Here is a 115,343-nt window from a genome sequence, read left to right as displayed (position 1 = left end):
GACCGGAACACCCAACGCCTTCCTGCAAACCGACCCGGATGCGCAGGAAACGCAGGAATGGCTGCAGGCACTCGCCGGCGTCATCGAAAACGAAGGCTCCGAACGGGCCCACTTCCTCATCGAGAAGCTGATCGAATCGGCCCGTGAGGACGGCGTCGATATCCCCTACTCCGCCACCACCCAGTACATCAACACCATTCCGGCCGACGCCCAGCCGCGCTACCCCGGCGACCCGGACATGGAAATCAAGCTGCACTCCTACATCCGCTGGAACGCCATGGCGATGGTGGTGCGCGCCAACAAGCACACCAACGTCGGCGGCCACATCGCCTCGTTCGCGTCCGCCGCCGCGCTCTACGACGTCGGCTTCTCCCACTTCTGGCACGCGCCCTCCGCCGACCACGACGGCGACATGATCTACTTCCAGGGCCACTCGGTCCCGGGCGTCTATGCGCGCGCCTTCATGCTCGGCCGCCTGTCCGAAGAGCAGATGGACAACTTCCGCCAGGAAGTCGGCGGCAAGGGCATCTCGTCCTACCCGCATCCCTGGCTGATGCCGGACTTCTGGCAGTTCCCCACGGTGTCGATGGGCCTCGGCCCGCTGCAGGCGATCTACACCGCCCGCTTCACCAAGTACCTCGCCAGCCGCGGCCTGATCGACGCCGCCAAGGCCGACCAGCGCAAGGTCTGGGCCTTCCTCGGCGACGGCGAGACCGACGAGGTCGAATCGCTGGGCGCGATCGGCATGGCCGCGCGTGAAAAGCTCGACAACCTGGTCTTCGTCATCAACTGCAACCTGCAGCGTCTGGACGGCCCGGTGCGCGGCAACGGCAAGATCATCCAGGAGCTGGAAGCCGAATTCCGCGGCGCCGGCTGGAACGTCATCAAGGTCATCTGGGGCACCCACTGGGACGCCCTGCTCCAGCGCGACAAGAAGGGCATCCTCAAGAAGCGCATGATGGAATGCGTGGACGGCGAGTATCAGACCTTCAAGGCCAAGAACGGCGCCTACGTCCGCGAGCACTTCTTCAACACCCCGGAACTCAAGGAACTGGTCGCCGACTGGACCGACGACGAGATCTGGCAACTGAACCGCGGCGGCCACGACCTGTTCAAGATCTTCGCCGCCTACAAGGCCGCCAGCGAGCACAAGGGCCAGCCCACGCTGATCCTCGCCAAGACCATCAAGGGCTTCGGCATGGGCGGCGCCGGTGAGGCGATGAACATCTCGCACCAGCAGAAAAAGCTCGACCTCGACGCCATCCGCCGCTTCCGCGACCGCTTCGGCCTGCCGGTGCCGGACGACCAGCTCGAGAAGCTGCCCTACCTCAAGTTCCCGGAAGACTCCGCGGAATACAAGTACATGATGGAGCGCCGCATGGCGCTGGGCGGCTTCCTGCCGCAGCGCCGCCGCACGGCGGACCCGCTGCCGGTGCCGCCGCTGTCCGCCTTCGAGGCCCTGCTGAAGGCCTCCGGCGAAGGCCGCGAGCTGTCCACCACGATGGCCATCGTGCGCATCATGAACACCCTGTTGAAGGACAAGGGCATCGGCCGCCACATCGTCCCGATCGTGCCGGACGAGTCGCGCACCTTCGGCATGGAAGGCATGTTCCGCCAGTACGGCATCTGGAACCAGCAAGGCCAGAACTACGTGCCGGAAGACCATGACCAGCTGATGTTCTACAAGGAGTCGAAGACCGGCCAGGTGCTGCAGGAAGGCATCAACGAAGCCGGCGCGATGGCCGACTGGATCGCTGCCGGTACGGCCTACAGCGTGCACAACGTGCAGATGGTGCCGTTCTACATCTTCTATTCGATGTTCGGCCTGCAGCGCACCATGGACCTGTGCTGGGCGGCGGCCGACCAGCGCACCCGCGGCTTCATGATCGGCGGCACCGCCGGCCGCACCACGCTGAACGGCGAAGGCCTGCAGCACGAAGACGGCCACAGCCTGCTTCTGGCCAACATGATCCCCAACTGCGTCAGCTACGACCCCACCTTCCAGTACGAAGTGGCGGTGGTGGTGCAGGACGGCATGCGCCGGATGTTCGCCGAGCAGGAGGACGTCTACTACTACATCACGGTGATGAACGAGAACTACGAACATCCCGAGATGCCGGCCGGTGCCGAGCAGGACATCCTCAAGGGCATGTACGCCTTCCGCAAGGGCGCCGAGAAGACCGGCCCGCGCGTGCAGCTGATGGGCTCCGGCACGATCTTCCGCGAGGTGATCGCCGCCGCCGACCTGCTGAAGAACGACTGGGGCGTGGAAGCCGACATCTGGGGCTGCCCGAGCTTCAACGAACTGGCCCGCGACGGCCAGGACGCCGAGCGCTGGAACATGCTGCATCCGCTGGAAGCGCCCAAGCAGTCGCACGTGGCGCAGAAGCTCGCCGGCGCCCAGGGCCCGGTGATCGCCGCCACCGACTACATCCGCCTGTTCGCCGAGCAGATCCGCCCCTTCGTGCCGGGCCGCTACGTCACGCTGGGCACCGACGGCTTCGGCCGCTCCGATACCCGCGAGCAGCTGCGCCACTTCTTCGAGGTGGATCGCCACTGGGTGACGCTGGCCGCGCTCAAGGCGCTCGCCGACGAAGGCACCATCGAACGCGACAAGGTCGCGGCCGCGCTGGTCAAGTACCAGCTCGACCCGAACAAGCCGAACCCGCTGTCCGTCTGAGTGCCGAGGGAGACAAGAACATGAGCCAACTCATTGAAGTGAAGGTTCCGGACATCGGCGATTTCGATTCGGTGCCGGTGATCGAACTGTTCGTGAAGGTCGGCGACACCATCGCCGTCGATGACGCGATCGCCACCCTGGAGTCCGACAAGGCCACCATGGACGTGCCCTCGTCGGCCGCCGGCGTGGTCAAGGAAGTGCTGGTCAAGGTCGGCGACAAGGTGTCGGAAGGTGCGCTGCTGATCAAGGTCGAAGCCGCTGGCGCCGCTGCCGCTGCGCCTGCTGCCGCGGCAGCCGCCCCTGCGCCCGCTCCGGCACCCGCTGCTCCCGCTCCTGCTCCGGCCCCGGCTGGTGCAGCGCCGGCCGCGGCTGGCGGCGTGGTCGACGTGGTGGTGCCCGACATCGGCGACTTCTCCGACGTGCCGGTGATCGAGCTGTTCGTGAAGGTGGGCGACACCATCAAGGTCGATGACGCCATCGCCACGCTGGAATCGGACAAGGCCACCATGGACGTGCCTTCGTCGGCCGCCGGCGTGGTCAAGGAAGTGCTGGTCAAGGTCGGCGACAAGGTGTCGCAGGGCAGCGTGCTGCTGAAGCTGGAAAGCGGCGCTGCCGCTGCGGCGCCGGCCTCTCCCCCTCCCCTTCAAGGGGAGGGTCGGGGTGGGGATGGGGTCAAGCCGGCCTCGAACGTACCCCACCCCCCTCCCAGCCTCCCCCTTGAAGGGGGAGGCGCAAAAACTGCCGCCGCGCCAGCCGCGCCCTCCGCCGTCACCCTCGGCGGCAAGGTACACGCCAGCCCGTCGGTGCGCGCCTTCGCCCGCGAACTCGGCGTCGATCTCGCCCAGGTCAAGGCCACCGGCCCGAAGAACCGCGTCCTCAAGGAAGACGTCGCCGCCTTCATCAAGGGCGCGATGAGCACCGGCGTCGTCCCGGGCAAGACCCCGGCCGCTGCTGCCGGCGCCAGCCTGGGTGGCGGTCTGGATCTGCTGCCGTGGCCCAAGGTCGATTTCGCCAAGTTCGGCGAGGTCGAGGTGAAGCCGCTGTCCCGCATCAAGAAGATCTCCGGCCAGAACCTCGCCCGCAACTGGGTGATGATCCCGGCGGTGACCTATCACGAGGATGCCGACATCACCGATCTGGAAGCCTTCCGCGTCCAGATGAACAAGGAATACGAGAAGTCCGGCAAGAAGCTCACCATGCTCGCCTTCATCATCAAGGCCTCGGTGCGCGCGCTGCAGGAATTCCCGGAGTTCAACACCTCGCTCGACGGTGACAACCTCGTCTACAAGAAGTACTTCAACATCGCCTTCGCGGCCGACACCCCCAACGGCCTGGTCGTGCCGGTGGTGAAAGACGCGGACAAGAAGAGCGTGTTCCAGATCGCCGAGGAAACCGGCGCGCTCGCCAAGAAGGCGCGCGACGGCAAGCTCGGTCCGGCCGACATGTCCGGCGCGTGCTTCACCATCTCGTCGCTGGGCGGCATCGGTGGCACCTACTTCGCGCCCATCGTCAATGCGCCCGAAGTGGCCATCCTCGGTGTGAACAAGTCGGTGATGAAGCCGGTGTGGGACGGCAAACAGTTCGTGCCGCGCCTCACCCTGCCGATGTCGCTGACCGCCGACCACCGCGTGATCGACGGCGCGCTCGCCACCCGCTTCAACGTTTACCTCGCCCAACTGCTGGCCGACTTCCGTCGGGTCATGCTGTAAGGAGATCGCCATGAGCCTCGTTGAAGTGAAGGTTCCGGACATCGGCGATTTCGACTCGGTGCCTGTGATCGAGCTGTTCGTGAAGGTCGGCGACACCATCAAGGTGGACGACGCGATCTGCACGCTCGAATCCGACAAGGCCACGATGGACGTGCCCTCGTCGGCCGCCGGCGTGGTCAAGGAAGTGCTGGTCAAGGTCGGCGACAAGGTCGGCGAAGGCGCGGTGCTGCTGAAGGTCGAGGCGGCCGGCGCCGCCGCCTCTCCCGCTCCCCTTCAAGGGGAGGGTCGGGGCGGGGATGGGGTCAAGCCCGCCTCGGACGTACCCCATCCCCCTCCCAGCCTCCCCCTTGAAGGCGGAGGAGCAAAGGCCGCGCCCGCAGCCGCATCGCACACCGGTGGCGCCGACGCGGAGTACGACATGGTGGTGCTCGGCGCCGGCCCGGGCGGCTATTCCGCCGCCTTCCGCGCCGCCGACCTCGGTCTCAAGACCGCGATCATCGAGCGTTACGCGACGCTGGGCGGGGTATGCCTCAACGTCGGTTGCATCCCGTCCAAGGCGCTGCTGCACGTCGCCGCGGTGATCGAGGAAGCCGAGCATGTCGAAACCGCCGGCATCAAGTTCGCCAAGCCCACGGTCGATGTGGATGCCCTGCGCCGCCACAAGGACGGCGTGATCGGCAAGCTCACCGGCGGTCTGGCGGGCATGGCCAAGGCGCGCAAGGTGGACGTGATCCGCGGTTACGGCAGCTTCCTCGACCCGCATCACCTCGAGGTCGAGGAAACCACCGGCAACGGCCAGGACAAGACCGGCGCGAAGAAGGTGGTGAAGTTCAAGAACTGCATCATCGCCGCAGGCAGTGCCGCGGTGCACCTGCCCTTCATCCCGAAGGATCCGCGCATCGTCGACTCCACCGGCGCACTCGAACTGCGCCAGGTGCCGGGCAAGATGCTGGTCATCGGCGGCGGCATCATCGGCCTCGAAATGGCCACGGTGTATTCCACGCTGGGTGCGCGCATCGACGTCGTCGAAATGCTCGACGGCCTGATGCAGGGCCCGGACCGCGATGCGGTCAAGGTGTGGGAAAAGCAGAACGCCGCCCGCTTCGACAAGGTCATGCTGAAGACCAAGACCGTCGCCGTCGAGGCCAAGGACGATGGCCTGTGGGTCAAGTTCGAAGGCGAAGGCGCGCCCGCGGAGCCGGTCCGCTACGACATGATCCTGCAGTCGGCCGGCCGTTCGCCGAACGGCAAGAAGATCGGCGCGGACAAGGCAGGCGTGATCGTCGGCGAGCGCGGCTTCATCCCGGTCGATGTGCAGATGCGCACCAACGTGCCGCACATCTTCGCCATCGGTGACATCGTCGGCCAGCCCATGCTCGCCCACAAGGCGGTGCATGAAGCTCATGTCGCGGCGGAAGTCGCGGCCGGTCACAAGGCCGCCTTCGACGCCACCGTGATCCCGGGCGTGGCCTACACCCATCCGGAAGTGGCCTGGGTGGGCTACACCGAGGCGCAGGCCAAGTCCGAGGGCAAGAAGGTCGAGGTCGCCAAGTTCCCGTGGGCGGCTTCCGGCCGCGCGATCGCCAACGGCGCCGACTACGGCTTCACCAAGCTGATCTTCGACGCCGAAACGCACCGCGTGATCGGCGGCACCATCGTCGGCCCCTCGGCCGGCGACATGATCGGCGAGGTTTGTCTGGCGATCGAGATGGGCGCCGACGCGGTCGACATCGGCAAGACCATCCACCCCCACCCGACGCTGGGCGAAACGGTGGGCATGGCCGCCGAAGTCGCACACGGCAGCTGCACCGACCTGCCGCCGATGCGCAAGAAGTAAGGCGGCAAGTACGCCCGCGCAGCAAAAAAGAACCGCCCTCGGGCGGTTCTTTTTTGTTGGGCTGCCTCCTCCACGCGCTGCGTCAGGCCACCACGCGGAAGAAGCCGACCAGCTGCTTGAGATTGCCGACGTTGGACTGCACGCCGTCGGCGGCGCGGTCCACCGCGTCGATGCCGGCGGCGCTGCGCTCCACCAGGCCGGAGATCAGCTCCATGTCCTGCGCGATCTGCTCCGAGGCCGTGGAGTGCTCGGCCGAAGCATCCGCAATGTGTCCGGCCAGGCCGGCGACACGGCCGCTGCCCTGCTCGATGCGGCCCATGATGCCGAGGCTGTCGCCGGCGCTGCCGCTCGCCTCGCCGACCAGCCCCGCGGCCTTGTCCATGTCGCCCGCCACTTCGTCGGATACCCGCCGGATTTCGCCGACCATGCTGGCGATGTTGCCGGTGCAGTGGGCCGTGCGCTCGGCGAGTTTGCGCACCTCGTCAGCCACCACCGCGAAGCCGCGGCCGACTTCGCCCGCGCGCGCCGCCTCGATCGCCGCATTGAGCGCGAGCAGGTTGGTCTGGTCGGAAATTTCGCGGATCTCGGCCGAGATCGTCGCCACGCTCTGGATCGAATCCCCCAGCGCGCGCATCGCGCGGTTCGCGCCCTCCACCGCGTCCACGGTACGGCGGGCGGCGCCCACCGTCTGGTTGAGATGGGCCCGCCCTTCGGCCACCAGCGCCAGCGCCTCGTTCGCGGCCTGCGCCGAAGCCTTGGCGCCACCGGCCACCTCGACAACCGCAGCGCTATTCTGCTCGGACGCCGCCGACACCGACAGGATGCGGTCGCGCTGGGCGTCGGCGGCATCCTTGAGCGACTGCACCTCGGCGCGCAACGCGGCGTTCTCCTTGTCGGTCAACGCCGCGGCGAGGCGGATTTCGTCCAGCATCACCTTCAGCCGGCCCTGCATGTACATCAGCGATTCCATCAGCCGCCCCATTTCATCGGACCGGCCGACCGGCAGCGTGCTGGTCAGGTCGCCCTCGGCGATGCGCTCGAAAGCCTTCAGCATGGTCGCCGACTCGGTGATCGAACGCCGCCACAGCGTGGCCACCAATGCCAGCATCCCGGCCAGGCCGAGGCCACCCGCAGCGATCAGGGCATAAGCCCACGCCCCCGCGTCCAGCGTCAGTCCCGCGAACACCAGCAACAGCGCGAGGCTGCTGCCGAGACCGCCGAGCGCGCACAGCATCGCCGCGCTCGACAGCGCGCGGCGCACCGGCATGTCGAGGTTACGGTAGCGCGCCTGCTTGCGCCGCATCGCCTCGTAAAGCGCCTCCTCCGCCTGCACCCGCTCCCGCGGGGCCTCGCTGCGCAGGCTCATGAAACCGACGTTGCGGCCGTTCTGACGGACCGGAATCGTCAGCGCGGTCGACCATGCGACGCCGCCATCGCGATGCTTGAGCTTGGAGAGGCCCAGCCAGGGCCGCCCCGACGAGGTTGTACCGCGCACGTCGGCGAGCAGTTCCTGCGGCACGTCGGGATGGGCGATCTCCTTGATGCTGCTGCCGATCAACGCCTCGCGCGTGCTGCCGACCATCTCGGCGCAGGCCTCGTTCGCGTAGGTGATCTTGAAGTCCATGTCGTACTTGAGCACGACCAGCTTCCCGCGGGGGAAAGCATGTTCCCGCGTAGTGGCTGACTTGTTGTCGATCATGCTGTTCTCTCGTCGGTGATGCCGTTGGGGGAGTTTTCTTATTAACGACCTCGTCTTTTTATTTATTAATCGTTTACGTGTCAAACACTTTGACATGAAGCGTCAAGGGCAAAAAAGAAGCCCCGCACCGCTGCGCGGTACGGGGCTTGTCTGCGAATGAGGCCCGATGAGGGCCGGGGAGGCGTCAGCTTGCCGGCCGCAGCACCTCGAGGCCGCCCATGTACGGCACCAGCGCCTTGGGTACGACGATGGAGCCGTCCGCCTGCTGGTAGTTTTCCAGCACCGCGACCAGCGTACGGCCGACCGCGAGGCCGGAGCCGTTGAGCGTATGCACCAGTTCGTTCTTGCCCTGCGCGGTCTTGAAGCGGGCCTGCATCCGGCGCGCCTGGAAGGCTTCGCAGTTGGAGCAGCTGGAGATTTCCCGATAGGTGTTCTGCGCCGGCAGCCAGACTTCGAGGTCATAGGTCTTGGCCGCGGAGAAGCCCATGTCGCCAGTGCACAGCGTGATGACGCGATACGGTAGTTCAAGCTTCTGCAGGATCGCCTCGGCATGGCCGACCATCTCTTCCAGCGCCGCATTGCTGGTATCCGGATGGACGATCTGCACCATCTCCACCTTGTCGAACTGGTGCTGGCGGATCATGCCGCGCGTGTCGCGCCCGGCGCTGCCCGCCTCGGAACGGAAGCAGGGGCTGTGCGCGGTGAGCTTGATCGGCAGCGCATCGGCCGCGAGGATTTGCTCGCGCACGGTGTTGGTCAGCGGGATCTCGGAGGTCGAGATCAGGTACTGCTCACCGCCCTCCTCGTCGCCGCCGCGCAGCACCCAGAACATGTCTTCCTTGAACTTGGGCAGCTGGCCGGTGCCGACCAGCACCTCGCGGTTGACGATGTAGGGTGCGTAGCACTCGGTGTAGCCATGCTCCAATGTCTGGGTGTCGAGCATGAACTGCGCGAGCGCGCGGTGCAGGCGGGCGATCTGGCCGCGCATGAAGGTGAAGCGCGAGCCGGACAGCTTGGCGCCGGTATCGAAATCGAGCCCGAGCGTGGCGCCGAGATCGACGTGATCCTTCACCTCGAAGTCGAAGCTGCGCGGCGTGCCCCAGCGCCGCACCTCGACATTGCCGGTTTCGTCCTCACCCACCGGCACGCCTTCCTGCGGCAGGTTGGGCAGGCCGGCCAGGAAGGCGTTGAGCTTTTCCAGCACCACCGGCAAGGCCTGCTCGCAGGCCTTCAGTTCGTCGCCGAGCTGGCCGACTTCAGCCATCACCGCGGAGGCATCCTCACCCTTTCCCTTGAGGATGCCGATCTGCTTGGACAGCGCATTGCGCTTGGCCTGAAGCTCCTGCGTGCGGGTCTGCAACTGCTTGCGTTCGTCTTCGAGCGCGGTGAAGGCCCCGCTGTCGAGCGTGACGCCGCGCAGCGCCAGGCGCTCGGCCACCTGGGACAGTTGGCCGCGGAGGAGTTGGATATCGAGCATGCTTGTTTTCCTGAAAGGTTTTGCGATCAGTGCGTTAGGCGCAGAAGTGACGACGAATTCTAGCTAGAACGTCCAGGTCACTGGTTTGACAGTCCAAACGACTCGCCGGAAGCACTTCCGCAGTGCACAAATTAATATTTAAAAACAATCACTTGAACACAAAGTCGGGGGAATTTTCTTCTTGCTATCGAGTCTGCGTGACTTAAGCTGGGAGAGTGCCCAGCGCTGCGACAGACAGCCCCTGCACGCGACAAAGGAGGAATACAGCATGCTATCTATTCGCGATTGCCTCGACTACTGCGATTTGACCGAAGATGAAGTGTCCCTGATCGCCGAACACGAAGGCATTCCCGATGTTGCCGCAGCCCAGGTGGCGTGTGGCCTGGTCCAGACGCCGGAAGGTGTGCTGGTACTGACCAACTACATGCGCGATCTGATCGAGCGTGCCACCGAACGCGGCGATACGGAGAAAGCCGAACGCGCCAAGTCGCTGTGCGCGCGGTTCATGGAAGACCATCCACTCCCGCACTGATCCGCGGGGGGCCGGGCGACCCGCAGCCCGGCCGTCCTTCACCCCCGTTCCCCCTTCGCCGTACCCTCACGGGCGCCCGCCTGGCGGTCGAGTTCGCGCAGATGCGCGAGTTTGTCCGCGATGCGGGCTTCAAGCCCGCGCGGCGTGGGCTGGTACCAGCCGGGAGGCGACATGCCTTCCGGCAGATAGCTTTCGCCCGCTGCATAGGCGTCCGGTTCGTCGTGCGCGTAGCGGTAGGTCTGGCCGTAGCCGAGTTCCTTCATCAGCCGGGTCGGGGCATTGCGCAGATGCAGCGGCACCGGCCGGGAGCCATCCTTGGCGATGAACTGGCGCGCGGCGTTGTAGGCCTTGTACACCGCGTTCGATTTCGCCGCGCAGGCCAGGAACACGGTCGCTTCGGCCAGCGCCAGTTCCCCTTCCGGTGAGCCCAGGCGTTCGTAGGTTTCGCACGCGTTGAGCGCGATTTCGAGCGCACGCGGGTCGGCCAGCCCGATGTCTTCCACCGCCATGCGCACCAGCCGGCGCCCGAGGTAGTGGGCGTCGGCGCCGCCGTCGAGCATGCGGCACAGCCAGTACAGCGCCGCATCCGGATTGGAGCCGCGCACGGACTTGTGCAGGGCGGAGATCTGGTCGTAGAAGGCCTCGCCGCCCTTGTCGAAGCGGCGCAGGTCGCGTGACAGCGCCTCGTCGACGAAGTCCGCGGTGACCGGCGCCACGCCGGCCGTTTCCGCCGCCACCTGGATCTGCTCGATCAGGTTCATCAGGCGGCGAGCGTCGCCGTCGGCGAAGCCGATCATCCGTTCGCGCGCCGCCTCCTCGAACACGAGGTCTGGACAGGCGAGGCTGCGTGCGCGCTCGAACAGACCTTGCATGGCCTCGGTGTCGAGCGGCTCCAGCACATACACCGCAGCGCGGGACAGCAGCGCCGAATTGACCTCGAACGAGGGGTTCTCGGTGGTCGCGCCGATAAAGGTGACCAGGCCCTGTTCGACATAGGGCAGAAAGGCGTCCTGCTGGGCCTTGTTGAACCGATGCACTTCATCGACGAACAGGATGGTGTGGCGGCCCCGCGCCTTCGCGGCCTGCGCCTGCACGATCGCCTCGCGGATGTCCTTCACGCCCGAAAACACCGCCGACAGCGCAACGAACTCGGCATCAAAGCCTTTCGCCATCAACCGCGCCAGCGTGGTCTTGCCCACACCGGGCGGCCCCCACAGGATCATCGAGTGCGGTTTGCCCGACGCAAAGGCGAGCCGCAAAGGCTTGCCCGGGCCGAGCAGGTGCGCCTGCCCGGCGACTTCGTCGAGGGTGCCCGGGCGCATCCGCTCCGCCAGCGGCACCCGTTGCGGCTCAACCGAATCGAACAGATCGGCCATTGCTGAACCGGTCAGCGCCGCGGCGCGCGCGCCGGCGCGACGTCGTCGCCGATGACATCGGCACCCGCGGGCGGCACGAAGCGGAAGCGCGCCGGATCGAGCGCCGGATTGGCAACCAGCCGGGTAAAGACGATCACGGTGGCCTGACCGAAGCTGTCGCGCATTTCCATGCGTCGCAACTGGCCGGCGTACAAGCCCAGGCGCAGATTTTCGAAGCCGCTTTCCGGCTTGCGCGGACGCGCCTCCACCCAGGCCAGCCCTTCCGCGCTGCCACCGTCCGACAGTTCGAAGTTCTGTTCGAGGTCGCTGCCGCCGAACAGGATTGCAGCCGGCGTCGCGCCAAGCGCATCGCCCAGCCGCTTCACCGTGACCTGGTTGAGGTCCTTGTCCCACGACCACAGCTTTTCGCCGTCGCCGACGAGCAGTTGCTGGTAGGGCAGTTCGTACTGCCAGCGGAACTTGCCCGGCCGCGAGAAGGCAAAGCTGCCTTCAGACTGCTGCGGCTTGCGCCCCGACTTGGCGGTGACCACCTGTTCAAAACTGCCTTCGGCACTCCGCGTGGCGGTCACGAACTGGCGCAGTTGATCCACACCGTCCGCGGCGACCGCGCAGCGCGTGCCGAAGGCCAGGGCGGCGCAAACGACCAGCGCCCCCCAATGACCGGCATTCATCCCCAGGACGCGCTTCATTCGGCCTCCTTCGCCGGCACGATGACTTCACGATTGCCGTTACTGCCCATGGGCGACACCAGCCCCGCGCGCTCCATCTGTTCGATGAGGCGTGCCGAGCGGTTGTAACCGATACGCAGGTGGCGTTGCACCAGCGAGATCGACGGCCGCCGCGTTTTCAGCACCACCTCGACTGCCTGGTCGTAGAGCGGATCGGCCTCGCCGTCGCCATCCTCACCGCCCGCCCCGGCGAGCGCCTCGAGGTCGTCCTCGGGCGCGGCAAGGATGCCGTCGATGTAGTCCGGCGGGCCGACGCGCTTGAGGTGGTCGACCACCTTGTGCACTTCCTCGTCGGCCACGAAGGCGCCATGCACCCGCACCGGCAGGCCCGTGCCCGGCGCGAGATAGAGCATGTCGCCCATGCCGAGCAGGGTCTCCGCCCCCATCTGGTCGAGGATGGTGCGCGAGTCGATCTTGCTCGACACCTGGAAGGCGATGCGGGTGGGGACGTTGGCCTTGATCAGGCCGGTGATGACATCCACCGACGGCCGCTGGGTGGCGAGGATGAGATGGATGCCGGCCGCGCGCGCCTTCTGCGCCAGACGGGCGATGAGCTCTTCGACCTTCTTGCCGACCACCATCATCATGTCGGCGAGTTCATCCACCACCACCACGATATAGGGCAGCGTCTCCAGCGGCTCCGGATTGTCCGGATTGATCGCAAACGGATTGGTCAGCGGTGCCTCAGCCTTCCGCGCCTCCAGCACGGCCTTGTTGAACCCGGCCAGGTTGCGCACGCCGACGGCCGCCATCAGCTTGTAGCGCTTTTCCATTTCTGCGACGCACCAGTTGAGCGCGTTGGCCGCGTGCTTCATGTCGGTGACCACCGGGGCCAGCAGGTGCGGAATGCCTTCGTAGATCGACAGTTCCAGCATCTTCGGGTCGACCATGATCATCCGCACCCGCTCGGGTTCGCTCTTGTAGAGCAGCGACAGGATCATGGCGTTGATGCCCACCGATTTGCCGGAGCCGGTGGTACCGGCCACCAGCAGATGCGGCATCTTGGCGAGGTCGGCCACCACCGGCTGGCCGCCGATGTCCTTGCCGAGCACGACCGTGAGCGGCGACGCCATGTCGTGATAAGCCTTGGAGCCGACGATTTCCGACAGGCGCACCGTCTGGCGCTTGGGATTGGGCAGTTCCAGCGCCATGCACGATTTGCCCGGCACCGTTTCGACCACCCGCACCGACACCAGCGACAGCGCGCGGGCCAGATCCTTGGCGAGGTTGACCACCTGGCTGCCCTTCACGCCGGTGGCCGGTTCGATTTCGTAGCGGGTAATCACCGGGCCCGGATAGGCGGCCAGCACCTTGACCTCGACGCCGAAGTCGCCGAGCTTGGTTTCGATCAGCCGCGAGGTGAATTCGAGCGACTCGGCCGACGGCGGCTCGATATCGCCCGAGGCAGGGTCGAGCAGGCTGAGCGGGGGGATCGCACCTTCGACCGCGTCGGTGAAGAGCGTCTGCTGGCGCTCCTTCTCCACCCGCTCGGACTTCTGCACCACGGTGACGGCGGGTTCGATGCGCAGCGGCGCGGCGGGCGCCTGTTCGGTCTTCTTGCGCCGCGTCTCCACCACCGCCTCGCGCTTTTCGGCCACCTGGCGCCCGGCCTTCCGGTCCAGCCAGCGGTAGTAGGCCTGCTGGGCGCCAGCCACCGCCTGCTCGATCGCCAGCCCCACCCGCTCCACCGCCGCGAGCCAGGACACACCGGTAAACAGCGACAGCCCGGACGCCATCAGCGCGAGCAACATCAGTGTGCCGCCGGTGTAGCCAAGATAGCGCTGCACGAGTTGACCGAACTCCATGCCGAGCAGCCCGCCCGGGCTGAGCGGCACCGCGACGCCGTGCGAATGGAAGCGGAGGTGCTCGAGCGCGCTGCTGGTGACGAGCACGCTGAAAAAGCCGACGAGCACGAAGAAAAACGAACGGCGGTCGAGCGTCAGCTGGTTCTTCAGCCGGCGAAAGCCCCACATCAGGCTATAGCCGAGGAACACCACCCACCACCACGCCGAGATACCGAACAGGTATAGCAGCAGGTCGGCCAGCCAGGCACCGAAGCGCCCGCCGGGATTGGCCACGCGCGCCACCTCGGCGGCGTGCGACCAACCGGGGTCGGCCTTGTTGTAGCCGATGAGCACCAAGCCGACGTACAGCGACATCACGCCGAGAATGAGCCAGCGCGCCTCCTGCAACAGCAGCGAAATCTTTTCCGGCAGGGGCTGGGAACGGGACGAACGAGGCAACATCGGCGGGGGCAACCTGAGGCGGACAACTGCAAAAAACAACAGGTGGGATTATATGCGATCACCCCACCTGCCCGGCCGCGGTTTGCCCTTGCTCACAATCCGCGGGACAGCGGCGGCGCGAATGCGCGCCCCTGCCCGCGCAGCCCGGTCAGACCTCGTTGAGGCGGTCGAGCAGGATGATGCCCTGAGGGGTTTCCTCGATCAGGCCTTCCTGGCCGAGATCCTTCATCACCCGGCTGACCATCTCCCGGGAAGCGCCGATCATCTTGGCAATGTCCTGCTTGGAGATCTTGCGCACCACCATGGTCTTGCCGTTCACGTCTTCCGACATGTCGATCAACAGCCGCGCGACGCGGCCATAGACGTCCATCAGAGCGAGGCTCTCGATCTTGCGGTCGGCGTTGCGCAGGCGCTCGGCGAGGTTGGACATGATGCGCCACGCGATCTCGAAGTTCTCCTGCATGATCTGGCGGAAGTCCTGCTTCGCGATCATCACCAGGTCGGCCGGCACCACCGCGATCACGGAAGCCGAGCGGGGCTGCTCGCCGAACATGCCCATCTCGCCGAAAAGCTCGCCCTGGCCGAGGATGGACAGGATCACTTCGCGGCCGTCCTCGTCGCTGACGACGACCTTGAGATTGCCGGTAAGGACGAAATAAACGTAGTCGGTGCGATCGCCGGCCCGGACGACGGCCTGGCCGCGCGGGATCCGGCGCATCATCGAAACACGGGCCACGTTGCCGAGCACCTCGTCGGACAAACCCTGGAACAAGGGAAAGGTCTTGAGCGCGATCGTCGAAACAGCGGTCGGCTGGCTCATAGGTTCTCCGGGCAAATCGAAGCAAACGAAGGTGGAAACGTAATGCGACGCGGCCGTCGCGGTCAATTTGGACGAAAGTATAAACGAATAAACACGGCCTTCCTTCCCAAATCCGGCGGGTGGTTATAGGGGGATTAACGCGCGCTATCGCCGCGATTGGCGGGCCGAAAGTACCGCTCCGCTATAATTGCGGCCGACGCCGACTCACACCCCCACATCTCGGAAGCTGCCATGACGACAAAACACGCCCGCCTCCTCATCCTCGGCTCCGGTCCCGCCGGCTACACCGCCGCGGTCTATGCCGCCCGGGCCAACCTCAAGCCGGTGCTGGTCACCGGTCTTGCCCAGGGCGGGCAACTGATGACCACCACCGAGGTGGATAACTGGCCCGCCGACGCCGACGGCGTGCAAGGCCCCGAGCTGATGGAGCGCTTTCAGAAGCACGCGGAGCGCTTCAACACCGAGATGATCTTCGACCACATCCACACGGTACAGCTCCAGCAGCGCCCGTTCCGCCTTATCGGCGACGCCGGTGAATACACCTGCGACGCGCTGATCATCGCCACCGGCGCAACGGCCAAGTACCTTGGCCTGCCGTCGGAAGAAAAGTTCGCCGGGCGCGGCGTCTCGGCGTGCGCCACCTGCGACGGCTTCTTCTACCGCAACCAGGACGTCGCGGTGATCGGCGGCGGCAATACCGCCGTGGAAGAAGCGCTGTACCTCGCCAATATTGCGAAGAAGGTGACCGTTGTGCACCGGCGCGAGAAGTTCCGGGCCGAGAAGATCCTGATCGACAAGCTGATGGAGAAGGTCGAGGCGGGCAAGATCGAGCTGGTCCTGAACGCGACGCTGGACGAGGTGCTGGGCGACAACACCGGCGTCACCGGCATGCGCGTCCGGAACGAATCCGGCGCCACGCAGGACATCGCACTGCAGGGTGTCTTCATCGCCATCGGCCACAAGCCGAACACCGACATCTTCAAGGGCCAGCTGGAGATGGACGAAACCGGCTACCTGATCACCCAGGGCGGCCGCAACGGCAATGCCACCCAGACCAACATCGCGGGGGTGTTCGCGGCAGGCGACGTGCAGGACCACATCTATCGCCAGGCCGTCACCTCGGCAGGCTCGGGCTGCATGGCGGCGCTGGATGCGGAACGCTATCTCGACGCGCTGAGCTGAGTCTGTCCTGCCGCCATGGCGCGCCGCCCCAAGGATGCTTCCAGCACCGCTGCCGAAAAGGGCGGAGCGCGGCGCGACCATCCCTTTCAGGCCCTTGCGTCGCTGCGCGGCAAGGGGCGGCCCACAGGCCGCCCCGCTGCAAGTACGCCCGCCGCGCGCGCGCAACGCGCCGAGGCTAATGCGCAGGACGCGGGCGCGGAGGACGATACCGCGCTGTTTCGTGCCGCGGTACGCGATGCAGCGCCGATCCGCGACGGCGGTCGCAAGGAGATCGAGGCGCCGCGGCCAGAGCCGGTCGTTCGCCCCCGCGAGGTCGAACCGGAGCCGGACCACGCAGTGCGTCCACGCCGCGGTCTCGACCCGCTCGCCGAAGCCTACGCGGACGTCACCCCGTTGCGGGACGCTAACCGGGTAGCCCTCGGTCCGGCGCCGTCGCGTCACGGCCGCGCGACAACCGACCCCGGCGCGGCGTTCATTGCAACCGGCACTCCCACGTTCGTGCTTCCGCCCGATCTCGACGAGCACGCCGATCCGGCCGCGGTGTTCCGCCATGTCGTTGCAGGGGCTCAGCCGCTCGACCAGCGCAACCGGGTGGAACTCGAACGCCCGCGCCCTGCGCCGGCTCCGTTGAAACGCGAAGCGGACGAACGCTCCGCGCTGGATGAATCGCTGGAAGCGCCGCTGACCTTCGAAGACCGGCTGGACATGGGGGATGAAGCGGCCTTCCTGCGGCCGGGACTACCCCGCCGCGTGCTGAGCGACCTGCGCCGCGGACGCTGGGTGCTGCAGGGAGAAATCGACCTTCACGGCTGCACGCGCGAACAGGCCCGCGACACCCTTGCCAGCTTTCTCGGCAGCGCACTGCAGCAGGGCAAACGCTGCGTCCGGGTCATCCACGGCAAGGGCCTCGGCTCTCCCGGCAAGGTGTCCATCCTCAAGCAGTTGTCGCGTGGATGGCTGGCGCAACGGGAAGAAATCCTGGCGTTCTGCCAGGCGGGTCCGTATGACGGCGGGGGCGGCGCGTTGCTGGTCCTGCTGAGGGGACCGGGCGCTACGCGCCGCGCTTGAACGGCCCGGCGCAGCGCCGGGCCCCTGGTTCAGATTGCGGCTTCGTTGGTTTCGCCGGTGCGGATGCGCACCACCTGCTCCACCGGCGTCACGAAGATCTTGCCGTCGCCGATCTTGCCGGTCTGGGCGGCCTTGATGACGGCGTCCATGGTCTGCTCGACCATGTCGTCGGCAACCACGACCTCGACCTTGATCTTGGGCAGGAAATCCACGACGTATTCGGCGCCGCGATAGAGTTCGGTGTGCCCTTTCTGGCGCCCGAAACCCTTCACCTCGGTCACGGTGAGGCCGGCGATACCGACCTCGGAGAGCGCTTCACGTACTTCGTCCAGCTTGAACGGCTTGATGATGGCTTCGATCTTCTTCATGGGAGTCTCCGGTGGGCTTGCACCGCCCCGTCGGGCGCAGTGTCGTCGTTCAGAATTCGTCTTGATAGCGTGATGTTATCGGATAACGCCAGTCCCTGCCGAAGCCGCGCTGTGTCACCCGGATACCCACCGGCGCCTGGCGCCGCTTGTATTCGTTGCGCTTGAGCATGGCCACCGTGCGCCGAACGTCGGCCTCCGGCAGACCGCGGGCGATGATCTCGCGCGGCGACTCATCGTGTTCCATGTAGGCCTGGATGATCGCGTCGAGCACTTCGTAAGGCGGAAGACTGTCCTGATCCTTCTGGTCCGGCTTCAGTTCGGCCGAAGGCGGCCGGTCGATGATGTTCTGCGGAATGACCTCGCCCACGCTGTTGCGCCAGGCCGCGAGGCGATAGACCGTGGTCTTGTAGAGGTCCTTCAGCACCGCAAAGCCGCCCGCCATGTCGCCGTACAGCGTGGCGTAACCGGTGGCCATCTCGCTCTTGTTGCCGGTGGTGAGCACGATCGCCCCGGTCTTGTTGGACAGCGCCATCAGGATCATGCCGCGGATGCGGCTCTGGAGATTCTCTTCGGTCGTGTCGGCCGCGAGGCCGGCGAACTGCGGCGCGAGCAGGTCAGCGAACACATTCATCGCCGGCTCGATCGCGATCTCGTCGTAGCGCACGCCCAGGCGCTTCACCATCTCGCGGGAATCATCAAGGCTCATCTGGGCCGTATAGGGCGACGGCATCATCACCGCGCGCACGCGCTCCGCACCCAGCGCATCCACGGCCACCGCCAGCGTGAGCGCGGAGTCGATTCCGCCGGACAGGCCGATGATCGCGCCGGGAAAGCCGTTCTTGCCGAGGTAATCGCGCACCCCGCAGACGAGCGCGGCGTAGATATCGGCCTCGGTGCCCTTGGGCGCCGCGTGCCCCCCGCCGCTCCAGCGCCCCTGCTCGAAACGCAGCACGTCGATGCACGCTGCAAACGCCTCGGACTGGTAGGCCACCGTGCCGTCACGGTCGAGGGCGAAGGAGGCGCCGTCGAAAACGAGTTCGTCCTGGCCGCCGACCATGTTGCAGTAAAGCACCGGCAACCGGGTTTCCCGCACCCGATCGCGCAGGACGGCGTAGCGCAATTGCTGCTTGTCGATATGGAAGGGAGACGCGTTGAGCGACACCAGCACTTCGGCCCCCGCCGCTCGCGCGACCTCCGCGGGACCTGACTCCCACACGTCGGCACAGATGTTCACGCCGATCCGCACCCCGCCATGCTCGAAAACGCAGGGGGCGACACCGGATTCGAAATAGCGCTCCTCGTCGAAGACCTCGTAATTGGGCAGCAGGTGCTTGTGGTAGGTCGCGATCACCTCGCCATCCCGGATCACGGACGCGGCGTTGTAATACACCCCGCCGCGCTCGGTGGGATGGCCGAGCACCAGGCAGAAGTCGCGACAATGCCCGGCAATGCGGCGCACCTCACGCGCGCAGCCGCGATAGAAATCCGGGCGTAGCAGCAGATCCTCGGGGGGATAGCCGGACAGCGCGAGTTCAGGGGTAATCAGCAGGCCGGCGCCGCGCTCGCGCGCGGTGGCAATGGCTTCGATGATGCGGTCGGCGTTGCCGACGAGATCGCCCACGGTGAAGTTCAACTGGGCGACGGCAATGGAAAGCGCGGTATTCATGACCTCAACTATATCGTTTCGGCAGCGCCCGGTCAGGGGGCACGGTCGCACCACGGCCAGCCGGCCGGGCGGCATTTCCACGACGAGCCGCCCAAGCGGACCCTCCTGCATTGCACAATAGTGCCGCCGCGCCCAACTTTCCAATGCGTCCCGGACCCGCCATGACGACCTCGAACGGCTTTCACCTGACGAACCGCCTTGCCGACCTCGATGAACAGGAATGGGACGCGCTGACGGACGGCCAGGTCACGCTCTCCTATGCCTACCTCGACACGCTAGAGCGCACCGGTTGCGTAGGCGATGGCACCGGCTGGATTCCACGGCACGCGGTGCTGCGGCGCAACCAGACCCTAGTCGCGGCCCTGCCGATGTACGTCAAGCATCACTCCTACGGCGAATACGTATTCGACTGGGCCTGGGCCAATGCCTACCGGCAACACGGCCTCGACTACTACCCCAAGTGGCTGGCGGCGGTGCCGTTTACGCCGGTGCCCGGCGCTCGCCTGCTGGGCCGGAACACGGCCGACCGGCGCCTGCTGCTGGCGGACGTCGTCGCGCTCGCGGCGCGCAGCGGACTTTCCTCGCTTCACGTCCTGTTTCCTGATGAAGACGAAGGGCGCTGGATGCAGGAGGCGGGGCTGTCCCTGCGGCAGGGCGTCCAGTTCCACTGGCAGAACGCCGGCTACCCGGATTTCGAGGCCTTTCTGGCCACCCTGAACCACGACAAACGAAAGAAGATCCGCCAGGAACGACGCAAGGCGGCCACGCACGGACTGCGTTTGCGCTGGCTGGATGGATACACCGCGAGCGACGGGGACTGGGCATTCTTCTACCGCTGCTACACCACCACTTACGCGTTGCACCGCTCCACGCCGTATCTCACCGACGAGTTCTTCACGGAACTGGCACGCCGCAGCCCCGCCAGCGTGCGCCTGCTGCTGGCTGAACGCGACGAAGGGCCGGTGGCCGGCGCCTTCTTCCTGTGCGACCGCCATGCGCTGTACGGCCGCTACTGGGGGGCAACAAGCGCGCTCCCCTTCCTGCACTTCGAGTTGTGCTACTACCAGGCCATCGAGTACTGCATTGCGCACGGACTGGCGCGCTTCGAAGGCGGCGCGCAGGGAGAACACAAGCTGTCGCGCGGCTTGCTGCCAACGCCGACGCGCTCGGCGCACTGGATCGCCGATCCGCGCTTTCGCGACGCCGTGGACCGCTTTCTGGAGCGCGAACGCGAAGGCATCGGCTTCTACCTCGATGAACTCGCCGAACGCTCGCCATTCCGGAAATCCGCGGGCTGAAAAAGAAAGGCCCGCACGCGGCGGGCCTCGACCTGCGCTACCGGCACCCGGTGCCGGTGCGGCGCCGGCGGATTACTTCGCGGCCTTGGCGAGACCGTCGAGGATTTCCTGCTTGGCCTCGTCAACCGTGCCCCAGCCCAGCACCTTGACCCACTTGCCCGGCTCCAGGTCCTTGTAGTGCTCGAAGAAGTGCACCGTCTGCTTCATCAGCAGTTCCGGCAGGTCTTCGGTGGTCTGCACCTTGTCGTACAGCGGGGTCAGCTTGGACACCGGCACGGCCACCACCTTGGCATCGACGCCGCCGTCGTCTTCCATCTTCAGCACGCCGACCGGACGGCAGCGGATCACCACGCCCGGCTGCAGCGGGAAGGGGGTGACGACCAGCACGTCCACCGGATCGCCGTCGCCAGCGATGGTGTGCGGCACATAGCCGTAGTTGAGCGGATAGCGCATCGAGGTGCCCATGAAGCGGTCGACGAAAACCGCGCCGCTATCCTTGTCCACCTCGAACTTGATCGGATCGCCCTGTGCGGAGATCTCGATGATGACATTGATATCGTTCGGCACATCCTTGCCGGCTTTGACGAGATCGAAACCCATTTGCCCCTCCCATGGAAAAAGTCGGCGGATTATAAAAGGAAATCGTGATCCGATCGCGACCGCGGCCCGGCGCCGGAAACGGTGCGCTCGCACGTGCCAGAGTCGCAGGCGCACTTCCCTTGGGGCGACGACACTGGCCTGCATATTACAAAGGTCGTATTCTTGCGACCTTTGACAATCCGGCGCGCCGCGCCGCGAGGCTAGCACCCTGAACCACCCACGCCCCTTTCAGCTCAATGAGAACAACCTGCCGCGGATGCTCACCGCCGGCATGCTGCTTCTCATCCTGCTGATGACGGCCACGGTGGGCCTGCTGTCCACGCTGCAGGACAGGCGCGATCTGGAAAAGCGCCTGGTAACGCGCGAGGCCGAAACCCTCGCCAGCCACGAGGCCCATCTGCGCAACCAGCTGGCGGGGCTGGCGGATTACCTGGAGTTTCAGCGGGCGCGCAGCGAGGAACGCGCGCGCCAGATCGTGCGCGAACAGGTCGACATCGTCTTCCGGATGGCCGAAGCGATCTACGAACGCGAGCACGGCCGGCTGTCCGACGCGCACATCCGCCAGCTCATCATCGAGGCCATCCGTCCGCTGCGCTTTCTCGACGGCCGCGGCTACTACTTCATCGATACCACCGACGGCCACTGCGTCCTGCTGCCGATCGCGCCGCAGCTTGAAGGCAGCTCGCTGTGGGACAACCGCGACGATACCGGGCATTACGTGATGCGCGGACTGGCCGAGGCGGCGAACAATCCGGCCGGCGCCGGTTTCTCCCGCTACCGCTGGTACAGCCCGGACAATCCCCGCCAGATGCAGGAGAAGATCGCCTACGTGCGCCGCTTCGAACCCTTCGACTGGATCATCGGCGCCGGCGAGTATCTCTACCAGATCGAAGCCGACCTGCAGGCCGAGGCGCTCAAGCGGATCGGGGCGATCAGCTTTCACCCGGACGGCGTGATCGGAGTGACGACGGCGGACGGCCGCATCCTGGTAGAACCCAACCTGCTTGCCCAGCCCAGCGCGCGCCACGCCGGCCTCCCCGAGCAACCCGCGGTGCCCTGGACCGCCGCCGCACGGGAGGTGATCCAGCGCAACGGCGGCGGGCGCTTGCAGTTCTCGCTGCCCGGGCCGGACGGCCGCGCACAGCGGCGATTGGGGTACGCCGTCGAACATGCGGGCTGGCAGTGGTATCTCGTTGCCAGCGTCGGTCTTGACGGGCTGGACGCGGCGCTGGAGCACGAACGCGACGAAGTCCGCAACACCGCCCGACATCGCCTGGAGTTCACCCTGCTGCTGCTTGCCGTGGCGTCCACCGTCGCGGTGATCGTCAGCCTGGCATTCTCGAGCTGGATCGGGCGCCGCTTTGCCAGCTACAGGGGCGAGATCGCCCAGCGCAATGCGGCTCTCGAAGCCAAGAACCGCGAGCTTCAGCTCGCCGCGCGGGTCTTCGAATGCGGCAACGAGGCGATGATGGTGCTCGATGCCGACCACCGCTTCATCACGGTGAATTCCGCCTGCGCGCAACTTGCCGGACTGGACGCCGCCGCGCTGCGCGGTCGCCCTGCTGCGCAACTGTTGAACGACCACGACGGCGCAGGCTGGGAACGCATCGCCAGGGAACTGGCTGAACAAGGCGCCTGGAGCGGGGAGGTCACCGTCCGGCGTGAGGACGGCCCGACGCTGCCGGCGCAGCTTTCAGTGAGTGCCGTGCTCAACAGCGCCGGCAGGGCCACCCACTACGTTGGCGCCCTCACCGACATGAGCGCCCACAAGCAGACCGAGGCCTTGCTGCGCCACATGGCCGAATACGACGCCTTGACCGACCTGCCGAACCGGTCCCTGCTGCACGACCGCGCCCGCGCTGCGATCCAGGGCGCCGCCCGCACCGACCGTCTTGCGGCGCTGCTGTTCATCGATCTGGACAGGTTCAAGAACGTCAACGATTCGCTCGGCCACAGCGTCGGCGATGCATTGCTGCGCCAAGCCGCCAAACGCCTCGCTAGCCTGCTCCATGGCGGCGACACCATCGCCCGCCCCGGTGGCGATGAATTCGTGATGCTGCTTACCGAAATCACCGACCGCGCTGTCGCAGCCAACCGTGCGGCCCAGATCATCGACGCGTTCTCGACACCCTTCCGCGTCGAGCACTACGAATTGTCAGTCACGCCGAGCATCGGTATCGCGATCGCGCCCGATGATGGAGTGGACGCCGACACGCTGCTGCGCAATGCCGATGCGGCGATGTATCACGCCAAGGAATCGGGCCGGAACACCTACCGCTTCTTCACCGATGAAATGAGCCTGCGGGTCCGCGAGCGGCTCGAACTTGAGAATCTGCTGCGGCAGGCGATGAGCCGCGACGAATTCGAGGTTTTCTACCAACCGCAGTTCGGCCTGTCGGACCATCGCATCCTCGGCTGCGAGGCCTTGGTGCGCTGGCGCCATCCCGAACGCGGACTGATTGCGCCCGAGCGCTTCATTCCGCTGGCCGAAGACACCGGCCTCATCGTCGCGATCGGACGCCGGGTACTGGAAACCGCGTGCCACACTGCCCAAGGCTGGCGGGCAGCCGGGCTGGGCGATATCCCGGTCGCAGTCAACGCCTCGCCGGTCCAGATCCATCACGGCAACTTCGCTGAAACGGTGGCCGAGGTGCTGGCTGAAACCGGGCTGCCGGCGCGACTGCTCGAGATTGAACTCACCGAGTCGACCCTGATGGCCGACGCGGCGCCGGTGGCGGCGACGCTTGCCGCACTGCAGGACATGGGCGTCCGCCTCGCAATCGACGACTTCGGCACCGGCTATTCCAGCCTTGCCTACCTCAAGCGCTTCCAGTTGGACAAGCTGAAGATCGACCGCTCCTTCATCAGCGATCTGCCAGGCGACCCGGACGACGCCAACATCACCGTGGCCATCATCGGCATCGCCCGCAGCCTGGGCATGAGCGTGATTGCCGAAGGCGTCGAAACCGCGGCGCAGGAGCGCTTCCTCGTCGATCAGGGCTGCGCCGAAGGCCAGGGCTATCTCTTTTCGCCCCCGGTACCTGTCGAGTCGATGACGGCTTTGCTGGCAACCGCGCGCGACGCCGCGACCGGCCCCGCCGATCGCGAGCGCTGAACCGCCCGCGCGGTTCAGGCGGGGGAATCGAAGCCCGCGCCCTCCACGGCCTGACGCAATTCGGCCACGCTCACCCGCGCCGGATCGAACCGGACCCGCGCCTGCGCCGCGTCAAGCGATACATCCGCTTCACTGACCCCCGGCAGCGCCTTCAATACACCGGTGACGTTGCGCACACAGCCACCGCAGCTCATCCCTTCGACTTTCAGCGTCACTTCTTCCATTTCGTCGCACTCCTTGCAGAAAAATCAGCGCCCGGGCTTCCAGCGTCGCAGCAACAGCGAGTTGGTCACCACCGACACCGAACTCATTGCCATCGCGGCGCCCGCCACCACGGGGTTGAGCATGCCGGCAGCCGCAAGCGGAATGCCGAGCACGTTGTAGATGAACGCAAAGAACAGGTTCTGCCTGATCTTGGACAGGGTTGCACGAGAGAGGTCGATCGCATCGGCAACACCGTGCAGGGAATTGCGCACCAGCGTGATGTCGGCGGCCTCGACGGCCACGTCCGCTCCCACCCCGATCGCAAACGACACATCCGCTGCCGCCAAGGCGGGCGCGTCGTTGATGCCATCGCCCGCCATGCCGACCCGCGCCTTTCCGCTCCGCTCCGCGACTAGCGAGGACACCGCTTCCGCCTTGCCCGCGGGCAGCACCCCCGCCTGCCATTCGTCGATGCCGACCCGCCCCGCGATGGCCGCCGCCGTGGCGGGATGATCGCCGGTCAGCATCAGCACACGTACGCCCTTGGCGCGCAAACGCCGCACTGCATCGGCGGAATCGCCCCGCAGCGGATCTGCCACGCCGATGACGCCGAGCCAATGGCCATCCCCCGCAATCGCCACCAGCGTATTGGCGCCGGCAGCAAGGGCTGCAACGTCGGCTTCGGCCACCGCGACGCCCGCCTCAGCCAGGAAGTCGGGTGATCCGACCCGCAGCTTGCGCCCCTCCACCACGCCCTCCATCCCCTTACCGCTCACCGCCTGCAGTTCGCTCGCAGGGGGCAACACACAGCCCTCGGCGCGCGCCGCCTCGACCACCGCCAAGGCCACCGGGTGGGCACTCGCCTGCTCAACGGCGGCGGCGAGCCGCAGCAGTTCGCTGCGGCTTACCCCCGCGCCGGGCCGGACCTCGGTGACGGCCGGACGTCCCTCGGTCAGTGTGCCCGTCTTGTCCAGCGCCAGCACCGCGATCTGCTCGGCGAGTTCGAGCGCCGCGGCATTCTTCACCAGCATGCCGGCGCGCGCGCCCTGTCCGGTCGCCACCATGATGGCGGTCGGCGTAGCCAGCCCGAGCGCGCATGGACAGGCGATGACCAGCACCGCCACCGCGTTGACCAGTGCCTGCTGGAAGTCGCCGGCCACCAGCCACCAGCCGGCAAAGGTGGCGACCGCCAGCGTGACCACCACGGGGACGAAGATCGCCGAAACCTGGTCCGCGCGGCGCTGCACGGGCGCTTTCGACCCCTGCGCCTGCTCGACCAGCCGGATGATCCCCGCGAGCAAGGTGCTGCCTCCCACACCGGTTGCCCGGCAGCGGAGCACGCCCTCGCCGTTCACCGTGGCCGCATAGACCTTGTCGCCACCCGCCTTGTCGATCGGCAGGCTTTCGCCGGTCAGCATGGATTCGTTCACCGCGGAGGCGCCGCTCTCGACGACGCCATCGACCGGCACCGCGTCGCCCGGCCGGACCAGGAAGGTGTCACCCGGCTGCAGCCGTTCGACCGGCACCTCAACAATCATCCCGCCCCGCTCCACCCTCGCCATACGGGGCTGCAACCGCACCAAGGCGTCCAGCGCCGCCGTGGTCCTGGCCTTCGCACGCGCCTCCAGCAGCTTTCCGAGCAGCACCAGGGTGATGATCATCGTGGAGGCTTCGAAGTACACGTGGAGGTCGTGACGCCCTAGCGCCGTCACCACCAGGCTGTAGAAGTAGGCCATGCTGGTACCGAGCGCCACCAGCACGTCCATGTTTGCGCTTCGCCCGCGCAACGCCGACCACGCCCCGCGGTAGAACCGCGCGCCGATCCAGAACTGGACCGGGGTCGCGAGCAGCAACTGAAAGCCGCGCGGAATCACGTCGTGGATGCCGGCCTCGCCGATCCAGCCGAACATCGCCGGCATTTGCGCCGCCAGCGGGAGGGTCAGCGCGGCGGCGATCCAGAACCGGATGCGCTCGTGGCGCCACTGCGCCTGCTGGCGGGCACGTATCTGCTCGCGCTGCGCCGGTCCGGTCTCCGCGACCTCGAAACCTGCCCGAACGACTGCCGCCTTGATCGCATCGGCGTTCGACAGCCCCGGGGTATAACGCACCGTCGCGCGCTCGGTGGCGAAATTGACCGCCGCTGAAACGCCGGGAAGGCGGCCGAGCACCTTCTCCAGGCGCTGCGCGCACGCAACGCAAGTCATGCCGGAGATTTCGAGTTCGAGGCTGGCGTCCGGCACCTCGAACCCGGCCTTGCGGATCGCAGCCACCACCTCGCCGGCGCCAATGCGCGCGCCGTCCAGGCGCACGTGCGCCTTTTCCGCCGCCAGGTTCACGCTGGCGCTGACGCCGTCCATCCGGTTCAGCACCTTTTCGATGCGCGTCGCGCAGGCGGCGCAGGTCATGCCCGCCACCGGCAGATCCACAACGTGCAACGCGCTGTCCTCGGGCCGCCTCTGATCCAGCACCGCATCCGCCATTTCGTGCCCCTGCCCTTGCCAAATCTGTCGATGGAATGCAGTGTAAAGCCCGTACCAAGGTACGGAGTCAACAGCGCATGGACCACACTTACACGATAGGGCAGCTTGCCGCGCAGGCCGAGGTCGGGGTCGAGACGATCCGCTACTACCACCGCAGGGGACTGCTGGCGGAACCCGAACGCCGGGGCAGCTACCGGGCGTATCAGGAGGACGACCTCGAACGATTGAAGGCGATCCGCCGCGCGCAACAGCTCGGCTTCTCGCTCGAGGAAATCGACGAGTTACTGGGATTGAACGAAGAACGCGACCGCGAGAAGGCGCGCCGGATTGCGCAGGGGAAGATCGACGATATCGAGGTGCGTATCCGCCAACTGGAGGAGATGCGCGGCGCGCTACGTGCCTTGGTGAAGTGCTGCCGGGACACCGAGGCACCGGCGCCCTGCCCCATTCTCAAGTCGCTGGCGGGAAAGTAGCCCCGATGCGCGCGTTACACGGCGCAGACCACACCGCTCCAGAGCGCGCCGCCCAGCGACTGCGCGTGGAACAGGCCGAACACACCGAAGCCCAACACGGCCAGACCCGCCACGAAGCGCACCTTTCCGTTGCGGGTAATGTCACGAAAACGCTTGAACAGCATTCCTGCAAGCAACAGGTTGGGCAACGTTCCCAGGCCAAACGCGAGCATGATGCCGGCGCCACGCGCCGCGGAGCCCGTCACCAAAGCGGTGGTCAAGACGCTGTACACCAGACCGCAAGGCAGAAAGCCCCACAAGGCCCCCAGCGGAAGCGCCTGACTCACCGAGCGTGCGGGGAGGAAGCGCCGGGTAAGCGGCTGCACCCTGCGCCACACGGCGTGCCCCGCACGCTCCACCGGCGCGAGTACGGAAGTGAATCCGGTGAGATAGAGCCCCAGTGCAACGAGCATCAGGTTCGCAAGCACATAAAGCGCCATCTGTGCCGGCAGCACGCCGCTGTAGATCATTCCGACCGAACCGAGTGCGCCGAGCAGCGCCCCCATCCCGGTATAGGTGCCGATACGGCCGAGGTTGTAGGCGAGATGCAGGGGCCACTGCCGGGCGGCGTCGTGCGGACCCTGCATCTTCTGGACGCTGAGCGCGCCGACGATTCCGCCACACATGCTGACGCAGTGGGTACCGCCGAGAAGGCCGATCAGGAAGACGGCGAGATAGCCGGACTCAGGCATGCTGGACACGGACCGCCGCGTTGCCGGGACGGCACTGCCGAAGATGGAAACCCTGCATCTTACGCCCCCGCTTCACCCACCAGAAGCTCAGATCACCTTCGAGTAGCGTGCCCGCTCACGGTCGGCGCGTAGATAGCGGTCGAACACCATTGCGATACCGCGGACCAGCATCCGGCCGGCGGGGAGCACGGTAATCCAGTCACCGTCGATCTCCAGAAGGCCCGCAGCCTGCATTTCCGCAAGGTCGGCGAGTTCAGCCGCAAAGTAGTCGCGGAAGTCGATGAGGTGGGCGATCTCGATCGACTGCATCGACAACTCGAAGTGGCACATCAGGGCCTGGATTACCGAACGCCGCAACAGATCGTCGGCGGTCAGCTCCACGCCGCGCAGCACCGGCAACTGGTCGCGATCGAGCGCGTCGTAGTATTCGTCGAGCGTCTTCACGTTCTGCGCGTAAGCCGCGCCAACCTTGCCGATCGCCGAGACACCGAACGCCAGCAGATCGCATTCGGCCTGCGTGGAGTAGCCCTGGAAGTTGCGGTGCAGACGCCCTTGCCGCTGGGCCACCGTCAGTTCGTCGTCCGGCTTGGCGAAATGATCCATGCCGATGTACACGTAACCGGCTTCGGTGAGGCGGCGAATCGCCAGTTGCAGAATCTGCAGCTTGGCTTCCGGCGTCGGCATGTCGCTTTGCAGGATGCGGCGCTGCGGTTTGAACAATCCGGGCAAGTGCGCGTAGCTGTAGAGGGAGATGCGGTCCGGCGAAATGTCGAGGACCTGCTCCAGCGTGCGATTGAAGCTGATGACGTTTTGCTTGGGCAGGCCGTAGATCAGATCGAGGCTGACCGACTTGAAGCCGGTGGCGCGCGCCGCGTCGATCACCAACCGGGTCTCTTCGACGCTCTGCACGCGGTTCACCGCGCGCTGCACATCATCGGAGAAATCCTGCACTCCGACGCTCATCCGGTTGAAACCGAGATTGGCGAGCATTTCCACCGTATCGAAATCGACCTTGCGCGGATCGACCTCGATCGAATACTCGCCGTTCGGGGCCAGGTTGAAGAAGCGCCGCACCGCGTCCATCAGCTGATGCATTTCCTCGTGCGACAGGAAGGTGGGCGTTCCGCCGCCAAGGTGAAGCTGCGTGACCTGCCGGCTTCCTCCGAGCGCAGCAACCTGCATCTCGATCTCTTTCTCAAGGTATTTCAGATACTTGGCAGAGCGCCCATGATCCTTGGTGATGATCTTGTTGCAGGCGCAGTAGTAGCAGATCGTATTGCAGAACGGGATGTGGAAGTATAATGACAGCGGCCGACTCACCCCGCCGACGGCGCGCTTGGCAAGCCAATCCTGCAATGCGTTGGCGTCGAATGCCTCAACGAATCGGTCTGCCGTGGGGTACGATGTGTAACGGGGACCGTTCACATCGAAGCGACGGATGAGTTGCGGATCGAAGATGAGATCTGGCTGGGCGTTCATGGGTGTGCTGTTGCTGGGCGTACCAAACGATCGCAGAAAGCCGGCTCGATGTGGTTGACATGGATCAACGCGGCCAATCTCCTGCGGATTCGGAGCAAGTTTATCGTGCAAATGAAGGCGGTGCCGATTACGGTTGCCGGACTGAAGACGGCGTGTTCGCAGTGCAATCTCGTCGAACTCTGCCTTCCCTTCGGGATGAGCGAAAATGAAATCGACCGTCTCGACGAGCTGGTAGGTGCGCGCCGCAAGATCAAGCGTCAGCAGCACCTGTACCGGGCCGGCGACCCTTTCGAAGCAATCTACGCGATCCGCACGGGCTCATTCAAGACCGACGTCCTCCTCGAGGATGGGCGGGACCAGGTCACCGGCTTCCAGATGACCGGCGAGATCCTCGGCCTGGACGGCATCAGCAGCGAGGTTCATTCCTGCAACGCGATTGCGCTGGAGGACAGCGAAGTCTGCGTCATTGCCTACGGCAAGCTGGAAGAACTGTCGCGCGAGGTCGAAGGCCTGCAGCATCAGTTTCACAAGGTGATGAGTCGTGAGATCGTTCGCGACCACGGCGTGATGATGCTTCTCGGCTCCATGCGCGCCGAGGAAAGGCTGGCTGCATTCTTGCTGAACATGTCCCAGCGCTTCACCGCACGCGGTTTTTCTGCGGCGGAGTTTCACCTGCGCATGACGCGGGAGGAGATCGGCTCCTACCTGGGGCTGAAGCTCGAAACCGTCTCCCGCGCGTTCTCCCGCTTCCAGGAGGAAGGCCTAGTCACGGTGCAGCAGAAGCACATCCGGATTCTCGACAGCGGGGGCCTGAAGAAGCTGATACAACACCAACCTGCGTGTCGCTAGTTCCTCCCGCCCCACTTCACCGCTATTTTTCCAGCACGTAGGTTCCTGGCGCCGGCGCCAAAGCCGGAAAGGCAGCATTGGCGACCGGTCGCGCGTCGACCAGTTCGCCCGCCCGCGGCTTCAACCACTGCATCCAGTCCTCCCACCAACTCCCCTCGTGGCGTTCGGCCCGGTCCAACCATGCCTCAGCCGATTCCGAGCGATGCGCTTCGGCTGCGCGATAGTTTCGCTTGGGCGGCTGAACGACCGGGTTGACGATGCCGAGGATGTGCCCCGAACTCGATAGCACGTAGCGCTTTGGGCCGGTTACAAAATTATTGATGCGGAAGGTCTGCCCCCACGGAGCGATGTGATCATCCTCCGCCGCGACGGCGTACAGCGGTTGCGAGATCGCAGCGAGGTCGAGCGGTTCGCCTGCCACCACCAGCGCGTCCTTCTGAATCAACCTGTTGTGCAGATACAGCTCCCTGAGATACCAGGAGTGCATCGCATAGGGCATCCGCGTCGCGTCCATGTTCCAGTACAGCACGTCGAACGAGGCCGGTGTTTCGCCATACAGCCAGCCGTGGACTACGTAGTGCCATATGAGACTGTTCGAACGCAGCAGGCGGAAAGCGGATGCCATCTCCTTGCCTTCCAGATAACCGGTTCGGGCCATGTTTCCGGTCAGGTAGCGGATGCTCGACTCGTCGATGAACACCTCGATGTCGCCCGGCTTCTGAAAATCGACGAGCGTGGTAAAGACGGTCCAGTCTGCCACCGGAACCGCTTCGGCCGGAAAGTGGCGATTGGCCCACGCCATGTACATGCTGAGGGCAGTGCCACCGATGCAGTACCCCACCGCATGCACCTTCTCGGCGCCTGCGAGCCCTCGCGCCGTCTCTACCGCGGCGTGCACCCCGCGTGTGACGTAGTCGTCGAACGTCACATCCCGCATCGAGGCGTCAGGGTTCTTCCAGCTTGTAATGAATACGTCCAGTCCCTGTTCGAGCAGGTAACGAATCAGGCTCTTCTTCGGAACGAGATCGAGGATGTAGAACTTGTTGATCCACGGAGTGACGATGACGACCGGATCGCGGTGCACTTGCGGACGAGTGGGTTGGTAATGAATCACCTCCAAGAGGTCGTTCCTGAACACGACCGCGCCGGGCGTCGTCGCCAGGTTCTTGCCCACCTCGAAGTCATCGGGACGAGTCATCCGCACTTCACCCGCGCGAACGTCGTCGAGGAAATTGCCGAACCCGCGGACCAGGCTCTCACCCTTCGTTTCCCACGCCTTTCGCACTGCGACCGGATTCGTCCAGAAGAAATTGGTCGGCGCGACCGCATTCAGCCATTTCCGCCACCAGAACGCCGCCCGCCGCCGCTCCTTCCCCGTCAGACCCGGCGTGTCATAGAGCATGTCCTGGACGTGGTGAGTCAGCGCCAGATACCACTCTTTGGTGAGATCCCAGGTCGGCGACTCAGTCCAGACCGGATCGGCAAAACGCGCATCGTCCGGATTCGGCCGCACCGGATCTTCGCTGTCGAGGCCGAGAACCCGGTTCCAGGAATGCCATTGCAGACGCCACAGGTCGGAGGAAAGACGCAGAAGACGATCTGCCAGCTCCTGCGGATGCGCAGCCCAAGCCAGCTGGGCGTGAATGATAGGCGCCGCCATCCCGAGCGGATCGAAGGACCCCTCGACCGCTTCGTGCAGTTGCTTGATCGAACGCTTTACGGTTTGACCTGGGTCGAGTCGCTCGCTCTTGTTCATCACGTCTCCAAGCTTCGAAATGACAGGGGCTTTTCCATTTTGCCACGGCAGCCCAACCAACATCGTCGGTGATGACTCCCACGGTACGCGGAGGTTCCCACGCAGATCATCCCCTCCCTTCCCGGCCTCCACGTTGACCTTCATCATCCAGACCCACTCCCGCCGGGAGCTATAATCGGGTCGGGTATTGAAAATAAACGCATCAACCAAGGGAGGTGCGCAATGTTCAAGCACATTCTGGTACCGACGGACGGGTCAGCCTTGTCGGAGAGTACGGTGGCTCGGGCGGTATCCTTCGCACGCGACGCCTCGGCCCGCATCACGTTCTTCTACGCTCAACCGGACTTCCCGATGCCGATCTACGGCGAAGGCGCCCTGATCGACCCGACGACCCCCGAACAGTTTGCCAAAGCGGCAGCTCAAGAAGCCGAACGCATCCTGAACGCCGCCAAAGCCGTTGCCGACGCTTCCGGCGTACTGGCAGACACTGACACATTGGTAAACGAGGTGCCGTACGAGGCGATTATCAATGCGGCGGACCGGCACGGATGCGACCTCATATTCATGGCGTCCCACGGACGACGGGGCCTTGCCAGCCTGCTTCTGGGTAGCGAAACCCAGAAGGTCCTCACCCACAGTACGATTCCAGTCCTCGTCTATCGCTAACGGCAAAATTTTTCTTGCCATCCATCAGGATATTGTCTATTATGCGCTCCGTTGTTCGAACACAAGCGCAGCAAAAAACGACGGAAGAAAAACCTTCCCAAGTTAAACAGTTAGTGCTATAGTTCAAATCTTTCAGCGCCCGTAGCTCATCTGGATAGAGTACCTGGCTACGAACCAGGGGGTAGGAGGTTCGAATCCTTCCGGGCGCGCCAAATAAACAAAAAAGCCACTCTCAGAGTGGCTTTTTTGTTTTCTACGCTTTCAGTCTCGTTGATTAACCTCGTCCGAGGTTCGCTGAAAGAACAGGGTTGTCAGACTTGAAGCGGCGCATATCAACCAGAATCCGATGAACCCTATCGAATATGTCGAGATCGGCGAAAAATGCACCGCCTCCCCTTGGAAGTAGAGTTCCTGAGGGTCGATGACGGTAAAAAAGGCGGCCTCGGCGAGAGCCGCGACGAGGAACGAGGGCCACAGCACTTGAATCCACTTGAGCATCTCAACCTCCTTATTACCGCCATCGAATAATCACTGATGCCGCAACTTGGCTTTTTGCTCATCCTCCGCCATGTGGCGAACAGCAAACCGGTAGATGTAGACGCCCATCACCAGGACGAAACCGATCGTGAAGAGGCTGAGCAAACCGATGTCGCTACCGAATAACTCTCTCCAAGCCATGACGACTCTCCTTTCAAGACGCAGTTCATGATCCGGTCGGATTGATCCGGATCTCCGTCTCTGTCGGGAGGTAAGCGGCCCCGTTCATTCGCCAGGCGCGGGGCTCGTCTTCTATTTGGAACAACCAGCGACCGGTTGCGAGCGGGCTGATCTTGACTTCAAACACCCCGTCTCGCCCCGTCACCACCATCTCCTGATCCAGGCCACCCTTGGTCGGATGCGATACCGTCAAGCGAACAGTACCGGGAAGCGTGACACTGGGCACCGACGACGACAACACGATCAACACCCGGTCCGTACTGATGTTCAGTTGCGCGGACAACCCGAGTTGTTTGGCCCGCTCGGTCCGTTCGATAGTCTGGACGAACGCCTTCCCTTCTCGGTAATAGTCATCCACGACCAGGCCGTCCCAACTCCTGATCGCGAGGATCAGCGTAATCACGCCAGCGACAATAGCAGTCGCCGGAATCGCAATCAGGAACCACGGCCAACCTTGTCGGTACCAGGGTGCAGCTTTCTTCTGGGTCACACTAAAGCTCATCGAATCAATTCGGCATAAGGAAAGTGGTCTTTTCCCGCAATCGTTCCTGCGGCGCATCATCAGGCGCCACCACGATGAACAGCTCGTTTGCGCCAGACTTGCCTACCCCACCCGGCACCAATACCCGAAGCGTCACGGATTGGGTCGACGCCGGCGGAACGGAGATGGAAGTCTCCGCGGAGCCGATCCGGGCCTGGTCCAAACCTTCGACACCGAAGTGGAAGCTTCTCGCCGATTCTGTCATGTTCATCACCTGCAGGCGATAAACGTTTTCGATCATTCCGTCTTCAACCTCACGAGCTAGAGACGTCCGATCACGCAGCACATCGACACGCAGCGGTTCGCGCGTCGCCAACCCCCACAGAAACGCCAAACTGACCAAGGCCAGCACGCCGCCGTATATCAGCGTACGCGGCCGCAGCACGTGGCCAATGATCTCCTTGCTTCCCCAGTGTTTCTTGACCGCATTCTCGGTCGAATATCGGATGAGCCCCTTGGGATAGCTCATCTTCTCCATCACCTGATCGCAGGCGTCGATACAGGCGGCACACCCTATGCACTCATACTGGAGCCCCTTCCGGATGTCGATCCCGGTGGGGCACACCTGTACACAGATTCCGCAATCGATACAGTCACCTTTCCCGACCGACTTAGGATCCACGCCCTTCTTGCGGGTTCCGCGCGGCTCGCCACGCTCTTCGTCGTATGTGATGACGAGCGTGTCGGCGTCGAACATGACGCTCTGAAAACGGGCGTAAGGGCACATGTACTTGCATACCTGCTCCCTCATTACGCCCGCGAACAAATAGGTAAAGCCGGCGTAGAACAGGATCCAGAAAAGCTCCCACGGCCCAAAGCTCAGCGACGAGACCGAAGCGAGCATTTCGCGCAGCGGTGAAAAATACGAAACGAAGGTGAATCCGGTCCACAGTGCAACCGCACCCCAGGCGCCATATTTGGCCGCCTTGATAGCGATCTTGCGTACGCCGAGCGGCGCCTTGTCGAGTTTGGCGCGCTTATTGTGGTCACCTTCGATCTTCTGCTCTATCCACATGAAGATTTCGGTATAGACCGTCTGCGGACAGGCATATCCGCACCACAACCGCCCCGCGATTGCCGTAAAGAAGAACAGGGCATACGCGGAGATGATCAACAGGATCGCCAGGAAGAAGACGTCCTGCGGCCAGAACACCCAACCGAAAATATAGAACTTGCGCTCAGTCAGATGAAAGAGGACAGCCTGACGATCGTTCCATGTCAGCCATGGCAGACCGTAGAAGATCAGCTGGGTAAACCACACCAACGCCCAGCGCCAGGTCGCGAACGTCCCGGAGACCGCTCTGGTATAGACCTTTTTGCGCACGGCATAGAGGGAGTCTTCCATCTCGTCCGCGACGGAGGTTTTTGGGGAAGGTAGCGGTTCGTTCATGATCGTTTTATTAGTAGATTCTTATTTTATTGACCAGAAAATGTCCCCGGGGAAAACCCCCGGGGACAACTCCATTACTTCTTGTTGCTGAGGCTGGTCACATAAGCAGCCAGCAGGTGAATCTTCGCGTCACCCAGGAAAGCCTGGAAGGTCGGCATCTGGTTGGTCCGGCCATTGGTCACCGTTTCGATGATCGTGGCCTCCGACGAACCGTAGAGCCAGGACTTGTTCGTCAGGTTGGGAGCGCCCACCGCCGTGCTGCCCGTGCCGTCCGCGCCGTGGCAAGCCACACAGTTCTGGGCAAAAATGTCCTTGCCGCGCTGCGCCCGCAGGGAGTCGTGCGCCAGACCGGACAGCGAGCGGACATAGTTTGCGACGTCCTTCACGCCTTCGGCACCGAGCGCAGGCCCGAACGGGGGCATCACGCCCATGCGGCCGCCGGTGATGGTGGTCTTGATCGTTTCCGGATCTCCGCCCCAGTTCCATTCATCGTCGGTCAGGTTCGGAAAGCCCTTTGCGCCCTGCGCCGCAGCGCCGTGGCATTGAGCGCAATACGTCAGGAACATCCGCTGCCCCATCGCGTTAGCTTCGGGGTCCGCAGCAACCACCTTCAAATCCTTATCCAGGTACTGGTTAAAGATCGGTGCGTAGCGCTCTTCGGCTTTCGCCATCTCGTTTTCGTACTGATGGAGTGCGCCGCGACCGTCGTTGGTACGACCAAAGCCGGGATAGATCGCCAGATACACCACCGCGAACACGAGGGTGATCCAGAACAGGTACATCCACCAACGCGGCAGCGGATTGTTGTATTCCGCCAGCGTCTCGTCCCACACGTGCCCGTGCAGCTCAACCGGGCCCGCTTCCCGCTTGGTCGTGTTCGACACGAGTACGAACACACAGAACAGCAGGCTCAGGGCAACGAGACCCATCACATACACGTTCCAGAAACCGCTAACAAAGTCAGCCATTTTTTATCCTTCCTTTCCTTGCCGGCCTGCAACGACCGGATCCTCATCGGTCAAGGGCAGGCGCGCCGCTTCATCAAAACCGGCTTTCGCATGTCCGCTATATGCCCAAGCGCAGATTGCGAGAAAGCACAGAAAACCCATGACGGTGATGACTGTCCTGAGATCGTTGACGTCCATGGCGCGCTCCTGACTACCTTTACCGTACGTTCTGCAGTGCGAGGCCCAGGCCCTGGAGGTAGGCAACAACCGCCTCGATCTCCGTGATGCCTTTGACCTTCTCCGGCGCAGCGGCGATTTCGTCATCGCTGTACTTGTGGAGACCGACCTTGTTGAGGGCGCGCATCTTGTCCTGGATGTTGTCGACCTTCGCCGGGCGATCGAGCCAGGCATACCCCGGCATATTGGACTCGGGAACAACATCGCGCGGATTCAGCAGGTGGACGCGATGCCATTCATCCGAGTAACGACCGCCGACCCGGGCCAGATCCGGACCCGTACGCTTCGAACCCCACTGGAACGGATGGTCGTAAATCGACTCACCGGCAACCGAGTAATGGCCGTAGCGCTCGGTTTCGGCGCGGAAGGGACGGATCATCTGCGAGTGGCAGTTGTAGCAGCCTTCGCGGATATAGATGTCACGACCGACGAGGCGAACCGGGTCGTACGGCTTGACCGCGAGTTCGTTGCCCTTCTGGTCAATCGGAGAAGTCGTGGACTTCTGGAAGAACAGCGGAACGATCTCCACCAACCCCCCGACGCTCACGGTCAGGAGGGTCAGCACGATCATCAGGAATACGCTCCGCTCGATTGCTGCGTGTTTGGATTGAGCCATTCTCGAAATACTCCCTTAGGCGTGAGCGGCGGCAGGCGCGATGACCGGGGCGTTGTAAGCCTTTTCGCCCGCGATGGTCTTCACCATGTTGTAGAACATGATCAGCATGCCGGTCAGGAACAGAACGCCACCCAGAAGGCGGATCGACCAGAACGGATAGCTCGCCTTGACGCCTTCCACGAACGAGTAGGTCAGGGTGCCGTCCGGGTTGGTCGCACGCCACATCAGACCTTGCATCACGCCGGCGATCCACATCGAGGCGATGTAGAGCACGACGCCGATGGTCGCGATCCAGAAGTGGGCGTTGATCAACTTCACGCTGTACATCTCGGTCTTGCCGTACAGGCGCGGCAGCAGGAAATACACGGAGCCGATCGAGATCATCGCAACCCAGCCCAGCGCGCCGGAGTGCACGTGACCCACGGTCCAGTCGGTGTAGTGGGAGAGCGCATTGACGGTCTTCACCGACATCATCGGGCCTTCGAAGGTCGACATGCCGTAGAACGAGAGCGCGGTGATCAGGAACTTCAGGATCGGGTCGGTACGAAGCTTATGCCAGGCGCCCGACAGGGTCATGATGCCGTTGATCATGCCACCCCACGACGGAGCCAGCAGGATCAGCGAGAAGATCATGCCGACGGACTGGGTCCAGTCCGGCAGGGCCGTGTAGTGCAGGTGGTGAGGACCTGCCCACATGTAGGTGAAGATCAGCGCCCAGAAGTGCACCACGGACAGGCGGTACGAGTAGACCGGACGATCGGCTTGTTTCGGCACGAAGTAATACATCATGCCGAGGAAGCCCGCCGTCAGGAAGAAGCCGACAGCGTTGTGGCCGTACCACCACTGAACCATGGCGTCCTGGACACCGGCGTACGCCGAGTAGGACTTGGTAAGGCTGACCGGAATTGCCATGCTGTTAACAATGTGCAGCAGGGCGACGGTGATGATGAAAGCACCGTAGAACCAGTTGGCGACATAGATGTGAGCGACGGTACGCTTGGCAACGGTACCGAAGAACACCACCGCATAGGAAACCCACACAACCGCAATCAGCAGGTCGATCGGCCACTCCAGCTCCGCATACTCCTTACCGGAGGTGAAACCGAGCGGAAGCGTGATCGCAGCCAGCACGATGACCAGTTGCCAGCCCCAGAAGGTGAAGGCCGCCAGACCCGGCGCGAACAGACGGGTGTGACAGGTGCGCTGCACGACGTAATAGGACGTTGCGAACAGCGCGCACCCACCGAATGCGAAGATGACCGCATTGGTGTGGAGCGGACGAAGCCGGCCGTAGCCAAGCCACTCGTGAACGTTCAGTTCGGGCCATACGAGCTGTGCCGCGGCAATGACGCCGACTAGCATGCCCACAATGCCCCACACCACCGTCATGATGGCGAACTGGCGCACGACTTTGTAGTTATAAGTCGCTTGCGATTGCATGAGTCACCTCTTAGTTAAAAACCCCTTGTAAAGCCTACCGACCAGCCGGACCCAGGCTGGCGATGATCCTTCAACCGTCGGAAGGATACCCTCGGGTCGACTCCTGAACTTGATTCAGATCAAGATTCTATTGCACCGCAACGGTGCAATGAAGTGAGACTGACCCCGCAAATCGAGCAGGCGAGTAAACCGTGAACGATACACCAGCGGGAGGGTCGAGGCGAAAAAAAAGGGTGCGTATTGAACGCACCCCCAACCCCAACAGAGAGCCATAAGTCCTGCAGTTGTTGCCCGTGAAGGCTCACCGGCAACAGGAAATCCATGGCTGCAGTATGCCTTTATCGCGGCGGCAGGCATTGACCTAGATCAAACATCGCGCCGGTCCGGTGAATCCGGCATGGGCTTGTCGGTGTCGGCGGGTTTGGCCGGGAGTTCGTCGCGGTCGTCGAGCAGCAGGCGGTATGCGGGCCCCTCCAGGTCGTCGTACTGCCCGTCCCTCAACGACCACCAGAACACGACGCCGATCACGAAGACCAGCACCACGGACAAAGGAATCAGCAGGTAGAGGGTTTCCATAGCGTCAATACCTGTTGCGACGGCCGCGCTGCAGGCGCATCGCGTTGAGCACGACCAGCAGCGAGCTGCCCGCCATGCCGATACCTGCCATCCACGGCGTGACCAGTCCCGCCATCGCCAGCGGCACCGACGTGAAGTTGTAGATGAAGGACCACCACAGGTTCTGCCGGATGATCCGCAGCGTCTGCCGTGCGAGCACCATGCCCCGCGCGAGGGATGACAGGTCTTCCCCGAGCAGAACAATATCCGCCTGGTTGCGGGCGAGATCCGTTCCTCCGCCCATCGCAACCGAGACGTGCGCCTGGGCGAGCACCGGCGCGTCATTGACGCCGTCCCCGACCATTGCGACCACCGCCTCCGGGCGCTGCTGCAAGCCGACGATGTAGGCCTGCTTCCCCTGCGGCGTCATCCCGCCATGGGCATCCTCTATCCCGAGAGCCGCCGCCGTCGCAGCGACAACGGTAGGCGCGTCTCCCGACAGCAGACTGACCTTCACTCCGTCGTCGGCCAATCTGCGGACCAGTTCCGGAGCCTCCGGGCGCAATACGTCGGCGAGGCGGAACAGCGCGAGCACTTCAGACGCCGAACCAAGTGCAACGACGCTGCCGCCGCGCGCTTCGACCTCGGCGAGACAGGACGGCAGACTCACACCGGCGTGGCCTGCGACGAAATCGGGCCGTCCCACCCACAGCGGCTGCTGGTCGACCACGCCGCCCACACCCTGTCCGGTTTCCACCATTACCTCGGTCGCCACCGACGTGGATTTGGGCGCAGCCTCGCGCAGGCCCGCCGCGATCGGATGCTCCGAACCGGCCTCAAGCGCAGCCGCCAGCCGTAGTACCTCCTGCTCCGCCACGCCTGCCAGGGGCACCACCTCGACCAGCGTCATTCGGCCCCGGGTCAAGGTGCCGGTCTTGTCCAGCAGCACGTGGTTGACGCGGGCGAGCGTCTCGACCGCATGGCCTCGCGTGACGAGAACGCCCGTCCGCGCGAGCACGTCCGTGGCCACGGTCAGCGCGGTGGGCGTCGCCAGCGACAGCGCGCACGGACAGGCGACCACGAGGACGGAGACGAACACCCACAGTGCGCGTTGCGGTTCGACGAGATACCAGCCGATGCCCGTTGCCGCGGCCAGCACCAGCAGCAGGACAATGAAGATACCCGCCACCCGGTCGGACTGCGTCGCCACGCGTGGCTTCTCTTCGGCAGCCCGTTCCATCAGGCGCCGGATCGCCGCCAATCGGGTCGCGTCGCCCACCTGCTCCACTCGGAACACCAGGGGGCTGGATATATTGATGCTGCCGCCGGTGACTGGATCGCCAGAGGTCTTCGACACCGGCTTGCTTTCGCCGGTCAGCAAAGCCTCGTTGGCGTCGCTGCGGCCATCCTCCACGACCCCGTCAGCTGCAATCACCTCGCCGGGACGCACTCGCACCAGATCACCGACCGCGAGTTCAGAAACGGGAACGCGCGAGGACTCGCCCGCAGAGTCCAGCCGCTCCGCAAACGCCGGAATGACCTTTCCAAGCTCCTCCACGCCCCGAACCGCCTTCTGGCGCGCGAGCATTTCGAGATAACGCCCTCCAAGCAGGAAGAACACGAACATCGTCACCGAGTCGTAATAGACCTCGGGACCGTTTGTCAGCGTTGCCCAAAGGCTGGCGAGAAAGGCGCTTCCGACGCCGAGCGCGACCGGCACGTCCATGCCCAGACGGCGCAGACGCAGATCGCGCCAAGCGCGGCGGAAGAACGGCGCTGCAGAGTACAGGACGACCGGCAGCGTCAGCAGCAGACTGGCCCAGCGCATCAAGGCTTCGATGTCCGCGGTCATCTCGCCTTCGCGCGCGATGTACACCGGCACCGCGTACATCATCACCTGCATCATGCCGAAGCCGGCGACGAACACTCGCCACAGCATCGAGCGGCGCTCACGGTGCGCGATCTGCTCCGAGCGCTCGGCGTCGTAGGGATATGCACGATAGCCGATCGCCGCGACCGCACTCAGGATGTCGGAGAGCTTGATCTGGCGCTCGTCCCACCGCACACGGGCACGACGGGTAGCGTAGTTGATGTCGACCGCGGAGACCCCAGGCTGGCGCGCCACGTGGCGTTCGTTCAACCAGACACAGGCTGCGCAGGTGATGCCCTCGAGAATCAGCGAGGCCTCGCGCTCGTGCTCCCCCACGGGGCGCACGAAGGACTTCTGGAAATCAGGGTGATCGAAAAGGCCGAGTTCCTGGAGTTCCGGCGGCATCGCCTCGCGGCGCGACTCCGGCATCGCGTCGCGGTGGCGGTAGTAATCTTCCAGACCGTTATCGACGATCGAGCGCGCGACCGCTTCGCAGCCGATGCAGCACATGCGGCGGTTGGCGCCGTCGATCCGCACGTAGTGGTGGGTATCGGACGGAATCGGCAGGCCGCAGTGATAGCAGTCGGAATCACTGGCGGCGGTCGCCGCATCGGCAACCGGCAAGTCGGGTGAGTTCATGGAGCGGGGAAACCGCCGGACGCCGCAACGGCACCGGGGACTTCCCGGAGGTCACGACGGGAAGCAGCTGTTGTAGCACATTTCGCCAGACCGACCAATGCGCTGGGTCAAGCGCGCGTCGGGACGGCTGAACGCGCGCCCCGACGACAAGGTGCGCCCTACTTCGCGGCCATGCGGATCGCGCCGTCGAGGCGGATCACTTCACCATTCAGATAGGGGTTCTCGATGATGCTGCGCACGAGCGCGGCGTATTCGGCCGGACGCCCCAGCCGGGACGGGAACGGAACCATCTTGCCGAGCGAGTCCTGCACTTCCTGCGGCATCCCGGTCAGCATCGGCGTTTCCATGATGCCCGGCGCAATCGTCATCACGCGGATGCCGAAACGCGCGAGTTCGCGCGCCACCGGCAAGGTCAGCCCGACGATGCCCGCCTTGGAGGCGGCGTAGGCGGCCTGCCCGATCTGCCCGTCGTATGCCGCGACCGAAGCCGTGCTGACGATCACGCCGCGCTCGCCCTCCTCGTTCGGCGCCGCCTTGCTCATGATGTCGGCGGCGAGCCGCATCATGTTGAAACTGCCGACGAGGTTGATGTTCACCGTGCGTGCAAACGCTTCGAGCCGGTGTGGCGCTTCGCGGCCGACGACCTTTTCCGCCGGTGCCACGCCCGCACAGTTGACCAACCCGTTGAGGCCGCCGAACTGCGTCAGTGCGCAATCGAAAGCCGCCTTCGCGCTGGCCTCGTCGGTCACGTCAGTCGAGACGAAACGGGCATGGGCACCCAGCTCCGCGGCGACGGCCTCGCCAGCGCCGGCATTCACGTCGGCCAGCACGACCCGGCCGCCGCCGGCGACCAGCATCCGCGCGGTTGCAGCCCCCAGGCCGGATCCGCCGCCGGTCACCACGAACACGCTGTTCTCGATTTTCATCCGTCTCTCCTCCGCATCAGTTATGGACGCGGGGAAAATAGTTTACGTTGACGTAAACGTCAATAGACCGGGCGGCGGTGATCCAGCACCCGTTTACGGCCGCGCCTGCCGCAGGGCGTCCAGCACGCGGCGCCCCGCACGGCCGTCCGCCGGCAGTCCGAACTCAGCCTGGATGACGCGCAGCGCCTCGCGCGTGCGCGCGCCGATCATGCCATCCGGATTGCCGATGTCGTGACCACGGGCGAGCAGCAGCGTCTGCACCTCGCGCCGCTCGGCGCGCGACAGGCCGGGATCGTCGGTCGGCCACGGCGTCGCAAACGGACCCGCGCCTCGCAGTCGGTCCGACAGGTGGGCGATCGCAAGCGCGTAGCTCTCGGCGGCGTTGTAACTGTAGATCGCGTCGAAATTGCGCGTGACGAGGAAGGCCGGGCCGCTCGCGCCTGCTGGCAGCAACAGCGCCGCATTGCCTGCTTGCGCAAGCGCACCGCCGTCGGCACGACGCACGCCGCGGCCGGCCCACTCGGCGATGCCGCGCTTGTTCTTGCGCCCCGCGCCCGAGCTGTCGAACCCCGCCGGCAGCACCACCTCGTAACCCCATGCCAGGCCGCGCTGCCAGCCGGCCTGACGCAGGAAGTTGGCAGTCGATGCCAGCGCATCGGGAATGCTGTCCACCAGGTCGCGGCGGCCGTCGCCGTCGAAATCCACCGCCAGCCGCAGATAGGTGGAGGGCATGAACTGGGTGTGACCGAAGGCCCCCGCCCACGACCCGTTCAGCCGCTCCGGCGCCACATGGCCGTCCTCGACGATCTTCATCGTTGCGAACAACTCCTGGCGGAAGAAGGACTGGCGGCGCCCGTTGCAGGCCAGGGTCGCGAGCGACGGCAGCAGCGCGCGGCTTCCGAAGTTGCGCCCGTAATTGCTTTCCACCCCCCACACCGCCACCACTGTTGCGGCATCCACCCCGTACTCCGCCTCCACCCGCGCCAGCACCGCGGACCATTGCTCGAGCATAGCCCGCCCATCGGCGATGCGTTCATCGTCCACCAGGGCGGCCATGTAGTCCCAGATCGGGGTCACGAATTCCGGCTGGGCATCCAGCAAAGGCAGCACCGTGGGGTCGGCCTGCAGGCCGGCCGTGAGCCGGTCGAAGGTTGCCGCGGAAACGCCGTAGGCCTGCGCGGGCGCGCGAAGCTGGGACAGGCAAGCGAGGTCCTGCGCCGCCGCGGGTGCCGCCAGCGAGAGCGCAAACGACGCGGCAGCCATCAGGGCGGAAACGGGAAAACGGGACTTGGAACGGAGCGTTGTCATGGCGGGGCGGAAGCGGCGTTGCAGAGCGCAAAAGTATACCGGCAGCCATCCTGGCCGCCGCGCCCGCGCTCGAAACCGCTCATTTCAGAATTTGCGCATTGCAGCGCAGATATTTCTAGAAGCGCACCCGCATCCCACCCAAAGGTAATAAATCACTGTTCCTGCTTAGATTTTCTCGAAAAGCCCGTACCGCCTCGCAGAACACGCCGGCCCCTTATTCCAAAAAATAACTATAGAAATTACGCCTTATCGATTCCTGTTCTTTCAGACGAACACTAAGCTCGGCGCAACCCCAAAAGACAGGAAGTCGCCTCATGAAACCCGCACTCCGCACCCTGCTGCTGTCTTCTGTGCTCGCCTTCGGCCTTGGCAGCGCCTCGCTTGCCAGCGCGCAGACCACGCTGCTCAACGCCTCGTACGACGTCACCCGCGAGCTGTACAAGGAGATCAACCCGGCGTTCGCGAGCTGGTACAAGGCCAAGACCGGCAAGGACATCACCATCAACCAGTCGCACGGCGGCTCCAGCAAGCAGGCGCTGTCGGTGGCCGCGGGGCTGGAGGCGGACGTGGTGACGATGAACCAGTCCACCGACATCGACATCCTGGTCGAGCGCGGCAAGCTGGTGGCCGCCGACTGGCGCAAGCGCTTCCCGCATGACGCCACGCCTTACACCACCTACTCCGTGTTCCTGGTGCACAAGGGCAACCCGAAGAAGATCAAGGACTGGAGCGACCTCGCCCAGCCTGGCCTGTCGGTCATCGTGCCCAATCCCAAGACCTCGGGTAACGGCCGCTACACCTACCTGGCCGCTTGGGGCAGCGTGATCGCCAAGGGCGGCTCCGAAGCGGACGCGCGCAACTTCGTCACCAAGCTGTTCCGCAACGTGCCGGTGCTGGATGGCGGCGGCCGCGGCGCCACCACCACCTTCACCCAGCGCGAGCTGGGCGACGTGCTGGTGACCTTCGAGAACGAAGCCGCTCAGATCGCGCGCGAACTCGGCGCCGGCCAGTTCGATGTCGTCTATCCGAGCATCACGATCGACGCCAGCCCGCCGGTCGCGGTGGTCGAGACCGTGGTCGCCAAGCGCGGCACCGCAACGGAAGCCAAGGCCTACCTCGACTTCCTGTACACCGACGAGGGCCAGAAGATCATCGCCAAGCACTGGTTCCGCCCGCGCTCCGAAGCGCTGCTCAAGGCCAATGCGGACCGCTTCCCGCCGGTCAAGGCCTTCAAGGTGGAAGAACTGCTCGGCAGCTGGAGCGAGGTGCAGAAGAAGCATTTCGCCGATGGCGGCATCTATGACCAGATCGTGGTGAACCGCTGATGTCGGCTGCAAGCTTCCTCAACCCCACGCGCCAGACCCGCGTGTTGCCGGGCTTCGGACTGTCGCTCGGCTACACCCTGGTATATCTGTCGCTGATCGTGCTGATCCCCCTGGCGGCGGTCTTCCTGAAGACCGCCAGCCTCGGCTGGGCGGAGTTCTGGGCCGTCGTCACCAGCCCCCGCGTGGTCGCCTCCTACAAACTCTCGTTCGGCGCCTCACTGCTCGCGGCGGCAATCAACGCCGTGTTCGGGCTGATGCTCGCGTGGGCGCTGGTGCGCTACACCTTCCCCGGCAAGAAGCTGATCGACGCCCTGGTCGACCTGCCCTTTGCGCTGCCCACCGCGGTTGCCGGCATCGCCCTCACCGCGCTCTACGCGGGCAACGGCTGGATCGGCAGCAAGCTCGCCCCGCTCGGCATCAAGGTCGCCTTCACCCCGCTCGGCGTGCTGGTGGCGCTGGTGTTCATCGGCGTGCCCTTCGTCGTGCGCACGGTGCAACCCATCCTGGAAGACCTGGAAACCGAACTGGAAGAAGCCGCCGCCAGCCTCGGCGCCCACCGGTGGCAGACCTTCACCAAGGTCATCCTGCCCATTCTGCTGCCGGCGCTGCTTACCGGCTTTGCCCTCGCCTTCGCGCGCGCGGTGGGTGAATACGGCTCGGTGATCTTCATCGCCGGCAACATCCCGATGGTGTCGGAGATCACGCCGCTGATGATCATCACCAAGCTCGAGCAATACGACTACACCGGCGCGACCGCGATCGCGGTGGTGATGCTGGTGATCTCCTTCGCGCTGCTGCTGCTGATCAACCTGCTGCAGGCGTGGAGTGCGAAACGGACCGGGAGGAACCGCTGATGGCCGCCGCCGCTGGCGTACTGCACGGCCGGGCCGACGCCCGCCGTTACGAAGACAACTCCGCGACGCGCGAAGCGCCGTGGGTGAAATGGACCATTCTCGGGCTGGCGCTCAGCTTCTTCGCACTGTTCCTGCTGCTGCCGCTGATCGCGGTGTTCGCCGAAGCGCTGCGCAAGGGCTGGGTGACCTATCTCACCTCGCTGTCGGACTCGGACGCGCTCGCGGCGATCAAGCTCACACTGATCACTGCGGCGATCGCGGTGCCGCTCAACCTGGTGTTCGGGGTCGCCGCGGCGTGGGCGATCGCCAAGTTCGAATTCCGCGGCAAGCACTTCCTCACCACGCTGATCGACCTGCCGTTCTCGGTGTCGCCGGTGGTGGCGGGCCTGATCTACGTGTTGCTGTTCGGCGCCCACGGCTGGTTCGGCGGCTGGCTCGCCGCGCACGACGTGAAGATCATCTTCGCCGTGCCCGGCATCGTGCTGGCAACGGTGTTCGTCACCTTCCCCTTCGTCGCGCGCGAGTTGATCCCGCTGATGGAAGCGCAGGGCCGCGAGGAGGAAGAAGCCGCGGTGGTACTCGGCGCCTCCGGCTTCCAGACCTTCTGGCGGGTGACGCTGCCCAACATCAAGTGGGGCCTGCTGTACGGGGTAATCCTGTGCAACGCGCGCGCCTTCGGTGAATTCGGCGCGGTCAGCGTGGTCTCCGGCCATATCCGTGGCCAGACCAACACCATGCCGTTGCACGTCGAGATTCTCTACAACGAATACAACTTTGCGGCCGCCTTTGCGGTGGCCTCCCTGCTGGCGCTGCTGGCGCTGGTGACCTTGGGCCTGAAATCCTTCATCGAGTGGAAGGTCGGCCGCACGCATACCGAATCGGAATAAAGGAAGCCCGCATGAGCATCCAGGTCGAAAACATCCACAAGCAGTTCGGCAGCTTCACCGCGCTGAACGACGTCTCGCTCGACTTCCCCAGCGGCGAACTGGTCGCCCTGCTCGGCCCCTCCGGCTGCGGCAAGACCACGCTGCTGCGCGTCATCGCGGGGCTGGAAACGGCGGATTCCGGCCGCGTCATCCTCGAAGGCGAAGACGCCTCCGGCACCCACGTGCGCGAGCGCCAGGTCGGCTTCGTGTTCCAGCACTACGCGCTGTTCCGCCACATGACGGTGTTCGAGAACGTCGCCTTCGGCCTGCGCGTCAAGCCGCGCAAGGAACGCCCGAACGAAGCCGAGATCAGGAAGCGCGTCCATCGCCTGCTCGAACTGGTGCAGCTCGACTGGCTGGCCGACCGCTTCCCGGCGCAGCTCTCCGGCGGCCAGCGCCAGCGCATCGCGCTCGCCCGCGCGCTCGCGGTGGAACCGCGCGTGCTGCTGCTCGACGAACCCTTCGGCGCGCTCGACGCCAAGGTGCGCAAGGAACTGCGCCGCTGGCTGCGCCGGCTGCACGACGAACTCCACGTCACCTCCATCTTCGTCACCCACGACCAGGAAGAAGCGCTGGAAGTGGCCGACCGCGTGGTGCTGATGAACAAGGGCAAGGTCGAACAGGTCGGCACCCCGCAAGAGGTCTACGAGCACCCGGCGACCCCCTTCGTGTATGGCTTCCTCGGCGCGGTCAATCTCTTCCACGGCCGCGTGGAAGGCGAGCATGTGCGCGTCGGCGAGGCAGTGCTGCCGCACGACGGCCGCGATGCGGAGCACGGCGTCGATGTGGTCGGCTTCGCCCGTCCGCACGAACTCGACATCGTCACCGACCTCGCCGCGCCCAACGGCGTCGATGCCATCGTCGCGCGCGTGCTCGCCTTCGGCGCCAGCGTGCGGGTGGAACTCGACGCGGTCGAAGCCGAGGGCGACAGCGGCCTGCCGCGCCACTACGAGGTGGTGCTCACCCGCGAGCGCCTGACCACGCTGCCGCTCGCCGAAGGCCAGCGCGTGCGCCTGGTGCCTTCCCAACTGCGCGTATTCCCGCGCGAGGCGGCCTGATCATGAACTTCCAGCAACTGCGCATCGTGCGCGAGACGGTACGGCGCAACTTCAACCTCACCGAGGTCGCCAACGCGCTCTACACCGCGCAGTCCGGCGTCTCCAAGCACATCAAGGATCTGGAGGACGAACTCGGCGTGGAGCTGTTCGTGCGCCGCGGCAAACGCCTGCTCGGCCTCACCGAGCCAGGCAAGGAGCTGCTGCCCATCGTCGAGCGCATCCTGCTCGACACGCAGAACATCAAGCGCCTGGGCGAGCAGTTCGCGCAGAAGGACAAGGGCCATCTCGCCATCGCCACCACCCACACCCAGGCCCGCTACGCGCTGCCGCCGGTGGTGACGCGCTTCAAGGAGGAGTTTCCGAAGGTGCATCTGGAACTCCACCAGTGCGGCCCGAAGGAAATCGTCTCGCTGCTGCGCAGCGGCCAGGTGGATATCGGCATCGCCACCGAGGCGCTGGGCGAGGAAGACGACCTGGTGAGCTTCCCCTTCTACCAGTGGCAGCACACGCTGATCGTGCCCGAAGACCACCCGCTGACGCGCGTGCAGCCGCTGACGCTGGAAGCGGTGGCGGAATACCCGATCATCACCTACCACGAGGGCTTTACCGGCCGCACCCGCATCGACGCCGCGTTCGCGCGCGCCGGCATCACGCCGGACATCGTGATGTCCGCGCTCGACGCCGACGTGATCAAGGCCTATGTCGAACTCGGCCACGGCGTCGGCATCATCGCCGCGATGGCCTTTCACCCGCAGCGCGACGCCGGCCTCAAGCTGCTCGACAGCAAGGGCCTGTTCGAGATGAACACCACCTGGATCTCGCTGCGCCGCGGCCACTACCTGCGCGGCTATGCGCTGCGCTTCATCGAATGCTGCTCGCCCGCGCTCACCGAATCCCGCGTGCGTGACGCGGTGTTCCCCAAGGTGTCGACGCAGTAAACGCAGGCGCCGCGCGGACGGCGCCGGCAGCGCGGCGGCGGCGCAATGCCGCCGGCAAACGCCCGCGCGCCGCCAATCGTGCAAGAATCGGCCTTCCCCGGTTCCCGCATCACCCCTCGTCGCCATGAAGAAGTCCCTCAGACGGATCGCGCCCGCCGTTGCGCTTGCCTTCGCCGCCACGCTGTCCGCCACCGCCGCCCACGCGGGCGCCACGCTCGACCAGATCAAGCGCAAGGGCGAACTCGCCTGCGGCGTCAGTTCCGGCGTGCCCGGCTTTTCCGCCACCGACAGCCGCGGCAACTGGAGCGGGCTGGATGTCGACGTCTGCCGCGCGCTCGCCGCCGCGGTGCTGGGCGATGCCAGCAAGGTGAAGTGGGTGCCGCTCGGCTCGCAGCAGCGCTTTTCGGCGCTGCAGGCGGGCGAGGTCGACATCCTGTCGCGCAACACCACCTGGACGCTGACCCGCGACGCCTCGCTCGGCCTCGCCTTTACCGCCATCACCTATTACGACGGCCAGGGTTTCCTGGTGCCCAAGTCGATCAAGGTGACGAGCGCCAAGCAGCTGCGCGACGCCGAAATCTGCGTGCAGTCCGGCACCACCACCGAGAAGAACCTCGCCGACTACTTCCGCCGCCAGGGCATCCGGGTGAAGCCGGTGGTGTTCGAGAAGTTCGACGCCTCGCTGAAGGCCTTCTTCAACGGCCGCTGCGTCGCCTACACTACCGACGCCTCCAGCCTCGCCGGCATCCGCGCTGGCGAAGCGCCCAAGCCGGACGACTACCTCATCCTGCCCGAGACCATCTCGAAGGAGCCGCTCGGCCCCATCGTGCGGCGTGGCGACGACGAGTGGTTCACCATCGTCAAGTGGGTGGTCTACGCGCTGATCGAGGCCGAAGAACTCGGCGTCACCCGCGACAACGCCGACAAGCAGGCGGCGGGCGGCGATCCGGCGGTCGGCCGCCTGCTCGGCAAGACCGAAGACCTGGGCAAGCCGCTCGGGCTGGACGCACAGTGGGCCTATCGCGCGGTGCGCGCCGTCGGCAACTACGGCGAAGTCTTCGAACGCAACCTCGGCGCCGGCTCGCCGCTGCGCCTGCCGCGCGGCCAGAACGCGCTGTGGAGCCAGGGCGGCCTGATGTACGCCCCGCCGCTGCGGTGACGCGGCGCCCGGCCACGCCGGCAGGCGCCCGCCGCGGCCTGCTGCTGCAGCTCGGCCTGGTCGCGCTGATCGCCAGCGGCCTGTGGCTGCTCGCCGCCACCGCCGCGGGCCATATGCGCGAACGCGGCATCCACAGCGGCTTCGACTTCCTGCTGCAGTCGGCGGGCTTCTGGATTTCGGAAGGCGTGCCCGCCTTCGACCCGGGGGAAAGCTACCTGAAGGCCTTCGGCGTGGGCCTCGCCAACACGCTGCGGGTGGCACTGCCGGCCACGCTCGCGGCGCTCGCGATCGGCTTCCTGGTCGGCCTCGGCCGCATCGCCCACAACCCGCTGCTGCGCGCCTGCTGCACGGCCTATGTGGAGACGCTGCGCAACATCCCGCTGCTGCTGCAGTTGCTGGCCTGGTACTTCGTGCTGACCGCGGTGCTGCCGCCGGCGGCGCAGGCCATCGAACTGCTGCCCCATGTGTATCTCGGCAAGAGCGGCCTCGCCCTGCCCTGGCCCGCCGCCGACGGCATCGAGCTGCCGGAGCGCGGCGGCTTCTCGATCAGCGGCGGCGCGCAGCTGTCGCCCGAATACCTCGCGCTCTTCATCGGCCTGGCCACCTACACCGCCAGCTACATCGCCGAATCGGTGCGCGCCGGCGTGCAGGCGGTGTCCGCCGGCCAAGCGCAAGCGGCGGCCGCGCTCGGCCTGCGGCGCGGCCAGATCCTGCGCCACATCACGCTGCCGCAGGCGCTGCCGGCCATCGTGCCGCCGCTCGCCAACCATGCGCTCAACCTGATCAAGAACAGCTCGCTGGCGGTGGCGATCGGCTATCCCGACCTGGTGTCGATCGCCAACACCACGCTCAACCAGACCGGCCGCGCGGTGGAGTGCATCGCCATCGTGGTCGCGGTGTATGTGCTGATCTGCGCGCTCGGCATCGGGCTGGCCCATTTGCTGGAACACCGCTGGCGGCGCTGGGCCTACGCATGAAGACGCCCGCTCTATCCGCCCTCGCCGGCCTGCGCGGCCGCTGTTTCGACAGCCCGTGGTCGGCGCTCGCCACCGTGCTGATCCTCGCCGCCCTGCTCTGGCTCGGCCAGCGCGTGGTCGGCTGGGCGGTGATCGACGCGGTGTGGGTGGCGGACGCCGCGCGCTGCGAAGCCGCCGCCGGCGCCTGCTGGGGCGTCGTCGCCGAAAAACACCGCGCCATCCTGTTCGGCCGCTATCCCTTTGATGCGCAGTGGCGGCCGCTGCTGGCCACCGCGATCCTGCTGGTCGCCATCGTCGCCACCCTGCGCGCCGCCGGCAGCCGCCCACGGCCGGATGGCAACCGCCGCTGGCGACGGGTCGCCCTCGCATGGGTGGTGGCGATCGCGCTCTTCCCCTTGTTGATGGGCGGCGGCGTCGCAGGGTTGGCGCCGGTGCCCACCGAACTGTGGGGCGGCCTGCCGCTGACGCTGATGCTGGCGGTCGGCGGCATCGCCACCGCGTTTCCGCTCGCCATCGTGCTGGCGCTGGGCCGCAGCGGTCCGCTGCCGGCGATGCGCGCGGTGAGTTCGGTGTATGTGGAATTGATCCGCAGCGTGCCGCTGGTGCCGGCGCTGTTCCTCGCCTCCTTCCTGGTGCCGCTGCTGCTGCCGGCCGACTGGCAGGTGGATGTGCTGTTCCGGGTGCAGGTGGCGATCACGCTGTTCGCCGCCGCCTACCTGGCGGAGGCGATCCGCGGTGCGCTGCTCGCCCTCCCCGACGGCCAGCGCCAGGCGGCCGCCGCGCTCGGCCTTGGCTGGTGGCAGACGCAGCGCCACATCCTGCTGCCGCAGGCGCTGCGCAACGCCACACCGTCGATCGCCAACAGCTTCATCAACCTGTTCAAGGACACGTCGCTGGTGGTGGTGGTGAGCCTCTACGAACTCACCGGCGCGCTGGAAATCGCGCTGGCGGGCGATGCCGAATGGCGCAGCTACCAGCTGGAAGGCTATGTCTTCATCGGCGCGATCTACTGGACCGGCTGCTTCGCGCTGTCACGCGCCAGCCGCCGGCTTGAGCAGCGCGACGCGGCCCGCGCCGGGCGCTAGAGGTCGCCCGCGGTCAGGCGCAGCTTGGGCACCGCCTTGCGCGGGTCGAACGGCGCTTCGATGCGCATCAGAATGTCGTGATAGTTGCGGATGTTCTCGGTCATGATCACCGCCTCGCCGCCGCGCGCCGGGCCGGCCTTCAGCCGCGCGGCGTAGTCCTGGCGCGACAGCAGCGGCAGCACCGACTTCATCTCCCACCACGACGCATCGTCCTTGCCCAGCGTACGCGCGATGGCGCGCGCGCCGTTCATGTGGCCCATGCCCAGGTTGTAGGCCGCGGTCGCCATCCACGAGCGGTCCGGCTCCTCGATCTCGTCGGGCAACTGCTCGCGGATCATCGCGAGGTAGCGCGCGCCGCCGAGAATGCTCTGGCGCGGGTCCAGCCTGTCCGCCACCCCCAACCGGTCCGCGGTATCGGCGGTCAGCATCATGATGCCGCGCACGCCGGTGCGCGAGGTCGCCAGCGGGTCCCAGTGCGACTCCTGGTACGACAGCGCCGCCAGGTAGCGCCAGTCGATGCCGGTGCGGGCCTGCGCTTCGTGGAAATGCGGGCGGAACTGCGGCAGCCGTTCGCGGATGCGGCCGAGGAAGGTTTCGATATCGACGTCGGTCAGGCGGCGCACATAGCCGAAGTAGCGGTCCGCGCTACGCGCGATCAACCCATTGCCCTGCGCGCCATCCAGGAATTCCGCCACCGCCTTGCCCAGCACGCCCCCCTGCTCGCGCGGCAGCGCCCACGCCACATGGGATTTAACCGGCAGGTCGTAAGCGATGTTCAGTTCGGGATGGATCTGCGCCGCCAGCGCGTAATGCACCCGGTCGGTGGCCACCAGATCAGCCTGACCCGCCGCGAGTTGCTCCAGCATCGCCGAGTCCTCCGCGCGCTGCGCATAGTTCACGCGCAAGCTCGGCACGCGGCGCCGGATCTGCTCCAACGCCTCGGCCGCCAGCGAGCCGCGCCGCACCGTCACCGTGCGGCCGGCAAGGTCCGCCTCGCGCCCGATATCGTCCCCGTCGCTGCGCCCCGCCAGCACGAAATCCACCTCGCGCAAGGGCGCGGACCACGCCAGCGGCAGGCGGTCGTTGCGCGCCAACCCCGCCGCGGCAAGATGCGCCTCGCCCTTGATCACTGCGTCCAGCGCACGCACGCTGTCCGGATACACCACGAAGCGGACCGGCACCTCCAGCGCCTGGCCCAACTGGACGAGCAGGTCGTGTTCGAACCCGGAGGTGGCGCCGTCCCCCTCCTCGCGGTAGGAAATCGCATCCAGCCGCGTCGCCACCCGCAGTTCGCCCAGCGTCCGGAAGTCGGCAATGCGCGTCGGCGCCTCGCGACCGCAGGCGGACAGCAATAATGCGAAGAACAGGCAGAAGAAGAGGCGCAACGCAGGCTCGGGCAGTCTCGGGGACGCAGATTCTGCTTCAGCCCGCCGATTTCCGGCAAATCCTGCGCCGATTTCCGTGCCGCCCGGCCCCGTCAACCCGCCCCGATAAAAAAGCGCCCACTTTTCGCGAAGCTGCGTATAATGCGCGCTCCCTCTGGCGCCCAGCGCTGAAGGGACGCGGAGAGGTGGCAGAGTGGTCGAATGTACCTGACTCGAAATCAGGCGTAGGTGCAAGCCTACCGTGGGTTCGAATCCCACCCTCTCCGCCACTCATACCGAAGAACCCGCACAGCCGGATGGCTCTGCGGGTTTTTCACTTTTGCGACTCCATCGTCGTACCTGCCGGGCCCGTGGCTTCATCCGGCAGCATCTCCACCTACTGCCGCTCCACCCGCGCCCGCATGCAAAAAGACCTCGCCGACAAACCGCGCTACGCCATCGCCGCCTCGGTCCAACTCCCCAACGTCAGCGACGCCGAATTCGAAGCCTCGCTCGCCGAACTGCGCGAACTGGCCAAGACGCTCGGCTACCAGGTGGTCCACACCTTCGTGCAGAAGCGCGGCGGCTTCGACACCACCGGCTATCTGGGCGTGGGCAAGCGGCAGGAAATCCGCGACTTCGTCAGCAGCCAAGCCGGCTTCGACGCCGCGCCCAACGCCACCGTGCCGCGCACCGGCGAAATCGAGGCGCTGCTGGTCGACCACGAAATCTCGCCCTCGCAGGCGCGCAACCTCGAACTGGAAACCGGCTGCGAGGTGATGGACCGCACCATGGTCATCCTCGAAATCTTCCACCGCAACGCGCGCTCGCGCGCCGCCAAGGCGCAGGTGGAAATCGCCCGCCTCGGCTACATGGCACCGCGCCTGCGCGAAGCCGCCAAGCTCGCCGGGCCGCAGGGGCGCCAGCGCAGCGGCGTGGGCGGCCGCGGCGCCGGCGAATCGCACACCGAACTCGACCGCCGCAAGATCCGCGACCGCATCGCCGAACTGCAGCTCGAAATCGTCGCCATGGAAGCCGAGCGAAAAACCCAGCGCGCCCGCCGCCAGGGCCGCCAGAGCCTCGCCAACGTGGCCCTGGTCGGCTACACCAACGCCGGCAAATCCACGCTGATGCGCGCGCTCACCGGCAGCGAGGTGCTGGTCGCCAACAAGCTCTTCGCCACGCTCGACACCACGGTGCGCACCCTCTACCCGGCAAGCGTGCCGCGCGTGCTGGTCAGCGACACCGTCGGCTTCATCAAGAACCTGCCGCACGGCCTCGTGGCCTCGTTCAAATCCACCCTGGACGAAGCGCTGGACGCCGCCCTGCTGCTGCACGTCATCGACGCCAGCGACCCCGGCTTCGAACGCCAGCTCGAAGTCACCGACAAGGTGCTGGAAGAAATCGACGCCCAGGACATCCCGCGCATCCGCGTCTTCAACAAGATCGACCACGTCGGCGACGCCGCAGCACAGGCCGAATGCGAAGCCGCGCTGCGCGCCAAGTACCCCGACTGCATCGTCATGAGCGCGCGTCGGCCGGATGAGGTGGCGAAGCTACGGCAGACCATCGTGGCTTTCTTCCAGCGTGATCTGGTGGAGGCTGAATTGCTGCTACCGTGGTCGGCGCAGCAATTGCGGAAGGAGATTTACGCGAATTGCGAAGTGCTGGAGGAACGGGCGGAGGATGAAGGGGCGGTGTTTCGGTTGAGGGGGGAGCAAGAAGTCGTCGAGCGGTTGCGCGAACGTTTTCTTATGGCAATTTGAGGCACAGGCCGCGACAGGGGAGACAGCTAATTCTCTGCGGATTTACTTTTTCGAAGCACTATCACCCGGCGGTCAGATATGGTCGAAAGAAGGATGCCGGAATAGAAAGGCACTGATTCTGATATCGGAAAACACCCCAATTCAGTCCTACGAGTTCGCCCTTTACATTGATCACGGGACCGCCGGACGAACCCGGAGCACAAAATGCAGCCAAAAGAATGGACTTCCCAGCGTCGGTATCAACGAGTCCCTCGACTGTTCCTTGCCCCACTACAGGCAAACCTGCTGGGTAACCAAAAATCCATACATTCTCGCCTTCATGAATATCAGGGTTGAGCCGAACGGGAGTGCCAGCGAAGCCACCACCGAGAATGCATGCGTCATGACCACCAAGACGGTAATGCTTAGTCACATAGAACTGCTGGCCTGTTTGACGATGGATTACCCGAGGCCAACCAGGGTGCCCCCTCAGAACATGACAGTTGGTAAGAATTTTGTCTCTAGCAACAAGAACGCCAGTTCCAAATCCTATCTTGCTGCTGTTTGGATAGGGAAGCTCAACTCTATAAATAGCCGACTCTACGGCGTAGGGATTAGAGTCTGCTTCCGCAACAGATGCGCTGAACGCCATGAGGCTTGTCAGTATTCTTTTCATGCTGTGAATCTAGCCCAGAACAGTAGGTTGGCTTACCCGCGGCGCATTCATGCGCACTGTAAGGTTTCGACAGCATGGAATAACATGCTGATGACCGCTTTGGAAAAAAATCGACGCCCACGGCTTCTGGCCGAGATTTCGCGCTCGGCCAGCATTGAGACCTGTCGTCCGTTCACACCTCGCCCAAACGGAAATTCTGTCTGCCAGCAGTCGGCCGGAGTCGACCCAAAGGCGACAAAGGTGAGTGCTGCAACCGGCCATTCTTGTTGGATATTCCATGGCCTCATGCGCGTGTTGGTCGGCCACACCTCAGGGCTCCAGCAGCTACGCGTCCCGCATGAATGCAGGAAGGTGGGCGGGATAGCCACCTACGTGATATCAAGCGTTTGCCAAAATTAGGTGGCCACACACAGCTCTCCGTTTGATGCTATTCGCGTAGCCGCGGGAGCCCTGGGCCACACCTACTCTTTGGAGAGTCGCTCATCCCATCTTTTCTGCAAGGCAGTTTTTGTACGTTCCAAGGTAACTCTTGGAATTCGCCGCCCCTCAATAAGCTTCAAATACCCTTTCGAAAGCACCCCAATGATGCGAACCTCACCCTCCGGATCGATTTCGATCAAGCCGCAATCCCATAAGCGATGAATATCTGTTCTAAGCAACAGCCCGTTCTCCTCGGTTTCTGCCCCACCTGCTGCCGAGTCGACGATATGGGCCGCATCAAGGATCTCTATCGTTGTTTCTCCCGTTACAGCACAGGCTTGGCTGCCCCGCAATAGATGATCTTTGAATTTCTGCTGTTTTCTTTTAATTCGTTTCGTAATCTCATATTCTACCCGCTTGCTGATGACTTCTGAGACTCTTGCCCAGCGCGCATATCCGCTGTCATCCCCGATTTCAGAGCTTTCCCATTCTGTCTTTCCGTGCTCCTGCCCCGGTTCGATTCTAATAGTCGACACACCCCATAACATCCTGTACGCCGATCCTTCTAGCTCCGGATGCTTCTCCTTACGGTAGGTCAGCACAAACGTTGTACTCCCAGACTCATCCCGTTGAATCACGCAGTCTGGCAGCAGGTCAATTACTTCATCAGTCTCTCTCTTGAACTCGCGTGTCTTGGTGATGTGCGCGTGACCATCCAGATGGTCAGTATTGATGCCTATGTACTCATCAGCATGCGGCCACTGGATGCAGATCTCTGGATGTTTCATTTCGATTCCTCCACTTTCTACACGCACGGTCCCCCTTGCCGTCAAACGTGACGGCTGAGGCGACGGAAAAACGCAAAATTATGATCAATAACTATCGGCAGTCAGCCGTTCCTAACTCCGCTCATGCCCGGCAACTGCCTGATGCCAGCTGATAGCATTCCCAAGGACAGCCTCCGACCCAAAGCGGAAGTTCGATAGGCACAACTCGCTAGCTGGCCTTCAAGCTTTTTCTTGGAAGACTTATCAATGGCGAAGAGCAGATGGCTGCAAAACCAACTAAAAACCATCGACAAAACTCTAGTCGATTCAGTGTTTCACCATGGCTCCTCGTCAGGTAGTGCCCAAAGCTCTTCAAGGTTCACATCGTCACTGCTCGGGCGGTGCATTTTCAGCAGTGGGTCAATCTTCAAGATCATAGGCAGTTCGAAGGCCGTCCCCGTGACGACACAACAGCCCTTGGCCAAGGTTGGGATGAGAGCCTTGGAGCTGGAGTCCAAGGTGCTGATGGTGTTGTCCAGCAGCATGAGGTCGCGTTCGTTCACCAGCCGGTGGATGAAGAAGTTGTGGATCTGCGAAACGATGGTGGGCGAGATGTCGGCAGGCCGCTGACTGGAGAGTGTGAGGTAGACCCCGTACTTGCGCCCCTCCTTGATGATCTCCTCAAACAGCTCAAGCCTGTAGTCTTTCCAGATTTCATGCTCGCGGGTGGATTGCTCTGAGAGGATATTGTGAGCCTCATCAATAATCAGGTGCAATGTCCTCGTAGGTGGGCTCTTTAGGTTCTCATTGTCCTTGTGGCTCGTGTAGAAATTTTTGGCTATTAGCAGAGGCAAGATTTTCTTAATTTCGTTCTTGCACTTCTTCAAAGAGATGACTTGCAACAAATGTGTGGGAGGTGGCTCATCTACGATTTCAAGCACGTTGCGAAGAGCTGTGATGGAGGACTTGGCGCGGGAAAGTACAGGCTGGATGTGTTCATACTGGGCATAACCTAGGACGACATCTGAGCATAGCTGCAGATAGCATCTGAGAATCAGCTCTGTGAACTGATCCAAGTCATCGACATCAACGTGCTCATCCAATAGCGGCTTCATGAACTCAACAAAGCCACCGCTGTCGGAATCATAATAGTGGCCTTCAGCGGCTCTGAAGTATTTGCTCTTGCCGTTGTATGTGATGCCCTTCAAATGGTCTTGAAGCTCTTCGCAATCAATAATTCTGGCAATCTCCCTAGCAAGTTCAAGTGCATCTGGTTTTGGTTCGCCGGAACTAAAGGCTCTCTGCAAAGTCTTTTCAATATAGCGCTCAAGTGGCACATCTTTAAACCGCTCTTTGCCTGTCAGCACTCTTCGCAGAAATGGTTGCTGTGTGTTGGTCGTGGCTTGAAATAGAAGACTTAAAGTTTCAGCATCCCAAAAATGCGAGGCTTCAATCTTGAATTTGTGCTTTGCCTTTTTGGAATCCAGAATCGTTATCTTCTTCTGTTTAGCAGGAAGAATCTGGTCTTCAACATATTCGCCGTTGAAGTCAATAATGACAAACTGGCTTTTGCTTTTTAGGCCAGCCAGCTTCTCATCGAAAAGTGTGGTGTAGAGCTTCGCCAGTGTGTTTGACTTGCCACTGCCCGTGTTACCAAAGATTCCAAGGTGGCTGTTGAAGATGCGAGTCCATGGCAGGTTGATGGGCACGTTCTCCTTGAGCATAGCTCCAATGGAGAAGCTGGTTGTCCCCTCAGTCCCGTAGATCTTGCCGACCATGCGCTCACTGAGTAGGGATGCCTTGTCCCTGATCATGGGCATGTACTTCACACCCTCAAAGAACTTGTCATCCACGATGTAGCCGATGGGACGCACATCCACTTTTCGGATGTACTGGGTCTTCTCCGCATCAGTGTCCATGCGGCGCTCATCGAGGTGCTCGCCCTCTACCAGGCAGACGATGTCAATGAAGCCGCGCTGAATGGAGATGTGCTCCCTGAGCGACACTCCCCTGTACTTCACACCGTTATAGAAGATCGTCTCCTGGCTGGAGTCTTCAAAGATGCGTAGTGAGATGCGGATTCCTGAGACTGCAATGACTTCGCCAACGACGATGCTCATAGACCGTCCTTGTCTTGAGGAGACTCGTACTTTTCGGCCTTCAGAGAGAAGATGTACTTGTTGAAGTTGGTGAAGTCCAGCTTCTCGCCCTCAGGCGGACCGATGATGGTGACGTTTTTCCAAAGTTTGAATTCCTCACGCATGCTCTCAGCACTGCTTTGGCTGTAGCAGCAAATGAAAGTCTGAAGCTGTGGGTTTGACAGTGAGCGTTGGACCAGCTTTCTGATGTGTTCATCGGCAAACGAAAACCCGAAGGTGATGAGGATGGAGTTTGGCTTCTCAAGCTCATAGCTCAAGAATCTGAGCATCTGGTAGTAGTGCTCCTCAAACACCGTCTCATGAAACTTCCACTTGGTCGGGTTGACGATTGGAAGCTTGTTGTACTCGCGCCAGAAGTTTCTTCGCTGAGCGGATGTGAAACTAACTGAGGGAACTTTGGAAGAGACTCCCCCCTCAGTTGTGATGTAGTCTGAGAATTTCCCAATCTTTGCAAGTGTCTTCGTGTGGATGATGTTCTTGAACTCGTTTTTGTACTTGACTTCAATCTTGTCGCCACTCTTTGACCAATACACAGATCCATGCAGATGGATGATGTTAAGTTGAGGCACTCCATAATTGCTCCGCTCAAAAATACCGGTCTGGCATTGGAACGTGTTGAAGTTCTTTGCATGAAGATGCTTGCGATGAAATCCTGATGTTCCATCGTTCACCACGAAATCATGCGAACCCTTCATGAGGATGTTGTCGGCACTATGAACCAGGCATCCGTCATAGTTGGTCGTGAAAATATTAATTTTGCGGTTCAGATCTTTTCTTCGGTCAAGCAAGCCTAGCAAGGTCTTCAAGAAAACTTCGTAGCTTTCAAGATTAGCTTTCCCTTTTATTGTTGTGACATTTGCGGGGTTGAAGGTCTGCACGGGCAGGATGCACATGTTGTAGTAGTGCATGAAGAGAGCGGTCTTCTTGTCAGGATTGTTCTCATACCTCGTGGCAAGCGTCTCCACGGTTTCCCACTCCTCCTTGGCATTCTTGATTGCCAAGCCCAATGTCGGGAACAAGTCGGCTGAAGCTCCTGAGCCAATGAGAATGTTAATATTTTTGTTGTATGCGTCCAGCGGTTCGATTGACTCAAACATCTCTTCTCCTATTATTGTGCAGCGGTCATTCATGACCTAAGGCATACCTCTCTTCCTCGGCTAGAATGGCCGTTCGAGCCGATAGTAGCGACGGCCAGCAAAGAGAAGTGCTTATCTGTCATTTCAGCCACACCCACCCAGCCTAGGGCAAAAAGTGCTTATGCTTAATGATTATTTTGACCAGTGGACTCTGTTGTATTTTCCATTCGTCGGGATAGCTGATTCGACCACCTCTAAAAAATCACCGTTCGATATGTGATGAAGAAAACCGACTAACTCCTCCGAGTATCTCAACAAATGGATTTTTCCATACTCCGACGGTTCTATTTCCTTATGAAATGTCAAACCATGCAGATGGCCCTGATAAGCAACAATAAAGTAGTAGGCGCCTAATTTGAAGTGAACCAAAGGGACCGGCGCTACTGTTGCAATAAAAGGAGTCCCGTCGTACTCCAAGGTCTGAGCAAAAATTCCCTGCCGAACCGAAAAATGAAGTAAATTTTCCCTTAAATCTTTCGCGGGCAGGCTGGCAGCTACATCGTCGGCAAGGAAGACATAAACATCGACCTCGACGCTTGTCTTCGGATCAATAAGATGTGGTCTGATAGCATCTCTCAGCGCTCTGTAGTACCTATCACCACTATCTTCACCTCGCATCATTGGTGTAGAAGCCATAACTCGCCAAGCTACCGAGAGCGCAAAATAATAAACATCCTCGTCAAGCCCATTTTGCTCTTGCTTTCTGTAATATCTTTTGAAGAACTTGTCGACAAAAATTTTCTCGTAGAGGGCAAAAAAATCTTCACAATCTTTGCACAGTATCCTCAGAGCAAGAGTGTCGGACACTTCCGTTTTTGTATTGTTTAAATAAAATTTGCTCTTCTTGCTCGCCAACTTCAGCCAACGCATTACAAACTTTGGAATGATGTGGCCGAGTTCGCACAACTCACCGTCTAAGCACAGAAGGCAACTTGAGGGCAGTTTGCCACCATTAACCAGAGCATCATACACACGCTGGTTATTAGAGAAATTAGCAGGCTTCATAAAATACTATGGATCTTTCCTGTGGGTGCCGGCGAGCTTAAATTCGGTCGAAATCCCGCGTCACAGATCATCGCTAATGACTTGCAGGCATCCGCCAGCCATAGGTATATCGACTGACTGCTTTGGCCGAGTTGTGTGAGTTGGTCATGCGGTAAGTTTCAAAGCACCGCAGCCATTCAGACATCTACTTTGTGGCGTGCGTGACAGACCGCTTCTGGCCGTAAATATTTCAGCTACCCCCAAACCGAGGCCACTCAAGACCGGCCATCAATCCGCTACTGCAGTACATTCAAAGTCTCAGGCCAAATAAAATAAGGCCCAAACCGCGGACTGACCTTGAATTCCCCGCCGGCCTCCTTCCCCTTGGCCGTCAGGTAGTGCTTCCCACCCCGAGTTTCCAATAACCCCCCAGCAACTAGCTTTTCCAGGAACTCAGCCGTCTTCATCTCCGACTTCTGCGCCAGCTTGGACGTAGTCAGCTTGCCGCTCCTGTCGCCGCTGTCCTCGGATTCCGCCCTAACCTCGTCCTCTCCCTTGGAATCAGCACTCACCCGCTCCAGCGTAATCCGCACCTCATCACTGATCCGGATGATCCGCTGCGCTTCGTCATAGGTTTCGCGGTAAAGCTCGCAGTCTTCCTCGCGCCGGATCAGCACGCCCATTTCGTTGTTGTTGATCTGGCTGAATTCGTAGAGGTTGAGGCTGGTGATGATGGCCAGCTCTTCGTTCATGTAGCACTTGGCGTGCAGGTTCTTGCAGAAGCTGGTGCGGATGTAGGTGAGTTCCTTCAGCCAGTTGATTTCTTCCGGCTGGAGTTCGCTCTTGCCATAGACGATGCGGACGTCGATCTTCAGCCGGTTCTTGTCGGCCAGCAGTTCCTTCATCCGGTCGTTGAGCTTGAGGAAGGGGCTGATCAGGATCAGGCGATCCTTGGCGTTCTTGATGAGTTCTTCGAGGAAGTAGTTGGTCGCGCTGGTGTTGAGGAATTTGGCCATGGCGTGTGCGATGTTCAGGGTTCAATCGAACGGCTGGCCGGGGCTGTCGCTGCGCGGGTGAGCATACGCGGCGGCGAGCTTGGTTTCCGTTCGACATGATCGAACGGCATATTACCTTTGGATGTAGGCGGCACCCACGTGACCTGTGTCACGACGCGGAATGGTCGCGCGGTGCCGACGTCGGCATTACCCGCCCGCCAGCTTTCGCGGTCAGGCGGCGGTCAGCGCGGTGCGGCGCCAGGCCGCGGGGGGTTGCCCCACTAGCCGCTTGAAGGCGCGCGAGAAGGCGGCCTCGGATTCGTAGCCGACCTCGACGGCAATGGATGCAACCGTGCGGTTGGTTTCGCGCAGCAGGCGCGCGCCGAGCTGGATGCGCCAGTTGGCGAGGTAGTGCATGGGCGGCTGGCCGACGTATTGCAGGAAGCGTTCGTGCAGCGCGGAGCGCGACAGGCCGACCTCGCGGCCGAGGTCGTCCATGGTCCAGGCCTGCTCCGGCCGTTCGTGCAGCAGGGCCAGCGCGCGGCCGACGTAGCGGTCCCGCAGGCCGGCGAGCCAGCCGGTGGCGTCGTCGGGCAGACTGTCGAGGTAGCGCCGCGCCGTGTCGACAAACATCATCTCCGCCAGTCGTTCGAGCACCGCATCGGCGCCGGGGCGCTGTTCGGTGGATTCGCGCGCGGCTTGGTCGATGACGTGCGCCACCCATTCGCCGGCGCGCGCCGCGGGCAGGTGCAGCAGGCGCGGCAAGGCTGCCACCAGCGGGTTGAAGGGCTTCAGGTCGCAGCCGAGGAAGCCGCACACCAGCACGCTTTCCGCCCCATCCACCGGGCCGGTGGCGCCGGGTTCGTGCACGCCGTGGTGAAAGGCCACCGGCATCGGCTTGGGCACCTGGCGGGTGGCGAACACCCATTCCGCCGAGATGCGCTGCGGTGCGATGCCCGGCGCGCTGGACATCACATGGGCGTCGCCGTGCGGCAGGACAACGATGTCGCCGGGCGCCAGCCGCACCGGCGCCAGGCCATCCACCGCGGCCCAGCCGCAGCCGCGCGCCATCAGGTGGAATTCCATGACGTGTTCGGCGCCCGGCATCACGGCCGCGGCGATGTCGCGCGCGGGCGGCGCCTCGGCCGCCCATTGCGCGCGGTTGCTGACGTAGTAGAAGACCGCGCCGCGCAGCCGTACCGCGCGCAGCAGATCGGACAAGGTGTCTTTGCTCATCGCCGTGCTCCCCTCGCCCGGCCGTCCGACCGCAATTCCGGACGCTCGGGCAAGTCCTCCCGACTCTCAGTCAAGCATCGAACCGGGCCGGACGGAAGAATGGCCACACCGGAACAGGACATATCGCCGGCCGGTATTCAACCCGTACAGAGAGAGGAGAGTCACCATGAACGCACCCATCGAAGCCTGCGCCAGCGCCCCGGCTGCCACTCAACCCGCACCGGATCTGGAGGCAGTGAAGCGCCGCCAGCAGGCCACCTGGGCCAGCGGCGATTTCGCCGTGATCGGCACCACGCTGCAGATCGTCGGCGAATCGCTGGCGGAGGCGGTGGACCTGCGCGCCGGGGAGCAGGTGCTGGATGTGGCGGCCGGCAACGGCAATGCCACGCTGGCCGCGGCGCGCCGCTTTACGGCGGTTACCGCGATCGACTACGTGCCGCACCTGCTCGACAAGGCCGCTGCGCGCGCCAAGGCGGAAGGCCTGGCCGTGGAGACCAAGGTGGCGGACGCCGAGGCGCTACCGTTTGAAGACGGCTGCTTCGACGTGGCGCTCTCCACCTTCGGCAGCATGTTCACGCCCGACCACCCGCGCACGGCCGGCGAGTTGCTGCGCGTGGTGCGTCACGGCGGCCGCATCGGCCTGGCCACGTGGACGCCGGGCGGCTTTCTCGGCGATCTGTTCCGCGTGATCGGCGGCCACGTGCCGCCGCCGGCCGGGGTGCGCTCGCCGCTGCGCTGGGGCGAGGAGTCCTATCTGGTGGAACTCTTCGGCCCTCAGGCGGCTGCCATCCGCTGCGAGCATCGGATGTTCAACTTCCGCTACCGCTCGGCGGAACACTTCATCGACATCTTCCGCAATTACTACGGCCCCACCCACAAGGCCTTTGCGGCGCTGGACGCGGACGGACAGGCGCGCCTGCATGCCGACATGAAGCAGTTGCTGGAGGCGCGCAACGTCGGCGGCGCCGATTCGCTGGTGGTCCCGGCGGAGTATCTGGAGGTGGTGGTCACCCGCCACTGACGGCGCGCGGCGGCGCCCCTGATGCCGGAGGCGCCGCCCTCGCTGTCCGCCCGCGATTACCGACCGTCAATCATCCCGTTTTATCGAAGTAACTCTCTTCTGGTTCCTGATTTTTCTTTCTCTCCGGGGCGTTTACCCTGCTGGGGTACTTTTCCCCCAGGAGCCTTCCATGAAAGGAATTTCGTTGTTCGCGGCCGTGCTCGCCCTTGGCTTGGCCCTGAATGCCCCGCAAGCCGAAGCGGCCAAGCGTCTTGGCGGCGGCACTTCGTCCGGCATGCAGCGCCAGATGAGCCCCGCTCAAACCACGCCCTCCGCCCCGCCCGCTCAGGCGCCCACCGCGCCTGCGGCTTCGTCCGCCGCCAAGGCGCCTGCCGGCACCGCCACGCCGGCTGCGCAGCCCAAGCGTTCGTGGATGGGCCCGATCGCCGGTCTGGCCGCGGGTCTTGGCCTCGCCGCGCTGGCTTCGCACCTCGGTTTTGGTGAAGAACTCGCCTCGATGATGATGATCGGCCTGCTGGTGATGGCCGTGCTGGTGGTCGTCGGCCTGATCATGCGCCGCCGTGCCGCGGCCCAGCACCAGGGCGGCATGCAGTACGCCGGTGCCAGCCACGGCGCGCCGTCCGCTCGCAGCTACGATGTGGCGATGCCGCAGAGCGCCGGGAATACCCCTGCTCCGGCTGCCGCGGTGGCCGAGCCGGTTGCCGGCAATATCCCCGCCGACTTCGACGTGCAGGGTTTCGTCCGCCAGGCCAAGGTGAACTTCATCCGCCTGCAGGCTTCGCACGATGCCGGCAACCTCGACGATCTGCGCGAATTCACCACGCCGGAGATGTTCGCCGAGTTGAAGACCAACATTCTGGCGCGCGGCCAGTCGGCGCAGCAGACCGACGTGCTGGAGATCGACGCCGAGGTGGTGGAAGTGGTCGAAGAGGGTTCGCGCTACATCGTCAGCGTGCTCTTCCGCGGCCTGCTGCGCGAAGACCGCGACGCGGCGCCGGAGCAGATCCACGAAGTGTGGCACCTGGTGAAGCCGCGCGACGGCAGCGCAGGCTGGAAGCTGGCGGGCATCCAGCAGGCGCAGTAAGCGCGGTCAAACCCAGGCGCGGCGCCAGCAATGCCGCCGCGCTTGAACAGGAACAGGAAAGGCGCCCTCGGGCGCCTTTCTGTTTTTCCGGCACCAAGCGCAGCGCGGTGATTTCGCGCGGGCGGAAATACCGGTGGCCGCTCAGTGCGTCTGGCCGAGCTTGCTCCACATGTAGTCACGTACCGATCGCCCGAACACCCGGAAGCTGCGCCGCACGCCGTCCTGCGCGCGCGCCTTGGCCAGATAGTGTTCCGGGTGCACCACGTCCAGCGGCATCGGCGCAGGCAGCGCAACCGCCGGCCCGGCCTCCGCGGCGCCCGGCAGGTGATGATGGCGCGAGTACAACAGGATGTTCTGGCGATACCAGAACGGGATCAGGCTGTCGTCCCAGATGCGCGCGCGCACGATGTCGTGCACCGCATAGCCCCGCTCGGCAAACAGTGCTGCCCAGTAGTGCTGCCACTGCTCATTCACGTGATTGATGCCGCCCTGGAACGGCACCGCGGCCGAGAACAGCACGAAATCCGACAGCGCGGTGAGCGAGGCGACGAAATCCCGCGCCCGCGTTTCCGGCAGGTGTTCCGCCACCTCCAGCGAAATCGCCAGGTCGTAGCGGCGCGGCAGGCGGATGTCGCCGTTGGCGAGGTCCACCTGCTTGAAACTCGCGCGCGGTATCGCCAACAGGTTCTGGTCCACCCAGTTGCCGTCCAGCCCCTGCACATCCTTCACGCCCTTTTCCTGCAGCACCGACAGCCAGGTGCCCACCCCGCAGCCCAGATCCACCGCCGAACTCACCTGCGGGATGCGCTGCAGGACGATGGACAGGATGGTGTGGGCCGAATGCACGGTCTTGGCGTGACGATCGGCGTAAAACGCCTGCGAATACGACTTCATCGCTTCCTCCTCTGACGAAACCCCGGAATGCGGCATGACCGCGCCGCGCACGCTCGCGCGGCACCCTCCGCACCATGGAACCGGTGGGCGTTGCTTGTCGTTGTCGTCCGGCTGTTCGGGTCAGAACCCGATACTCGCCGCGCGTTCGGTTCTGTTCGGAACCCGAAGCATAGTTTGCCAACGCCATATGTGAAGGCGCGCGGCGTTGCCGAATGTAAGGCGCCGCAGCAGCCTGCATGCCGCGGCTGCCACTACAATTCGCCGTCCTCAGCCCAGCCTGCCCCATGCCCTCGCTCCGCCTCGACCAGCTTGCCAGCCTCCACGTCGGTCCTGTTTCGCTCGACATCGCCGCGGGCGAATGCGTCTGCCTGCGCGGGGCGTCGGGTAGCGGCAAGTCCGTTCTGCTGCGCGCGATCGCCGACCTCGATCCGCACCAGGGCGAGGCGTTTCTGGACGACCACGCCTGCAGCGCGATGCCCGCTCCGCAGTGGCGCCGCCAGGTGGCGCTGGTGATGGCGGAAAGCCAATGGTGGGCGGCGCAGGTGGGCGAACACTTTGCCCACGGACTGCGGCCGGAGTGGCTTGAGCGGCTTGGCCTCGCGGCCGACGCAGCGCAGTGGGAGGTGGCGCGCTGCTCCACCGGCGAACGCCAGCGGCTGGCGCTGCTGCGCACGCTGATGCTGCAACCCGCGGTGCTGCTGCTGGACGAACCCACCGGCAACCTCGATGCCGACAGCACCCGCCGGGTGGAAGCGCTGCTGCGCGACTATCAGGCGGACAGCGGCTGTGCCGTGCTGTGGGTGAGCCATGACGAAGCGCAGGCGGCACGCGTCGCCCACCGCCAGTTCGTGCTGGACGGCGGCCAGCTCCGGGGGCAGGCGGAACAATGAACGTGATCGAACTCAGCCCGCTCGACCTCGCGCTGGCCGCGCTGCTGGTGATCGCGCTCGCCGCGGTGTCGCGCTGGATGCGGCTCGCGGTGGAGAAGCAACTGCTGATCGCGGCGCTGCGCACGACGCTGCAGTTGCTGCTGATCGGCCTGGTGCTGAAAGCCTTGTTCGAGAACGCGCATCTCTACTGGGTTGCGCTGATGGCGCTGGGCATGGTCGTGATCGCCGGGCGCGAGGTGGTGGCGCGGCAGAAGCGGCGCCTGGCCGGCTGGTGGGGCTTCGGACTGGGAACGCTGTCGATGTTCGTGTCCTCGTTCAGCGTCACCGTGCTGGCGCTGCTGACGGTGATCTCCAACCATCCCTGGTACGCACCGCAATACGCGATACCGCTGCTCGGCATGGTGCTCGGCAACACCATGAGCGGGATTTCACTCGGCCTGGACCGGCTGACGCAGGATGCCGTGCAGAAGCGACCGATGCTGGAAACCCGGCTGGCGCTGGGCGAGGACTGGCAGTCCGCGATTGCCGACAGCCGCCGCGACGCGATCCGGGTCGGCCTCATCCCGATCATCAACGCAATGGCGGCCGCTGGCGTCGTCAGCCTGCCCGGCATGATGACCGGCCAGATCCTGTCCGGCACGCTGCCGGTGGAAGCGGTGAAATACCAGATCCTGGTGATGTTCCTGATCGCAGCCGGCACCGGCTTCGGCACCATGGTCGCGGTCAGTGCCGCGGCGCGGCGCCTGTTCGACGATCGCCACCGGCTACGGCTGGACCGCCTGCGCCAGGACTGAGCCTGCGCCGCGGTGGTGCCGCGCTACACTGGCAGCCTTCTTCCGCACTGCGCGTCCCATGCAACACGATCCGATTCCCGCCGGCACCAGCGAACGCGGCCTGCGGGTGGCGCTGATCTTCGCCCTCGCGGCGGAGCGCCTCTCCACCTTCTACGAACACGGCCAGTGGCTGACCGAAGCACAGGGCGCCACGCTGGCAGCCGAATGGCTCGCACGCTCGCGCCGCCAGCTGCCGCTGGAAGTACGCCGCGCACTTTCGGCTGCGAGCGACACGCTGGCTCGCCAGGTGCAAGGTTCGGTATCGCGCGAGGCCGGACTCTACATCGCGCACGAGATGATGGAAGCGCTCGACCCGCGGTACGAATCCGACATCGCAAAGTCCTTGATGGAAGAGTGCGAGCGCCTGCTCGACAGCGCAGGCGAAGGCTGAGCGCCGCGTGCGCGCTCAGGCCTTCTTGACGAAGGACGACTTCAGCCCCATCGCACCGAAGCCGTCGATCTTGCAGTCGATGTCGTGGTCGCCATCAACCAGGCGGATGTTCTTCACCTTGGTGCCCACCTTCACCACCGAGGACGCCCCCTTCACCTTCAGGTCCTTGATCACCACCACGGTGTCGCCGTCCTGCAGCACGTTGCCGTTCGCGTCGCGCACCACGCGCGCCTCTTCCACGCCTGCCGCCGCAGCCTGCGGCCACTCATGCGCGCATTCGGGGCAGACGTAGTTTTCGCCATCCTCGTAGGTGTATTCGGAACTGCATTTCGGACACTTCGGCAGGCTGCTCATTGGATTCTCGGTTCGGTGGTCGGGACGGCGCTGCTCAGGCCGCAGTCTTCTGCAGCAATACGCCGCACTCGAGGTGATGGGTATAGGGAAACTGGTCGAACGCCGCAGCGGCGGCAATGCCGTGCGTATCGCGCAGCGCGGCGATGTTGTCGTGCAGCGTCTGCGGGTTGCAGGAGATGTAGAGGATGCGGTCGAACCGGCGCGCCAGCGCGACGGTGGCTTCATCCAGCCCGCTGCGTGGCGGATCGACGAACAGGGTGCCGAAACGGTAGCCGGCAAGGTCGATGCCCTGCATGCGCCGGTAGGCGCGGCCGCCGGCCAGCGCATCGCTGATTTCCTCGCTCGCCATGCGCACCATGGTGACGTTGTCGACCGCGTTGGCGTCGAGGTTGTAGTGCGCGGCACGGACCGACGACTTGCTCATCTCGGTCGCCAGCACCTTGCCGAACAGCGGTGCCAGCGCCACGGTGAAGTTGCCGTTGCCGCAATAGAGTTCGAGCAGGTCCGCCCCAGAACCCTCGGCCTGGCGGCGCGCCCACGCCAGCATCTGGCGGTTCACGCCGCCGTTGGGCTGCGAAAAGCTGCCCTCGATCTGCTGGTAGTGCAGCGTGCGCCCGTCGAGTTCGAACGACTCCAGCACCCAGTCGCGCTCCAGCACGATCTTCTGCTTGCGGCTGCGCCCGATGAGCTGCACGCCCATCGCCGCAGCAAGTTCGCGCGCCGCCGCTTCCCAGTCCGCTTCCAGCGGACGGTGATAGACGAGGCTGATCATCAGCTCGCCGGACAGGGTCGCGAGGAACTCCACCTGGAAAAGCTTGCGCCGCAGCGGCTCACTCGCCATCACGCGCTCGCGCAGGACGGGCATGGCTGCGGCAATCGGAGCGGCCGCCGCCGGAAAACCGTCGATCAGCACCGGCCGCTTGGGATCGGCGGGGTCGAACATCGCGTAGTCCAACCTTCCCTCGCTGTGCCAGATGCGGAATTCGGCCCGCAGCCGGTAGTGCAGCGGTTCGGAGCGGAAAACCTCCGGTTCGGGCAGGTCGAGCGGCGCGAAATCCGACTTGAAGCGGGCGATTTTCGCGGCGAGCTGGGTTTCGTACTCGGCGGGATCGAAGCGAGGAAGCGACATGGCGACGTGAAGCGGCAGCAGGGGCCGTCCGGCGGACGGAGGCGGGACTATACCGCAGGCGGGGCTGCGGCCCTACTGAGGGCCGGCTTCGACTCCGCGCTGCAACGGGCGCCGGCAGGCGCCGCAAGGCCTGGAAGGCCCGAGCACTTCGGCCGGACGACGCGCTATACTTCGCGAAATTATCCATTTGTCATTTTTCAGATGAAACGCTTGATCCGGCTCGGGGACCCTACGACACACGGCGGCGTGGTGATCAGCGCCTCTTCCAGCTACGAAGTGCTCGGCCGCCCGGTCGCCCGCGTCGGCGATCGGGTCACCTGCCCGATGCAGGGCCACGGCCTGGCTGTCATCATCGAAGGCGACCCCGACTGGCTGATCGACGGCCGGCCCGTCGCCCTCGAAGGCCACCTCACCAGTTGCGGCGCAACGCTGATCGCCACGGTGGCCAGCGTGGGCAGGGAGTAAGCCGACATGGACGAAGCCGAATTCCGCGCCGGCCTGATGGCCCCGATTTCCGCGGCGAACCCCGCCGGCGAAGACCTTTGCTACACCCCCCTGTTCGACGACATCCGCAACGCCCGCCACGCGGACGACGACGCCCTCGGCCAGGGGGAATGGACGCACGCGGTCAAGGCGGCGGACTGGCCGCGCGTGGTCGAGTTATGCCGCACCGCGCTGTGCGCCCGCAGCAAGGACCTGCAACTTGCCGTCTGGTATGTCGACGCGCTGGTCCGCCACCAGCACTGGCCGGCGCTGGAATTCGGCCTCGGTTTCCTGTCCGACCTGCTGGACGGCTTCTGGGCAGTTGTGCATCCCCTGCCCGACGGCGGCGACTGGGGGGAACGCACCGCGCGCCTCGAATGGCTGGGCCGCCAACTGGCGGACCAGGTGGCCGCGCTTCCGCTCATTGCAGACGAAGTCCGCTCCTACAGCCTGCACGACTACCGCACGGCCATCGAGCGCGAGAATCGCCCCGATGCCGACTCCGCCGCGGGCGAGCCCGCAGCAGCCATCGACGCAGAACGCCTGCGGCGCGCCTTCCGCGCGGCAGACACCGCGCAACTGATGCAGCGGCGCATTCAGCTTGCGGCCACGCTCGCGGCCGCAAGCCGCCTTCAGGACTGCTGCGACCAGCATTTCGGCATGGACGGACCGAGCTTCGCCGCCCTCCAGGCCGAGATCGGCGCATGCGATGCCCTCCTCTCCCGCCACTTGCGGCCCACCATCACCCCACCGCAGTCGTCGCAGGCAAGCCCCCCCGCGCGTCTGCACGGCGAGCCGGATCGACCGCCCTCGTCGCGCGCCGACGACGGACGCCCGCCGTCCCGGCCGTACTCCAGCGACGCGCCTCCCCTGGCCCCGCTTCCAGACGGCGCGCCGCCGGACCGCGACGCGGCGATCCGGCAGTTGGCCGAGATCGGCCGCTTTTTTCGCGTCCATGAGCCGCACAGCCCGGTTGCACTGCTGATCGAACGCGCCGTCCGCTGGGCAGGGATGCCGTTCGAAGACTGGCTGCAGGCCGTGGTCAAGGACGCTGCCACGCTGGATCACCTGCGCGAACTGCTCGACCTGCCGCCCGGCGCGCGAAACTAATCCAGCAAGGCGTAGCGCAGATCGTCCGCATCGTCCTCCCGCGCCCTGGCCTCGAACCACAGATTGCTGCCGAGCGACAACGGCGCATCCGCGCCCAGGCGCGGTTGAGGTATGTCGCGACGGTCAAGCACCACCACCACCGTGCAGGCCAGCGCGTGCCCCACCGCATAGCGGATGAGACCCGCCAGCATCCGCGCCGCTGCACCGCCGGGCAGCAGCGTTTCGAACTGCTGACGGCGCACCGGCCCCACTCGCAGCCGGATCGCACCCTGCGCATCCCACACCCGGTCGCCCGAACAGGCCTCGCTGCCGAGCCCGCAAGCGTAAGTACCCAGACGGGAGCGTTCTGCTTCTGGCAACACCATCCACCGCCCGGAGAAAGACTCGATCCGCACTGTTACGCCGAGGACGCCCGCGATTACGGTCTCCAGCGCGTGCGCCGACAGCGGGCGCTGGGCGAGCAGGCCCGCGTAGCGTAGAAAGGCGAGCCGCGCAGGGGTCTCACCCCCGCCGATCGATGCCAATGCCGCCGGGCCCAAACCGCACAGATCGAGCAGATGCTCGGCGAAACGGTCCGTGCCGGCGCGTTCGGCCGCCAGCCAGTGACGGTACTTTCGCCATCCCTCGTGGAACAGGGCCAGCGCCCGATGGTTGAAGAGATCGAGGAACGCGCCTGCGGCACCGTCGTGCCGCAGGTGATTCCGCTCCAGCAGCATCTCGGTGTAGACGTGAGGCAGGACTCCGCTCGGGCCGGTCAGGCCCATGAAGGCCACGCTCAGTTCTCCGCCCATTGGCCGCTCGCCCGCGGCGCCCGCCGGCACGGTCGCCGCGGCAAGCTCACTGGGTGGAAACGCAAGGCTCAGGGCCGCACGAAAGCGCACCGGGCGCTCGTGCCCGGCCGCCGCCGAGATCAGCTCCAGCAAGCGGACCGCCTGGAAAAAGCCGAAGCAGTGCGGTTCGGCGGCCAGTTCGGCACTCAGATCACGATCGCTTCGCCGCTGCGGGGTGGCCATTGGACCACGTTCTCCTCATCGTTCAGGCAGCGGTAGCGCAATTGCACGAAGCTGTTGGGTGCGCAGTACAAGGCAAAGAAGCGTTCCAGCACGCTGGCGAACAAGTAGGCGCTGGCACCGACAAAGGCCTCTTCGTCCAGCACGAGGTCCACCGCAGTGCCACGGACGAAACTGATGAAGTCGGGGCCTGCAAGACGAGCAACCGCGGGGGCGCTGTTCACCTCGCGGATACCTTCGATGTGGCGCCGCGCGGCCGGCCGGTCGAGCGGGTTGTAGAGCGCGAGGATGTCCTGCAGCGCCCCCTTGCCCTGGCTGACGATGGACAGGTAGTTGAGCGACAGGTGCGACACCAGCCGCCACTGGAAGCCCTTGCGGTGCGGGTTGCGCAGGCTGGGCGTGGGCTTGCGCAACAGCCGCACCCGCTTCACCACCGCCTGTCCCGGCAGCGTGAAATCGGTGTGCGGGCCGGCATCACCACCGCCGAAAGGCAGGCGCTCCGGCAGGTCGCGGTTGCTGCACAACAGCGCCAGGCTCAGCACCTCTGTCGCGGGGCGGACGGCCGAGAAGCGGGCATCCACCAGATGGAGCGATACCTCGGTTCCCCGGTCGTTGGCTCGGGTCGAACCGTCCCGCCTGGCATGCCACCGAAAACGCGCGGCGTCCGCCTCCGTGGCCCCATTCAAACCATAGAGCGGTGGGACTTCCGTTGCGCGCGTGCCGGCGTCGTCCCTTTCGACGTAGTGCACACGCTCGATCGCGATCACCTCATAACCGAGCGGGCGGCGGGCGTCCACCACGATCGGGTAGGACTCGCGCCGATGAGTGACGCGAACCGGTTCGGCTGCGCGCGGGAACAGGTTGATCACCGGGGTGCAGCCAAGGCGGAAATGCCGCGCCTCGACGCTTTCGAGCAGGCGGGTATGGCGCTCTGCCCCTGGATAGCGCCTGATCGGGCAGTGCAGCCGAAAACGCTGCCCCGACAGCGCCGGCAGGCCGGTGACGTCCACAAACAGGAACTTCTCCGGCAGCGTGAAGTACTCGGTCAGCAAGCGGTAACCGAGGAAGGAGCGGTCGTCATAGGCGAGCAGCCCCTCGTCCCGGGCAAAGCCGACTGGCCGCAGCGCACCGCAGGGCAGGCGCTGAAGCCGCCCGCCTTGGTCCTCCACCCAGGGTTGCGCTTCGTGTTGCAGCAGCAACTGGTGGATCAGATAGGTCAGCGCCGGCTCGCCATCGAGGAAGAAGCGCAGCCGGTCGAGCTGGAGCGCACCGAGATCGACGCCGCCCTGGGTTTCCAGCGACAAGGTCAGCACGGCGGTCGCATCCGGCGCCTGCGCGGCAAGGTGGGCACTGACTGCGGTGAAGACCACCCGGGCCGACGCGACCGTCAGCGGATACAGCTCGACCGGATAGCAGGTGCGAAACCGGCAGGCCAGGTCGTCCACCGGTGGCGACAGCAGCATCTGCCCGCGCTCTATCCGGTAGCGCCCCGCCACTTCCGGACGCGCGGGGTCGAGTTCGAACTGCACGATGCTGGCCGAAGGAACAGGTTGCAGAAAGTGGGGATACAGGGCGTCGAGCAGGCTGGCGGTGATTTCCGGCAGGTCGTCGTCCAGGCGGCGATGGATGCGGGCACCGAGAAAGGCGAAGGCTTCGATGAGACGCTCGACATGCGGGTCCTCGCACTGGTCTCCCTCCAGCTGAAGACGGCCGGCGATCTTCGGGTAACGGCGCGCGAACTCACCCGAGAGTTCGCGCAGGTAGCCGAGTTCGGTTTCGTAGTAGCGCAACAGTTCGTCGAACATGGGGGCTCAGCGGTCGAAGACACGGATGTGGGCCACCTGCATGGCCTCGCTCGTCAGCATGTCGGTCCTGCCCTCGGCGTCGGCAGTGCCGGCCACGACGCGCCCATCCTTCAGCGTGATCTCGTATCGCCGTCCGCCGGCAGGCTGCGGCTCCGCAGCTGCGGCGCTGGGGTAGAGCAACGCGAAGCGCTGGTCGGCGCCGGCACGGTCGAAGACCGGCAGATCAATGCTGTCGGTGGCGGGACCGCCCAGGCTGTGGCGCGCGGCCTTGACCTGCACCGCACCTTCGGTTCCCAGCGTGATGCCGCCTCCCAACCGGAGGAAGGAGCCGTCCTCGGCCACGAGCCGGATGACCGGCGCGCTGATCAGGACTTCACCTTCGGCCGCGGAAACGCGGACGTTGCGGGCGGCTTCGGTCATCACGTCGCCCTGCTGGGCCTGGGTCAGATGCAGGCCCTGATGAGCGATCGAGCGCAGGTCGCCCGACTGGGCGAAGAGCCCGATGCCGGCGCCCGCATTCGCTACCAAGCCTTCCCCTGCGGTCAGCCGGAGCTGGTGGCTGGCACAGACCTCGTGATCCTCGGCCGCACAACTGATCAGCGTCGCACCGGTCGCAATCACGATTCCCTCGGGCGCGGCCGCGCAAACGAGTCCGTCACCGCGCTCCCGGTCTGCACCCTCGGCGCGATCCCCATCCCATTGACGCACTGCCTGCAGCAGCGCGTCGGCGCCACTGCTCTCGGCAGGAACGCCCTGGTGGCTGCCCGCGTAATCGGACAGCGTGCGCGCGAGTTCGCGCGCCTGCTCCAGCAGTTCCATCAACTCTTCCCGTGCCAGTTGGCGGCCGGCCGCGCGCGGCCGTCCATGCGCACTTACCAGCACGCCGCGGGCACCCCGAACCGCGGCAGCGCCGTCGGTACGCAGCTCTGCCCCGTCACCCCGGACCGTCGCCTGCCCGTTTTCGCGGGGATGGACAAGGCAGCCGAGGTTCAGCTGCGACGCTGCGTGTTCCGTGCTCAGCCGTGCCCGCAGTTGCCCCGCCGTGTCGTCGAACACCAGCTCGTTGAAGCCCGCGCCGCCGTGCTCCCGCGACTTGATCCCGGACAGAGCCTTGTTGGCGGGCAGCGCGCCGACCCCGGAAAAGCGGACCGGAGGGTGACACCCGTTGCCCAGCACGCCGGTCACCACCGGCCGGTCGATGTCGCCGTCAAGGAAATCCACCAGGACCTCCTGGCCGACGCGCGGAATGAACTGATGCCCCCAGGCGATGCCCGCGCTGGGCAGCGCGACGCGCACCCAGCAGGAGGAACGCTCGTCGTAAGCGGCTCCGCCGTCTGGGTGATCTTCCTGCCGCTGCCAGTGGAACTGGATGCGGATGCGGCCGTACTCGTCGGTGTGAACCTCTTCGTCATGCGGCCCGACCACGATTGCGCTCTGAGGCCCACGCGCGGTGGGGCGCAGGTCGCGACGCGGCGGAAAGATGCCGGCAGACGCCTGCCCCCGACGCACCGCCGTCAGCCGGATCTGATAAGGCGTCTTTCCGGCCCCTGCCCAGGCGCGGCCCTCGCCCGCCGCGTCCATCAGCGAGGAATGGACGGGAAGATTGCTGCGCGCAACGAACGTCAGGCGCGTCACCACGAAGCGACGTTCTTCGCCCGGTTCATGCTCGTGGCGCGGGTGCCCCTCCAGCTGGAACCACGCCCCTGCCGTCAGCCCACGCGCATCCCCGTCCGCCTCGAAGGTATTGCGCTCCGCATCCCGCGCCTGCTGGCGGAGTGCCGCGTATGCGGCGAGGCCATCGACCGTGGCCGCATAGTGCAGGGTCTGCGGCCGGAAATCCTCCAGCGCCTGCTCGAGCGAAGTGGCGTCGCCACCGTCTTCACCCGCGCCCTCGGCACGCGCGGTGGTAGTAGCGGCGGGCTTGTAGTCGAAACTGGTCAGCGTCGTGCGCCCCGCGCCGACGCTGCGCTGCGCCGACCACGACGTGACGCTGTCCTCTGTTTCGCTGGCGTTGCCGCGGTGGAAGCGGACCGATGGGGGCTCCGCGGGCGGGAGACTGTCTGCGGCGTCAAACAGCACCAACAGGGTCGAGGGCCCGGCCCCCGCTGCGTCCTCTTCGTGGTCGAAGCGCCAGCCGATGCCCTCTTCCGCGAGCAGGCGTTCGACGAACTCGAGGTCGGACTCGTGATACTGCACGCAGTAGGAGCGGCACTCGTAGCGGCGCTGGAGATCGAAGCGTAGCCCCAGGCCGGCATTGAAGATGGGGTTGCGGCCCCGGTGTTCCTCAACCAGTGCCCGGACGATCTCCGGCACGGTCAGCGCCTGAAACACCCTGCTGCCCCACCGGTGGCGCAACAGCGCAAGTGGCGGCTCCACCGTGATCTCGTAAGCCGCAAAGCCGCCGTCAGCACCAAGTGCAACCCCCGCGGTCACCACCCCGCATCGAATCCGCTCCCGTCCGTCCGCGGTGCGGATCCCGATCGCCGCGCGCAGGCCGAGCATGGTCATCAGCTCGATCCGTGCGTCCACCGCGACGCAGCGCACCGTGATCCGGTGGCACATGTTGAGCCCCTCGTCGCCATACGCGCTCAATGCGATCAAGGGGCCGCCTTCTGGGCCGCCGCCGGCGAAGCGCAGTTCGACCAGACGCGTCGCCGGCAGGAATGAAATAGCGTCTGCCACCGACAACAGGTCGGCGGCAGCGGATCGAAGCGAGTCGGTCACCTGGAAATCCGATTGGGAAAGACGGAGACTAGGGCGAGCCAACCCGCCCCTGGGGCCTAGTTCACGCGCAGCACCACCGCGTGGGTGCCATCCTCGGTGCTATAGCGGGTCCGGATCTTTGCCGCCGGCACGCCGTTCTCCACCAACACGTGGCGCACCGCCAGCGCACGGGCAATCGCCGCTTCCCTTGCGTTTCCCACCGCGTTGCGATCGCAGGAGCCGCGTACGACCACCGCACGCGCGCCGCGGACCTGCTCCGCAAGGGTGGCAACGCGGGCCTTTTCGCTCTCGCTCAAGGCCACGCTCAAGGTGTCGAAACGGAAGGTATGGCGGCCCGCCACGGCAGGCTCGGGCTCACCGGCGGGCGCGACGACCGGGGACTCCGGCGCCGGGCGCGGCGGTTCCACCTCGGCCGCGGGCTCCGCTTGCGGAGGCGCACCCGCACACGCAGACAGCAAGACGGCGACCAGCAGCGCGCCGGCCGCGCCGCGCGCACGTGTCCGCACCCTGTGCGAAAGGCCGATCCGCGCCATCACGCCACCGCCTTGTTCGCGGTCAGGTCCCAACCGGCGCTGACGTTTCCGCCGCCCGTGCCGTCGTCGCGCTTCTGGCGGGTGTAGGTCCATTTGATACGGCCGTAGCTGAATGAGATCTTCTCCTGCGGGAAGCCCTGGTCATTGGCCGCGCCGGCGGGAACGACCTTGGAAATGACGACCTGCTCGAGCTTCACCTCCATGTACTTCACCTTGTCACCGCCTGCGCGGCACAGTTCGAGCGTGACCTCCTTGATGTGCTTGCCGGTGCAGCAGGCGTCGTAGATCTTCGGGCTGGCCTGGTCGAGCAGGTGAGTGACCTCGAAACTGCCGTGATTGACGCGTTCCGCGGTGGCGCCGCCGACCGAACTGGCCGTGGCGGACGCTGGCTGTTCCATGCTGTGGTTGAAGGACAGGACCTCGATCCAGTCCTGGTGCTTGTCGTCGGTGCTCTCGCCGGGGATACCCTCGATGCGGAGAAATGCGTCGAATGCCATGATGAACTCCAGGGTCTTGCGGTTGATGAAGGATGCGTCGCGGTCAGCGCGCGGGTTGGGGCAGCTCCGCAACCAGGCGCAGGGAAATCGTCAGTTCGTCGAGCTGGAAATGGGGGCGCAGGAAGGCTGCTGCGCGGTAGGCGCCGGGGCGCCCCGGCACCTCGACCACCTCGACCCGCGCCTCCCGCAGCGGGTACTTGGACTTCGCTTCCTGGGAGGCTGCGTCGTCGAGCAACACGTACTGAGCGAGCCACGCGTTGAGGAAGTCCTGGACGTTCTGGCGCGAGGCGAAACTGCCCACCTTGTCGCGCATCATCGCCTTCAGGTAATGCGCGATCCGCGACGCGGCAAAGATGTAGGGCAGTTGGGCCGACAAGCGCGCATTGGCATTGGCGGCATCGGTGTTGTAGGTACGCGGACGCTGTACCGACTGGCCGCTGAAAAACGCGGCGTAGTCGCTGTTCTTGCAGTGCGTCAGCGCGATGAACCCCAGGTCGGCCAGCAGCTTTTCGTTGCGGTCCGTAATGGCAAGCTCGGTCGGGCACTTGGCGCCGATTTCGCCGTCGTCGGTACGGAAGGTATGGAGCGGCAGATCCTCAACCAGCCCGCCCCCTTCAACGCCCCGTATGGCGGCGAGCCAGCCGAACTGGGCAAAGGCAGCGGTCAGGCGGCTCGCATAGGAATAGACCGCGCTGGTCCACAGATACTTGGCGTGGTCGCTGCCATCCACGTCCTCCTCGAAGTTGAACGCATCCACCGGATGGGTATCCCGCCCATAGGGCAGCCGCCCCAGCACATGCGGCAGTACCAGCCCCACATAGCGCGAATCGTCGCTCGCGCGGAAGGACTTCCACTTTGCGTACTCGACGGTTTCGAAGATCCGCGAGAGATCGCGCGGCCGGCCCAGTTCGGCGAAGTTGTCCAGCCCGAACATCGCCGGCGCCACGGCCCCGATGAACGGGGCGTGCGCCGCGGCGGCGACGTGCGCCAGTTCCTCGAGCAGATAGAGATCCTCGGGATGGCGGGAAAACTCGTAGTCCCCGACCAGCGCCGCGAAGGGGGCGCCGCCGAAGGTGCCGTACTCCTCCTCGTACACCTTCTTGAACAAGGCCCCCTGATCGAACTCCGCCGCCTGCCGGAAGTCCTTGATCAACTCCTTCTTGGACACATTGAGCATGCGCAGCTTGAGCATCGGCCCGGTCTCTGCGGCGTCGACCAGGTACTTGAGCCCGCGCCAGCTTCCTTCGAGTCGCTGGAACTCGGGGTCGTGCATGATCTCGTTGAGCTGTGCCGAGATGAGTTCATCCAGCTCGGCGATGCGGGCGTCGATCGATGCCGCAAGGTCGCAGGTCAGCGGCAGGGCCCCGCTCATGACCTCCTGAACGAGTTCGCCGATGAGGTCGCGGGTGCGGTCGTGCTCTGCCTCATCCACCGCGACCCGACTGCGCGCAATCAGCGAATCCAGCAGTCCGGCACCCTCTGCCTCGACCTGGGGAGAAGCGCTCGTGCGCACCAGGTGTTCATCGCGCGCCGTCATGCGTCCCCCCGCGAGCGTCCAGTTCTCCCTTCAGTGCCTGCAGGGCGTCGCGGTCAGCGACGGCTTCGTTGAGCAGGGCTTCGAAGCGTTCGCTGCCCACCAGCTTGTTGCGCAGTTCGGCCAAACGCTGCCGCGCCTCGAGCAAGCGCCGCAGCGGGGTGAACTGCGCCACCACGTTCTGCGGCTCGAAATCCTCCATCGCTGCGAACCCCAGCTCTACGCCGAGCAGGCCGCCTTCGGCGGACAGCCGGTTGGGCACCCGCAGCCCCAGCCGAGGGGCGAGCGCCTTCATGACGTCGTCGAAGTTGTCGCGGTCGATGGCGACGAACTTCCTTTCCTTGAGCCGGGGCAGCTGCTCCCGTGCATGCCCGGTGTAGTCGCCCAGCACCCCCAGTACGAAAGGCAGCTCCTTGGTTTCGATGGCATCTCCGACCTCGACGTCATACGTGATTTGCACGCGGGGCGGACGCACGCGCGACAGCTTCTTCTGGGTACTTTCTCGGACCATGAACGGACTCACTCCGTGACAACGGGATGGACTGAAGCGGCGGGCAATGGCGTCGGCCGCGGTTGGGGATAGGGCGGGAAGCGGGCATCAACGGCTGATCCGGTCGGGCAACGTCAGCTTGCGCAAGGCCAGCAGATCGAGCGGTGAAGCCGCGGAAAGGCTGCGGAAATTGAAGCGCACCGCAGCGCCCGCGCCATTCCACACAAGTTGCAGCGGGCCCGGCGTGGCGCCCTGGACGGAGGCCTCGGCCAGCAGCCGGATCAGCGCCATGCGCCCGCGACGGTGAAGAACCGCGCCTGGCGCCCCGGACACGTCGACGACGCGCACCGCGGCCTCCTGCACCTCAGTGCCCGGCCAACTGAAACTCGCCCAGGTCTGGGGCCCGTTGCGGTAGCGCAGACTCTGGCCATCGATTTCGATCACGATTTCGGTGAGCCCGGGCGTCGGCATCGGCTGCAGTTCGAAGCGAACCAGTTCCCCCTGACGCGGCAGCGCCGCACCGAACGCGAGCAATCGCTCCGCTGCGGGGAGGAAGGCCGGATTGAGGGCGAGGCTGCGATCTCCCCAGTTCCGCGTTGCCAGCCCCTGGCCGCGTCGGCTTACAAGTCCTTCGAGACGGCGCTCGACAAACCTGTCGAGCACACCCCCCTGTGCCGCGAACTCCGCAAGTTCGGACGGCACCACATCGTGCTCGCTGTCGGAGAAGGGAAAAGTCTCGGCCAGCCGGCGCCAGTGCGGCAACACTTCGCGTTGCCAGGCAAGATCGAGATCGCGGCTCACGAGCGGGATCAGCGCATCGAACGCTCTCAGCACGGGCTGCGTCAGGACCGGTCGCAAAGCCGTTCGGGAGGCGGAATCCATCGCCCCCAGCAACTCGTTGTCGACGAACGAGAGGCTGGCCGGAAACTCGGACTCCCGGCCGTCGAAGGTTGCGCGGACGAGCCGTATGGCAGGCTCGGCGTCGCTCCCCGCGGCAGCGACGACGGCCAGACGGTCTCGCAGCTTCAACAGCCGGGCGAGGTATTCCCTTAGCGCCCCGTCGAGGCGCGGGTCGCCTGCTTCCACCGGTCCGCCCGCCAGTGCCACGACGCCTCGCAGCGGGCTGGCTTCCGATGCCGGACCTGCGTCGGCTACCGCCTCACTCCGCCCGGCGTCCAGCACGCCGCGGGCGCGCGCCAGCACGGTTTCCATGCGCCCCCTCTCCCCCTCCACCGCGCGTCCCCGCCCGCCCAGTTCGTGACCCGCCCGCTGCAGCAGCGGCAGCAACGGCGACCTCGCGGGGTCGCCGAGCTGTCCGAGCGCGTCCGTTGCGGCCGCAAGGTCCGCGAAGACGGGCACCGTCAGTCCCTGCAGGAACCTGAGCCACGCAATCTCGAAGTCCTCGCGGTAGCGGCGCTCCAGCGCCCCGGGGTCGACGGCGCCGCTGCTGGATTCCGCTAGATTTCCGGCGTGGTCGTCGAGAACCCAGTCGGTGCCGGTGTCGAGGTCCCGCCCGGAAAGGCCAAATGCCGAGCGCAGGTATTCGTCGTATGCCTTGCGGGTGAACGCGCCGGGCACGACAACGCTGCCACCGACCAGGTCGCTAGCGTGATCGCGAAGGACCCCGGTGACGGACACCGGCTCGAATCTCACATTCGCGGCAGCAAGCAGCGCGCGATAGATCCGCTCCTCGGGCGGCAGGCGCCGCATTGCGCCTATCAGGGCGGAGCGTGATCGCGCAACGAGCGCGCCTTCAGCAGCGATCACGGGGAGGTCAGGCGCCGCCCGCTCTTCGATGTAGAAGTCCACCATGCGCTGCGCGAGCGCGTAGATATCCGGCAAAGGCGTCTGGCCCCGTTCGGCCTGAAGCCAGCGGCGCCAGAAGCGCGGCAACTGATCAGCCAGATGCTCAGCCTCGATACGGGAGGGATCGGCGAGCATCAGATAGGTCTTGAGCGCGTTGTATTGCCCCTCGATGCCGGCAGACTCACCCGCGGAGCGGCGGACTCGCGCCGACAACGCCGGGCCGCCAGGGGGAATTCCCGCCGCCCGCAGCGGCTGCGCCGCCGCCCCCTCGCCGAGGGGAATGATCGGCAGCCCCGCCGGGGGACGGTCGTTGGCCGTGACCGCCCCGGCAGGGCGTCCCGCACCCGCACGCCTCACGGGAGCACTTGCCGTCGCGCCCAGCTCGCGCTCGATCTCGCGCGCGACCGGTTCCAGCATCAGTTGCCGCACACCGGCAAAGTAGCGCGCGCGCAGCATTACCTCCACCTTGTCGCCCTGATAAAGGCCGAACCGAAGCCGCCACGGCGGTTGCGCCAACCGGTACCGCCGAAGGCGCTCGAGTTGGTGCTGAAGGGCCACGAGTCGTTCCAGCTCGACGGCAAGCGGAACGCCGTCGCCGGAAGTCTCCGCAGCGTGCTGGGACGCTGCGAGTTCGGTTAGTAGCTGGTGATTACCGGTAAACGACGCGGTCATCAGACCGACGGCAAGGCAGACCACGGCGAGGCTGGTCGCCATCCACGCCCACCGGCCCGGGCTCGCGCTGGCGCTCCTCAGCCGGCGGGCGAAAAACCGGTCGGGAAGCACGACGTCGTGGAAGAGCCTGGCCGGAGAGGGGGCGTCTTGCCTGTCGTGGCTGAAGCCCGAAGAACGCGTATCGCGCAGGTCGAGTTCGAACCGCTGCGCCAGCGCATCCGTTCTCGGCCCAAGAAGCGTATGTCCGCCACCCGCGGGCAGCGAACTGAAATAGACACCGCGCAAGGCGGGCTGTACGTGGTAGGGGTTATTGCCGAGCAGAAGGCGAACGAAGCTGTTCAAGCGTGCTCCGAGCCCGTCGAACTCCACCGAGAAGCTGAGCTGCTCGGACTGCGTCAGTGGATCGTGCATCTCGGCCGCAGCCAGGACATGATGGCGCAGGCCGGCGCGAAACAGCGCGAACCTCTCGGCCACCGAATCGATGGTCCGGTCCGCAGGAACGGCGGGGATTGCGAACCCGAACGGGCTGCGTGGCGCATCACGTTCGGATGGCAAAGCGCCCTGTCCGATCAGGTCGAGCTGGGTGACGACGAGATACACCGGCAGGCGCACGCCTACCGCATCCTGGATTTCATCGATGCAGGCCCGCACTCGGGTGGCATGCGCGTGGAGCGCCCGCTCGTCGCCGCCCAGTAGCTCCGCTGCGCTGACAGCAGCCACGAGGCCGTCCAACGGCTGGGCAGGACGCAGCCGCTTCAACTCACGCCAGAACTCCAACCAGGACGAATCGCCAAGCGAGTCCGACAGGTAGCGCCCGCCAAGGTCGAGCACCACCGCCTCCGTCGCCAGAAACCAGCCGCAATCGCCATCGTCAGGGCAGCCGGGAAGGTGCTCGAAAGGAAAGCTCAGGCCCGACTGCTTGATCAAAGCGGTCTTGCCCGCGCCCTCGGCCCCGATCACGCCGTACCAGGGCAACTGGCCGAGCGCATTGCGGCCCGCCCGGCGCCCCAGGTCGGAGGCACGAATCGATTCGACAGCGGCCCTGAGACCACTGCGTAGGACAGACCCCGGCTCGGCGCTTGCGGGTCCCGGCCGCGCTTGCGCTGCCGCGCCTGTTGCTCCGCGCATGCGCCAGCGTCGCGAGAAGGCCCACAGAGCAACGCCTGCCAGCAACACCACCGAAAATGCCGCAAGCGCCCGCAGGACGCCCTCACCCCCGCGGTCCCATCCGGGCGGCAAGGTCTGGACAAGCACCAGCATCGCCGCCAGGAGCAACAGCGCCGGCCCGGAAATCCGCATCAAACGCCTGAAGCGAGGATTCATCCGGCATGCCTCGTTGGCCGGTCCGGCATCTCGACATGGCCGTAGTCCCGGATATCCCAGCGCCCGCCCCACGTCAGGCCGGCGGCCTCGGCTTCCTCCCCGAGAAGCCGGTAAGCCTCCATACCAAGCCCGTCGGTTTCAAACGACGCCGCCCCCTCCCGCACAGGCGCGAGGTCGGCAGCAAGTCCGTACTGATGGCGGCTTTCCCATGCGCGCGCGGCGGTCACCTTCGTCGGCAGCGCGAACAACTGATCCTGACGCTCCGGTGAGCGATAGCCTTCGACCAGTACGAAATGCTGGCCGCGCCCGCGCAACCGTTCGACCACCGGCTGGAGACGTTCGCGAAAGCGCGCGTCCAGTTTCGCCCAGTCCCGGTCCACCTCTCCTTCACCCGGGATCCACGCTGCTGCCGCAGGCCCCCGCGCTGCGGACTGCGGCAGCAGCAAGGCCAGGGTGTCGTCGGCAAAACCGCGCGACAACGGAGTCGATTGCGGGGTCACGGACGTCACACCCGCCTGCGCTCCCGACTCCCACCCGGAACCGAGCACCGCTACGAGCACCGCCAGGGACAGGCCAAGGAGCGTCCAGCCAGCCATCCAGAAAGCGCCGGGATTCCGTCGGCGCCCGGACTCCGACCGAAGCCGGGAACACACGGGGACCGGGACCATGCCCGACGCCCTGACCCACCAGGCGGTGAAGCCGGCCAGCGACAAGGATGCGGCGCTCAGAACAGGAAGAAGCCACCAGTGCTCGGGCATGTTAATGACAAACGGATTTTGCATATGTCATTTACATGCTAGCATGACAATCACATTTCACCGCAAGCAGAACATTCCATATGAATTTTCTGGATTGGCCGGCGTTGCCCATTTTCCAAGGCTGCAAGGCACGACGGCGGCCCTCGTCCACGCGGGCTTTCGTTGCCCGCGTACCGTCGCCGGCAGGTCGCATCCTGTACGTGTGCGCCTCGCTGTTTCTCGCGGGATGCGCAGTCACGAGCACACCGCCCCGGCTCGTTCTCTCGGCCGAAACCGCGCTGAATCGGGATGGCAGCGGGGCGTCGCTATCGGTCGTGGTACGTACCTACCAATTGCGCGACCGGCGCGCCTTCGATCGACTTGGTTTCGACGTATTCGGAGGCGGCAGGTCGGATGCGGAGATATTCGGCGCTGAACTCCTGTCTTCGCAGGAGTTCGTCCTCACGCCGGGCGCACGTCTTTCAGATGCCCTCCCGCTTCACGCAGAGGCCCGCTATGTCGGCATCGTCGGGCTGTTCATGCAGCCCGACGGAGAGCTGTGGCGGGGCCTGGTCGATGCCCAAGCGACCCGTAAGCTGGGGCTGCAGGTACGCCTGCAGGAGTGCTACCTGCGCATCGAAAGTCCCGCCCCATTGAAAATCCCCGGCCAGACAGAAGGGCGCACACCCAGTTGCCCCGCCGGCCGCCCCTCCTGAAGGAAGAGACGATGCTGAAGACTCGACGTGTGCTGTGGGGGGAAGGCATGTTCCTGCGCCCGCAGCACTTCCAGCAGCAGGCGCTGCAGCATGAAGCGGCGCTGGCAGGAAGCCTCCAGGGCCTGTACCGCCATGCGTGGGGCGCCCGGGCAGTCGTGGTCGACGAGACCGGGCTGGCGGCAGGTGTGCTGCGATTCGACAATCTCAGCATCTGGTTCCGCGACGGCACCCGCTACTGCGCACCGGAACATGATCCGCTCCCACCCTCGCGCGACCTCGCAGGCATTTCGGCCGATGGAAATACCGTCCTGGTGTACGCCTGCGTTCCGGAGTTGCACCCCCACGGCGGCAACGTGGGCGACCACGAGCGCAACCCTGCTCAGCGCGTGCGCTTTCTCAAACGCCACGCCGCCAGTTGTGATTTGTATTCCGGCGCACTCGAAGCCGAACTCACGCTGCTCGACCTCAACGTCCAGCTTCGTCTGGAAGACGAAAACCGCGATGGCTTCGAGTCGCTGCCGGTTGCACGCCTGCGGCGAGATGGACAGGGGCAATGGTCGGTCGATGCGTCCTATCTTCCCCCCAGCCTGGATCTGGCCCTGGATGGCGCCGCGGCCCGCCTGCTGCGCCGCCTGCTCGACATCCTCCAGGTCAAGAGCGGCCTGCTGGCAGCCCGTCAGCGGGAACACGCCACCCATCTGCTGGAATACGGCAGCAGCGACATTGCCGCGTTCTGGCTCCTGCACACGGTGAACCGGAACTACGCCCGTCTGCAGCATCTCGAGCGGGCCCGGCCGCTGCATCCCGAAGCGCTGTACCTTGCGCTGGCCGAGCTGTACGGCGAACTGGTCACCTTCTCCCGCAGCCACACCCTGGCCGACCTCCCTCCCTACCGCCACGAGGACCTCGCCGGCTCGTTGACGCCCCTCGATGATCGGATCCGCGACCTGCTCGATACCGTGGTTTCGAATCGGCACCAAGTCATCACGCTGCGCAATCCCAAGCCTTCGTTCCACATCGGCCATCTGGACAACGAACGCTTGCTGGAGGCGGACTTCTATCTATCCGTGCAATCCTCCATGCCGGCTGCTGCGGTCATTGACGCCGTGCCGTCAAAGCTGAAGATCGGCGCCCCGGACGACGTCGAGAAGATATTGAACTCGGCGGTACGCGGCGTTGCAGTCGTCCATGCCACGCAGACCCCGTCATCGGTCCCGGTTCGCATCGGCAACCACTATTTCGCACTCGAACCGAACAGCGAGGTGTTCCAGCGCATGGTCCAGGCGCGCTCCGTCTGCGTCTATGTGCCGCAAACCCTCGCTGACCTCAAGCTGGAACTGATTGCGGTCTTCCGCTGAAGGAAACATTGCCTTGGCAATTGCCTCCACCCCGTACGCTGCCGCGGTTCCCGACCGCAGCCCTGGCGCAACGCCGCTGATCGAACTGCTGGACGACGGATTTCATCTGCTGGCGCTGTTGCGCCAGCGAGCCCGTCCCCGTCACTACGACAGCTTTGTCGACCGGGTGCTGGCGCTGCTGCGCGACTTCGAGCGAAACGCACTGGCAGCGGGAAAAGCGCCGCCGGAAATCGAGCAGGCGCGCTACGCGTTCTGCGCGGCGCTCGACGAGGTCGTGCTGTCGAGCGACTTCCCGCTACGGGCCGAGTGGGAAAGGCAACCCCTTCAACTGCGGCTGTTCGGTGAACACCTGGCTGGGGAGGGCTTCTTCGAACGCCTCGCCGCGTTACGCCTTGCTCCGCACGAGAACATCGAATGCCTGGAGGTGTTCCATGCCTGCCTGCTACTCGGTTTTCGCGGCAAGTACCTGCTCGACGACAGCGACCGCATTCGCTACCTGCAGCGCACGCTCGCGCAGGAACTACAACGCGTTCGCGGCGACCCGCAAACGCCCCCCGCGCTGTGGAAGCTGCCAGAGGAGGAACTGACTCCGCCGCGCCCGGGGTTACCGACCCGGTTTTACGCCGGCATCCTGCTGGTGGTGGGACTCGCCTTCTTCGCCCTTTACCAAGTGCTGCTGGACCAGCGCGCGCAAGCGCTGTTCGGCGTCTGACGCCAAACGCAGATGCCCTCGCTGATCGATCGCTTGATAGCCACGGGCGGCGGCGCCGGAACCACCGCTCCGACGGCAGACACGCTGCGGACGGCCCTCGCGCGCGATCTCGAAGCCCTGCTCAACACCCGGGCGACCTGCGCGCTCGACGCCACATCGGAATTCCCGCGTGCCAGCGGATCGCTACTGACCTTCGGGCTGCCCGACTTCGACAGTCTCAACCTCCACGGCGCCCCGGACCGGCGCCGGCTGACCGACGAAGTCCGGCGGGCCATAGAACGCAACGAGCCCCGGCTCGCACGCGTCCAGGTCAGCATGGTGGCGTCACCCGCAAATGGCCAGCCGATCCGCTTGCGCATCGCCGCGGAACTGCGCAGCGACGCGCGCCGACGCACGCCGGTCAGCTTCGACGCCACCCTCCAGCTGTCTTCGAATGCCTACCGCGTAAAGCCCTGAAACCGGCTCAGGCGGTGCCGCCCACCGTAAGGCCATCCACCCGCAAGGTCGGCTGACCAACCCCCACGGGCACGCTCTGCCCATCCTTGCCGCAGGTGCCGACGCCGGGATCGAGCGCCATGTCGTTACCGATCATGCTGACGCGCGTCAGCACATCCGGGCCATTGCCGATCAGCGTTGCCCCCTTAACCGGGCGGGTGACCTTGCCGTTTTCGATCAGGTAGGCCTCGGCGGTCGAGAACACGAATTTGCCCGAGGTGATGTCCACCTGGCCGCCCCCGAAATTGACCGCGTACAAGCCCTTCTTGACCGACTTGATGATCTCCTGCGGGTCCTTGTCGCCATTCAGCATGTAGGTGTTGGTCATGCGCGGCAAAGGCAGATGGGCGTAGGACTCGCGCCGGCCGTTGCCGGTCGGCGCCATGCCCATCAGGCGGGCGTTCATCGTGTCCTGCATATAGCCCGCGAGGATGCCATCCTCGATCAGTACGGTGCGCTCGGTGGGATTGCCCTCGTCGTCGATCGTGAGGGAGCCGCGGCGGTCGGGAAGGGTGCCGTCGTCGACGACGGTCACTCCGCGCGCAGCAACCTGCTGACCGATGCGCCCCGAGAAGGCCGAGCTGCCCTTGCGGTTGAAGTCGCCCTCCAGCCCGTGGCCGATGGCCTCATGCAGCAGGATGCCCGGCCAGCCGGAGCCGAGCACGACGGTCATCGTGCCCGCCGGCGCCGGCTCGGCCGCAAGATTGACGCGAGCCTGATGCACCGCGGCGCGCGCGTAGCCCTGCAGTCGCTCATCGCTGAAATAGCCGTAATCGTAGCGGCCGCCGCCGCCGGCGCTGCCCTGCTCGCGGTGACCGTTCTCTTCCATGATCACCGTGATCGAGACCCGCACCAGCGGCCGCACGTCGGCGGCCATGTGACCGTCGTTACGCGCCACCATCACCACCTCCCACGAGCCCGCGATGTGCGCCATCACCTGCGTCACGCGCGGGTCCTCGGCCCGTGCGAAGCCTTCGAGCCGCTCCAGCAGCTTCACCTTGGCGGTGTCATCCAGCGAGGCGAGCGGATCGTCCGCGCGGTAGAGCCGGATGCGGGACTTCTTCGGTTCGATTCCGACGCTGCGGCGGCTGCCGGCCTCGGCGATCGCGCGCGTCGCTGTAGCCGCATCCACCAAGGCATCCAGTGAAATGTCGTCGGAATAGGCGAAAGCGGTCTTTTCACCGCTGATCGCGCGCACCCCGACCCCTTGCTCGATGTCGAAACTGCCGGACTTGACGATGCCCTCCTCCAGACTCCACGCCTCCGCGCGGTGGTACTGGAAGTAAAGGTCGGCATAGTCGATCCGGTGCCGCATCAGCTTGCGGAACACCTTCTCGATTTCGGCCTCGCCCAGCTGGTACGGCGATAGCAGGTACTTCTCGGCGATCTTCAGGGGATTGGTCGATTTGCTCATGTGGAATCCGCAACTGGCGTTCGCCGGGTTGGACCCGGCGCGAAGGAAAACGATCGGTGTCGAACCGCGTTCACGAAGCCGCGCCCGGCAGGCAGCGGTGTTCCAGCGCCGGCAGGCTGGCGCGTACGCTGGCGATGCGCTCGGGGTGGAGATCGGCAGCGACGAAGCCGGGCCCTTCCTCGCGGCATGCGAGGATTTCACCCCAGGGGTCGACGATCATCGAGTGGCCCCAGGTCACGCGCCCGCTCGGGTGGCAGCCGCCCTGTGCCGGCGCCATTACATAGCACTGGTTTTCGATCGCCCGCGCCCGCAGCAGCACCTCCCAGTGCGCGCGCCCGGTGGTGTGGGTAAAGGCGGCGGGCAGCACGATCAGGTCGGGCTCGGCCATGGCGCGGAAAAGCTCGGGGAAGCGCAGGTCGTAGCACACCGAAAGGCCGGTGCGGCCGGCCGGGCTGTCGAAACACACGACTTCCCGCCCGGGCTCGATGGTGGCCGCCTCGTCGTAGCGCTCAGCACCACGCTGGAAGCCGAACAGGTGGATCTTGTCGTAGCGGGCGACGCGTTCGCCGCGGTCGTCGTACACCAGGGTGGTATTGCGCACCTTCTGGTCGCTCGCTGCGACCAGCGGTACCGTTCCGCCGACCAGCCACACCCGGTGGCGGGCCGCGGTTTCACGCAGGAAGTCCTGCAAGGGCCCTTCGCCGTCACGCTCCCGCAGACGCACCTTGTCGGTCTCGACGGCGCTGATCAATGCGAAATACTCGGGCAGCGCGACGAGCTTCGCGCCGTCGTCAGCGGCAGCGGCAACCAGTTCGGCAACAACCCGCAGATTGGCCGCGACGTCGGGACCCGATACGGTCTGCACCGCCGCCACCCGTACCGGAGGACGCGCAGTCTGAGGGGCGGAGCGTGGCGAGGAGGAATTCATGGGGCAGTAGAGCCTGAACGCGGAGCGGGCTGCGCGCGCGGTAGTTGGGGAATCAGGTTCTCGGCGGGCGAACCCAGTTTTTCCACCTTGGGATCGTCCCACGCACCAGTGACTGCGTACTCGTACGCAAACAGCTTTTCGATCGGGTCGCTCAACGCCTTCTGTGCCAGATAGGTCACCGCGCCAGCAACCGGATTGATCAAAGCGGCGGCGGCACCGATCGCCACCGACTCCGACAGCGTCGGCTGAACCGTCACGCGCAGATCCTGGCTTTCGGAACTGACGTCGGCAGAGCCTCGCATCAGCACGCGGGCCGCAGGTCCGCGGATCTCCAGATCCTCGGTGCGCATCACTCCGGCACGCACATCGATGCTACCGGAAATGCGATCGAAGGCGAAACCCTCGGAAAAGACGTCGCGGAAATCCAGCGTGATCCGCCGCGGCAGCGACTGCAGGCTCAGGATGCCAAGCAAGCGCCCGACGCCCGGCTCAAGCTTGTTGAACTGCCCCTTCTCGACCTCCACCGTCATGTTGCCGGCGAGCGTGGGATAGTCGATGCGCGTGGGCGCGCCGCGCCAGGCGAGCTTGCCCCGCAGTTCGGCCGGGGCGCCGCGCACTGCGTCCGGATAACCGAGGGCATGGATCAGCCGGCCGGCGTCGGCGCTTTCGAGACGGAAATCCAGTTCGGTACGCGGGTCGTTCCCCGGCCGCCACAACCCGTGGCCCGCCAGCCGGCCTTCCGCCCGCGACAGTGCAAAGCGTTCCAGCACCCACTGCCGGTCGCGGTTGAGCGCCAGCACTTCGAGGCGGCCCAGCGGCTGCCCGCGCAGCGAGAGCTGCGCCACCGTGACATCGAGCCCGGGAAGGCTGCGCGGCGGCGGGTCGGTGGGAGCCTCGTCCGCGGCGGAGGTGGAAACGTCGTCCTTGTCGCCCACCGCAAGGCGGGCGAAGCGGGCGACCAGCGTGCCGTTGCCCGCCTCGCGCCAGTCGAACTCGCCCTGCGCCTGGGTACTGTCGAGGCGGGCGCGCCAACCGCCCGCGTCCGCCACCGCGCGCAGGCTGAGGTCGCTGAAGCGCTGGCCAAAGACCTGGGCATGCTTCGCCTGCAGCGCCACCCCGGCCAAGGGCAGCGCCGCCGCCGTGCCCTCCGCGCCCTCGTCGCCCCCGCTCAGGCCGAGCGCCCGTCGCCAGCCGTCGACATCGAGTTCGTCCAGCGTCGCCGCCACCAGCACGCCGCGCTCAGCCACGCGGACCGGCTGAAACACGCCCACCCCGCCCCGCACCACCCCGCCCGGCCGGGCGTCGCCCGCACGTCGTTCGAGTTCGACCTGGACCCGGTCGGCCAAGCTCAGCTTCAGCGTCGAACCATGGGTGCCGGCCGGATAGTCGAGCGCGAGATGCAAGGGCCACGCGTCCGCGGTGGTCTTGTTGAGCGGATAAGGCAGGCTGGACGCAATGCCGTCGAGCGCGCTGCGCACATCCACCCGCGTCCCTTCGCGCCGAACCGCAATCTCCGCCTGCCACGGACTGGCCCCGGCGAAATGGTTCAGCACCTGCCATCCGTAGGCCCGCTGCACCCCGGCCGCGGTCACCTTGCCACTGGCGGAAAAGCTCACCGCGCCGTCGGCCGAGGTACGCGCGGCGAGTGCCATCGGCTCGCCGAACAGACGGGCACGAACCTCCGGGATCACCAGTTCGTCCGCGGTAAACCGCAGCCGTCCCACCGCATCTTCCAGCGCAGGCAGACCGTCCACCACCCACATCCGGTTGCCGCTGAAGCGGTATTCCCCCTGCACCGAGGTGTCGCGCGCGTGGCGCAAGGGCATCACCAGCTTGAGATCGAGCGTGCCGGTGCCCTCCGCGCGCATCGCATCGGTGAAGCGGTCGATGCGCTCCGCCACCGGGCTCTCGGAGACGAAACGCAGGAAATCCGCGGTGCTGCCTGCGGCCTTGCCGGTCAGGGTCATGACTTCACTGGGCGGCGCATCGAGGTCGGGCACCTGGGCCACGACGTCGCTCAGCGCAACGCCGAAGATCCGTCCGCGATTGGCGGCGATCCGCAGGCCCGGCCCTTCGAAGCGGACCTCGCCGAAGATGCCCTCGATGCTCGGCCAGCCGGGCGCGTAGTCGAGCACCGCGTCGGCCACCTGGATGGCGACCAGGAACTGGCCCTCGCCCTTGCGGAACGGGAAATCGGCGAGCCGGCCCTTCAGCCGCAGGCGGGTGTCGGGCACCGTGGCCTGACGGATCGCGTTTCGCACCCAGTCGTGGGTGTCGCGATTGACCACGCGCGGCAGGTAGCGCCACACCGCAGTGCCCTCGGCCCGCGTCAGGCGGGCCTGGAGGTCGATCTCCCCTGCCCCCTCCGCGCCCGGCCAGAAGCGGCCGGAGGCCGTGCCGGCGGCGTCGGGGTTGTCGAACCCGGCCGAATCGAGCGTGATCTCCAGCCGCTGGTCGGCGCGCGACCAGCCGCCTTCGGCGCGGAAGGTGGAGAACAGCAGGCGCGATTCGACGAAGACCTCGGGCAGATCGAGATGGGTGTCGCGGCCATCCAGCCGGAAGCGCCCGCCGCGCAGGTTGCCCTCGACCTGGCCCGACAGCCCGCCCAGGCCGGGGATCCCGTCGCGCGCGGCCAGACCGATGTCGTTGAAGTGCGCCGCTACCGACCAATCCTGCAGCGCATCGAGTTCGCCGCGCCAATCGAGCCGCAGATCATCCACCCGCCCGCGCGGGTCGAACGCAGCCAGACGCGCGCGGACGCTGTCGTCGAACGGCAGATGCGCCGCCAGGGCTGCCAGCGCGGCGAAGTCGAGCTGGTTGGCACGAACGAAACCACCGGCGCCGCCGGAATCACCGTCGTGCCTCACCTGCAGGTGAAAATCCGTGGGCGCGAGACGGATGCCGTCACCGGTAAGCAGGCTCAAGCCCTGCGCACCCACCTCGAAGCCGTGCGCCAGCCGCCGCCCGGTCAAGCGGCCACCGAGTCGTGCCAGCTGGAGTACCGGCAGGCTGTCGCCAAGGCGGGTCTCCACCCCGGCCAGCGACACGTCGGTGGTGATCGCCTGGCGCCCGTCGGCTTCAAGGTCGATCCACGCCCGCAGGCCACCGCTGCCGCTTAGCGCCACCGGGTAATCCACCCACTGGCGCCAGCCGCCCAGGTCCGCATGATCGAGCGCCACATAGAGTTTTCCGACCGACGCCGCCGGGGTCTGTGGTACGAGCTGCTGCAGTTCGCCACGCAGATCCAGCGCCGACGCGAGCTGCGCCGGCGGTTGCGCTTGCAGCGCGAAGCGGTGGCGGTGGAAGCTGCGCTCCAGCCGGAACTGCACCTGCGACAAGCGCAACGGCGGGGCGCCGCGCAGCTCGTCCGTCCAGGTGAGCGCGGCGTCGCGCACGACGATCTGGCGCTGCGCGAGCAACCAGTCGAGGAAGCTGCCATCCGAAGGGCCGTCGTCCATCGTCATGCCGGCGATTTCCAGCCGGCCGTCGGCGCGCCGGGTGATCGCCACGTCGGGCCCGTCTATCTCGAGCCGGTGAAAGAACGGCCGCAGTTGCGCGAGCGACAGCCAGCCCAGCGTGGCATCCACCCTTTCAAGGCGCAGCGCCGGACGGCCCTCGGCGTCGCGCAGTGCAAGCCCGGTGAGATGCAGGCGGGGGCGCATGCCGGACCAGTCGCCGCTCAGATGCTCGATGGCGACCGGCGCGCCCAGGGCCTCGGTCAGCCCTGCCTCGACCTCGGCGCGGTAGGCATCCACGTTGGGCAGCACGAATTCGCGCAGGACGAGGAACAGCGCGGCAAAGGCGATCCAGACCCCGAGCCCGGCCACGGCCAGCCGCCCGCCCCATAGGCGCAACAGGGCGCAGGCGCGGGCGCGCGCTGGCGGAACGGAAGAAAGGGGGCTGTCGGCTTCGTCGCTCATGGGTACTCGGACCGGCCGTAGAGGCCGCGATATCCCGGCTTGGCTACAATCGCCGTTCAACCTGCTTCGATCCGTATTCCTGCGGTTTCACGCACTGCGCGGAGCCCAGCATTCTACCAACGATCATCCTTCCGTTCGGAACCCGTCCATGCTCAACGAATCCGCCCCGCTTCCCGATGCTGTTGCCTCCGCCGCGGAATTGTCGCGCTACCTGGCGCGCATGCTGGCGAGCCGCCCCTGGCTTGCCGACCGGTTGGCTGCGAGCATCGGCGCGCCGGTGGACGAACCGGCGATGCTCGCCTTCATCGCCGAACAAGGCGCCGACGAGGCGCGCCTGCGTCCGACCCTGCGCCATCTGCGCACCTGGGTGATGTGCCATCTCATCGTGCGCGACCTCGCGGGGCTGGCCCCGCTCGCCGAAGTCACCGAGACGATGACCGTGCTGGCCGAAGTCGCCGTGCGCCATGCCCACCACGTGTTGCGCGAAGGACTGGTGCAGCGCTACGGCGCCCCGTTGTCGCCTACCGGCTGGGAGCAGGAGCTGCTGGTGATCGGGATGGGCAAGCTCGGCGGACGCGAACTCAATGTGTCGTCCGACATCGACCTGATCTTCATCTACCCGGAAGACGGCGACACCGGCGGCAAGAAGGTGATCAGCAACTTCGAGTTCTTCGAGCGGCTGGGCAAGCAGCTGATCCAGGCGCTGGCCGAACTCACCGAGCACGGCCAGGTGTTCCGGGTAGACATGCGGCTGCGCCCCAACGGCGACTCCGGCCCGCTGGTCGGCAGCTTCGACATGCTGGAGAACTACTTCATCAGCCAGGGCCGGGAGTGGGAGCGCTACGCCTGGATCAAGGCCCGCGTGCTGTGCGGCGAGCGCTGGCAGGAGCTGGAACGGATCGCGCGCCCCTTCGTGTTCCGCAAGTACCTCGATTTCGGTGCGGTGAATGCGATGCGCGAGCTGCACGCGCAGATCCGCCGCGAGGTGATGCGGCGCGACCGCGTGCACAACGTCAAGCTCGGCCCCGGCGGCATCCGCGAAATCGAGTTCATCGCGCAGGTGTTCCAGCTGATCCGCGGCGGGCGCGATACCGAGCTGCAGGTCCGCCCCACGCTGACGGTGCTCGACCGCCTCGCCGCGCGCGGCATCCTGGGCGCCGACACGGTGGGCGAGCTGTCGCGCGCCTACGACTTCCTGCGTCGCCTGGAACACCGGCTGCAATACCTGGACGACGCGCAGACCCACGACATCCCCGACAACGACGCCGACCGGGCCTTGATCGCACGCGCGATGGGCTTCGCCGGCTTTGCGGAACTCGACACCGCGCTGGCGGCGCATCGCGAAGTGGTCAGCCGCCACTTCGAAGCGGTGTTCGGCGACCCCACCGACGAAGACCACGACCTGACCGCCACCTGGGCGGCAGCCAATGACTGCGACCGGGTAACCGCCAAGCTGGCCGAACTCGGTTACCGCGACGCGCCAGCCGCGGCGAGCCGGCTGGCGGCGATCCACGGCAGCGCGCGCTACCAGCAGTTGCCCAATCACATCCGCCAGCGTTTCGACGCCCTGATGCCGCGTGTCCTCGAAGTTGCCGCCGCCACGACGGACGCCGATGAGACACTGGCGCGCTGCCTCGACCTGCTGGAGACCATCAGCCGCCGCGGCGCCTATCTGGCCTTGCTGCAGCAGTACCCGCAGGCGCTGCGCCGCGTTGCCGACCTGGTCGGCATCTCGCGCTGGGCGGCGCAATACCTCGGCCGCCACCCGATCCTGCTCGACGAGCTGCTGGACGACCGCAATCACGAGCTGGAGCCCGATTGGGTGCGCTTCCGGGCCGACCTCTCCGACCGTCTGGACGCCATCGAGCCGGACATGGAGCGCCAGATGGACCTGATGCGCGAGCAGCACCACGCACAGGTGTTCCGGCTGCTGACGCGCGACATCGCGGGCCTGTTGTCGGTGGAAAAGCTGGCCGACCATCTCTCCGCGCTGGCCGACGTAATGCTGTCGCTGACGCTGCCGCTGTGCTGGCGCAAGATCAAAATCCGCCATCGCGAAGCACCGAAGTTCGCGGTGATCAGCTACGGCAAGCTGGGTGGCAAGGAGCTGGGCTACGCCTCCGACCTCGATATCGTCTTCCTCTACGACGACGACGCCCCGGAGTCGGCCGAGGTGTATTCCCGCCTCGCGCAACGCACCAACACCTGGCTGTCGAGCCAGACCGCCGCGGGCATGCTGTTCGAGACCGACCTCCGCCTGCGCCCCAATGGGGATTCGGGGCTGATCGCCTGCTCGCTGGAGTCCTTCCGCAAGTACCAGCTGGAATCGGCCTGGGTGTGGGAACACCAGGCGCTGACGCGCGCCCGGTGCAGCGCAGGCGACCCCGCCATCGGCGAAGCCTTCGAACGCATCCGCTGCGAAGTGCTGCGCCTGCCGCGCGACCTCGACACGCTGCGGGCAGAAGTCGCCGCGATGCGCCGCAAGATGCGCGACGCGCACGGTGGGAAGAGCGCGCTGTTCGATCTCAAGCACGACCGCGGCGGCCTGATCGACGTCGAGTTCCTGGTGCAGTACCTCGTGCTCGGGCACGCCCACGCCCATCCGGAACTCACCGGCAACCTCGGCAACATCGCGCTGCTTCACATCGCCGCCGGGCTGGGCTTGATTCCCGCCGAGCTTGCCGAAGCCTGCGCCGACAGCTACCGCACCTTCCGCCGCCTGCAGCACCGTCAGCGCCTCAACGACCAGCCGTCACGGGTGGAGCCGGAAGAAGCCGCCGAAGCGCGCAAGCCGGTCGAGGCGCTGTGGTCGCACGTGTTCGGAGACTGAGCCGGACGACGCACGGTGGCAGCGGGCACCGGGCCGCCGCTAGAATCGGCGGCTCCCAACCCTCTCGGCCGCCCTCCATGAGCCAGGAAATCGAACTCAAGCTCGCACTGCCGCCATCGGCCCTGCCTGCCCTGCGCCGCCATCCGCTGGTGGCCGGGGCCGAGCGCGAGGGCAAGGCGGAAACCCTGGACAACACCTATTTCGACACCCCGGACCTCACGCTGAAAGCCAACCGGGTGGCGGTGCGGACACGGCTCCAGGGTCGAAAATGGCTGCAAACGGTCAAATGCGCCGCCACCTCCAGCGGCGGCCTGTCGTCGCGGCCGGAATGGGAAGGCCCTTACAACGGACGCTTCGACTTCTCGGCGGTCGACCACCCCGAGGCCGCGCGCCTGCTGCACAAGCACGGCGACAAGCTGACTCCGCTGTTCAGCACCCGTTTCCGGCGCGAAACCCGCCTCTACAGTCCGCGCGAAGGCGTGCGCATCCTGCTGATGACCGATAGCGGCCGCATTGAAGCGGGGGCGCGCGAGTTGCCGATCTGCGAACTCGAACTCGAACTCGTCGAGGGCGATCCGCTCGACCTGCTCGAACTCGCCTGCACCCTCGCCCGCGACCTGCCCTTGGTGCCAAACGACATCAGCAAGGCCCAACGCGGTTACCAGTTGTTCCACGACCAGCCCGTCACCCCGGTCCGCAGCGAACCGCCCCGGCTGGAGGCCGATGCCGGTATCAGCGAGGCGTTTCGCGCGCTCGCTTTTGCCACCCTGAGGGCGTGGCAAGCCAACGCACTGGCCATCGCAGAAGGGCACGAGGACCCGGAGTTCATCCACCAGCTGCGCGTCGCCCTGCGCCGCCTGCGCGCCCTGCTGCGCACTTTCGCCCCCGTGCTGCCGGCCGACTTCCACGAGACCTGGAGCGCGCGCCTGCGCGAACACGCCGCGCTGCTAGCGGAAGCGCGCGATCTCGACGTGCTGTACACCGAGTTGCTGGAGCCGGTGCGTACCGAAGAAGTGAACCGCGACGAAATCGACGTTCACGGCCTCGCCGCGCTGGCCGACGATGCACGCACCGAGGCGCGCAAGCACGCCCTGAAAGGACTGGCGAAGGCCGGCGAGGGTCTGGCGATGCTGGAATTCACCGCGGCGCTGCATCGGCTGCCGGACATCGAAGGCGACCTTGCGAGCTTTGCGCGCGAGCGGCTCGACCGGCTGCGCAAGCGTGCGCGCCGGCGCTTCGACGCCGCGGCCGATCTGGCGCCGGCGCGTCTGCACGCGCTGCGGATCGCGTTCAAACATCTGCGCTATGCGGTCGAGTTCTTCACCCCTTTGCTCGCCCGCAAAGCCGGCGCCCGCTACCTCGCCGCACTCGTCAAGGTGCAAGACACGCTGGGCTACTTGAACGATGTCGACGTGGCGCGAGCGCGGCTGGCGCGCTGGGCCGACGACATCCGCGCGCTTCAGACCGCGGCGGCCTTCGTCAGCGGCTGGCATGCGCCGCGCTACGCGCGCTACCGCCGCCGCGTGCTCGACGAAGCCCGCCCGCTGCTCTGGGGCAGGAAGCCGTGGTAACTGCAATACCGCTGCAACCCGGAGACCACACCATGACGGCCCCTTCAAGAACGGAAAAACGCATGGACCTGTTGCTCTGGCGCCACGCCGAAGCGGCCGAGGGCTCGCCCGACCATAGCCGCGAACTGACCGAACGCGGTCACCGCCAGGCGCGCCGGATGGCGGAGTGGCTGCACAAGAACCGCCCGAAGAAGCTACGCGTGCTGGTCAGCCCCACCGTGCGGACCCGCCAGACCGCCGCCGCCTTCACGCAGGACTTCGAGATCGTTCCCGCCCTGGCGCCCGACTGTGGCGTCGCCGACCTGATCGGCGCCACCGGCTGGCCCGACGCCAGCGGCGCCATCCTCATCGTCGGCCACCAGCCGGGATTGGGCCGCCTCGCCTCGCTGTTGCTGGCCGGCGTGGAGGCGGACTGGACGATCAAGAAGGGCGCGCTGTGGTGGTTCACCAACCGGGTCCGCGACGACGAAACCCAGACCGTGCTGCGTACCGTACTGCCCGCCGAACTCGCCTGAGAAGCGTTCCCGCCGGCAGGCGTCGCGCGGACCCGACACTGCGGCGCCTCGTCCGTTCCGGTTAACCGGATAGATACCTTTTTTGCGCTGCACGATCGGCGTATTCTTTGCACCCCGCCCCTCCCGGCAAGGTGTAGCACGATGAATCCGGAGATTCCCAACGGCACGCTGGATACGATCGACGGTGTGCCGCGCGTGTATTACGACGGCTACTGGATCAAGGTGTACGACCCGCCGGCCGATTCGTTGCAGGCCAAGAAGACGCTGATCCAGGCGCTTACGCGACGGCTGTTCAACCACGTCGAACACGGCATCAACATCCCCGGCAAGCGCCTTAACGACGCCCGCCGCTCGTTTGAAACCGAGCAGGATCCGGAGCACAAGCGGGTGAAGGGGGCAATGCTCGCGGGCGCCCTGTTCAATCGGGCCACCGACATCTTCACCAAGCTGGTGGAGCTCCAGGCGCTCGGCATCGAGATCGAAACCGACAACGCGCTGATGCGCGAATGCGGCGTCTGTCTGCAGGAAGCGCTCAACCTGGGGCGCATGGTGCTGCACCGCAGCGGAGAAGAAGGCATAGACGAACTGTGGGGCGAGCCCTTCCGTGCCTTCTCGATTCCCGTCGAGGCGTTCTACGAAAGCCGCTACGTCAAGATCGCCCAGGCGCTGCGCGACATCGACCGCCTGGCAGCGACGATGATCGCGACCTTCAGGGGCAATCCGCTGTTCGAGGGCGTGGATGTGCTGATCCAGGACTTCGCCGCGATCTCGAAGGTAAAGTGCGAAACGCTGCGCACCGACGACGCCATCTTCGATATCTGGGCGGAGTTCGTCGTCACCTCCGAACGTCTCGCCGCGTTCGCGCCCAAGCTCTCCTGTACCCCCACGCCCGACGAGCAGCAGCGCGCGGAGGACGGTCAGCGCCTGATCCTGCAAGGCCGCGACCTCCTTACCTACATCGTGCGTGCGCGCGTCACCATGCCGAAGAGTGCGCGTGAGTACATGGAACGGTGCGCGCAATATGCCAACCTGCAGCACACCCCGCCGGCGAAACCCGCCCTGCCGCGGATCTGACTTCGATGCGCCGGCTCAGCGCGCGAACAGCAGAAGCGCGAGAAAGACGTTGAGCACCACCGAACTCACTGCCAGCAGCTTGAGCCCGAGCGCCGGATCGCGCTGCATCAGCGGGCGCCGCCGCGGCGTGCGGAGTGGCCGATGGGCGCCGAGTTCGAGCGCCAGCAAGAACTCCTCCGCGGTTTCGAATCGCTCGGCGGGAGTCGGTGCAACCGCTTTCAGCAGGATCGCTTCGAGCCAGTCCGGCGTATCCGGCCGGTAGCGGGTGACGGCGACCGGATCCCCGAAGCGGGGTTTCTGGAAGGGCTCGATCTCGCCGTAGGGATAACGGCGTGCGAGCAGTTCGTACAGCGTGACGCCTACCGCATACAGATCCGAGGCTTCATTGGCTCTTTCCCCGGCAAAGAGCTCCGGCGCCATGTAGCTCGGTGTGCCCGGATTGTTGATTTCGTTGAACGCGTGCCCGTCGCTCGCCGCAACGCCCAGATCGAGGATGCGCAGCCTGCCATGGGCGTCGAGATGCAGGTTGTCTGGTTTGATGTCGCGGTGGACGATGGCGAGGCGGTGCAGTGCGCCCACACCGCGCAGGATTTCGCCACCCAGTTCGACTACCTGAGCTGGCGAAAAGCGATGGCCTGCAGCCAGACGTGCCTTCAGCGTCGCCCCTTCGTGCCAGCTCATCAGGTAGTAAAGGTGGCTCCGCCCCGGCCAATCGATCACCTCGGGAAACCGGCTATCGACAACACGCCGCGCCAGCCACTCTTCGTAGACCAGCGCCTGGCAATTCTCGACATCGCCCGCACCGTTACGCAGGGTTTTCAGGACCCGCTGCCGCCCCTGCGCGTCTGCCACGCGATAGAGCAGCGTCACCAGCGAATGGTGCAACACCTCCTCCACCGTCAAACCATCGATCACCTGCCCCGGCTTGAGCGGTGGGGGTAGCGGCAGCGCGCTTCCCGACGCGATGATCTCCGGCAATCGGGCGGGCGGAAGCCCATCCACCTTCATCACCAGGGCAGTGCAGTTGTCGGGCGATCCCGCGCGTGTCGCCGCCATGGCAAGGGCCGCGGCAGCTGCCTCGGGATCGGTCTCGTCTTCCAGTATCTTTCGGATACGCTCGTCGCCGAGGGTCGCCCACACCCCGTCGCTCATCAACGCATAAACGTCGCCCACCATCAGATCGCCATCTGCGAAATCGACGCTGAGCTTGGAATCCAGCCCCACCGCGCGGGACAGCACTGAATCGAGTTCCGGGTGGGCCCAGGTGTGATCGGTAGTAAGTTGCTCGAGGCCACCGCCCCGCAGCCGGTAGATGCGGGTGTCGCCCACGTGCGCGAGGTAATAGCGCGTCCCGCGGGCCACCATCGCCGAGAGCGTCGTCGCCATGCCGGCCGTCTGGCGGTATTTGCGCGCCTGACTAAGCACCCACTGATTCAGCGACTGGATCACCCGCTCCAGGCTGCTGTTGACCGACCACGTCGCCGGCGTGGCGTAGTAATCGGCCAGCAGGCCGCGCACCGTCCGCTCCGCCGCCTCCCGCCCGTTCTCATGCCCGCCCAGACCATCGGCAACCGCCAGCAGGATGCCCTTGTCCATCAATTCGGCGCCCGCCGGCGTCACGTAGCCGCCAAAGTCCTCGTTGGCCACGCGAGCCCCGGTGAGCGAGGTATAGCCGATACGGACGCTGAGCTGATTCATGCTTGGACCGAGAGACCTTTCACCATTGGCTTCAGAATGCGGGTGGAGGCGTTTGGGGAACCGTTGCCCACCCTCACCTCCCTGCACGCCCGCGACGGATGAGATTCAGATCTTCGCGGTGGTCAGGTGCGGGGCGCCCCACGTGGTTCGCCAGCGCCTCTTCACTGCGGTCAGGCCGACGAGGGCTGCGAGTGCGAGTCCAGCAAAGATCAGAAAGCCGGGCATATAGGATCCGCTCACCTGTTTGGAATAGCCCAGACTGGACGCCAGATAGAAACCGCCCACACCGCCGGCCATGCCTACCAGCCCCGTCATTACGCCGATCTCCTTGCGGAAACGCTGGGGCACGAGCTGGAAAACCGCTCCATTACCCATGCCGAGGGACAGCATGGCACATACGAAAACAGCCAGAGCCAGCCAGGAACTCGGCAATCCAACCGAAACCACGCCCAAGGCGACCGCCGCAGCGATATACACCACGGAAAGCGACTTGATGCCCCCTATCCTGTCGGCCAGATTGCCCCCGATCGGACGTACCAGGCTGCCAGCAAAAACACATGCGGCGGTGAAGTACCCGGCCATCTTCGCGTCAAGGCCATACTGGGTATTGAAATAGATCGTCAGCGACGAGGCCAGACCGACGAAGCCGCCGAACGTGACGCTGTAGAAGAACATGAACCACCAGGCATCCTTATCTTTCAGGACAGCCAGATACTCACCGAGTCGCTTCGGCGGAGGACACTCCGGCGCGTCCTTCGCCATCAGCAGGTATGCAACAAAGACCAGGCCAAGCGGGATCAACGCCAGCCCGAAGACATTCACCCAGCCGAAGCTCGCCGCGAGGCCCGGGCCAAACAGCGCCGCCAGCGCGGTTCCCGAGTTGCCCGCACCCGCGATACCCAAGGCCGTCCCTTGGTGCTCCGGCGGGTACCAGCGCGACGCGAGCGGCAACGCCACGGCAAACGAGGCGCCCGCAACGCCAAGGAAGAGGCCGAGAATCAAGGTTTCTTCAAAGGAGTGGATGCCATGCTGCCACGCATAAGCCAAGGCAGCGATGACGATCACCTGCCCGATTGCACCGGTCAGCTTTGGCTTCAAATGATCTACCAGCATGCCCATGACGAAACGCAACAACGCCCCGGCGAGAACCGGTGTCGCCACCATCATTCCTTTCTGGGCGTGGGTTAAGCCGAGATCGGTCGCGATCTGTACTCCAAGCGGCCCTAACATGACCCACACCATGAAGGCGAGATCGAAATACATGAACGCGGCAAACAGGGTCGGAGTATGACCTGCCTGCAGAAACGATTTCTTATCCATTCTTGACTCCAGTGAGCGGGCGCCTGCAATCCCGCAATTCGACCCGTGCACCGCGCTTTGGACCGGACGAGGGGACATCCAGGGAGCGGGGATTGCCCGGGTAATTGCCTTCGACATGCGATAGCTTCGGAGCGCGATCCGATGGCACCGGTCAAGTAAACCCTGGTCCTTGGCGCTAGGCGCGGATCGACAAAACAACACTAGGTCTTGGCAGGGGCCCCGCAAGGAGCGCGCGGTGCTTGGGCGCTCGAACACTCGCGTGTCGGCGTCGCAACTGGGATCGTCTTTGATCTGTCGGTGCTGCTTCGTTGCAGCGCCGGGAAAGGCCTTTGGGGCCCCGAGTAGATGGTCCGAAAAGACCAGACGCAGAGATGTCCACCAAGCATGAGTCATGCCACGCTCGCATCCCTTCTAGCCTCTTGTTTTCTTGAAGGGAAATGGGCGACTCAGCCGCAGGAGGCGCATCAACTTGGTGCTAAATACAGAAGCCTGCTGCTTTCTGGTGCGTAATGACTGTACCGTCGGCGTGGACTCCGAGTCGCAGTTCCGTGGCTAGTTGTCAGAAGCGGCAACCTCCGATTTCCAGCAAATGTTGCTTGTGCGCTTCGCTCGGAGGCAAGGAGCGCGCGCTGCTCGTGGAGCGGTCTTTTCTCCAATAAAAAAAGCCCGCACGATAGATCGTGCGGGCTTTTTTTTGTAGTTAGTCTGACGATGACCTACTTTCACGAGCGCGGGCTCACTATCATCGGCGCGGTCTTGTTTCACGGTCCTGTTCGGGATGGGAAGGGGTGGTACCAAGACGCTATGGTCGTCAGACTTTGACTTGTTGCCTGGCAGGGGGTGGTCTGCCTGGCCAAATTGGGAAGAAGCGTTATGGTTGCGTGACTGCGTCGTCGAGTTTGACGCTGTGTATCAAGGTTATAGGATCAAGCCTCACGGGCAATTAGTATCGGTTAGCTTAACGCATTACTGCGCTTCCACACCCGACCTATCAACGTGGTGGTCTTCCACGACCCTTCAGGGGGATCGAGTCCCCAGGGAAGTCTCATCTTGAGGCGAGTTTCCCGCTTAGATGCTTTCAGCGGTTATCTCTTCCGCACTTAGCTACCCGGCGATGCGACTGGCGTCACAACCGGTACACCAGAGGTGCGTCCACTCCGGTCCTCTCGTACTAGGAGCAGGTCCCCTCAAACTTCCAGCGCCCACGGCAGATAGGGACCAAACTGTCTCACGACGTTTTAAACCCAGCTCACGTACCACTTTAAATGGCGAACAGCCATACCCTTGGGACCGGCTACAGCCCCAGGATGTGATGAGCCGACATCGAGGTGCCAAACTCCGCCGTCGATGTGAACTCTTGGGCGGAATCAGCCTGTTATCCCCAGAGTACCTTTTATCCGTTGAGCGATGGCCCTTCCATACAGAACCACCGGATCACTATGTCCTGCTTTCGCACCTGCTCGACTTGTCGGTCTCGCAGTCAAGCCTCCTTTTGCCATTGCACTATCAGTACGATGTCCGACCGTACCTAGGAGACCTTCGAACTCCTCCGTTACCTTTTGGGAGGAGACCGCCCCAGTCAAACTGCCTACCATGCACTGTTCCCGACCCGGATTCACGGGCCTGGGTTAGAACCTCAACGACACCAGGGTGGTATTTCAAGGACGGCTCCACCAGAACTAGCGTCCTGGCTTCAAAGCCTCCCACCTATCCTACACAAGTCCCGTCAAAGTCCAATGCAAAGCTACAGTAAAGGTTCATGGGGTCTTTCCGTCTAGCCGCGGGGAGATTGCATCTTCACAAACATTTCAACTTCGCTGAGTCTCAGGAGGAGACAGTGTGGCCATCGTTACGCCATTCGTGCAGGTCGGAACTTACCCGACAAGGAATTTCGCTACCTTAGGACCGTTATAGTTACGGCCGCCGTTTACCGGGGCTTCGATCAAGAGCTTGCACCCCATCACTTAACCTTCCGGCACCGGGCAGGCGTCACACCCTATACGTCCACTTTCGTGTTTGCAGAGTGCTGTGTTTTTAATAAACAGTCGCAGCCACCGATTCTCTGCGGCCCCTTCGCCCTTCGGATGTACTCCTACAAGCTAATGGGGCATACCTTCTCCCGAAGTTACGGTATCAATTTGCCGAGTTCCTTCTCCTGAGTTCTCTCAAGCGCCTTGGTATTTTCAACCTGCCCACCTGTGTCGGTTTGCGGTACGGTCGATTCTAGACTGAAGCTTAGAGGCTTTTCCTGGAAGCAGGGTATCAACCACTTCGCGAACAAGTTCGCTCGTCATCACGCCTCAGCTCAGCTCTCCGGATTTGCCTAGAGAGCACGCCTACACGCTTAAACCGGGACGTCCAACACCCGGCCGGCCTAACCTTCTCCGTCCCCCCATCGCATCTAGAACCGGTACAGGAATATTGACCTGTTTCCCATCGACTACGCATTTCTGCCTCGCCTTAGGGGCCGACTCACCCTGCGCCGATGAACGTTGCGCAGGAAACCTTGGGCTTTCGGCGAGGGTGCTTTTCACACCCTTTATCGCTACTCATGTCAGCATTCGCACTTCCGATACCTCCAGCATCCCTTACGAGACACCTTCGCAGGCTTACGGAACGCTCCCCTACCACGTGTCAAAGACACATCCGCAGCTTCGGTTCATGGCTTGAGCCCCGTTACATCTTCCGCGCAGGACGACTCGACTAGTGAGCTATTACGCTTTCTTTAAAGGGTGGCTGCTTCTAAGCCAACCTCCTAGCTGTCTATGCCTTCCCACCTCGTTTGCCACTTAGCCATGCATTTGGGACCTTAGCTGGCGGTCTGGGTTGTTTCCCTCTTGACACCGGACGTTAGCACCCGATGTCTGTCTGCCGTATATCACTTTGCGGTATTCGGAGTTTGCTATCGCGGGGTAGATCGCAGTGACCCCCCCAACGATTACAGTGCTCTACCCCCGCAAGTGTCCGTACGACGCACTACCTAAATAGTTTTCGGGGAGAACCAGCTATTTCCGGATTTGTTTAGCCTTTCACCCCTATCCACAGCTCATCCCCTAGTTTTTCAACACTAGTGGGTTCGGACCTCCAGTGCGTGTTACCGCACCTTCATCCTGGCCATGGATAGATCATCCGGTTTCGGGTCTACGCCCAGCGACTATGTCGCCCTTATCAGACTCGCTTTCGCTACGCCTCCCCTATTCGGTTAAGCTCGCCACTGAACGTAAGTCGCTGACCCATTATACAAAAGGTACGCAGTCACCCGTTTCCAGGCTCCCACTGTTTGTATGCATGCGGTTTCAGGATCTATTTCACTCCCCTCCCGGGGTTCTTTTCGCCTTTCCCTCACGGTACTGGTTCACTATCGGTCGATCACGAGTATTTAGCCTTGGAGGATGGTCCCCCCATCTTCAGACAGGATTACACGTGTCCCGCCCTACTTGTCGCACGCTCAGACCCGCCACCGGCTTTTCGCATACGGGACTATCACCCTGTATCGTCGGACTTTCCAGACCGTTTTGCTAAGCTGATGGTTTAGTCGTGCAGGCTCTTCCCCGTTCGCTCGCCACTACTTGGGGAATCTCGGTTGATTTCTTTTCCTACGGCTACTTAGATGTTTCAGTTCGCCGCGTTCGCTTCCACGTACCTATGGATTCAGTACGGGATGACCCTTGCGGGCCGGGTTTCCCCATTCGGATATCGGGGGATCAAAGCTCCATTGCCAGCTCCCCCCCGCTTTTCGCAGGCTTGCACGTCCTTCATCGCCTGTGATCGCCAAGGCATCCACCACATGCACTTAGTCGCTTGATCCTATAACCTTGGACCCTCGACTCACTGGCGTGAGCTGAAGATCCGGTCACAGGTCGAACTCGTTTGTGCGATCAGGACTGTGCTGACTACGCAGCCCTGATCAATGCAATCACACAACCCGTGCAACACATCGTTGATGTGCTGCACTAACTTCTTCCAATTTGTTAAAGAGCGAACCTCTGGCGTTGGCCAAGAGGTCAGGCATGCTCACGCGTTCGATGCGCATGACTGACGTCTCGGATGAAGCACGGTACTGCGGGCGACTGGTGGAGCTGGTCGGGATCGAACCGACGACCTACGGCTTGCAAAGCCGCCGCTCTCCCAGCTGAGCTACAGCCCCTTGTCTGACTTGTGCCTGGACAAGGACTGGTGGGTCTGGTTGGGTTCGAACCAACGACCCCCGCCTTATCAAGACGGTGCTCTAACCAGCTGAGCTACAGACCCTCGTGCTTCGAGGCTCTTCGCTTGAACAACCGATAAGGTGTGGATACTTGGCCGAAGATGGCTTTTCTCTTGAAAGGAGGTGATCCAGCCGCACCTTCCGATACGGCTACCTTGTTACGACTTCACCCCAGTCATGAATCTCACCGTGGTAAGCGCCCTCCCGAAGGTTAAGCTACCTACTTCTGGTGAAACCCACTCCCATGGTGTGACGGGCGGTGTGTACAAGACCCGGGAACGTATTCACCGCAGCATGCTGATCTGCGATTACTAGCGATTCCGACTTCACGCAGTCGAGTTGCAGACTACGATCCGGACTACGATCGGCTTTAAGGGATTAGCTCCACCTCGCGGTTTGGCAACCCTCTGTACCGACCATTGTATGACGTGTGAAGCCCTACCCATAAGGGCCATGAGGACTTGACGTCATCCCCACCTTCCTCCGGTTTGTCACCGGCAGTCTCATTAAAGTGCCCAACTGAATGATGGCAATTAATGACAAGGGTTGCGCTCGTTGCGGGACTTAACCCAACATCTCACGACACGAGCTGACGACAGCCATGCAGCACCTGTGTCCTGGTTCCCGAAGGCACCCTCGGCTCTCACCAAGGTTCCAGGCATGTCAAGGGTAGGTAAGGTTTTTCGCGTTGCATCGAATTAATCCACATCATCCACCGCTTGTGCGGGTCCCCGTCAATTCCTTTGAGTTTTAACCTTGCGGCCGTACTCCCCAGGCGGTCAACTTCACGCGTTAGCTGCGTTACTCACAGAGTTACCTCTACGAACAACTAGTTGACATCGTTTAGGGCGTGGACTACCAGGGTATCTAATCCTGTTTGCTCCCCACGCTTTCGTGCATGAGCGTCAGTACAGGCCCAGGGGGCTGCCTTCGCCATCGGTGTTCCTCCACATCTCTACGCATTTCACTGCTACACGTGGAATTCCACCCCCCTCTGCCGTACTCTAGCCTTGCAGTCACAAGCGCAGTTCCCAGGTTAAGCCCGGGGATTTCACACCTGTCTTACAAAACCGCCTGCGCACGCTTTACGCCCAGTAATTCCGATTAACGCTCGCACCCTACGTATTACCGCGGCTGCTGGCACGTAGTTAGCCGGTGCTTCTTCTTACGGTACCGTCATCCACGCGGGATATTAGCCCGCGCGATTTCTTTCCGTCCGAAAGAGCTTTACAACCCGAAGGCCTTCTTCACTCACGCGGCATGGCTGGATCAGGCTTTCGCCCATTGTCCAAAATTCCCCACTGCTGCCTCCCGTAGGAGTCTGGGCCGTGTCTCAGTCCCAGTGTGGCGGATCATCCTCTCAGACCCGCTACAGATCGTCGCCTTGGTGAGCCTTTACCTCACCAACTAGCTAATCTGACATCGGCCGCTCCAATCACGTGAGGTCTTGCGATCCCCCACTTTCCCCCTCAGGGCGTATGCGGTATTAGCTACGCTTTCGCGTAGTTATCCCCCATGACTGGGCACGTTCCGATGCATTACTCACCCGTTCGCCACTCGCCGGCGGGCCGAAGCCCCCGCTGCCGTTCGACTTGCATGTGTAAAGCATGCCGCCAGCGTTCAATCTGAGCCAGGATCAAACTCTTAAGTTCAATCCATACAAAGCACTCAAAGTCATTACTGACATGAGCACCTAATCATTGCGAAACAAAACCGCCGAAGCGGCTCGCCACACAACAACCAAGCACCCACACTTATCGGTTGTTCAACTTTTTAAAGAGCGCTGCAATCGCTGCAGCAGAGAAACGAGATTATGGACACCAACAGCAAAGTCGTCAACCGGAAAATGAAGAAATTTTTGTAGCGCTCAGCGCCGCGCCTTCAACGCGACTTTCCGATGCGCTCCCTCGCCCTGGTATTCGAACCCTCACCGCGCACCCCTGCATATGTGTACACGCAACGGCCGGACAACAAGAACGCACCTGCACACGTATCTGTCGGACTGTCGCAGAGGTTCCGCAAATCAAGATGGCGCGCCACCGCCCGAGACCTCATCCAAGCCCCCGGTTGCTGGAAGCCGATAGGCGGTGATATCGTCCGCGGGTCGCGCGGGAGAGTGTTCGATGACAACATCGGACCGCCGAAGGCGTAACCCCCAGGAATCGCTCAGGCACAAGGGACCGCGCGAACGCAGTGAAAGTCTGGAGAGAGATGCGGCAATCGTATTGTGCGCATCCACCGAAGGGGCACCCGGCGATGCGCTGGAATCTCTCAGGTACAAGGGACAGATGGGGCGAAGCACGCTAGGGCGGGCTTCGCCCTTTTTTATTTTCTGATCCAAACGGAACCCTCGCGATGAACGCTCCAGCCAGACGCACGCCTCTTTATTCCTGCCACCTCGCGGCTCAGGCCCGCCTGGTTGATTTTGCGGGCTGGGAGATGCCCGTGAACTACGGTTCGCAGATCGAGGAACATCACGCAGTGCGACGCCACGCCGGCATGTTCGACGTTTCACACATGCTCGCGTTGGACCTGACCGGCCCGGACGCCACGGCGTGGCTGCGTCGCCTGCTGGCGAACGACGTCGCCAAGCTTCGCACTGCCGGCAAAGCCCTCTACGCCTGCATGCTCAATCCGACCGGCGGCGTCATCGACGACCTCATCGTCTATCGCCTGTCAGACAATCAGTACCGCATCGTCGTCAACGCCGGCACGGCCGACAAGGACGTGCAGTGGATGCGCAGACAGATCGGGGAGATGCCGGCCAACGTCACGCTCACGCCACGGCGGGACCTCGCAATGATCGCGGTGCAGGGCCCCCACGCGCGTGAGGCCAGTTGGAAGGCGTTCCCCGAGCTACGTGCCGGCAGCGAAAGCCTGCCGCCCTTCTCCGGCGCCCAACTTGGCGACTACTTCGTGGGGCGCACCGGATATACCGGCGAAGACGGCTTCGAGATCGCCGTGCCGGCCGACAAAGCCGAAGCCGCCTGGGCACAACTCCTGGCAGCAGGCGTGCAGCCCTGCGGGCTGGGAGCACGCGACACCCTGCGGCTCGAAGCGGGCATGAATCTCTACGGCCAGGACATGGACGAGAGCACTTCGCCGCTCGACACCGGCCTGGGGTGGACGATCGACCTGAAGGACGAACAGCGGGACTTCGTGGGCAAGACGGCGCTGCTTGCCGCGCCTGCAACCCGGCAGGTCCTCGGTCTCGTCCTGGAGGACAAGGGTGTTCTGCGCGCCCACATGGCCGTCTTCACCCCTGACGGTGAAGGTGAAACCACCAGCGGCACCTTCTCGCCTACGCTCCAGCGCGCCATCGCCTTCGCCCGCCTCCCGCCCGGCGTCGCGGCGGGCGACACCGTGGAAGTCGACGTGCGCGGCAAGCGCCTCAAGGCGCGCTGCGTAAAACTGCCTTTCGTACGCAATGGCAAGGCGCTGGTCTGATACCGGCCCTTGCTCAACTTCAGAAGCATTATTTGAACGGAGTCTTGTCCATGAGCACCATCCCCAACGATCTCAAGTACACCAAGTCTCACGAGTGGATCCGCCTGGAGGCGGATGGCACCCTCACCGTGGGTGTCACCGACCACGCGCAAGCCGCGCTGGGTGACGTCGTGTTTCTCGAACTGCCGGAAGCCGGCCGGGTTGTCAGCGCGGGTGAAGCCTGCGCCGTGATCGAGTCCGTCAAGGCGGCTTCCGACATCTACGCCCCCGTGGCCGGCGAAGTCATCGCGCGCAACGACAGCGTTACCGATGCCCCGGAGAGCGTGAATGCCGACGCCTACGCCGCGTGGCTGTTCAAGCTCAAGCCCGCCAACGCCGGCGACACCTCGGCGCTGCTCGACGCAGCCGGCTACGCGACCGAAATCGCCGACTGATCCACCGCCTCAACTGCCTTCCGCGCGGCACGCGTGGAAGGCCGCCTCTCCCGAGTACCCCATGCCCCAGACGCTGCTCTCCGCCCCGCTCGCCCAGCTCGAACAACGCGACGCCTTCATCCACCGGCACCTCGGCCCCAACCCGGACGAGATCGCCCGCATGTGTGCGGCGATCGGGGTTCCGGACATCGACACGCTGATTGCACAGACCGTCCCCGCCTCGATCCGGCTGCCGCAAGCGCTGCCGCTGGCGGGACCGCGTCCGGAGCACGAAGCGCTGGAACTGCTGCGCGGCCTTGCCGAGCGCAATGCGGTGAAGAAATCCATGATCGGCATGGGCTACTACGGCACCCACACGCCGGCGGTAATCCTGCGCAACGTGATGGAAAACCCGGGCTGGTACACCGCCTACACCCCTTACCAGGCCGAGATTGCCCAAGGGCGCCTGGAAGCCCTGCTCAATTTCCAGCAGATGGTCATCGACCTCACCGGGCTGGAACTTGCCAACGCCTCGCTGCTGGACGAAGCCACCGCCGCCGCGGAGGCGATGGCGATGGCACGTCGCGTGTCCAAGTCGAAGTCGAACGCGTTCTTCGTCGATGCCGCCTGTTTTCCGCAGACTCTCGACGTCGTGCGTACCCGCGCCGAGTATTTCGGTTTCAACCTCGTGTTAGGCGATGCCGCTGAGGCGGCCGAGCACGACGTGTTCGGTGCACTGCTGCAGTACCCCAATGTCCACGGCACCGTAGGCGATCTCGGCGCGGTGATCGCGGCACTCAAGGGCCGCGGCGCGATCACCGCCCTTGCGACGGACCTGATGGCGCTGGTGCTGCTGAAGTCCCCCGGCGCAATGGGCGCGGACATCGCGCTCGGCTCGGCCCAGCGCTTTGGCGTACCGATGGGATTCGGCGGCCCGCATGCGGCCTTCTTCGCGACACGTGAAGCCTATGTCCGCTCGATGCCCGGCCGCATCATCGGCGTCTCGCGCGATGCTCGCGGCAAGACCGCACTGCGCATGACCCTGCAGACGCGCGAACAGCATATCCGGCGCGAAAAGGCGAACTCCAACATCTGCACCTCGCAGGTGCTGCTCGCCAACATGGCGGGTTTCTATGCCGTCTATCACGGCCCGCAGGGCTTGCGCACGATTGCCGCGCGCATTCATCGCCTCGCCGCGCTGCTCGACGCCGGTCTGCGCGCCGCCGGTTTCGCGGTGCGCTCGTCCGCCTACTTCGACACCCTGGAGGTCGACGCCGGCGAGCGCGCAGCGGCGATCCTATCCGCGGCCGACCAAGCGGGTTTCAACCTGCGCGACGCCGGCCACGGCCGCATTGGCCTGTCGGTGGACGAGACCACTACCCGCGCGAACATCGCGGCAGTGCTCGCCTGCTTCGGCGCCAACGTCGACCTCGAGACCCTGACGCCTGCCTCGCCCCTTCCTGCGGGCCTGCTGCGCGACGACGCGATCCTGGCGCACCCGGTGTTCAACACCCATCACACCGAGCACGAGATGCTGCGCTATCTGAAGAAGCTGCAGAACCGTGACCTCGCGCTGGACCATTCGATGATCTCGCTGGGCTCGTGCACGATGAAGCTCAACGCCACCAGCGAGATGATCCCGGTCACCTGGCCGGCATTTGCCAACCTGCATCCGTTTGCGCCGCCCGCGCAAACCCAGGGCTACATGGCGATGATCGACGGCCTGGCCGACTACCTGAAGGCCGTCACTGGTTTCGATGCGATCTGCATGCAGCCCAACTCGGGCGCGCAAGGCGAATACGCCGGCTTGGTGGCGATCCGCCGTTACCACGCCAGTCGCGGCGAAGCCCATCGCGACGTATGCCTCATCCCGCGTTCGGCCCACGGCACCAACCCCGCCACCGCGCAGATGTGCGGCATGGAGGTGGTGGTGGTCGATTGCGACGGTAGCGGCAACGTCGATCTCGAAAACCTCCAGAGCAAGGCCGCGCAGTACGCCGACCGCCTCGCCGCGATGATGATCACCTATCCGTCCACCCACGGCGTGTTCGAGGAGAACATCCGCGAAATCTGCGCCGCGGTGCACGCCCACGGCGGCCAGGTGTACATGGACGGCGCCAACCTCAACGCCCAGGTCGGCCTGACCTCGCCCGCCATCATTGGCGCCGACGTGTCGCACATGAACCTTCACAAGACCTTCTGCATCCCCCATGGCGGCGGCGGGCCGGGCATGGGGCCGATCGGGCTCAAGGCCCATCTCGCGCCCTTCATGGCGGACCACGCGGTGGCTGCCACCGGCGACGCGGAGCGGGTCAACAAGGGCCAGGGCGCTGTTTCCGCGGCACCGTTCGGCTCGGCCAGCATCCTGCCGATCTCCTGGATGTACATCACGATGATGGGCGGCGAGGGGCTCAAGCGTGCGACCGAAGTCGCCATCCTCAACGCCAACTATCTCGCCAGCCGGCTGGCGCCTCATTACCCGGTGCTGTACACCGGCAGCCGTGGCCGCGTCGCCCACGAGTGCATTCTCGACATCCGTCCGATCAAGGCGGCAACCGGGATCAGCGAGGTCGACATCGCGAAGCGCCTGATGGACTACGGTTTCCACGCCCCGACGATGTCCTTCCCGGTGGCGGGCACGATCATGGTGGAACCGACCGAATCCGAAGACCTCGCCGAACTCGACCGTTTCATCGAGGCCATGGTGGCGATCCGCGGCGAAATCCTGCGGATCGAGCGCGGCGAATGGCCGGCCGACGACAACCCCTTGCGCAACGCGCCCCACACCCAAGGCGAAATCGCCGCGGCGCAATGGGAGCGGCCCTACAGCCGCGAGCAGGCGGTCTTTCCGCTACCCTGGGTCGCGGACAACAAGTTCTGGCCCAGCGTCAATCGCATCGACGACGTCTATGGCGACCGCAACCTGTTCTGCGCCTGCGTGCCGATGGAGGCCTACAGCTGAGTCCGGGTAGAATGCCCGCGCTTCATACGAAGCCACGCCGCGTGCGTGGCTTTTTTTCGCATCCGCCTTACGAGACGCCATGTCCCGACGCTCCCCCTGGGCCGCCCTGCTGGCGGTCCACCTGATCGCGCTGGCCGCCCTGGTCGCGTGGCTCGCCCTTCAATCCCGCCCGGTGCAGATGCACGACCTGCAACTGGCGGACGGAGAAAAACTGAAGTGCGTCTCCTATGCCCCTTACCACTTTCCCGGCCAGACGCCATTCGACAAGGATCTGCGGATCACGCGCGAGCAGATCGCCGCCGATCTCGCCGCGCTCTCGCGCATCACCCGGTGCGTCCGGCTCTACTCGGTGGACCAGGGGCTGGACCAGGTGCCCTCCGTCGCCCGGGAGATCGGCCTGAAGGTGCTGCTCGG

General features: G+C 64.7%; 90 protein-coding genes, 4 tRNA genes, 3 rRNA genes and 1 riboswitch (2 of these 98 running past the window's edge). Of the genes, 41 read left to right on the top strand and 56 right to left on the bottom strand.

Annotated features, from left to right (window positions below):
• The 3 genes in view from aceE to lpdA are tightly spaced (at most 20 nt apart) and all read left to right on the top strand, a layout consistent with a single transcriptional unit that may run on beyond the window.
• Positions 1-2,680 carry the 3' portion of a pyruvate dehydrogenase (acetyl-transferring), homodimeric type gene (gene aceE / locus dqs_RS07335; protein WP_011765106.1) on the top strand. The gene continues 2 nt to the left of window position 1, outside the view, so the window shows 2,680 of its 2,682 coding nt (coding positions 3-2,682); the start codon is cut by the window's left edge — 1 of its three bases falls inside, at position 1; the stop codon is at positions 2,678-2,680.
• 20 nt (positions 2,681-2,700) lie between these two features.
• Entirely contained in the window at positions 2,701-4,389 is a 1,689-nt protein-coding gene (gene aceF, locus dqs_RS07330; protein ID WP_065340075.1) for a dihydrolipoyllysine-residue acetyltransferase, read from the top strand.
• A 10-nt stretch (positions 4,390-4,399) separates the two neighbouring features.
• Positions 4,400-6,226 (top strand): dihydrolipoyl dehydrogenase, encoded by a 1,827-nt coding sequence (lpdA, locus tag dqs_RS07325; RefSeq protein ID WP_065340074.1) that lies wholly within the window; start codon positions 4,400-4,402, stop codon positions 6,224-6,226.
• A gap of 82 nt (positions 6,227-6,308) precedes the next feature.
• On the opposite strand, the gene dqs_RS07320 is transcribed toward lpdA, so the two are convergent.
• Together dqs_RS07320 and serS are read right to left on the bottom strand one after the other, a co-directional pair.
• Positions 6,309-7,925, bottom strand: coding sequence for a methyl-accepting chemotaxis protein (locus dqs_RS07320; RefSeq protein ID WP_065340073.1), 1,617 nt, complete (start codon positions 7,923-7,925; stop codon positions 6,309-6,311).
• 184 nt (positions 7,926-8,109) lie between these two features.
• Entirely contained in the window at positions 8,110-9,402 is a 1,293-nt protein-coding gene (gene serS, locus dqs_RS07315; protein ID WP_065340072.1) for a serine--tRNA ligase, read from the bottom strand.
• Between the two features lie 268 nt (positions 9,403-9,670).
• Here serS and dqs_RS07310 point away from each other — a divergent pair, with 268 nt between their 5' ends.
• Complete coding sequence (locus tag dqs_RS07310; protein WP_011765101.1) at positions 9,671-9,934, top strand: hypothetical protein; 264 nt, start codon at positions 9,671-9,673, stop codon at positions 9,932-9,934.
• A gap of 38 nt (positions 9,935-9,972) precedes the next feature.
• Here the strand turns inward: dqs_RS07310 and dqs_RS07305 are convergent, their stop codons facing one another.
• The 4 genes from dqs_RS07305 to dqs_RS07290 all read right to left on the bottom strand — a co-directional run bounded on the left by dqs_RS07305 (position 9,973) and on the right by dqs_RS07290 (position 15,104).
• Positions 9,973-11,310, bottom strand: coding sequence for a replication-associated recombination protein A (locus tag dqs_RS07305; protein ID WP_065340071.1), 1,338 nt, complete (start codon positions 11,308-11,310; stop codon positions 9,973-9,975).
• An 11-nt stretch (positions 11,311-11,321) separates the two neighbouring features.
• Positions 11,322-11,999 carry an outer membrane lipoprotein periplasmic chaperone LolA gene (gene lolA / locus dqs_RS07300; protein ID WP_065340070.1) on the bottom strand — a complete coding sequence of 226 codons (678 nt, stop codon included), beginning with the start codon at positions 11,997-11,999 and terminating at the stop codon, positions 11,322-11,324.
• On the bottom strand, positions 11,996-14,284 hold the full coding sequence (locus tag dqs_RS07295) for a DNA translocase FtsK (protein WP_065340069.1): 2,289 nt from the start codon (positions 14,282-14,284) through the stop codon (positions 11,996-11,998). Before dqs_RS07295 ends, lolA begins: the two co-directional genes overlap by 4 nt.
• A 148-nt stretch (positions 14,285-14,432) precedes the next feature.
• Entirely contained in the window at positions 14,433-15,104 is a 672-nt protein-coding gene (locus dqs_RS07290; protein ID WP_011765097.1) for a Crp/Fnr family transcriptional regulator, read from the bottom strand.
• A 231-nt stretch (positions 15,105-15,335) separates the two neighbouring features.
• On the opposite strand from dqs_RS07290, the gene trxB reads away from it, so the two are divergent.
• Positions 15,336-16,286 (top strand): thioredoxin-disulfide reductase, encoded by a 951-nt coding sequence (gene trxB / locus dqs_RS07285; protein WP_011765096.1) that lies wholly within the window; start codon positions 15,336-15,338, stop codon positions 16,284-16,286.
• Between the two features lie 15 nt (positions 16,287-16,301).
• Positions 16,302-17,354 (top strand): Smr/MutS family protein, encoded by a 1,053-nt coding sequence (locus dqs_RS20960; protein WP_065340068.1) that lies wholly within the window; start codon positions 16,302-16,304, stop codon positions 17,352-17,354.
• Between the two features lie 29 nt (positions 17,355-17,383).
• Here dqs_RS20960 and dqs_RS07275 read toward each other — a convergent pair whose 3' ends face one another.
• Together dqs_RS07275 and dqs_RS07270 are read right to left on the bottom strand one after the other, a co-directional pair.
• Positions 17,384-17,722 (bottom strand): P-II family nitrogen regulator, encoded by a 339-nt coding sequence (locus dqs_RS07275; protein WP_011765094.1) that lies wholly within the window; start codon positions 17,720-17,722, stop codon positions 17,384-17,386.
• A 49-nt stretch (positions 17,723-17,771) separates the two neighbouring features.
• Positions 17,772-19,388: an NAD+ synthase gene (locus dqs_RS07270; RefSeq protein ID WP_065340067.1), complete on the bottom strand. Its 1,617-nt coding sequence runs from the start codon at positions 19,386-19,388 to the stop codon at positions 17,772-17,774.
• Between the two features lie 161 nt (positions 19,389-19,549).
• Between dqs_RS07270 and dqs_RS07265 the strand changes: the two genes are divergently transcribed.
• The gene (locus dqs_RS07265) at positions 19,550-20,686 is read left to right on the top strand and encodes a GNAT family N-acetyltransferase (protein WP_065340066.1); all 1,137 of its coding nucleotides are present in this window, start codon (positions 19,550-19,552) and stop codon (positions 20,684-20,686) included.
• Positions 20,687-20,758: 72 nt separating this feature from the next.
• On the opposite strand, the gene ppa is transcribed toward dqs_RS07265, so the two are convergent.
• Positions 20,759-21,286 carry an inorganic diphosphatase gene (gene ppa, locus dqs_RS07260; RefSeq protein ID WP_011765091.1) on the bottom strand — a complete coding sequence of 176 codons (528 nt, stop codon included), beginning with the start codon at positions 21,284-21,286 and terminating at the stop codon, positions 20,759-20,761.
• A gap of 271 nt (positions 21,287-21,557) precedes the next feature.
• Here ppa and dqs_RS07255 point away from each other — a divergent pair, with 271 nt between their 5' ends.
• A complete protein-coding gene (locus tag dqs_RS07255; RefSeq protein ID WP_169823508.1) occupies positions 21,558-24,401 on the top strand; it encodes a bifunctional diguanylate cyclase/phosphodiesterase in 2,844 nt (947 codons plus the stop codon).
• Positions 24,402-24,415: 14 nt separating this feature from the next.
• On the opposite strand, the gene dqs_RS07250 is transcribed toward dqs_RS07255, so the two are convergent.
• Complete coding sequence (locus dqs_RS07250) at positions 24,416-24,625, bottom strand: heavy-metal-associated domain-containing protein (protein WP_011765089.1); 210 nt, start codon at positions 24,623-24,625, stop codon at positions 24,416-24,418.
• A 24-nt stretch (positions 24,626-24,649) separates the two neighbouring features.
• Positions 24,650-27,085: a heavy metal translocating P-type ATPase gene (locus dqs_RS07245; RefSeq protein WP_065340064.1), complete on the bottom strand. Its 2,436-nt coding sequence runs from the start codon at positions 27,083-27,085 to the stop codon at positions 24,650-24,652.
• A gap of 77 nt (positions 27,086-27,162) precedes the next feature.
• On the opposite strand from dqs_RS07245, the gene dqs_RS07240 reads away from it, so the two are divergent.
• Positions 27,163-27,558 carry a MerR family transcriptional regulator gene (locus dqs_RS07240; protein ID WP_011765087.1) on the top strand — a complete coding sequence of 132 codons (396 nt, stop codon included), beginning with the start codon at positions 27,163-27,165 and terminating at the stop codon, positions 27,556-27,558.
• Between the two features lie 14 nt (positions 27,559-27,572).
• Here the strand turns inward: dqs_RS07240 and dqs_RS07235 are convergent, their stop codons facing one another.
• Entirely contained in the window at positions 27,573-28,289 is a 717-nt protein-coding gene (locus tag dqs_RS07235) for a sulfite exporter TauE/SafE family protein (RefSeq protein ID WP_011765086.1), read from the bottom strand.
• An 87-nt stretch (positions 28,290-28,376) separates the two neighbouring features.
• Positions 28,377-29,768, bottom strand: coding sequence for an oxygen-independent coproporphyrinogen III oxidase (hemN, locus tag dqs_RS07230; protein ID WP_011765085.1), 1,392 nt, complete (start codon positions 29,766-29,768; stop codon positions 28,377-28,379).
• 111 nt (positions 29,769-29,879) lie between these two features.
• Here hemN and fnr point away from each other — a divergent pair, with 111 nt between their 5' ends.
• Positions 29,880-30,617 carry a fumarate/nitrate reduction transcriptional regulator Fnr gene (gene fnr, locus dqs_RS07225; protein ID WP_041642406.1) on the top strand — a complete coding sequence of 246 codons (738 nt, stop codon included), beginning with the start codon at positions 29,880-29,882 and terminating at the stop codon, positions 30,615-30,617.
• A 22-nt stretch (positions 30,618-30,639) separates the two neighbouring features.
• Here the strand turns inward: fnr and dqs_RS07220 are convergent, their stop codons facing one another.
• On the bottom strand, positions 30,640-32,277 hold the full coding sequence (locus dqs_RS07220) for a PHA/PHB synthase family protein (protein WP_236778756.1): 1,638 nt from the start codon (positions 32,275-32,277) through the stop codon (positions 30,640-30,642).
• A 318-nt stretch (positions 32,278-32,595) separates the two neighbouring features.
• On the opposite strand from dqs_RS07220, the gene dqs_RS07215 reads away from it, so the two are divergent.
• Both dqs_RS07215 and dqs_RS07210 read left to right on the top strand, forming a co-directional pair.
• Positions 32,596-33,039 (top strand): universal stress protein, encoded by a 444-nt coding sequence (locus dqs_RS07215; protein WP_011765082.1) that lies wholly within the window; start codon positions 32,596-32,598, stop codon positions 33,037-33,039.
• A 135-nt stretch (positions 33,040-33,174) separates the two neighbouring features.
• Positions 33,175-33,251, top strand: a tRNA-Arg gene (locus dqs_RS07210).
• Positions 33,252-33,300: 49 nt separating this feature from the next.
• Here dqs_RS07210 and dqs_RS07205 read toward each other — a convergent pair.
• The 12 genes from dqs_RS07205 to dqs_RS07160 all read right to left on the bottom strand — a co-directional run bounded on the left by dqs_RS07205 (position 33,301) and on the right by dqs_RS07160 (position 44,225).
• Positions 33,301-33,537: a hypothetical protein gene (locus dqs_RS07205; protein ID WP_011765081.1), complete on the bottom strand. Its 237-nt coding sequence runs from the start codon at positions 33,535-33,537 to the stop codon at positions 33,301-33,303.
• Between the two features lie 30 nt (positions 33,538-33,567).
• Positions 33,568-33,717, bottom strand: coding sequence for a DUF3149 domain-containing protein (locus dqs_RS20465; protein WP_011765080.1), 150 nt, complete (start codon positions 33,715-33,717; stop codon positions 33,568-33,570).
• Positions 33,718-33,742: 25 nt separating this feature from the next.
• Positions 33,743-34,258, bottom strand: coding sequence for a FixH family protein (locus dqs_RS07200; protein WP_065340062.1), 516 nt, complete (start codon positions 34,256-34,258; stop codon positions 33,743-33,745).
• 4 nt (positions 34,259-34,262) lie between these two features.
• A complete protein-coding gene (gene ccoG, locus dqs_RS07195; protein WP_065340061.1) occupies positions 34,263-35,687 on the bottom strand; it encodes a cytochrome c oxidase accessory protein CcoG in 1,425 nt (474 codons plus the stop codon).
• A 74-nt stretch (positions 35,688-35,761) separates the two neighbouring features.
• Positions 35,762-36,655 carry a cytochrome-c oxidase, cbb3-type subunit III gene (gene ccoP / locus dqs_RS07190; protein WP_011765077.1) on the bottom strand — a complete coding sequence of 298 codons (894 nt, stop codon included), beginning with the start codon at positions 36,653-36,655 and terminating at the stop codon, positions 35,762-35,764.
• Positions 36,656-36,658: 3 nt separating this feature from the next.
• A complete protein-coding gene (locus dqs_RS20460; protein WP_011765076.1) occupies positions 36,659-36,832 on the bottom strand; it encodes a CcoQ/FixQ family Cbb3-type cytochrome c oxidase assembly chaperone in 174 nt (57 codons plus the stop codon).
• Positions 36,833-36,851: 19 nt separating this feature from the next.
• Positions 36,852-37,487: a cytochrome-c oxidase, cbb3-type subunit II gene (gene ccoO, locus dqs_RS07185; RefSeq protein WP_011765075.1), complete on the bottom strand. Its 636-nt coding sequence runs from the start codon at positions 37,485-37,487 to the stop codon at positions 36,852-36,854.
• 15 nt (positions 37,488-37,502) lie between these two features.
• Positions 37,503-38,927 carry a cytochrome-c oxidase, cbb3-type subunit I gene (gene ccoN, locus dqs_RS07180; RefSeq protein ID WP_011765074.1) on the bottom strand — a complete coding sequence of 475 codons (1,425 nt, stop codon included), beginning with the start codon at positions 38,925-38,927 and terminating at the stop codon, positions 37,503-37,505.
• Between the two features lie 366 nt (positions 38,928-39,293).
• Complete coding sequence (gene ccoS / locus dqs_RS07175) at positions 39,294-39,503, bottom strand: cbb3-type cytochrome oxidase assembly protein CcoS (protein ID WP_011765073.1); 210 nt, start codon at positions 39,501-39,503, stop codon at positions 39,294-39,296.
• Positions 39,504-39,507: 4 nt separating this feature from the next.
• Positions 39,508-41,991, bottom strand: a complete 2,484-nt coding sequence (locus dqs_RS07170; protein WP_065340060.1) for a heavy metal translocating P-type ATPase — start codon at positions 41,989-41,991, stop codon at positions 39,508-39,510.
• A gap of 158 nt (positions 41,992-42,149) precedes the next feature.
• A complete protein-coding gene (locus tag dqs_RS07165) occupies positions 42,150-42,917 on the bottom strand; it encodes a 3-hydroxyacyl-CoA dehydrogenase (RefSeq protein ID WP_065340059.1) in 768 nt (255 codons plus the stop codon).
• A gap of 93 nt (positions 42,918-43,010) precedes the next feature.
• Positions 43,011-44,225: a lytic murein transglycosylase gene (locus tag dqs_RS07160; protein WP_065340058.1), complete on the bottom strand. Its 1,215-nt coding sequence runs from the start codon at positions 44,223-44,225 to the stop codon at positions 43,011-43,013.
• Positions 44,226-44,539: 314 nt separating this feature from the next.
• On the opposite strand from dqs_RS07160, the gene dqs_RS07155 reads away from it, so the two are divergent.
• The 8 genes from dqs_RS07155 to dqs_RS07120 all read left to right on the top strand — a co-directional run bounded on the left by dqs_RS07155 (position 44,540) and on the right by dqs_RS07120 (position 52,547).
• The gene (locus dqs_RS07155; protein ID WP_011765069.1) at positions 44,540-45,550 is read left to right on the top strand and encodes a sulfate ABC transporter substrate-binding protein; all 1,011 of its coding nucleotides are present in this window, start codon (positions 44,540-44,542) and stop codon (positions 45,548-45,550) included.
• Entirely contained in the window at positions 45,550-46,404 is an 855-nt protein-coding gene (gene cysT / locus dqs_RS07150; RefSeq protein WP_011765068.1) for a sulfate ABC transporter permease subunit CysT, read from the top strand. The genes dqs_RS07155 and cysT overlap by 1 nt, the downstream gene beginning before the upstream one ends.
• Positions 46,404-47,291 (top strand): sulfate ABC transporter permease subunit CysW, encoded by an 888-nt coding sequence (gene cysW / locus dqs_RS07145; RefSeq protein ID WP_011765067.1) that lies wholly within the window; start codon positions 46,404-46,406, stop codon positions 47,289-47,291. The genes cysT and cysW overlap by 1 nt, the downstream gene beginning before the upstream one ends.
• Positions 47,292-47,302: 11 nt before the next feature.
• Complete coding sequence (locus tag dqs_RS07140) at positions 47,303-48,388, top strand: sulfate/molybdate ABC transporter ATP-binding protein (RefSeq protein ID WP_011765066.1); 1,086 nt, start codon at positions 47,303-47,305, stop codon at positions 48,386-48,388.
• 2 nt (positions 48,389-48,390) lie between these two features.
• A complete protein-coding gene (locus tag dqs_RS07135) occupies positions 48,391-49,326 on the top strand; it encodes a CysB family HTH-type transcriptional regulator (protein ID WP_011765065.1) in 936 nt (311 codons plus the stop codon).
• A 124-nt stretch (positions 49,327-49,450) separates the two neighbouring features.
• On the top strand, positions 49,451-50,485 hold the full coding sequence (locus dqs_RS07130) for an amino acid ABC transporter substrate-binding protein (protein ID WP_065340057.1): 1,035 nt from the start codon (positions 49,451-49,453) through the stop codon (positions 50,483-50,485).
• A complete protein-coding gene (locus tag dqs_RS07125; protein ID WP_221405625.1) occupies positions 50,482-51,462 on the top strand; it encodes an ABC transporter permease subunit in 981 nt (326 codons plus the stop codon). Before dqs_RS07130 ends, dqs_RS07125 begins: the two co-directional genes overlap by 4 nt.
• A complete protein-coding gene (locus dqs_RS07120) occupies positions 51,459-52,547 on the top strand; it encodes an amino acid ABC transporter permease (RefSeq protein WP_065340055.1) in 1,089 nt (362 codons plus the stop codon). The genes dqs_RS07125 and dqs_RS07120 overlap by 4 nt, the downstream gene beginning before the upstream one ends.
• Here dqs_RS07120 and mltF read toward each other — a convergent pair.
• Positions 52,544-53,932: a membrane-bound lytic murein transglycosylase MltF gene (mltF, locus tag dqs_RS07115; RefSeq protein ID WP_065340054.1), complete on the bottom strand. Its 1,389-nt coding sequence runs from the start codon at positions 53,930-53,932 to the stop codon at positions 52,544-52,546. The two genes, dqs_RS07120 and mltF, sit on opposite strands and share 4 nt — an antisense overlap.
• 179 nt (positions 53,933-54,111) lie before the next feature.
• Between mltF and dqs_RS07110 the strand changes: the two genes are divergently transcribed.
• Both dqs_RS07110 and hflX read left to right on the top strand, forming a co-directional pair.
• Positions 54,112-54,201, top strand: a tRNA-Ser gene (locus dqs_RS07110).
• Positions 54,202-54,282: 81 nt separating this feature from the next.
• Positions 54,283-55,677 carry a GTPase HflX gene (hflX, locus tag dqs_RS07105; RefSeq protein ID WP_169823507.1) on the top strand — a complete coding sequence of 465 codons (1,395 nt, stop codon included), beginning with the start codon at positions 54,283-54,285 and terminating at the stop codon, positions 55,675-55,677.
• 61 nt (positions 55,678-55,738) lie between these two features.
• On the opposite strand, the gene dqs_RS20455 is transcribed toward hflX, so the two are convergent.
• The 7 genes from dqs_RS20455 to dqs_RS07085 form a co-directional block, all read right to left on the bottom strand.
• The gene (locus tag dqs_RS20455; RefSeq protein WP_084018294.1) at positions 55,739-56,332 is read right to left on the bottom strand and encodes a S1 family peptidase; all 594 of its coding nucleotides are present in this window, start codon (positions 56,330-56,332) and stop codon (positions 55,739-55,741) included.
• 461 nt (positions 56,333-56,793) lie between these two features.
• On the bottom strand, positions 56,794-57,540 hold the full coding sequence (locus dqs_RS20450; protein WP_084018292.1) for an HNH endonuclease signature motif containing protein: 747 nt from the start codon (positions 57,538-57,540) through the stop codon (positions 56,794-56,796).
• A 314-nt stretch (positions 57,541-57,854) separates the two neighbouring features.
• Positions 57,855-59,639, bottom strand: coding sequence for an ATP-binding protein (locus dqs_RS07100; protein WP_065340052.1), 1,785 nt, complete (start codon positions 59,637-59,639; stop codon positions 57,855-57,857).
• A complete protein-coding gene (locus dqs_RS07095; protein ID WP_065340051.1) occupies positions 59,636-60,775 on the bottom strand; it encodes an SIR2 family protein in 1,140 nt (379 codons plus the stop codon). Before dqs_RS07095 ends, dqs_RS07100 begins: the two co-directional genes overlap by 4 nt.
• A gap of 171 nt (positions 60,776-60,946) precedes the next feature.
• Positions 60,947-61,819 (bottom strand): hypothetical protein, encoded by an 873-nt coding sequence (locus dqs_RS20700; protein ID WP_157108158.1) that lies wholly within the window; start codon positions 61,817-61,819, stop codon positions 60,947-60,949.
• A gap of 275 nt (positions 61,820-62,094) precedes the next feature.
• The gene (locus tag dqs_RS07090; RefSeq protein ID WP_065340050.1) at positions 62,095-62,814 is read right to left on the bottom strand and encodes a phospholipase D family protein; all 720 of its coding nucleotides are present in this window, start codon (positions 62,812-62,814) and stop codon (positions 62,095-62,097) included.
• Between the two features lie 210 nt (positions 62,815-63,024).
• Complete coding sequence (locus tag dqs_RS07085) at positions 63,025-64,029, bottom strand: AraC family transcriptional regulator (RefSeq protein WP_011765053.1); 1,005 nt, start codon at positions 64,027-64,029, stop codon at positions 63,025-63,027.
• Positions 64,030-64,195: 166 nt separating this feature from the next.
• Here dqs_RS07085 and dqs_RS07080 point away from each other — a divergent pair, with 166 nt between their 5' ends.
• Positions 64,196-65,050, top strand: a complete 855-nt coding sequence (locus tag dqs_RS07080) for a class I SAM-dependent methyltransferase (RefSeq protein WP_011765052.1) — start codon at positions 64,196-64,198, stop codon at positions 65,048-65,050.
• A gap of 169 nt (positions 65,051-65,219) precedes the next feature.
• The gene (locus tag dqs_RS07075) at positions 65,220-66,134 is read left to right on the top strand and encodes a Tim44 domain-containing protein (RefSeq protein ID WP_065340049.1); all 915 of its coding nucleotides are present in this window, start codon (positions 65,220-65,222) and stop codon (positions 66,132-66,134) included.
• Between the two features lie 141 nt (positions 66,135-66,275).
• On the opposite strand, the gene dqs_RS07070 is transcribed toward dqs_RS07075, so the two are convergent.
• The gene (locus dqs_RS07070) at positions 66,276-67,028 is read right to left on the bottom strand and encodes a class I SAM-dependent methyltransferase (RefSeq protein ID WP_065340048.1); all 753 of its coding nucleotides are present in this window, start codon (positions 67,026-67,028) and stop codon (positions 66,276-66,278) included.
• Positions 67,029-67,312: 284 nt separating this feature from the next.
• On the opposite strand from dqs_RS07070, the gene dqs_RS07065 reads away from it, so the two are divergent.
• Genes dqs_RS07065 through dqs_RS07055 form a run of 3 tightly spaced genes read left to right on the top strand, consistent with a single transcriptional unit; the run spans position 67,313 to position 69,142 of the window.
• The gene (locus dqs_RS07065; protein ID WP_065340047.1) at positions 67,313-67,918 is read left to right on the top strand and encodes an ABC transporter ATP-binding protein; all 606 of its coding nucleotides are present in this window, start codon (positions 67,313-67,315) and stop codon (positions 67,916-67,918) included.
• Complete coding sequence (locus tag dqs_RS07060) at positions 67,915-68,712, top strand: ABC transporter permease (protein ID WP_065340046.1); 798 nt, start codon at positions 67,915-67,917, stop codon at positions 68,710-68,712. The genes dqs_RS07065 and dqs_RS07060 overlap by 4 nt, the downstream gene beginning before the upstream one ends.
• Positions 68,713-68,770: 58 nt before the next feature.
• A complete protein-coding gene (locus dqs_RS07055) occupies positions 68,771-69,142 on the top strand; it encodes a hypothetical protein (RefSeq protein ID WP_011765047.1) in 372 nt (123 codons plus the stop codon).
• Positions 69,143-69,157: 15 nt separating this feature from the next.
• On the opposite strand, the gene dqs_RS07050 is transcribed toward dqs_RS07055, so the two are convergent.
• Both dqs_RS07050 and trmA read right to left on the bottom strand, forming a co-directional pair.
• Positions 69,158-69,496 carry a zinc ribbon domain-containing protein YjdM gene (locus dqs_RS07050; protein ID WP_065340045.1) on the bottom strand — a complete coding sequence of 113 codons (339 nt, stop codon included), beginning with the start codon at positions 69,494-69,496 and terminating at the stop codon, positions 69,158-69,160.
• Positions 69,497-69,530: 34 nt separating this feature from the next.
• Positions 69,531-70,625: a tRNA (uridine(54)-C5)-methyltransferase TrmA gene (gene trmA, locus dqs_RS07045; RefSeq protein ID WP_065340044.1), complete on the bottom strand. Its 1,095-nt coding sequence runs from the start codon at positions 70,623-70,625 to the stop codon at positions 69,531-69,533.
• Positions 70,626-70,826: 201 nt separating this feature from the next.
• Here trmA and dqs_RS07040 point away from each other — a divergent pair, with 201 nt between their 5' ends.
• On the top strand, positions 70,827-71,090 hold the full coding sequence (locus tag dqs_RS07040; protein ID WP_011765044.1) for a PAAR domain-containing protein: 264 nt from the start codon (positions 70,827-70,829) through the stop codon (positions 71,088-71,090).
• Between the two features lie 6 nt (positions 71,091-71,096).
• On the top strand, positions 71,097-72,218 hold the full coding sequence (gene tssA / locus dqs_RS07035; RefSeq protein WP_065340043.1) for a type VI secretion system protein TssA: 1,122 nt from the start codon (positions 71,097-71,099) through the stop codon (positions 72,216-72,218).
• Here the strand turns inward: tssA and tssG are convergent.
• The 9 genes from tssG to dqs_RS06990 all read right to left on the bottom strand — a co-directional run bounded on the left by tssG (position 72,215) and on the right by dqs_RS06990 (position 85,208).
• Positions 72,215-73,231 (bottom strand): type VI secretion system baseplate subunit TssG, encoded by a 1,017-nt coding sequence (gene tssG / locus dqs_RS07030; protein WP_065340042.1) that lies wholly within the window; start codon positions 73,229-73,231, stop codon positions 72,215-72,217. The genes tssA and tssG overlap by 4 nt on opposite strands.
• On the bottom strand, positions 73,195-75,033 hold the full coding sequence (tssF, locus tag dqs_RS07025) for a type VI secretion system baseplate subunit TssF (RefSeq protein WP_065340041.1): 1,839 nt from the start codon (positions 75,031-75,033) through the stop codon (positions 73,195-73,197). The genes tssG and tssF overlap by 37 nt, the downstream gene beginning before the upstream one ends.
• 6 nt (positions 75,034-75,039) lie before the next feature.
• Complete coding sequence (locus dqs_RS07020) at positions 75,040-77,757, bottom strand: type VI secretion system Vgr family protein (RefSeq protein WP_065340040.1); 2,718 nt, start codon at positions 77,755-77,757, stop codon at positions 75,040-75,042.
• 56 nt (positions 77,758-77,813) lie between these two features.
• Positions 77,814-78,290 carry an OmpA family protein gene (locus dqs_RS07015; RefSeq protein WP_065340039.1) on the bottom strand — a complete coding sequence of 159 codons (477 nt, stop codon included), beginning with the start codon at positions 78,288-78,290 and terminating at the stop codon, positions 77,814-77,816.
• Positions 78,290-78,787 (bottom strand): Hcp family type VI secretion system effector, encoded by a 498-nt coding sequence (locus tag dqs_RS07010; protein WP_011765038.1) that lies wholly within the window; start codon positions 78,785-78,787, stop codon positions 78,290-78,292. The genes dqs_RS07015 and dqs_RS07010 overlap by 1 nt, the downstream gene beginning before the upstream one ends.
• A gap of 43 nt (positions 78,788-78,830) precedes the next feature.
• Complete coding sequence (gene tssC / locus dqs_RS07005; protein WP_065340038.1) at positions 78,831-80,324, bottom strand: type VI secretion system contractile sheath large subunit; 1,494 nt, start codon at positions 80,322-80,324, stop codon at positions 78,831-78,833.
• A complete protein-coding gene (gene tssB, locus dqs_RS07000; RefSeq protein ID WP_065340037.1) occupies positions 80,308-80,832 on the bottom strand; it encodes a type VI secretion system contractile sheath small subunit in 525 nt (174 codons plus the stop codon). The genes tssC and tssB overlap by 17 nt, the downstream gene beginning before the upstream one ends.
• An 87-nt stretch (positions 80,833-80,919) precedes the next feature.
• Positions 80,920-84,612: an ImcF-related family protein gene (locus dqs_RS06995; protein WP_084018289.1), complete on the bottom strand. Its 3,693-nt coding sequence runs from the start codon at positions 84,610-84,612 to the stop codon at positions 80,920-80,922.
• Positions 84,609-85,208 carry a M15 family metallopeptidase gene (locus tag dqs_RS06990; RefSeq protein WP_065340035.1) on the bottom strand — a complete coding sequence of 200 codons (600 nt, stop codon included), beginning with the start codon at positions 85,206-85,208 and terminating at the stop codon, positions 84,609-84,611. The genes dqs_RS06995 and dqs_RS06990 overlap by 4 nt, the downstream gene beginning before the upstream one ends.
• A 242-nt stretch (positions 85,209-85,450) precedes the next feature.
• Between dqs_RS06990 and tssJ the strand changes: the two genes are divergently transcribed.
• Genes tssJ through tssE form a run of 4 tightly spaced genes read left to right on the top strand, consistent with a single transcriptional unit; the run spans position 85,451 to position 88,591 of the window.
• A complete protein-coding gene (gene tssJ, locus dqs_RS06985; RefSeq protein WP_065340034.1) occupies positions 85,451-86,065 on the top strand; it encodes a type VI secretion system lipoprotein TssJ in 615 nt (204 codons plus the stop codon).
• Positions 86,066-86,076: 11 nt separating this feature from the next.
• On the top strand, positions 86,077-87,423 hold the full coding sequence (gene tssK / locus dqs_RS06980) for a type VI secretion system baseplate subunit TssK (protein WP_065340033.1): 1,347 nt from the start codon (positions 86,077-86,079) through the stop codon (positions 87,421-87,423).
• Positions 87,424-87,436: 13 nt separating this feature from the next.
• Positions 87,437-88,135, top strand: coding sequence for a type IVB secretion system protein IcmH/DotU (gene icmH, locus dqs_RS06975; protein ID WP_169823506.1), 699 nt, complete (start codon positions 87,437-87,439; stop codon positions 88,133-88,135).
• Positions 88,136-88,147: 12 nt separating this feature from the next.
• On the top strand, positions 88,148-88,591 hold the full coding sequence (gene tssE / locus dqs_RS06970; RefSeq protein ID WP_065340032.1) for a type VI secretion system baseplate subunit TssE: 444 nt from the start codon (positions 88,148-88,150) through the stop codon (positions 88,589-88,591).
• 7 nt (positions 88,592-88,598) lie between these two features.
• Here tssE and tldD read toward each other — a convergent pair whose 3' ends face one another.
• The 3 genes from tldD to dqs_RS06955 form a co-directional block, all read right to left on the bottom strand.
• On the bottom strand, positions 88,599-90,044 hold the full coding sequence (tldD, locus tag dqs_RS06965; protein ID WP_011765029.1) for a metalloprotease TldD: 1,446 nt from the start codon (positions 90,042-90,044) through the stop codon (positions 88,599-88,601).
• 70 nt (positions 90,045-90,114) lie between these two features.
• Complete coding sequence (locus tag dqs_RS06960; protein ID WP_065340031.1) at positions 90,115-90,972, bottom strand: carbon-nitrogen hydrolase family protein; 858 nt, start codon at positions 90,970-90,972, stop codon at positions 90,115-90,117.
• Positions 90,969-94,892, bottom strand: a complete 3,924-nt coding sequence (locus dqs_RS06955) for a YhdP family protein (RefSeq protein WP_065340030.1) — start codon at positions 94,890-94,892, stop codon at positions 90,969-90,971. Before dqs_RS06955 ends, dqs_RS06960 begins: the two co-directional genes overlap by 4 nt.
• Positions 94,893-95,040: 148 nt before the next feature.
• On the opposite strand from dqs_RS06955, the gene glnE reads away from it, so the two are divergent.
• The 4 genes from glnE (at position 95,041) to dqs_RS06935 (ending at position 100,882) form a co-directional block, all read left to right on the top strand.
• Entirely contained in the window at positions 95,041-97,722 is a 2,682-nt protein-coding gene (gene glnE / locus dqs_RS06950; RefSeq protein WP_065340029.1) for a bifunctional [glutamate--ammonia ligase]-adenylyl-L-tyrosine phosphorylase/[glutamate--ammonia-ligase] adenylyltransferase, read from the top strand.
• Positions 97,723-97,799: 77 nt separating this feature from the next.
• Positions 97,800-99,293, top strand: coding sequence for a CYTH and CHAD domain-containing protein (locus tag dqs_RS06945; RefSeq protein ID WP_065340028.1), 1,494 nt, complete (start codon positions 97,800-97,802; stop codon positions 99,291-99,293).
• A 62-nt stretch (positions 99,294-99,355) separates the two neighbouring features.
• A complete protein-coding gene (locus tag dqs_RS06940; RefSeq protein WP_065340027.1) occupies positions 99,356-99,808 on the top strand; it encodes a SixA phosphatase family protein in 453 nt (150 codons plus the stop codon).
• A 141-nt stretch (positions 99,809-99,949) separates the two neighbouring features.
• Complete coding sequence (locus tag dqs_RS06935) at positions 99,950-100,882, top strand: hypothetical protein (protein WP_065340026.1); 933 nt, start codon at positions 99,950-99,952, stop codon at positions 100,880-100,882.
• A gap of 15 nt (positions 100,883-100,897) precedes the next feature.
• Here the strand turns inward: dqs_RS06935 and dqs_RS06930 are convergent, their stop codons facing one another.
• From dqs_RS06930 to dqs_RS06900, 7 genes are all read right to left on the bottom strand, one after another.
• Entirely contained in the window at positions 100,898-102,580 is a 1,683-nt protein-coding gene (locus dqs_RS06930; protein ID WP_065340025.1) for a bifunctional protein-serine/threonine kinase/phosphatase, read from the bottom strand.
• Positions 102,581-102,685: 105 nt separating this feature from the next.
• Positions 102,686-103,900 (bottom strand): nitrate/nitrite transporter, encoded by a 1,215-nt coding sequence (locus dqs_RS06925; RefSeq protein WP_065340024.1) that lies wholly within the window; start codon positions 103,898-103,900, stop codon positions 102,686-102,688.
• 703 nt (positions 103,901-104,603) lie between these two features.
• Positions 104,604-104,716 (bottom strand): 5S ribosomal RNA (gene rrf / locus dqs_RS06920).
• 106 nt (positions 104,717-104,822) lie between these two features.
• Positions 104,823-107,707 (bottom strand): 23S ribosomal RNA (locus tag dqs_RS06915).
• Positions 107,708-107,971: 264 nt separating this feature from the next.
• Positions 107,972-108,047: transfer RNA gene (locus tag dqs_RS06910), tRNA-Ala, on the bottom strand.
• A gap of 27 nt (positions 108,048-108,074) precedes the next feature.
• Positions 108,075-108,151: transfer RNA gene (locus tag dqs_RS06905), tRNA-Ile, on the bottom strand.
• A gap of 72 nt (positions 108,152-108,223) precedes the next feature.
• A 16S ribosomal RNA gene (locus tag dqs_RS06900) occupies positions 108,224-109,759 on the bottom strand.
• The 16S, 23S and 5S rRNA genes sit together here with 2 tRNA genes alongside, the layout of an rRNA operon.
• A 447-nt stretch (positions 109,760-110,206) precedes the next feature.
• Positions 110,207-110,300, top strand: a riboswitch (glycine riboswitch).
• Positions 110,301-110,462: 162 nt separating this feature from the next.
• Between dqs_RS06900 and gcvT the strand changes: the two genes are divergently transcribed.
• From gcvT to dqs_RS06880, 4 genes are all read left to right on the top strand, one after another.
• A complete protein-coding gene (gcvT, locus tag dqs_RS06895; RefSeq protein ID WP_011765020.1) occupies positions 110,463-111,554 on the top strand; it encodes a glycine cleavage system aminomethyltransferase GcvT in 1,092 nt (363 codons plus the stop codon).
• 50 nt (positions 111,555-111,604) lie between these two features.
• A complete protein-coding gene (gene gcvH / locus dqs_RS06890) occupies positions 111,605-111,988 on the top strand; it encodes a glycine cleavage system protein GcvH (RefSeq protein WP_011765019.1) in 384 nt (127 codons plus the stop codon).
• Between the two features lie 61 nt (positions 111,989-112,049).
• Entirely contained in the window at positions 112,050-114,929 is a 2,880-nt protein-coding gene (gene gcvP, locus dqs_RS06885; protein WP_065340023.1) for an aminomethyl-transferring glycine dehydrogenase, read from the top strand.
• A gap of 79 nt (positions 114,930-115,008) precedes the next feature.
• Positions 115,009-115,343, top strand: the 5' end (the start) of a protein-coding gene (locus dqs_RS06880; RefSeq protein ID WP_065340022.1) for a glycoside hydrolase family 17 protein. 1,261 nt of this gene lie beyond the right edge of the window; 335 of the gene's 1,596 nt are visible here — the first part of the coding sequence; the start codon lies at positions 115,009-115,011; its stop codon lies off the right edge, out of view.

This window comes from Azoarcus olearius, from assembly GCF_001682385.1.
Classification (GTDB): Bacteria; Pseudomonadota; Gammaproteobacteria; order Burkholderiales; family Rhodocyclaceae; genus Azoarcus; species Azoarcus olearius.
Note: the sequence above shows the minus strand (reverse complement) of the source record. Positions and strands in the feature narration are given on the sequence as shown.

Excerpts from the sequence above, each read along its gene's own strand:
- aceF (WP_065340075.1), top strand. The coding sequence starts at position 2,701 with ATGAGCCAACTCATTGAAGTGAAGGTTCCGGACATCGGCGATTTCGAT.
- lpdA (WP_065340074.1), top strand. The coding sequence starts at position 4,400 with ATGAGCCTCGTTGAAGTGAAGGTTCCGGACATCGGCGATTTCGACTCG.
- dqs_RS07320 (WP_065340073.1), bottom strand. The coding sequence starts at position 7,925 with ATGATCGACAACAAGTCAGCCACTACGCGGGAACATGCTTTCCCCCGC.
- serS (WP_065340072.1), bottom strand. The coding sequence starts at position 9,402 with ATGCTCGATATCCAACTCCTCCGCGGCCAACTGTCCCAGGTGGCCGAG.
- dqs_RS07310 (WP_011765101.1), top strand. The coding sequence starts at position 9,671 with ATGCTATCTATTCGCGATTGCCTCGACTACTGCGATTTGACCGAAGAT.
- dqs_RS07305 (WP_065340071.1), bottom strand. The coding sequence starts at position 11,310 with ATGGCCGATCTGTTCGATTCGGTTGAGCCGCAACGGGTGCCGCTGGCG.
- lolA (WP_065340070.1), bottom strand. The coding sequence starts at position 11,999 with ATGAAGCGCGTCCTGGGGATGAATGCCGGTCATTGGGGGGCGCTGGTC.
- dqs_RS07295 (WP_065340069.1), bottom strand. The coding sequence starts at position 14,284 with ATGTTGCCTCGTTCGTCCCGTTCCCAGCCCCTGCCGGAAAAGATTTCG.
- dqs_RS07290 (WP_011765097.1), bottom strand. The coding sequence starts at position 15,104 with ATGAGCCAGCCGACCGCTGTTTCGACGATCGCGCTCAAGACCTTTCCC.
- trxB (WP_011765096.1), top strand. The coding sequence starts at position 15,336 with ATGACGACAAAACACGCCCGCCTCCTCATCCTCGGCTCCGGTCCCGCC.
- dqs_RS20960 (WP_065340068.1), top strand. The coding sequence starts at position 16,302 with ATGGCGCGCCGCCCCAAGGATGCTTCCAGCACCGCTGCCGAAAAGGGC.
- dqs_RS07275 (WP_011765094.1), bottom strand. The coding sequence starts at position 17,722 with ATGAAGAAGATCGAAGCCATCATCAAGCCGTTCAAGCTGGACGAAGTA.
- dqs_RS07270 (WP_065340067.1), bottom strand. The coding sequence starts at position 19,388 with ATGAATACCGCGCTTTCCATTGCCGTCGCCCAGTTGAACTTCACCGTG.
- dqs_RS07265 (WP_065340066.1), top strand. The coding sequence starts at position 19,550 with ATGACGACCTCGAACGGCTTTCACCTGACGAACCGCCTTGCCGACCTC.
- ppa (WP_011765091.1), bottom strand. The coding sequence starts at position 21,286 with ATGGGTTTCGATCTCGTCAAAGCCGGCAAGGATGTGCCGAACGATATC.
- dqs_RS07255 (WP_169823508.1), top strand. The coding sequence starts at position 21,558 with ATGCTGCTTCTCATCCTGCTGATGACGGCCACGGTGGGCCTGCTGTCC.
- dqs_RS07250 (WP_011765089.1), bottom strand. The coding sequence starts at position 24,625 with ATGGAAGAAGTGACGCTGAAAGTCGAAGGGATGAGCTGCGGTGGCTGT.
- dqs_RS07245 (WP_065340064.1), bottom strand. The coding sequence starts at position 27,085 with ATGGCGGATGCGGTGCTGGATCAGAGGCGGCCCGAGGACAGCGCGTTG.
- dqs_RS07240 (WP_011765087.1), top strand. The coding sequence starts at position 27,163 with ATGGACCACACTTACACGATAGGGCAGCTTGCCGCGCAGGCCGAGGTC.
- dqs_RS07235 (WP_011765086.1), bottom strand. The coding sequence starts at position 28,289 with ATGCCTGAGTCCGGCTATCTCGCCGTCTTCCTGATCGGCCTTCTCGGC.
- hemN (WP_011765085.1), bottom strand. The coding sequence starts at position 29,768 with ATGAACGCCCAGCCAGATCTCATCTTCGATCCGCAACTCATCCGTCGC.
- fnr (WP_041642406.1), top strand. The coding sequence starts at position 29,880 with ATGAAGGCGGTGCCGATTACGGTTGCCGGACTGAAGACGGCGTGTTCG.
- dqs_RS07220 (WP_236778756.1), bottom strand. The coding sequence starts at position 32,277 with ATGGCGGCGCCTATCATTCACGCCCAGCTGGCTTGGGCTGCGCATCCG.
- dqs_RS07215 (WP_011765082.1), top strand. The coding sequence starts at position 32,596 with ATGTTCAAGCACATTCTGGTACCGACGGACGGGTCAGCCTTGTCGGAG.
- dqs_RS07205 (WP_011765081.1), bottom strand. The coding sequence starts at position 33,537 with ATGCTCAAGTGGATTCAAGTGCTGTGGCCCTCGTTCCTCGTCGCGGCT.
- dqs_RS20465 (WP_011765080.1), bottom strand. The coding sequence starts at position 33,717 with ATGGCTTGGAGAGAGTTATTCGGTAGCGACATCGGTTTGCTCAGCCTC.
- dqs_RS07200 (WP_065340062.1), bottom strand. The coding sequence starts at position 34,258 with ATGAGCTTTAGTGTGACCCAGAAGAAAGCTGCACCCTGGTACCGACAA.
- ccoG (WP_065340061.1), bottom strand. The coding sequence starts at position 35,687 with ATGAACGAACCGCTACCTTCCCCAAAAACCTCCGTCGCGGACGAGATG.
- ccoP (WP_011765077.1), bottom strand. The coding sequence starts at position 36,655 with ATGGCTGACTTTGTTAGCGGTTTCTGGAACGTGTATGTGATGGGTCTC.
- dqs_RS20460 (WP_011765076.1), bottom strand. The coding sequence starts at position 36,832 with ATGGACGTCAACGATCTCAGGACAGTCATCACCGTCATGGGTTTTCTG.
- ccoO (WP_011765075.1), bottom strand. The coding sequence starts at position 37,487 with ATGGCTCAATCCAAACACGCAGCAATCGAGCGGAGCGTATTCCTGATG.
- ccoN (WP_011765074.1), bottom strand. The coding sequence starts at position 38,927 with ATGCAATCGCAAGCGACTTATAACTACAAAGTCGTGCGCCAGTTCGCC.
- ccoS (WP_011765073.1), bottom strand. The coding sequence starts at position 39,503 with ATGGAAACCCTCTACCTGCTGATTCCTTTGTCCGTGGTGCTGGTCTTC.
- dqs_RS07170 (WP_065340060.1), bottom strand. The coding sequence starts at position 41,991 with ATGAACTCACCCGACTTGCCGGTTGCCGATGCGGCGACCGCCGCCAGT.
- dqs_RS07165 (WP_065340059.1), bottom strand. The coding sequence starts at position 42,917 with ATGAAAATCGAGAACAGCGTGTTCGTGGTGACCGGCGGCGGATCCGGC.
- dqs_RS07160 (WP_065340058.1), bottom strand. The coding sequence starts at position 44,225 with ATGACAACGCTCCGTTCCAAGTCCCGTTTTCCCGTTTCCGCCCTGATG.
- dqs_RS07155 (WP_011765069.1), top strand. The coding sequence starts at position 44,540 with ATGAAACCCGCACTCCGCACCCTGCTGCTGTCTTCTGTGCTCGCCTTC.
- cysT (WP_011765068.1), top strand. The coding sequence starts at position 45,550 with ATGTCGGCTGCAAGCTTCCTCAACCCCACGCGCCAGACCCGCGTGTTG.
- cysW (WP_011765067.1), top strand. The coding sequence starts at position 46,404 with ATGGCCGCCGCCGCTGGCGTACTGCACGGCCGGGCCGACGCCCGCCGT.
- dqs_RS07140 (WP_011765066.1), top strand. The coding sequence starts at position 47,303 with ATGAGCATCCAGGTCGAAAACATCCACAAGCAGTTCGGCAGCTTCACC.
- dqs_RS07135 (WP_011765065.1), top strand. The coding sequence starts at position 48,391 with ATGAACTTCCAGCAACTGCGCATCGTGCGCGAGACGGTACGGCGCAAC.
- dqs_RS07130 (WP_065340057.1), top strand. The coding sequence starts at position 49,451 with ATGAAGAAGTCCCTCAGACGGATCGCGCCCGCCGTTGCGCTTGCCTTC.
- dqs_RS07120 (WP_065340055.1), top strand. The coding sequence starts at position 51,459 with ATGAAGACGCCCGCTCTATCCGCCCTCGCCGGCCTGCGCGGCCGCTGT.
- dqs_RS20455 (WP_084018294.1), bottom strand. The coding sequence starts at position 56,332 with ATGAAAAGAATACTGACAAGCCTCATGGCGTTCAGCGCATCTGTTGCG.
- dqs_RS20450 (WP_084018292.1), bottom strand. The coding sequence starts at position 57,540 with ATGAAACATCCAGAGATCTGCATCCAGTGGCCGCATGCTGATGAGTAC.
- dqs_RS07100 (WP_065340052.1), bottom strand. The coding sequence starts at position 59,639 with ATGAGCATCGTCGTTGGCGAAGTCATTGCAGTCTCAGGAATCCGCATC.
- dqs_RS07095 (WP_065340051.1), bottom strand. The coding sequence starts at position 60,775 with ATGTTTGAGTCAATCGAACCGCTGGACGCATACAACAAAAATATTAAC.
- dqs_RS20700 (WP_157108158.1), bottom strand. The coding sequence starts at position 61,819 with ATGAAGCCTGCTAATTTCTCTAATAACCAGCGTGTGTATGATGCTCTG.
- dqs_RS07090 (WP_065340050.1), bottom strand. The coding sequence starts at position 62,814 with ATGGCCAAATTCCTCAACACCAGCGCGACCAACTACTTCCTCGAAGAA.
- dqs_RS07085 (WP_011765053.1), bottom strand. The coding sequence starts at position 64,029 with ATGAGCAAAGACACCTTGTCCGATCTGCTGCGCGCGGTACGGCTGCGC.
- dqs_RS07080 (WP_011765052.1), top strand. The coding sequence starts at position 64,196 with ATGAACGCACCCATCGAAGCCTGCGCCAGCGCCCCGGCTGCCACTCAA.
- dqs_RS07075 (WP_065340049.1), top strand. The coding sequence starts at position 65,220 with ATGAAAGGAATTTCGTTGTTCGCGGCCGTGCTCGCCCTTGGCTTGGCC.
- dqs_RS07070 (WP_065340048.1), bottom strand. The coding sequence starts at position 67,028 with ATGAAGTCGTATTCGCAGGCGTTTTACGCCGATCGTCACGCCAAGACC.
- dqs_RS07065 (WP_065340047.1), top strand. The coding sequence starts at position 67,313 with ATGCCCTCGCTCCGCCTCGACCAGCTTGCCAGCCTCCACGTCGGTCCT.
- dqs_RS07060 (WP_065340046.1), top strand. The coding sequence starts at position 67,915 with ATGAACGTGATCGAACTCAGCCCGCTCGACCTCGCGCTGGCCGCGCTG.
- dqs_RS07055 (WP_011765047.1), top strand. The coding sequence starts at position 68,771 with ATGCAACACGATCCGATTCCCGCCGGCACCAGCGAACGCGGCCTGCGG.
- dqs_RS07050 (WP_065340045.1), bottom strand. The coding sequence starts at position 69,496 with ATGAGCAGCCTGCCGAAGTGTCCGAAATGCAGTTCCGAATACACCTAC.
- trmA (WP_065340044.1), bottom strand. The coding sequence starts at position 70,625 with ATGTCGCTTCCTCGCTTCGATCCCGCCGAGTACGAAACCCAGCTCGCC.
- dqs_RS07040 (WP_011765044.1), top strand. The coding sequence starts at position 70,827 with ATGAAACGCTTGATCCGGCTCGGGGACCCTACGACACACGGCGGCGTG.
- tssA (WP_065340043.1), top strand. The coding sequence starts at position 71,097 with ATGGACGAAGCCGAATTCCGCGCCGGCCTGATGGCCCCGATTTCCGCG.
- tssG (WP_065340042.1), bottom strand. The coding sequence starts at position 73,231 with ATGGCCACCCCGCAGCGGCGAAGCGATCGTGATCTGAGTGCCGAACTG.
- tssF (WP_065340041.1), bottom strand. The coding sequence starts at position 75,033 with ATGTTCGACGAACTGTTGCGCTACTACGAAACCGAACTCGGCTACCTG.
- dqs_RS07015 (WP_065340039.1), bottom strand. The coding sequence starts at position 78,290 with ATGGCGCGGATCGGCCTTTCGCACAGGGTGCGGACACGTGCGCGCGGC.
- dqs_RS07010 (WP_011765038.1), bottom strand. The coding sequence starts at position 78,787 with ATGGCATTCGACGCATTTCTCCGCATCGAGGGTATCCCCGGCGAGAGC.
- tssC (WP_065340038.1), bottom strand. The coding sequence starts at position 80,324 with ATGACGGCGCGCGATGAACACCTGGTGCGCACGAGCGCTTCTCCCCAG.
- tssB (WP_065340037.1), bottom strand. The coding sequence starts at position 80,832 with ATGGTCCGAGAAAGTACCCAGAAGAAGCTGTCGCGCGTGCGTCCGCCC.
- dqs_RS06995 (WP_084018289.1), bottom strand. The coding sequence starts at position 84,612 with ATGAATCCTCGCTTCAGGCGTTTGATGCGGATTTCCGGGCCGGCGCTG.
- dqs_RS06990 (WP_065340035.1), bottom strand. The coding sequence starts at position 85,208 with ATGGCTGGCTGGACGCTCCTTGGCCTGTCCCTGGCGGTGCTCGTAGCG.
- tssJ (WP_065340034.1), top strand. The coding sequence starts at position 85,451 with ATGAATTTTCTGGATTGGCCGGCGTTGCCCATTTTCCAAGGCTGCAAG.
- tssK (WP_065340033.1), top strand. The coding sequence starts at position 86,077 with ATGCTGAAGACTCGACGTGTGCTGTGGGGGGAAGGCATGTTCCTGCGC.
- tssE (WP_065340032.1), top strand. The coding sequence starts at position 88,148 with ATGCCCTCGCTGATCGATCGCTTGATAGCCACGGGCGGCGGCGCCGGA.
- tldD (WP_011765029.1), bottom strand. The coding sequence starts at position 90,044 with ATGAGCAAATCGACCAATCCCCTGAAGATCGCCGAGAAGTACCTGCTA.
- dqs_RS06960 (WP_065340031.1), bottom strand. The coding sequence starts at position 90,972 with ATGAATTCCTCCTCGCCACGCTCCGCCCCTCAGACTGCGCGTCCTCCG.
- dqs_RS06955 (WP_065340030.1), bottom strand. The coding sequence starts at position 94,892 with ATGAGCGACGAAGCCGACAGCCCCCTTTCTTCCGTTCCGCCAGCGCGC.
- glnE (WP_065340029.1), top strand. The coding sequence starts at position 95,041 with ATGCTCAACGAATCCGCCCCGCTTCCCGATGCTGTTGCCTCCGCCGCG.
- dqs_RS06945 (WP_065340028.1), top strand. The coding sequence starts at position 97,800 with ATGAGCCAGGAAATCGAACTCAAGCTCGCACTGCCGCCATCGGCCCTG.
- dqs_RS06940 (WP_065340027.1), top strand. The coding sequence starts at position 99,356 with ATGGACCTGTTGCTCTGGCGCCACGCCGAAGCGGCCGAGGGCTCGCCC.
- dqs_RS06935 (WP_065340026.1), top strand. The coding sequence starts at position 99,950 with ATGAATCCGGAGATTCCCAACGGCACGCTGGATACGATCGACGGTGTG.
- dqs_RS06930 (WP_065340025.1), bottom strand. The coding sequence starts at position 102,580 with ATGAATCAGCTCAGCGTCCGTATCGGCTATACCTCGCTCACCGGGGCT.
- dqs_RS06925 (WP_065340024.1), bottom strand. The coding sequence starts at position 103,900 with ATGGATAAGAAATCGTTTCTGCAGGCAGGTCATACTCCGACCCTGTTT.
- gcvT (WP_011765020.1), top strand. The coding sequence starts at position 110,463 with ATGAACGCTCCAGCCAGACGCACGCCTCTTTATTCCTGCCACCTCGCG.
- gcvH (WP_011765019.1), top strand. The coding sequence starts at position 111,605 with ATGAGCACCATCCCCAACGATCTCAAGTACACCAAGTCTCACGAGTGG.
- gcvP (WP_065340023.1), top strand. The coding sequence starts at position 112,050 with ATGCCCCAGACGCTGCTCTCCGCCCCGCTCGCCCAGCTCGAACAACGC.